Genomic DNA, 92,374 nt, shown 5'->3' on the forward strand with positions numbered 1-92,374 from the left:
ACGGACGTCCCCAGCCATCGCCAGCGGGCTCCCCTACCCAAGGAGTACCCTCGCGATGTTGCACCCCTCCCCCCGTTCCCGCCGTTCCGCCGCCACGCTGGCGGTCGCCATCGGTCTGGTGTTGACCGCCCAGGCGCACGCCGATGCCGCAGCGGACGCTTCTTCGGCCAAGCAGATGGATGCCGTGGTGGTCACCGCCACCGGTGCCCAGCAGTGGATCAAGGACGCCCCCGCCAGCATCAGCGTGATTACCCGCGAGGAGATCGAACGCAAGCCGGTCAGCAGCATCGGCCAGCTGTTGAGCACCGTTCCTGGCGTGACCGGTGGCTATGCGCTGTCCGGCGCGCAGTCCAAGATCCGCCTGCGCGGCCTGCCCGAGCAGTACACGCTGATCCTCATCGACGGCCGCCGCCAGGGCAATTCCTCCGGCGTGAACTACCGCGATGACCTCGGTCCGCAGGATCTGAACTGGCTCTCGCCGGACATGATCGAACGCATCGAGGTGGTCCGCGGGCCGATGTCCTCGCTGTACGGCTCGGATGCGATGGGCGGGGTGATCAACATCATCACCCGCAAGATCGCCGACGAATGGGGTGGCTCGGTCACCTACAACTACAGCAAGCCCGATTCCTCCACGCGCGGCAACACGCTGCAGATGGGTGGGCTGTTCAGTGGCCCGCTGACGCAGAACCTGGGCCTGCGCGTGGGTGCCAACGTGACCGATCGCGAATCGGACCGCGGCGAGTATCAGACGCCGGGCAACAAGGCCGAGAACGCCAACGTGCTGCTCAACTGGCGTGTCAACGATGACCACACCATCGGCCTGGAGGCCTCGCGCGGCGAGCAGCGCAACCGTGGCGCCGGTGATGTCGGCGCGTGGGGCCTGTCCAAGCTGGTGCAGACCGGCTACGCGATCAAGCATGACGGCCGCTACGGCGATGCCGCCACCTCCAGGACCACGCTGGTCCAGAACGATTACGAAGACAAGGGCAGCACCGTCGGCAACCACGCCAAGGAGACGGTGTTCGATACCGCGTTCACCCGCAGCTTCCATTGGGGCTTCGAGCAGAGCCTGAACGTGGGCGGCCAGTGGAAGCGCGAAGAACTGGAGAACAGCGACACCATCGGCACCGTGCCGGTGACCTGGACCGGCACCGGCCGGATCAGTCCGACCAGCCAAGCCGATTCCTGGGCGCTGTTCGCCGAAGACCACATCACCCTGCACGAGCGCTTCATCCTCACCGTGGGCCTGCGCTGGGACAACACCGACAACTACGACGACAACCTGAGCCCACGTGTCTACGGCGTCTGGCACCCGTCCGATGCCTGGACCATCCGCGGCGGCGTCTCGGAGGGCTTCCGCGCACCGACGCTGAAACAGGGCACGGCCGGCGCCGCGACCCAGTCCGGTGGCCGCGGTTGTACCGCCCTCACCGTGGAAGGCTGGACCAGCCGCTCGGTCAGCGCCGACGGCACCACCGGCTGCTACATGGCGGGCAATCCGAACCTGGAGCCGGAAACCAGCACCAACTACGAGATCGGCGTCGGCTTCGACAGGAATGGCTGGCTGGTCTCGGCCACTTACTTCCTGACCGACTTCGACGACAAGATCCAGCAGGTTCCGCTGCGCGACATTCCGGGGCAGACCAGCAGCTTCGTCAACGGCTTCTGGTGGACCGTGGCAGAGAATGTTGAAAAGGCGCGCACCCGGGGCGTGGAAGCCAGCGTCACCGTGCCGCTGCATGAGCGCCTGAGCTGGACCACCAACGCCACGCGCATGCTGGAGTCGAAGAACCGCACCACCGGCGCCAACCTGCTGGTCGTGCCCAAGCTCACCGCGAACACCTCGCTGGACTGGCAGGTCAACGATGACTGGTCGCTCAACCTGAGCGCGCAGCACATCGGGGAGCAGCTGGTGTCCACCTCCAGTTCGACCTTCGCCAAGGCCTACACCACCTGGGACCTGGTGGCCGGCTTCGACGTCAACGAAAGCCTGACCCTGCGTGCCGGCGTGCTCAACCTCGGCGATGTCTCCACCATCGAAGAAGGCAACGACTACGACGGCGGCGCACGTACGTTCTTCGTGGGTGCCACGGCGCGGTTCTGACCGCGCCGGGTGAATGCAGACCTGAGTTGAAGCAGGGCGGCGCGGACTTATCCGTGCCGCCCTGCTGCGTTGTGGAGCACGGCCTCGTTGCGCGCTGCCGTCCACGCGCGCAGCCCCATCACCGCCAGCCCGACGAAGACCAGATACAGCACGGCGGTCACGTGCAGGGATTTGACCAGGTACATGCCCACGTAGACCACATCGACCAGGATCCACAGCCACCATGCCGCCGTGTGCCGGCGCGCCTGCCACCACTGGGCGACCAGGCTCAGCGCGGCCAGCATCGCATCCAGCCACGGCAGCGCTGCGTTGGTGTAGACATGCATCGCCGCACCGAGGGCGAGGCCGAACACCACGCCGATGCCCAGATCACGCCACAAGGCGACCCGCGCCAACGGCATGATCGCGACCCGGCCATCATCCTGGACCTGGCCACGCCAGCGCACCCAGCCGTAGACCAGGAAGCCGCCGAACACGATCTGCAGCAGCGTGTCCGAGTACAGGCGCGCCTCGACGAACACCAGCGCGTACAGCGCCACCGAGATCAGCCCGACCGGCCAGGCAACGGTCACCCGGCGCGTCATCAGCCACACGCCGAGCATGCTGACGATGGCGGCCGACCATTCCAGGATCGCCGGGTTCATAGCGCGAACGTGACCGACAACCGGGCCTGGCGCGGCGCGCCCGGGAACAGGTAGTAGTCGCCCGAGCTGCTGCCGGTGTCACGCCAGTAGAAACGGTTGAACAGGTTGTCCACCGAGAGGTTCCAGGTCACCGGATGCTCACCCACGCGGTGCTTGAAGCGCAGCCCGGCGTCGAACACGCTGTAGGCCGGTGCGCTGACGCGGCCGTCGGCGGTGGCCACGTTGGAGGAGGCATAGCGCCAGCCGCCGGTCAGCCCCAGGCCGGTCACGAACGGCAGCTGGTACTCCGCATGCACGGTCGCGCGCCTCTTCGGCACGTTGATCAGCTGGTGCCCTTCGTAATCCGGCGTGCCGGCATCGCGCGCGCGCGCGCGCAGGACGCTCGCACTGGCGGTCAGCGACAGGCGCCCGGTCAGCTGCCCCTGTGCGGTGAGTTCCAGCCCGGTATGGGTCTGCTGCCCTTCTTCGACGAAGGTGTAGCCCGCGTCGCTGTCGTCCGGCCTGGCGTACTGGAACGGCTGCGAGGTGCGGAACAGTGCCGCACCCAGCGTCAGTGCATCGCTGGGCACGTACTTGATGCCCACTTCGATCTGGCGCGACAGCACCGACGGCAGGAACGCGCCGTCGTTGGAGGTCCAGAACGGTGCTTCCTGGCCGAGCGATATGCCCCGAACGTAGCTGACGTAAGCGTTGAGCTCATCGGTGGCCTTCCAGACCAGCGCGGTCTGCGGCAGGAACCGCGACAGGCGGCTGTGCCGCTCGGGGTTGCCGCGTTTGTCGTAGGCGCGCTCGTCCAGGCGCACGAAGCGACCGCCGGCCAGCCACTGCCAATCGCCGAAACTCATCCGGTCCAATGCGAAGACCGCTGTCTGCGCGCTGTCCAGGCGCCGCGCGGACGGGCCCGGCATCAGCGGCGACGGGTCGAACTGCGGCACCTGTGCATCATGGATGTTGGCGGTGCCCACGTACTCGTTGACGTTGCGGCGCTTGTCCACGGTGCGTTCGAACCGGTCCGCGCCAACGCTCAGCGCGTGGCCGATGCTGCCGGTGGTGAAACTGCCGCGCAGCTCGGCACGGAATTCCAGGTTGCGGCGCGTATCGTCCGGGCTGCGGTAATCGTAGATGTCGTAGTCGCCGTTCGGCGCGAAGTAGTTGCCTGGCACACTGCCATCGGCGCAGCCGGCAGCGTAGTAACAGCCGTAGGCGAAGGCGACGTTGTCGTCGATCACCGAGCGGCTGTAGCTGGCGGACAGGCGCGACTGCCAGTTCGGGCTGAAATCGTAGGTGTGGAGTGCGGTCAGGTTGGTGCTGTCGATGCCGACCGGTCGCTGCCAGGCCTGGTAGCCCAGCAGCTGCTTGCGGTCCACGCCGCGCGGCAGCTCGGTGGCGCCCAACAGCTGATAGCCCGAGGCCGAACGCTGCGTGCTGGTCTGGTAGTTGGCATCCACTTCCAGCTTGCCGCGCTCGCCGATCAGCCAGTCGGTGGCCAGCGAATAGAAATTGCGACGACCGTCGGCATGATCGATGTAGGAATCGCTGTCTTCCCAGGCGGCATTGAAGCGCACGCCGAAACGGGGCGACAGCCAATGGCCGAGATCGACCGCGGTGTAGCGCGAGCCTTCCGAATCGGTACCGAGGGTGACGCTGCGGACCTCGGCCGGGCGCTTGCCCACGTAGTTGATGATGCCACCCGGCGCCATGACACCGGCGGCGAGGCCGGCCTCGCCCTTGAGGATCTCCACCGCCTGGATGTTCTCCAGGGCCAGGCGCTGCTCACCGGTGATGGCCAGCCCGTTGAAGCGGTAGCCGGTGCCGGTATCCAGCGGGAAACCGCGGATCGCGATGTTCTGGTAGTAGCCGACCGGCGCGTAGCTGTCGCCCAGCGAGGCATCGTTGCTGGCCAGCTCGGACAGCGTGCGCACCTGGCGGCTGTCCAGCAGGTCGCGATCCAGTACGTTCACCGAGGCCGGCGTGCTCTTCCAGTCGCCAGCGCCGAAGCTGCCGGTCTGCGTCGAGGTGGCAGCCGGCTGATGCGCCTGCACGCGCACGGCGGCCAGTTCCGTCGGCGAGCGCTCGGGCGCTTCGGCGAGCTCATTGGCATGAAGGGGCAGCGCGGCGCAGAGGGCGGCGGATAGCAACGTAGGGCGGAAGCAGCGGTTCATTCGATTCGTCATCAGCTGGGGGAGACGAAGCGAAGGCGCGCACGCGCACCGACCCATCACGGCGGCATGCCTGCTGCTCAAAGCTCCCTACGCCGGTGCAAACCGGATCAGGTTCCAAGGGACTCTCTCAGCCTGGTTTCGCCAGGCACCCCCGCTTCTGTGACTATTTCACTACAACTGGTACGGATTTGCGAGCCTGCCCTCAGGCGGCCGCGTGCAGCGCCGTCAGCAGGCCCTGCCCTGCCGGGGTGCTGAACCAGTCAGCATGCCCCAGCAGGAAGGTGTGGTAAGCCACGTCGGCATTGGCGGGCGAGCCTGTCACGCCCTCGAAATACTCCACTTCCGACAGCGCGAAATCGAGCTGCACGATCGGCAGCAGATCGGCCAGCAGGTGGACGCGTTCAGTCGACAGCGGCAGCATTTCGCGATAGCCCGCAAGCAGCGCCAGCGCGATATCCGCACGCACCGCCTGCTCGCCGCGTTCCAGCGCCAGCCAAGCGATGGCGTTGCGTTCGATGGCGGTCGCAAGATCGAACAAGGCGCTGGTCGGTGAGGCCAGCCCCAGGTCGAGCACGGTGTCGACCACGGTGCCAGTGCCCTGCTGGCACCAGAGCAGATTGGAGACATGCCAGTCGTTGTGCCCCCACAGGCGCGGTTCCGCCTGCAGGCGCGCGGCCAGTCCGGCATGCCAGGGCAGCACCGCCCGCCGCAGATCCCGCTGCCAGTCCTGCCGCGCAAGATAGGCTGCCAAGCCGGGCCGCACCGCGAGATCCGCCTGGATCGCGGCGATGGGATCGGCGGCACGGATCAGGTCATCGCGCGCGACCAGCAGATGGGTGCTGCGCTGGGGCGCGTCGTAGCTGGCCGATGCCAGATGCAGCGTCGCCAGCATCCGCCCGGCTTCGCGCGCCTGCGCGGTATCGGTCAGCAGCGTCCAGGACGCTGCGTCGCGATACAGATCCTGGCCACGGCCCACGCTGTGCAGCTCGTAGGTCCAGCCTTCGTGCTCGACCGCCGTGGCGCCATCGCGGTCACTCACCACCTCGACCACGGGTACGCCGTGATCGGCCAGGTGCCGGATGAAGCGATGCTCCTCGGCCAACGTGGCCGCCGAACGGACACTGGCATGGTGACGTTTGACGAACACCCGCCCCCCGTCGCTCTCAACGATGGCCGCGGCGGACATCGGCCGCGGGCTGTGCCACAGCAGCCGGCACGCACCCGCCAGCGCCGCGAAGCGCTCGCCGAGCCAGGTGATCTCGCGGTCGGTGATGGCGGGCCAGTCGGCGGCCACCTCATCGTTGTTGAGGCCCTGGACGCGGTGGGTGTTGTTGCTCATGGGATGACGGGGTCGATGACGGCGAAAAGCCCGCTGTCACCAGACAGCGGGCGCGGCGAGGATACCAAGCCACGCCCAGCCAAGGGGGAACAGCTGCGTCCCGTCAGCGCGTGCCGTCGCCTTGCTTCGCGGCGGCGGGCTTGGCCGGCAGCAGCCGCGGCTGCTCCGCATACCAGTTGCGGGCACCGGCGAGGTGCCACTTGCGCTGCTCGCCCTGCAGCTCGATGCCGGCGCCCAGCACGCCCCAGCGCAGATAGAGATCGCCACGGCGCTTGCCGTGGCTCAGGTCCAGCCGCGCCTGCAGGGACAGGCGCTCGTTCTCGGCCTGCAGGTCCTCCACGATCAACTCGCCGCTGCGCCAGCGCAGCTGCCCACTGGCCTGTACCTCGCCGGAGTCCAGCATCCCGAGCACCCAGCGCGGGTACTCGCTGCGCTGCGCGAACACGCCAAGCAACGGCCCGGCATCGCGCAGGTGCAGGTCGGCCAGCCCATCCACCTGGAATGGCGCCGCCGCATCGATGTGGCCACTGCGGATCGCCACCTTGCCCCACCAGCGCCCATCACTCTTTTCATCGCCCACGTGGATGTTGCGCAGCTCTACCGTGGTACCGCCAAGATCGAACTGGCGGCTGTCGAAATCCGCACGCTGCAGACGCGCCTGCAGCTGCGCATCCCCGCGCATCGCGATCCCTGCCACGCTCAACCGGGCGCCGGTGCCGCGCAGATCGGCGCTGCCCTTGCCCACCCGGCCGGAGGCATCCAGCGAGACATCCCCACTGAGCAGGCCGGTACCGCCGAGCAGGCGCACATTGTCGTTGCCGAGGTACCGGTTGTAGGCGGTCAGGTCCGGCACTCGCGCATCGGTAAAGCGCAGCTGGGCGCGCATGCCGTCACTCAACTGCTTCAGGCGCGCATCGCCACGCAGGTTCAACGCAAGCTGGCGGCCATCGAACAACACCGCCTTGGGTGCGTTGGTCGGCGCGGCCTGGAAGCGCGGAATCTGCACCTTCAGCTCCGCCTGCGCGGGGGTGCCCTCGACAATCCGGCCCTGTGCGTGGGCATCGCCACGCATCCGGACACCGGCGACCTCCGCCACGGCCGCCACCTGCGGGATGTCCACGGTGCTGCCAGGCGCGAGTTCACCGTCGGCGATGATGACGTCCGCCTTCAGCAGGCCACCCCCGTCAAGGTGGAACCAGGGCTTTTTCACGAACAGATCGCTGATCCAGTTCAGCGACTGGAACTGCCATGCGCCCTGGACGTTGCCGGACAACCGCGGCAGCAGCTCGGCCGGTGCCTGGAACGGAAACTTCCGGCCGGTGATGCGGACATCGGCGTTCAGTTCGCTGCCCGTCTCCGGGTCGCGTGGCAGCCGCGCCTGCACCCGCATGTCCTGCGCGACGTCCAGCTGCAGCGACAGCAGGCCACGGTCATCGGCATGCACGCCGGCATGCAGCGGCAGCCGCCACACCAGTCGGCTGCCGGGTCGCAGCGCGCCCGCCTCCAGCGTCACATCCGCGGTGAGGCGCGCATTGGACACCGCGCTGCCGACCTTCACGTGGGGGCCGCCGGTATCGATGCGCAGCCCCTGGCTGCGGGCATCGATCTGCAGCTGCGCCCAGGTGATGCCGAGTTTCTGCAGCCCCGGCGCGTCGTCACGATAATGCCGCGGAAAATGGAAGCGCGACGCGATATGCGCATCGTCCAGCACATTGACGCCGTCGAAGCTGACCTGCGCGTCGTCGAAGCCCACCGTGGAATCGAACAGCTCCGACGGCCCCCCCTTGAGCTGTTTGAGGAAGCCGACCGTACCGTGGCCCTGGCCGACGATCAGCAGCTTGCCGAAGCGCCCACTGCGGATGGTGTCGCTGTGGATCGCATCAAAGCGAAGCGTCCAGCCGCGGTCGCCACGCGGCGGCGGCGGGATGGCGTTCTCGACGCGTTCGACCTCCGCTTCCACGCCGGTCGCGTCGATGCGAGGGATGCGCACCTCCTTGCGCAACAGCGCCGGCAGATCAATCCACGCACTGGCACGATCAGCACGGAAGACATACTGCGTTCGATTGGCCTGGCCGCGCATGCGGATGTTCCACACCACGGCATGGCCGGGCATGAGGGTCAGCGCCGGGCCGGTCTGCATCGTGAATTTTTCAGGTTTGCGGTTGGTCACCGCATCGAACAGGGGCGTATTGAGGAACACGTTGCCCGCCAGCAGGTACAGCGCATACAGCGCCAGCAGCGAGAGCAACGCCACGCGCCACGGCCGGGGCCAGCGCTGGACGCGCTCGGGAATCAGGGGCATGTGGATCCGCGACGGGAAGCAGGATGACGCCCCACTATCGGCAACGCGCAGGCGTCACCGTGTGAAGGCCTTGCGTCGCAAGACCTTTCATGGCGCAAGCACGGCTCAGGAACCTCGTGCTGCCTGCTGCGCCTGGAAGAACGCCACCGTCGGGGCCAGGCCCAGGTGCGAAAGCTGGGTCGCAGCACCCTCGGCCGCACCCTGCGCAGCGTCGATGACACGCTCGAACATGTGCGCCTCGTAGGCCGCCACGGCACGTTGCCAGTCCGGCTCGTGTCCCAGCCGTGCGGCCAGTTCGGCGGCATCCAGCATGGCCGCGTTCACCCCTTCACCGCCGAACGGCGACATCACGTGCGCCGCATCGCCGATCAGGCTGAGCCCTGTACGTGGCGTCCAGCGGTGACCGACCGGCAGCGCATGGATCGGGCGCGCTGCGAATCCATCGTTGCTGGCCCGGAACAGGTCGCGGATCGTCTCGGCGAATCCCTCGAACTCTTCCAGCAAGGCCGTGCGCATCGCTTCGGGCGAGGTGAAATCGAACCGGGTTGCCGCCCAGTCGGCCGGGACGCGGAAGATCGCATAGCCGCGCACATGCGAATGGCCGTTGCGCTGGGCGATGATCATGCGGCCGTCGCCTTCGATGCCGACCTTGCCGCGGCCGACCAGCGCGGCCAGGCGCGGATGGGTCCGGTCGATGTCGTCGATGCCGAACTCGATGAAGGTCAGCCCGCTGTACTGCGGCCGATAGGGCGAGAGCAACGGGCGCACCCTGGACCAGGCGCCGTCGGCGCCGATCACCAGATCGAACGGCCCTTCCACACCGGTGTCGAACACCAGCTCCCAGCGGTCGCCTGCGCTGCTGCGTACTTCCGCCAGTCGCCTGCCCCACTGAAGGGTGTCGGCAGGAAGCGAATCGATCAACAGCGCGCGCAATGCCGTGCGATCGACCTCGGGGCGGCTCCGATCGGCGCCGTCACTGTCCTCGAACAGCACCCGGCCGGTCTTGTCGAGGAGGCGCTCGCCCTGATCGTCGCGCCGTGCAATGGCGTCGAATGCCGCGCTGAGTCCGGCACGTTCGAGCGCCAGCAGCCCGGACTCGGCGTGCAGGTCGAGACTGCCCCCCTGCGGGCGCTCGTCGGGATCGCGCTCGGCCTCATAGACGACGCTGACCACCCCGTGGGTGTGGAGAATCCGGGCCAGGGTCAGGCCGGCGGGGCCGCCGCCGACGATGGCGATGCGAGGGGGGCTGGGCATGACGTCGATCCGGGATTAACATAGGGACCTATATTTATAGATAGCCACCTATGGAAAGTCAATCCGCACCTTCCCCGCCCTCCACCGAGAAGCCGCTCAAGCTGCTGGGCGTGGCTTATCGCGGCTTCCAGCGGATCGTGGACGCGCCGTTGCGCGAGCTGGGTTTCGCGATGAGCCAGCTGCCTGTGCTGGTCTCACTCAAGCATGGCAACGCGCTACCCCAGAGCGAACTGGCCCGGATCGCCGGGATCGAGCAACCGAGCATGGCGCAGCTGCTCAACCGCATGGAGCGCGACGGGCTGATCCAGCGCCGTCCGGACCCGGACGACCGCCGTAGCCGTCTGATCGCGCTGACCCCGCAGGCGCGCGAACAGTTGCCTGCCGCGCAGGCGGTGATGGACGCAGCCAGTGCAAAGGCGACGGCCGGCTTCACCGCCGCCGACATGGCGCAGCTGCATTCGCTGATGGTGCGCCTCAACGCCAACCTCGACACGATCGACTGACCGGCCACGCTGACCGCACCGATCAGCGTGGCCGTTTCTGATCGGCCACCCGGACCTCCGGCCGCACCTGCCCATCGCGGCCCCGGGGCCATGGCTGGATCGCAAGCCTGCTGCCACGGCAGGCATCCACATCCTGGTAGACCTGGGTCCTGCCGTTGGCGAAGGTGAAACGCAGGTCGTAGCGGCAGCCCTCGCCGGCCAGGTCCACGGTGATCGCATCGCCGCCACCGGACAGGCTGCGCTCCAATGCACGAGGCTCGAACGCGCCACTGCCCGCGGACCCGACGTCCACCGCGGTCACGCTGTCATGCGCGCGGTTGACCAGGGTCAGATAGCGTGCGTTGGCGGCGCCGACAAGCGGCACGATCACGATGGACAGCAGGCAGGCAACGGCAACAGCGCGGGTCGGGGTCATGGCAGCAGTCTCCAGCAAGGAAGGGGTACCGGCCGCGCCTGCGGTACAGTGCGTCCCGGCCTCCCCATCTCGCCTTCGCCGCAACGCCCCGGCAACCGATCCGGGACGAATCGTCGCTCCGCACGGACCAATCGTAGTAGGCCCTCATGGCGCTTCCCGCGCGCACGTCCGCCTGCCTAAGATGGCATCCGCCACAGATCCCTGGCCCGGAATCGCCCATGTACATTCGCCTCGGCAGCACCCGCATCCGCCTGTCACGCTACATCGCCCTGTGGACGGCGGTGGCCGTCGTGTTCGCGGTCCAGACCTCGATCAACGCCGGGCTGCCGAACAGCCAATGGCCCCTGTGGGACCTCATGCGCTGGTCGCTGATCCAGTGGTACACGTGGGCCGCGCTGGCGCCGACCGTGTTCCGCCTCGCCGAGCGCTTCCCGGTGCGCGGTACCGGCCGCTTCCACGGGCTCGGCGCGCAGGTGGCCGCCAGCCTGTGCATGACGTGCATCGCGATGGTGCTGGGCGCGCTGGTCTCCACCCTGTTCGAACCCAGCGGCGTCATCGAACAGCTGGGCTACTTCCTGGAGCAGCACTTCGCGATCGGGCTGCTGACCTACTGGACGCTGTTCGCCATCCAGCAGGCCCTCCACTTCCACGCCGAGAAGGCGCGCCGCGAACTGGAAGCCAGCCAGCTGGCCACCGAGCTGGCGCAGTCGCGGTTGCTATCGCTGAAATCGCAGCTGCAGCCGCATTTCCTGTTCAACACTCTGCATGCGATCGTGACCCTGCTGGACGAGGACAAAGTCTCGGCCGAAGACATGCTGCTGCGCCTGAGCGAGCTGCTGCGCGCGTTCCTGGAAGACTACGATGGCCAGGAAATCAGCCTGCGCCAGGAGCTGGACCTGATCGAGCTGTACCTGGGCATCCAGCGCACCCGCTTCAAGGACCGGCTGACCACCCGCACCTACATCGCCCCGGACACCCTGGACTGCGCGGTGCCCAGCCTGATCCTGCAGCCGTTGGTGGAGAATGCCCTGCGCCACGGCATCGGCCAGCGCGTGGGCAGCGACATCATCGAGATCGAGGCCCGGCGCGACGGCGATGCGCTCTGCATCGAGGTGCGCAACCGCAACAGCACCCTGTCGGCCGAACCGACCGCCTCGGCCGGGCATGGCATCGGCATGTCCAACACCCGCCTGCGCCTGAAGGAACTGTACGGCGATGCCGCCGACGTCCGGCTGGACATGCTCTGGCCCGAAGGGGTGGCGTGCCGCATCCGGGTGCCGTTCCGCGAACTGGACAGTGCCGACGAGGCACCCGAGTTCACCGCGGGGATCGCGCCGGCATGAGCCTGACCGTGCTGACCGTGCTGGTGGTCGATGATGAGCCGATCGCGCGGCATGCGATCGTGCGGCTGCTGCGCGACGATCCGGAGATCGAGATCGTCGGCGAATGTGGCGATGGCGTCTCGGCCGTGGCCGCGATCCGCAACCAGTCGCCGGACCTGGTGTTCCTGGACATCCAGATGCCGGCGATCAACGGCATGGACGTGGTCGCCAGCATCGGCGCCGGACGGATGCCGGCCACGGTGTTCGTCACCGCCTACGAGCAATATGCAGTGAAGGCCTTCGAGGCCAATGCCGTGGACTATCTGGTCAAGCCGTTCAGCCGCGAGCGTTTTGCCGCCACGCTGCAGCGGGCCAAGGCACGCCTGTCGGCGGCCAACGGGGTCGGCGCACAGACCTCGGCGCAGATCCTGCAGGCGCTGGATGCGCTGCGCCAGCGTGACGATTACCTGCAGCGCATTCCGGTGCGGGTAGAGGAGCACGTGGTGCTGGTGGCGGTCGATGACATCGTCTGGATCAAGGCCGCGCGCAACACGGTCGAAATCCATCTGGTCGACCGCATGCATGAGCTGCGCGAGACCATGTCCACCCTCGCCGCGCGGCTGGACCCGCGGCACTTCGCGCGCGTGCATCGCTCGGCAATCGTCAATGTGCGCCGGGTCAGGGCGATCCACCCGTGGTTCAACGGCCACCATGTGGTGACCATGGATACCGGCCAGCAGCTGCGCATGAGCCGGTATCAGAACGAAGCCTTCCTCAAACTGGTTTCCACGCGCGGCGGCGACGCAAGCTAGCGCCGGGCCGGCCGCGACTGCGTCCGCTCAGCGCGTCGAACGCTCGTCCGCGCGCAACGTCAGCACTTCAACGCCATCGGCGGTCACCAGCACGGTGTGCTCGGCCTGCGCCGACAACTTGCCGTCACGCGTGGTCACGGTCCAGCCATCATCGCTCATGTCGATGGCGGCTCGGCCCTGGTTGATCATCGGCTCGATGGTGAAGGTCATGCCCTCTTCCAGCGCCAACCCGTCGCTGCGGCGCCCGTAATGCAGCACCTGCGGTTCCTCGTGCATCTCCTGGCCGATGCCATGGCCGCAGAACTCGCGGACCACACTGTAGCCATGCGCCTTGGCATGCTGCTGGATCGCAAAACCGATGTCGCCCAGGGTCGCGCCCGGCCGCACCACGCCGATCCCCTTCCACATCGCCTCGCGGGTCACCCGTACCAGCCGCCTGGCTGCGTAGTCCACCTCGCCGATCAGATAGGTCTTGCTGGAATCGGCGATGTAGCCGCCCTTCTCCAGGGTGATATCCAGGTTGACGATGCTGCCGCTGCGCAGGATGACATCCGGCGATGGCACGCCATGGCAGACCACGTTGTCGATGGAGGAGTTGAGCACGTAGGCAAAGCCATACTGGCCCTTGCTCGCCGGGCGGGCCTTCAGCTCATCGACGATGAAGCGCTCGACCCAGTCGTTCACCTGCAGCGTGCTCATGCCTTCCAGCGGCAGCGTGTCCAGCGCCTCGAACACGGACGCCAGCAGGCGCCCGGAAGCGCGCATCAAGGCCTGTTCTTCAGCCGTCTTGATCATGCCTCGGCCACCCGCAAGGCGCCGGGCGCGACCCCGGCGGCACGCAGCTCGCGGCTGACGATCTCCTGGTAGCTCATGCCGGGGTTCATCTCGCACAGCATGCCGATCTTGATCCAGAAGCCGGCCTGGGCGTTGATCGAGCGGCCGGAGACGCCGCTGGCGCGGCGCAGATTGTCGTGCAGTTCGTCGTCGATGTTGACGATGCCCATGGCAGGCTCTCTCGTACGGAATATACGCATCATATACGATGCGTATATCAGCGTGGAAGCACCGCCGAAGCGTCGAGCGCCTGCGCGACCTGCGAGGGCAATCCGCGACCTACCGTCGATCAGGTCCAGGCCGGATCAGCGGTGAAATCGATGGTCAACCAGAACTCGCTGCCGCGCGCATCCAGGCGTTCGGCGATTTCATCGCGCATCGCGTCCACGTTGCCGATGGTGCCGATCACCGTCTCCGGGTGGGTCAGGATGTGGATCTCAACGAACCGCATCCGCCCCATCTTGGCCACGTGGCTGGTGAAATCCAGATAGCCGTGCTCGGCGACGAACGCCTTCATCACCGCCTGCACGCGTGCGTCCAGCGTATCCGGCGCTACCTGCAGGACCTCGCGCATGGCCTTCCACGCACTGCGCAGTGGCACCGGCAACACCGCCACGCTGATCGCCGCCAGCACCAACGGATCCAGATAAGGGATCCAGTGCGCATGCTCGCCATCGCGCAGCAGCAGCGCGATCGCGAATGCCAGCACCACCGCCAGGCTCATCATGCCGCTCAGCAGCCAGGCGCGCACGTCCAGCCACAGCAGGGCCGAGTGCAACTGCATCGCGCGCGTGCGCACGAATGCAGCCATCGCCAGATTGCTCACGCACAGCAGGGCCGCCCACAGCAGGGCAGGCCCGGCCTTGACCTCGTGCCCCCCGGTGGTCAGCCCGATCACCGAATTGGCCAACGCATAGATGCAGGCCAGCGACAGGATCGCCCCACCCAGCGCTTCCACCATCGGCTCCAGATGCCAGTACCCATACTGGAAGCGCGGGCTTTCTTCCCGCGCCACCAGCCGCAGCACCGACAGCGCCACCAGGGTCAGCGCCACGTCCACCAGGCTGTAGACACCGTCGAACAGGATGGCCTGCGATCCCACCAGCAGGCCGCCGATGAAGCCGATGGCACTGACCGCCATCGTCACCCCGATGGAGAATTTGAGGACCCGCTGCTCGCGTGCTGTATCCATCGCTGGCCGAGGGTCCTGCGCGCGGGCGTCAGACCTTCAGCACCTCCACCTTGTAGCTCGGCGCATCGCCGTCGGTGTCGATGATAAGCCCGTGCACATCCGACTCGAAGCCCGGGAAGCGGGCGTTCTGTTCGCGGGCGATCCGCAGCGACTGGATGATCGGTTCATCGCTGCTGCCGAAGCGCTCGCCCGGCATGATGGTCGGGATCCCCGGCGGGTATGGCACCAGCATGGTGCCGGCGATGCGGCCGCTGATCTGCTCGATGTCGACCCGTTCGATCTGGCCGCGGACCAGGTGATCATAGGCCTCGGCAGGCGTCATCACCGGCTCGGGCAGGTCCACGTACATCGCGCGCATCACCTGGGCCACACCGAACTCGGCGTTGAAAGCGTGCAACGCATCGCACAGGTCACGCAGGCCCCAGCCGTCGTAGGCGACCGGGAACTCGGCCGCGAGCTGCGGCAGCGCGCGGGTCAGCGGCGCGTTGCTGTCGTAAAGCTCCTTGAACGCCATCAGCTCGGTGACCAGGGTGCTCCACTTGCCCTTGGTGATGCCCATCGAGAACAGGAACAGCACCGAATAGAGATTGGTCTTCTCCACGGTGATGCCGCGGGTCCACAGGAACTTGCTCAGCACCGCAGCCGGAATGCCGCGCTGGCCCATCTCGCCGTCCATCGAGAGCCCAGGCGTGAGCAGGGTGACCTTGATCGGATCGATCAGCACGTAATCATCGACCAGGCCATCGAAGCCGTGCCAGTGGGCGTCCGGTTGCAGATACCATTCGCTGCGCTTGGCCACCATGGGCGCCGGGGCATCGCCCTTGGCCAGCGAACGCTCCAGCTTGTCCGGCTGCCACACGCTGAACCACCAGTCGTCGCGCCCCAGGTCTTCGCGTACATGCAGCATCGCGCGACGGAATGCGATCGCTTCATCGTGCATTTCCTGCACCAGCGATTCACCTGCGGCGCCCTCCATCATCTTGGAGGCCACATCGCAGGCCGCAATCACGCCGTAGTGCGGGCTGGTGGTGGTGTGCATCATGAAGGCTTCGTTGAAGCGTTCGGCGTCCAGCGCGTGGGTGGCGGCGTTGCGCACGTGGATCATCGAGGCCTGCGAGAACGCGGCCAGCAGCTTGTGCGTGGAGTGCGTGGTGAAGATGATCGCATCCTGCTCGCGCGGCTTGCCCTTGGCCATGCCGTAGTGGTTCTCGTAGAACGGATGGAACGCGGCATAGGCATACCAGGCTTCGTCGAAATGCAGGAAGTCGACCGCGCTGCCGATCTCCTCGGCGATCTTTTCGGCGTTGTAGCACAGCCCGTCATAGGTGGAATTGGTGACCACCGCGATGCGCGGCTTGGAGCCGGCCTTGTACGCCTTGCTCGCCAGCGGGTTGGCCGCGATGGCCTGCTGCAGCGACTCGGGCGTGAACTGGTCCAGGCTGATCGGGCCGATGATGCCGTGCGCGTTGCGGCTGGGGGTGAAGTACACCGGGACGCCGCCGGTCATGATCAGCGCGTGCAGCAGCGACTTGTGGCAGTTGCGGTCGACGAACACCACGTCGCCGCGCCCTACGGTCCCGTGCCAGACGATCTTGTTGGCGGTCGAGGTGCCATTGGTGACGAAGAAGGTGTGATCGGCCCCGAAGTTCCGCGCCGCCTCGTTCTCGGCGTCCTTGATCGGCCCAGTGTGGTCTAGCAGCGAGCCCAGCTCCGGCACCGAGATCGACAGATCGCTGCGCAGCGTGTTCTCGCCGTAGAACTGGTGGAACGCGCGGCCGACCGGCGATTTGGTGAAGGCCACGCCGCCGGCATGGCCGGGGGTGTGCCAGGAGTAGTTGGACTCCGCCGTGTGGTGGATCAGCGCCTTGAAGAACGGCGGCAACAGGTTGGCCATGTAGTCTTCGGCCGCGCGCATCACCTGGCGTGAGATGAAGCTCTTGGTGTCCTCGAACAGGAAGATGTAGCCGTGCACGAACTTGAGCAGCTTGCTCGGTACCTTTTCGATGGTGCGCCGCTCGCCGTACAGGAATACCGGCAGGTTGGCGCGGCGGGCCGTCTGCTCGCGCAGGAAACCGAGCAGGCGCTGGAACTGCTCCGGGTTTTCCTCGGTGCCGTCGATGGAGATCAGCACGGCCGAGGCGGCCACGTAGGTACGCGCACCGGCCTGGGCATCGGACAGGGTCAGGCCACACAGCACGCGCTGGTCGTTCTTGCGCAGTTCGTCCACCAGCGCACGGATCAGGATGCCGCCGATGCGGGGGGACTCGTAGTCGTCGTCGATGACGATGATCGGGTAATCAAGGGACTTGAAATACACAGGGATTCTCCTGGGGGAATGTCACGAAAGCGTCGTGCGGACGGCGGCATCGAGCGCGGGCAGCTGGCCACGCTGGCGGCGACGCTCCTCGCTGAAGAACGGATAGAACACCGTGATGAACAGCACGAACAGGAAGGCGTACTGCACGATGTTGCCGGCCGAACCGAAGATCGCCCACAGGCAGTACACGACGGTGACGCTGGTCAGCAGCCAGAACGCGCCGGTGTGCACCAGCGTGTGCGAGCGCTCGACCACGAAGTAGCAGGCCACGCAGGAGTAGATGTACGGCAGCAGGGTCAGCACCACCGCGGCCGAAGTGATCACATCGAACTGGGCCGACGCGGTCTTGGAGGTCGAGGTGACCAGCACCGCCAGGGTCATCAGCACCGCCACGATCAGCACGCCCTTGACCGGTACATCGTCCTTGTTGGTCTTGCTGAAGATGCTCGGGAACAGGCCGTCATCCGAGGCTGCCTTGGCGCTCTGCGCAGTCAGCAGGATCCAGCCGCCGAGCGAGCCGGCCGCACCTACGAAGGCGCACAGGCTCACCAGCGCCCCGCCCCAGCCACCCACCGCATTGGCCGCGGCCAACGCGAACGGCGCATCGGACACCTGCAGGTCGCCATTGGGCACCATGCCCATGATCACCGAGGAGCTGGCGATGTAGGCGATCGCGGCCAGGAACACGCCACCCAGCGTCGCGCGGGCCACGTTCTTCTCCGGGTTCTCGACCACGCCGGCGGTCACCGAGGCCGATTCCACGCCGATGAAGGCCCACAGGGTCAACGCCGCGGCACTGGAGATCGCGCCGAAGTTGGATTCCCCGGAGACGTTGTAGGCCCCCTTGAAGATGGTCGGGTCGAAGAAGAACCACCCGAAGATCGCGATGCCCAGGATCGGCACCAGCGCGAAGCTGGTGGTCACCGTCTGCAGCTTGCTGACGAACGACGGGCCGATCACGTTGGCGAAACTCAACGCCCATACCAGCGCCAGCACCGCGATGCAGCGCGGCAGCGGCTCGGACAGGATCGGGAAGAAGTAGCTGAAATAGCCCACCGCCGCGATCGGGATGGCGACGTTGCCGATCCAGTTGGCGAACCAGTAGATGGTATTGGTCTGGAAGCCCATGTACGGGCCGAACCAATCCCTGGCGTAGGCGTACGGACCACCGGCCTTGGGGGCCAGCTTGCCGAGCTTGGCGAACACGAAGGCCAGCAGCAGCGCGCCGGCGGTGGTGATCAGCCAGCCCCAGATCGAGGCCGTGCCGATCTTGGCCAGACTGGAGGGCAGCAGGAACACCCCCGATCCCATCATGTTGCCGGCCACCAGGAAGGTGGCACCAACCACCCCGATTTTCTTCGCTTTTGCCATGACGCTTGCTCCTTTGCCAGGCAGGAACCCGGTCGAGCCGGGCGTTGGGAGTTACTTGATGAAGTTGTATTGCAGGCTGCCCTGCAGCCGCATCGTGTCGCCGCGTTGTCCGCTCTGCTGCTCCAACTGCCCATAGAGCAGCTCCATGCCCATCGTCCAGGACGGGGCCGGGCTCCAGAGCAGGTTAAAGACGCCGTAGCGGCTCTGGCGGAACGCATCGGCGGCCAGCGCATCGTTGCGCCCGCTGGTGAGCTGGCCGTAGATCAGGTTCGAACGCCACAGCGGCGACCAGTAGTGCGTGTATCCGACAAAGCCGCCATACAGCGACAACGCCTGCAGCCGTCCATCGGCGGTCACCACCGCGTCCATGCCCGATCCGGTCAGGTCGGCGGTATAACGGGCCAGGCCCTTGCCGCCGAGCATGCCGAACAACAGCAGGTCCTGCTCGCCGACCGCGGCCGAACCGCTCAGCTGCAGACCACCGGCAAAGCGCCGGCCATCCCCGGCATCGCCGTCGTACCCCAGGCTGCGCGCGACCGCGCCCAACTGCAGATGGCCCCAATCACGTTCCATGCGCGCGGTCACCGTGACATCCGGCAGCTGGTCGGCCGGCATGATCCCGTCCGCGGGGTTGCTCAACTGGGTGTCCGGATCTTCGGCCGCCACGGTCAACGTGTTGCCCTTCCCCATCGCGAAGCTGTGGTGGATGCCGGCCACCAGCAGGTACCCGGCCCCACCCGGCCCGGCGAAATCCAGGGTGTCGGGCAGGCTGTCGGCATCCATGAAGGTGGAATAGCCATAGCCGGCGTAGGTGTTGCCAAGCTGTCCGTAGGCGTGGCGCAGGCGGAACTGGTAGCTGTCGCTGCTGCCGAAGAAGTCGTTTTCCAGATAGAAGCGCAGGTTGCCATGCGTGGTCGGTCGCCGCGCCTCGAAGCTGAAACGGGTCTGCTTGGCATGCAGCGTGAAGTTGGACACATCCCGGTGCGCACTGCCGACCGGAATCGAGGAGGTGACGAACTGTTCCGGATCGCCCGCCGCGCGCGAATCGGCGATCGCATCGAGCTTGGCGTAACCGCCGATGCGGATCAGCGTATCGGTGTTGGGGATCGCGAAGAATCCTTTCAGCTCGGGATCGGTCGGGCCGGCCGCACTGTCCGGGCGCGAGGCGGCGCTGGACGGATCGGCAACGGAATCGCGTTGCGGAAGAATCGCCTGGCCCACGCCGGGCACCTGTGCCTGGGCGGTCAACGGCGCGGGCATCGGCGCCGCCGTCGGGCTCGGCCCCGGCGTCGGTGCAGGGGCTGCCGTGACCGACGCCGGCGCAGGCGAAGGCGTCCCGGATTCGATCGCCTCCAGCCGTTTCTCCATCTGTTCCAACGTCTGGCGCAGGGACTGGATGTCCTGCCGCAACGCGGCGGCCGAATCCTGCGCGTACACGGGCGCCGCAGCCACTGCTGCCGCGCATGCGACCGTCAACACAGCCAAACGCATCATGTCCTCCTTGAACCACACACAGCCCCGCGCGTCCGCACCGGCTGGCATCCAGGCCGCCGCCGGTCACGGGCACGCAGCCCGGCCCTGCAATGCGCGCGGCCTGCGCCTGCGCCACGTCCGGGGGCGGTCATGCCTCCGATCGCATCGCCTGCGCGGGTACGCTCGCACGGGATCCCCTCATCCCTGATGACCGCCACGCATGTGCGCGCCGGACAGCGCCTTGAGTAACAATCGCAAAGTGAGAACGCCGTGAACGTTGCCGGGCAGTTTTCTGACCGGCAGGTCACGCATCCAGTGCGTGCGGGGACATCCGTGGGGTAGCGCATGCAGGACAGCGTAACGATCCAGCCGACGTCGGCCTTGATCCAAATCAAGCCGGTTGCGTCAGCGCATGGTCGTCAGGCCCCACCTGACACCCAAACGAAGCGCGCCGGGCAGAGCCCGGCGCGTTGTACAGCGATCCCCTGGCCTGCTCAGCGCGGACCGAGCACCACGGTCATGTCGTCGCCCTGGGGCATGCCGGAACGGCGTTGCACCATGCCCTGGGCGTCCTTGAACAGAATGCCCGGCGTGCCCTGGAAGCCCAGCTCGATCATCAGCACCTGATTGGCATCGAGCTTGTTGGCGACCTCCGGCGTCAGCGACGCCGCCGGTTTGATGCCGCCACGATCGAACAGACGTTCGTTCTCCAGCAGTGCGGCGCTGGGATTGGGCGCGGTGAGGATCGCGGCAGCCTTGGCCGGGCTGTCCTCACGGATCACGCCCACCATCACGTGGCGCAACTGCACCTTGCCGGCATCCACCCACGGCCGCGCCGCTTCCCAGAAGCGATGGCAGTACGGGCAGTTCGCATCGCTGAAGGTATAGACCACGCGCGGCGCGTCGGCCCGGCCATCGCGCACCCAGGCGCTCTCGTCCAGCTTCTTCCAGCTACGCTCGGACATCGGCTTGGCCACCAGCTTCTCCAGCGGCGCCGCTCCCACGTCTTCGCCGCTGGCATCGAACAGACTGCCCACCACGACATGCTTGCCATCCGCGGTCACGTACGCTGCTGCCGGCTGCTGGCCGCCGACCACACCGGCGAAGCCACGCAGGCCACCGGGCGCGTCGAACTCACCGATCACCTCGAACCCATGCTTCTCGATGCCCTTCAGGACGGCCGGGCGGTCGCCGCCGGCCTTCGGCGCGGCACCACCGGCGTTCGGCGTCTGTGCCTGGCTGCACCCGGCCAGGGCGATCAACAGCGAGACCGCAAGCGCGGTGCCCAGCGGGCGAGAAGGGTTCAATTTCATGGTGACTCCTGGATTCAAAAAAGAGACAGCGTGACCATCGTCACAGGTCGTCGAGCTTGGCTTGCAGGCCGGCAGCGCTGAGTTCACCCAGGTGGATCTGCCGCAGGCGGCCCTGCCCGTCGAAGAACAGGGTAGTCGGATAGGCGTGCACCTGCAGCTGCTCAGCGGCAACTGCATCCTCGTCGAGCAGCACGTTGTCCAGCGTCAACTGCTCGGCGGCGATGAAGCCTTCGACCTCGGCGCGGGTCTCTCCCTGGTTGACGAACAGGAAGCGGATCCCGGGATGGCGCTGCTGCGCCCGTGCCAGTACCGGCATTTCGCGCCGGCAGGGACCGCACCAGCTCGCCCAGAGATTGATCACCACCGGCTGGCCCCGCGTGTCGGCCAAGGCGACCGGATCGCCCTGCAGCGAGGTCAGGGTGATCGCCGGCAGCGTCACCCGAGATTGCTGCAGCCAGGCGGCGCCGGTCGACATCGCCGCCCAGGCCAGGATCCCGGCCACGGCCGCGCTCCATATCGGCCGACGCAGCGACGGCCAACGGCGCAGGCGCCAGGCGCCCCACCCCACCCCCGCCACCAGCGCAGGCCACACAAGGAAGCCGCCATCGCCGATGCGTAGTACGCCCCAGGGATCCTGCGCATAGTCCGCCATGTGCCAGATCACGAACGCAGCGCGTCCGGCCAGCAGGCCCAGCAGCAGCATGTCCACCACCACCGATCGCGGCCGCGGCGCGCCTTCAACTGCCGGCGCACGCACCACACTGGCCACCAGCATCGCAACGCCGAGACCCACCAACACCCACACGACCGCAAGCGGTACCGGGCCTACACTGCTGATCATCGCGTCTCTCCGCCGTCGCCCGGGACCTGCCACGCTGCGACGGCTGTTGCATCGGGCCCGTCGGCATGGTCACCGCAAGGCGCCGATGGATCAAGCGCGGCGGTGTGGCGTGATTCAGGCGGCGGGACGCATCGGCTCGACCATGCGACCCATCGGGCGCGACGTCGTTCGCTCCCGCTGCTGTGCGGCCACCTGGCGGCGATAGCGCGATGGCGTCAGCCCGACGATGCGCAGGAACAGGCGACGGAACGCGCTCTGGTCGGAATAGCCCACTGCCCACGCGACCTGGTCGACCACGCCACCGGCCTGCAGCAGCAGCTGCGCCTTGGCGATGCGCAGGCGCTGGCAATACTCGATCGGCCGCATCCCGGTGGCTTTCAGGAACCGGCGCTGCAACGTGCGCGGCTCCAGACCGGCCTGTGCGCAGATGTCATCCAGCCCGATGCCGCGTGCGGCAATGCCATGCAGCCAACGCTGCGCCTTGAGGATGGAGCGGTCGCCGTGCGCGAAGTTCGGACTGAAGCGTTCCAGATCGTCCAGCTCGGTACGCGGGACCACCAGCTGCAGCTGCTGGATGACGGTATTCATCACACTCTGCCCGTACACGCGCGCGAGCATCCGCAGGCTCAGGTACTTCCAGGCGTCCTGGCCGGCCGCGGTCAACAGATCGCCATCGTCGACCAGGGTGCGTTCGCTGGGCAGCCAACTGGGCACCATCGTGCGCAGCGCCGGGCAGCGGGCCGGATCGGGCACGCTGACCGAACGGCCGGCCAGCACCCCCGCGGCGGCCAGCAGCAGGCCGCCTTCATCGCAGCCGGCCAGCAGGCAGCAGCCGTCGTGGCATTCGCGCAGCCAGGCCAGCAGGCGCTCATCGGGCGGCGCCATGGTCCAGCTCGATTCGCTGCCGGGCACGACGATGATCGCCGGCAGCGCATCGCCGAACAGCTCTGCCCCGGCCACCCGCTGCATGCCGCGGGCGGACATCGTCCAGCGGGTGACCAGCATCCGTGCACCGGTGCGGCGGCCGGCAGCCAGGGTGCGGTTGCAGCGCTGGGCCAGCTCGGACAGCACCGGCGCGGCAGCGCGCAGGCTGCCGGGGAATTCCACGACCGCGACTTCCATCAGGGTCGGCGTATCCGGCCGGCGGTCCGGCTGCAGCGTGTTGCGGGGTGCGTCCATGGCCATTCTCCTGGGACAGGGTCTGCCGACACGGCGCCAGACAGCGCAGGTCGATACGTAAGATCGCCTGAGGCTACGGAGGGCGCCGGGCGAGGGCCATGCAACTAGTTGTAAATTTCACCCTGACGGGCGTCTCAGTTGGGTTCCAGCAAGGCTTGACTCTGGACCAGACTCCAAGGTCCAGAATGGGCCGGTCATCCACGAGGTGCTCATGAACATTGGACAGCTCGCGCGCCAGGCCGGCGTGCCCATCGATACGGTGCGCTACTACGAGCGGCAGCTGCTGCTGCCCACTGCCCGGCGCAGCGCCGGCGGCTACCGGGTCTTCAGCGAGTCCGACCTGACCCGCCTGCAGTTCATCCGCCGCGCCAAGGCGCTGGGCTTCAGCCTGGACGAGATCGCCGAGCTGCTGCGGGTCAGCGATCAGCGTGGCCAGGACATGGCGCAGATCCGCGAGAGCGCGGTGAACAAGCTCACCGACATCGAACAGCGCATCCGTGAACTGCAGCGCATGCACCGCGCCCTCAAGCAGCTGGTCGATGCCTGCCCCGGGCACGGTGACCCACAGGCATGTCCGATCCTCACGGCGTTGACGGAGTCAGACCAATGAGCCGCCCCCACCAGCATCCGGCCTCGGGCGCCACGGTCAAGGACCCGGTCTGCGGCATGACGGTCGACCCGGGGGCTACGCCCCATCACGCCCACCATGACGGCAGCTACTACCACTTCTGCAGCGATGGCTGCCGCCGCAGGTTCATCGCCGATCCGCAGCGCTGGCTGGCACCGCCCTCCCCGGCGTCCGCGCCGGCCGCCGGCACGCTGTACACCTGCCCGATGCACCCGCAGATCAGACAGCAAGGTCCGGGCACCTGCCCGCTGTGTGGCATGGCGCTGGAACCGGCGATGCCCAGCCTTGAGGAGGACGAAAACCCCGAGCTGACCGATTTCCGGCGGCGCTTCTGGTGGAGCCTGCCGCTGAGCGTGGCCACGATGGCACTGGCGATGCTGGCGATGACGCCGGTACTGCACGGGCTCTCACCGGATCTGCGGGTCTGGATCGAGCTGGCACTGGCCACGCCGGTCGTGCTGTGGGCCGGTTGGCCGTTCCTGCAGCGCTGGGCGCAGTCGATCCGCACCCGCAGCCCGAACATGTGGACCCTGATCGGCACCGGCGTACTGGCCGCCTTTGGCTACAGCGTGGTCGCTACGGTGGCGCCAGGCCTGTTTCCGCCGTCGTTCCAGCAGCATGGGCATGTCGGCGTCTATTTCGAGGCGGCAGCGATGATCATCTCGCTCACGCTGCTCGGCCAGTTGATGGAGTTGCGTGCACGGGCGAAGACGTCCGCCGCGATCAAGTCGCTGCTCGGCCTGGCACCGAAAACCGCGCGCGTGCTGCGCGAGGATGGGCACGAAGAAGACGTCGAGATCGCAGCGCTCCAACCCGGCGACCGCGTGCGCGTGCGCCCGGGTGAGAAAGTGCCGGTGGATGGCACCGTGATGGAGGGCCGCTCCTCGATCGACGAATCGATGCTCACCGGCGAGCCCGTTCCGGTGGGCAAGACCGTCGGCGACAGCGTGATCGGCGCTACGCTCAATGGCACCGGCAGCCTGGTGGTGCGCGCCGACCGGCTCGGCGATGACAGCATGCTGGCGCAGATCGTGCAGCTGGTCGCGCAGGCGCAGCGCTCGCGTGCCCCGATGCAGCGCATGGCCGACACCGTGGCCTACTGGTTCGTGCTGGCGGTGTTGTCGGTCGCGGCGCTGACCTTCCTTGGCTGGGGCCTGTTCGGCCCGGATCCATCATGGACGCACGCGGTGCTGAGCGCGGTGGCGGTGCTGATCATCGCCTGCCCGTGTGCACTGGGCCTGGCCACACCGATGACGATCATGGTCGCCACCGGCCGTGCCGCGCAGCATGGCGTCCTGTTCCGCGATGCCGAAGCGATCGAAGCGCTGCGCCAGATCGATACGCTGGTGGTGGACAAGACCGGCACGCTGACCGAGGGCCGCCCCTCGTTCCGCGAGGTTCGGGCAGTGGCTCCGTTCGAGCCCGATCAGATCCTGCTGTGGGCGGCGAGCCTGGACCAGGGCAGCGAGCATCCGCTGGCCGCCGCGATCGTCGCGGAAGCGAAGGCGCGCTCGAGGGTGCTGACCGGCGTGTCGGACTTCGATTCGCTGACCGGCATGGGTGTGCGCGGCGTGGTCGACGGCAAGGCGCTGCTGCTCGGCAACACCGCACTGATGCACGAACACGGCATCGGCCTGGATGCGCTGCGCGAAGCTGCGGAGCAGCTGCGCAGCGCCGCGGCAAGCGTGATGTACCTTGCCGTGGATGGCCGGCTCGGTGGACTGCTCGCGGTCGCCGATCCAATCAAGGGCTCCACCACCGAAGCGATCAGGCAGTTGCACGGGGATGGCCTGCGCATCGTGATGGCCACCGGCGATGGCACCGCCACCGCTGAAGCGGTCGCGCGGGAACTCGGCCTCGACGAAGTGCATGGCGAAATGCGTCCGGCCGACAAGGCGGCACTGATCCGCGCGCTGCAGGCGCAGGGACGCAGGGTCGCGATGGCCGGCGACGGCATCAACGATGCGCCGGCCCTGGCGAGCGCGGATGTCGGCATCGCGATGGGCAATGGCACCGATGTGGCGATGTCCAGTGCACAGGTCACCCTGGTCAAAGGCGATCTGCGCGGCATCCTGCGTGCGCGCCGGCTCTCCACCGCAAGCGTGCGCAACATGCGGCAGAACCTGGGGTTTGCGTTCCTGTACAACGCGCTTGGCATTCCCATCGCAGCTGGCGTGCTGTATCCGCTGGGCATCGTGATGTCGCCGATGTTGGCAGCGCTGGCGATGAGCTTGAGTTCAGTGTCGGTGATCAGCAACGCGTTGCGACTGCGCCATCAGCGGCTGCCAAGCGGATGAGTGGCAATGGATGACGACATTTCTTCACTTTTTCCTTGCCAATCGAAAACGCCGTCGCTATGATTTCGCTCCTCACGACGTGGGGCCATAGCTCAGCTGGGAGAGCGCCTGCATGGCATGCAGGAGGTCGGCGGTTCGATCCCGCCTGGCTCCACCAATCCGATCATTAGGCCGATCAGATTGCAGTGACAAAATTTGAAGTTTTCGTGCGTCCCCATCGTCTAGAGGCCTAGGACATCACCCTTTCACGGTGGCGACCGGGGTTCGAATCCCCGTGGGGACGCCAGTTTCAAACAGACAGCCCTGACTTCGGTCGGGGCTTTTTGTTTTCCGTGATGGATTTTTTCCCGTGCGCATTCTTTCTTCGGTTTTTCAGAAAAAAAACTTGGCGAACGCTTCACGGCCGCGTAGAATTCCGCCTCCAGCATCGTGGGGCCATAGCTCAGCTGGGAGAGCGCCTGCATGGCATGCAGGAGGTCGGCGGTTCGATCCCGCCTGGCTCCACCACTCCGGACATTAGGCCGTTCGGATGTGCTGAACAATTTGATGAGTTTCATGCGTCCCCATCGTCTAGAGGCCTAGGACATCACCCTTTCACGGTGGCGACCGGGGTTCGAATCCCCGTGGGGACGCCACTCATCAGACGAATACCGAGGCCCGGCATGCCGGGTCTTTTTATTCACCGTCTACTGCGGTTGCGATGCGGATGTCGAAACGCTTCCACAAACGTGAACAGGCAGATATACTAGGCGGCTCGCGGTACAAACTGGGGCCATAGCTCAGCTGGGAGAGCGCCTGCATGGCATGCAGGAGGTCGGCGGTTCGATCCCGCCTGGCTCCACCACTTCTCCGGACACAGGCCGTCCGAGGGAAGCCAAAATTCGGTTTAACGCGTCCCCATCGTCTAGAGGCCTAGGACATCACCCTTTCACGGTGGCGACCGGGGTTCGAATCCCCGTGGGGACGCCAGTTTCAAACAGACAGCCCTGACTTCGGTCGGGGCTTTTTGTTTAACGACCCCCTTCCCATCCGGCAAAACCGCCGCTATGATAGGCGGCTCGCAGCACAACTGTGGGGCCATAGCTCAGCTGGGAGAGCGCCTGCATGGCATGCAGGAGGTCGGCGGTTCGATCCCGCCTGGCTCCACCACTTCTCCGGACACAGGCCGTCCGATGGAAGCCCAAAAATTCGGTTTAACGCGTCCCCATCGTCTAGAGGCCTAGGACATCACCCTTTCACGGTGGCGACCGGGGTTCGAATCCCCGTGGGGACGCCAGCTTCAAACACACAGCCCTGACTTCGGTCGGGGCTGTGTGTTTATGGGCCTTACGCCACCACCTTCGCCATGCCTACCGAGCGCGGCGCGGTCAGGGCGAAGCCGAACTGCGCATACAGGCGATGCGCCTGCCCATCGGCGATCAGGCTGACATACGCACCGGCAGCATTGGCGCGCAGCCAGGCGTCGAGTTCGGCCATCACGGCCTTGCCCAGGCCCTGCCCCTGGCGGTCCGGGACCACGGCGATATCCACCACCTGCAGGAAGCAGCCGCCGTCGCCGATGATCCGGCCCATGGCCAGCAGCCGGTCGCCCTCGCGCAGGCTCACGCCGAATACCGTGTTGGGCAGGCCGCGCGCCGCCGCCTCGGCCGTTTTCGGGCTCAACCCGGCCAGCACCCGCAGCGCGCGGTATTCCTCCACGCCGGGCGGCAGGGGAATGCAGTGAACACCAGCGGGCAGCGACATGACACGGATCCGGCAATGAATGGATGCTCAGCATGCCCGAACGTATTCGCAGGATGTGCGACCAACCGGCCTATCCTGTCTCTCTGCCCACCCTGCTCCGCCACCATGTGCTACTCCGCCCAGATCCGCGCCGATTACACCAAGCTGGTCCGCGAGTACGGCGCCATGATGTCGTTGGACGAGTTCGCCCAGCTGTATGCCCACGACGCCGGCAAGCAGCGTCCGAAAACCCCCAAGGCGATGGACGATGGCTTTGCCGGTGCCCGCACCGCGCAGGGCCAGGAAATCGTCGCCCGGATCCAGCAATGGCATGCGGAAGAAGTGCACGCACTGGATGAGGAGCTGCGCCTGCAGGGCGCGCGCCTGAAAGCAGCCGAGGAACAACTGGCCGCACGCCCCACGCAGAAGGCCCGCAATGAGGTGCGCGTGGCCGGCAACCGGATCGAACGCGCACAGACGCGCCTGTCGGACCTGCAACGCGCCGGACTGGTGCCGCGTGACAGCCGCATTTTTCCCGGGGTCTACGCACCGGTCATCGTCTCCGAGCAGGGCCGGCGCGTGATCAAACCGATGCGCTACCAATGCCGGCTGCCGGACAAGCCCGCACGCAACGACGTGCTGTATCCGGGCACCTACAATGCACGCCGGGACAGCCTGGAGGCGTACTGGAAATCCGCGTTCGGCCATCAGCATGGCGTGGTGGTGGTGCAGTCGTTCTACGAGCATGTCCCGCGTCACGCACTGGAACAACGGACGCTGTCGCCTGGCGAGAAAGCGGAGAACGTCGTGCTGGAATTCAGCCCACAGCCGCCGCGCGATCTGCTGATCGCGTGCCTGTGGTCGGAATGGGACGGGCCGGAAGGTCGCCTGCTGTCATTTGCAGCGATCACCGACGAGCCGCCCGCCGATGTGGCGCGCACTGGCCACGATCGCTGCATCGTGCCGATCCGGCGTGAACATCTGGATGCATGGTTGAATCCGGATCCTCACGATCGCGCGCCAGCGCGGCATTCAATTCGGCCGTCAGGTAGGGCTTGGTCAGGATGATGCCGGAGCGGAAGGCCTCGGGCAGATGCTCGGTCGCCATGCCGGTGGCCAGCACGAAGGGAATCTGGCGGGCCACCAGGGCCGCGGCCACCGTTTCGCTGGTCTCGTTGTTGGCCAGGCGGTAGTCCAGCAGCACCACCTGTGGCTGGGTCTCGGCCAGCAGGCGCAGCGCCTCCGCTACCGAGGCCGCCAACCCGACCACCACGGCGCCGGACTGCACCAGCTGCATCTGCAGCAGGGCCGCGCTCATTTCGTCGTTCTCGACCACCAGCACCCGAAGATCCTGCAGCGCGCTCATGACGACTCCCTGTATGGTTCAGCGCCATGAGTATAGCGTCCTCGGTAGGTGAAACCCTGACAGGAACTTAAGCATTCAGGTCTGCACAAACCTCTACATCTTGTATACACTACGCGGCCAGCCAGCCGAAGTGGCGGAATCGGTAGACGCAGCGGACTCAAAATCCGCCGCCCTTAAAAGCGTGTGGGTTCGAGTCCCACCTTCGGCACCATGGAAAACCAGAACGCCCCGGATCGACGGATCCGGGGCGTTTTTCGTTATGGCGGACGGCAGCTCAGACCAGTCGAAGTGTCGGGTGGGCGCCGTTGGCCGCCGGCGTCGCGGTGGATCGCACGCCTGCCGCCCCCGCCACCCGGAACGCCGCCACGGTCTGCAGCAGCCGGGAGGACTGCTCTTCCATGCTGCGCGCAGCGGCGGATGCCTCTTCGACCAGCGCCGCATTCTGCTGGGTGCTCTCGTCGATGTGTTCGACCACCTGGTTGATCTGCTCGATGCCCTCGCTCTGCTGCTGGGCCGCCGCACTGATGTCGGCCATGAGATCGCTCACCCGCTTCACGCTGACCACGATCTCGTCCATGGTGCGGCCCGCGCTTTCAACCTGGCGCGCGCCTGCGCCGACCTTCTCGACCGAATCGCCGATCAGCTGCTTGATCTCCTTGGCGGCCTCGGCCGAACGCTGCGACAGCGAGCGGATTTCCGAAGCGACCACCGCAAAACCGCGGCCGTGCTCACCGGCGCGTGCCGCCTCGACCGCGGCGTTGAGGGCCAGGATGTTGGTCTGGAACGCGATGCCGTCGATCACCCCGATGATGTCGACGATGCGCCGTGAGGAATCATTGATCAGCGACATGGTCGAGACCACCTCGTGCACCACCTGGCCGCCCTGCGCCGCCACCTCGACCGCGCCACCGGCCAGCTGATTGGCCTGGCGGGCGTTGTCCGCGGTGCGCCGCACGGTGGCGGTCAGCCCCTTCATCGACACGGCGGTTTCCTCCAGCGAGGCCGCCTGTTGCTCGGTGCGCACGGACAGGTCGCTGTTGCCTTCGGCGATCTCGCTGGCGCCCACCGCGATGGTGTCCGCGGCCAGCTTGATCTGGGCGATGATGCCGGCCATCGTCTCGACCAGCGCGTTGATGCCCTCGCACAGTTCGGCGATCGGGCCGGTCTTGTCCTGGGTCGCGATATGGCCGGTCAGATCACCGGCCTGCGCTGCGGCCACCACTTCGCGCGTCTGCGCCACGGCCTGCTGCAGGGCCAGCGTGTCACGCACCTGCGCGGTGATGTCGGTGGCGTACTTGACCACCTTGAACGGGCGTCCGTTCATGTCGTAGATCGGGTTGTACGAGGCCTGGATCCAGACCTCGCGCCCGCCTTTGCCCAGCCGCCGATACTGGCCCGCGTCGTACTCGCCGCGGCCGAGCTTGGCCCAGAACGCGCGGTACTCGGCACTCTGGCGCTGCTCCGGTGCGGCGAACATCGAATGATGCTGCCCGCGCACCTCCTCCAGCGTATAGCCCAGCGCGGCGAGGAAATTGTCGTTGGCGGCCAGGATGCGGCCCTCCAGGTCGAACTCGATCACCGCCTGTGATTTGTTGATCGCGGCCAGCTGGCCGGCAAAGTCGGCGGCCTGGAATTTCTGCGCGGTGATGTCGGTCGCGAACTTGACCACCTTGTACGGCCGCCCGTCGCTGTCGAACACCGGGTTGTAGGACGCCTGGATCCAGATCTCGCGGCCACCCTTGCCGATCCGGCGGTACTGCCCGGCATCGAACTCGCCGCGGCCCAGATTGGCCCAGAAGTCCCGGTACTCCCGGCTCTGCGCATACTCGGCATCAACGAACATGGCATGGTGCTTCCCCTGGATTTCCTCCAGCGTGTAGCCCAGCGTCTGCAGGAAATTGTCGTTGGCGTGGACGATGGTGCCATCGAGATGGAACTCGATCACGGCCTGGACCCGGTGCAGGGCCTTGACCTGGTCTTCCAGCTCGGCCTGCCGCCGTAATGCGGCCGATGTCGCGGTGCCATGGGCGGCGCGACGGGAAACGAACAACGCGGTGATCGAGCGCCACAACGACCCGGCGTCGGCGTCGCTGCCACGACCTGCCACATGCGCGTGCAAGCCTGAAGTAATCATCTGTAGACCTCGGTGTCCGGTTAGCGAATAGGTCAGCGCCGGGCGGTGGCCCGGTGGCGGTATTCCGTTGGCTGGGACTCACGAAGATCGTCAGTGGGGATGACGGTGCTTCGATGTGCTTCAAACGCCGGTTGGGCCGGCGAACATGAACCATTGAAAAAGGTGTAAGGCCAGATATCCACGTGAGCAGACAGGCAGCAATTGCGAGTCATATAACGGCGCGCAATCTGAAAGCTTTAGGGCGATCGGCGGGTGCGTCCCCGACCGCACGGGCACGCCCGTCTCAGTCGCTGCTTTCACTGGCATCGAGGGCATCCAGGGGGTCGATCGCGCCCAGGGCCTGCGCCTCGACCTGCACGTTGTCACGTCCCATCGCCTTGGCCCGGTAACACTGGGCGTCCGCGGCGGCCACGGCATCATCCACGCTCATGCCCCCGAACAGCGGGGCAACCCCGATACTGGCCCCGACGCTCAACCGCCGCTGGCCCCAGGGGATGGACAACCCCCGCATGGCCTCGAGCAGGTCACTGGCGATGCGCCGGGCACGCTTGAGCGAACATCCGGCCAGGATCACCGCGAACTCGTCGCCCCCCAGCCGCGCCACGATGTCCGAATCGCGCACGCCATGGCGCAGTACGCTGGCCACCGCCCACAGCACGGCATCGCCGGCCAGGTGGCCGTGGGTGTCGTTGACCGGCTTGAAGTGGTCCAGGTCGATGTACATCAACGAGGCCGACTGGCCAGTCCGCGCGACCCGGGTGATGGCCTGCTGCAGGTGCGCCTCGAAACCGCGCCGGTTGCTCAGCTCGGTCAGTGGATCGATCTCGGCCAGGTGCCGGGCTTCGCGCTGCCGGGCACGTTGCTGGGTGACGTCACGGATCACCCAGACCGCGCCGCTGATCCGGCCGTCTTCATCGCGCAACCAGGCACGGGTGAGGTCGACCGGCAGCAGGTGGGCGCCGACCGACAGCAGCAGGTCCGAATGCAGGTCGACGGCATTGCTGTCCGGGTCGAGCAGCACGGCCACATCCAGCAGTGAGCGCGGCGCGTACTCGGTGGTCAGTTCCATCACCTCCTGCAGCTGGCTGCCGGCCAGCGCCTCGGCGCCCTCCCCGGCCAGCGCGCGGGTGGCCGCCGCGTTGGCGTACTGGATGCCACCGCACAGGTCCAGGGTCAGCACCATATCGGCCACCGCATCCAGCGTGACGCGGGTGCGCTGTTCGGATTCGCGCAGCTGCTGGCCGCTGAGCCGCTGGGCGGTCACGTCCTGGATCTGCGAGACGAAATGCAGCGGCTCGCCGTTCTCGGTGCGCACCAGCGACACCGACAGCCGGCCCCAGACCAGGTTGCCTGCCTTGCCCAGGTAGCGCTTTTCCATGTGATAGTGCTCGCGGCGTCCGGCCAGCAGGTCGCCGAGCAGGGCGAGATCGGCATGCAGGTCATCCGGATGCGTCAGCGTCTGGAAATCGATCTGCAGCAGTTCGGCACGGGTGTAGCCGAGAATGCCGCACAGCGAATCGTTGACGTCCAGCCAGCGCCCTTCCAGCGACACCAGGGCCATGCCCAGCGCCGCCGAGGAAAACGCCCCGGCGAACTTCTCCGCCGCGACGAAGGCCTGCTCACGCACCTGCAGCAGCGGGGTGAGGTCGACCGCCATGCCGACGTAGCCGATCCGGTTGCCGTCGGCACAGTCCAGCGGGCTGATCGACAACCGCACCTGGCGACGCTCGCCGTCCTTGCGCAGGAAGGTCCACTGGTGCGACCACGTGCCGAGAGCGGCGCGCGCGGTCAGTGCTTCGAAAATGGTCGGCATGCGTCCGTCCGCGTCCACCTGGGGCTGCAGGTAGGCGCGCATCTCCTCCGGGTCATGGAACAACCCGGGGTTGACCCGCCCGATCACCTCCTCGGGTCGATAACCCAGCAGCTTCTGCGCGCCGGTATTGAACAGGTTGACCACCCCGTCCACATCGGTGGCGATCACCGCGACCTCGTCGGACGCATCGACCACCGCCTGCAGGCGCTGGCGCATGTTGGCCGCATCCTGGCGGGCCTGCTGCAGATCGGTCACATCCGCGTGGGCGCCGGCCATCCACAGCGGGCGGCCCTGCGCATCGCGCTCATAAACGCGGCCGCGGTCCTGCACCCAGATCCAGTGGCCCTGCTTGTGGCGCATCCGGCACAGGCTGTCGTAGTGCGGCGAGCGGCCCTCCAGATGCGCGCTGAGCAGCGCGTTGGACTGGGCAAGATCGTCGGGGTGCACCAGCCGGAAGAACGTGTCGGGCGTGATCGGGGCCAGTTCCTCGCGGGTGTAGCCCACGATCTCCGCCCAGCGCTCGTTGACCCGCATCTGGTTGCCCGGGATGTTCCAGTCCCAGGTGCCGGCCGCGGTGCCTTCGATGATCATTTCCAGCCGATGGCGCTGCTCGGCCATCTCCTGCAGCGCCGCCGCGTCGGGTGCGCCGGTCGGTGCCCGGCTCATGCGCGGCCTCCGGTCCAGGATGCCGCGCACAGCCCTGCGCCAGCGCACTGATCGGCACTGCGGCCCGCCCGGTTGCCCGGTCCTGCCTGGTCGTCTGTCATCGGGGCTCCCCGCCGTCCACCCACCCTACGGGCATTCAACGGGAAGTGTGCGTAAACGCGCGTCAAACCAGAAGTGCCCCCGGCCGCTTGCCGCCCCGAAAACGCCAAAGGCCGCCCGAAGGCGGCCCCTGGCAGGCAACACCAGCGGATCAGCCGCCCCGCTTGGCCCGGGCGAAGGCATCCGCCAGCGCATTGTTGGCCGGCGGTGCCGCACTGCCGGGACGCGGGCCGGACGGACCGCTCCGGTTTCCGTTGCGCGGGCCATTGCCGGCCCCGCCGTCGCGGCGACCGCCACCAGCCGGGCGCGCGTCGCGCTCGCCGGGGGCCTTGGCCGGGGCCGGGGTGTCATCCAGGCGGCGGGTCAGCGCGATGCGCTTGCGCGCGACGTCGACCTCCAGCACCTTCACCTTGACGATGTCACCAGCCTTGACCACGTCACGCGGATCCTTGACGTAGGTGTCCGACAGCGCAGAGATGTGGATCAGGCCATCCTGGTGCACGCCGATGTCCACGAAGGCACCGAAGGCGGCCACGTTGCTGACCACGCCTTCCAGGATCATGCCGACCTTCAGGTCCTTCAGTTCCTCGACCCCGTCGGCAAAACGCGCGGCCTTGAACTCCGGGCGCGGATCGCGGCCGGGTTTCTCCAGTTCCTTGAGGATGTCACGCACGGTCGGCACACCGAAGGTGTCATCGGTGAACTGTTCGGCCTTGAGCCCGCGCAGGAAGCTGCCGTCGCCGATCAGTGCCTTGATCGGGCGAGCGGTGGCGGCCACGATGCGCTCCACCACCGGGTACGCCTCCGGGTGCACCGAAGAAGCATCCAGCGGCTGGTCGCCATCGGCGATGCGCAGGAAGCCGGCGCATTGTTCGAAGGTTTTCTCGCCCAGCCGCGGCACCTTGAGCAGGTCCTTGCGGCGCTTGAACGGGCCGTTGTCGTCGCGATGCCGCACGATGTTCTCGGCCACGGTGGAGGACAGCCCGGACACGCGCGAGAGCAGCGCGGCCGAGGCGGTATTGACGTGCACGCCGACCGCGTTGACGCAGTCTTCCACGCGCGCATCCAGCGCCCGCGCCAGGCGGTACTGGTCCACGTCGTGCTGGTACTGGCCCACGCCGATCGCCTTGGGCTCGATCTTGACCAGCTCGGCCAGCGGATCCTGCAGACGGCGGGCGATCGACACCGCACCGCGGATCGACACGTCCAGGTTCGGGAATTCCTTCGCCGCGAACTCCGAGGCCGAGTACACCGAGGCACCGGCTTCACTGACCACGATCTTCTGCAGCCTGGTGTCGCCCAACGCCTTGATCACGTCACCGGCCAGCTTGTCGGTTTCGCGGCTGGCGGTGCCGTTGCCGATCGCGATCAGCTCCACGTTGTGCTGTACGCACAGCTGCTTGATCGTGTGCAGCGACTGGTCCCACTGGCGGCGTGGCTCGTGCGGGTAGATGGTGTCGGTGGCGACCAGCTTGCCGGTGGCATCGACCACGGCGATCTTGCAGCCGGTGCGGATGCCCGGGTCCAGCCCGAGCACGGCCTTCGGGCCGGCAGGTGCGGACAGCAGCAGGTCCTTGAGGTTGTCGCCGAACACCGAGATCGCTTCGGCCTCGGCCTTCTCGCGGGCCTGGTTGAACAGGTCTAGCAACAGGTGCATGTGCAGCTTGGCACGCCAGGTCAGGCGGCAGGCGTCGAGCAGCCAGCGATCGCCCGGGCGGCCGGCATCGCGGATGCCCGCGTTGTGCGCGACACGGCCTTCGGCGTACAGATTGCCGGCCTCGGCATCGCTGCCCGGGTCCAGTTCCAGGAACAGGATTTCCTCGCGGCGAGCGCGGAACAGCGCCAGCAGCCGGTGCGACGGAATCTTCGCCAGCGACTCTGAATGCTCAAAGTAGTCGCGGTACTTGGCGCCCTGCTCTTCCTTGCCCTCGGCGACCCGCGCGCGGATCACGCCGTTCTCGCCCAGCCAGGTGCGCAGTTCGCCCACCAGTGCAGCATCCTCGCCCCAGCGTTCCATCAGGATCGCGCGGGCGCCCTCCAGCGCTGCCTTGACGTCGGCCACGCCCTTGTCGCTATCGACAAAGGTCGCGCCGAACACCTGCGGATCCAGGCCCGGATCGGCCAGCAGGCCATCGGCGAGCGGCTCCAGGCCGGCTTCGCGGGCGATCTGGGCGCGGGTGCGGCGCTTGGGCTTGTACGGCAGGTACAGATCTTCCAGGCGTGACTTGGTGTCCGCACCGAGGATCTCGTTGCGCAGTTCGTCGCTGAGCTTGCCCTGTTCATCGATGCTGGAGAGCACCGCGGCGCGACGGTCTTCCAGCTCGCGCAGGTAGGTCAGCCGCGTTTCGAGGTTGCGCAGCTGGGTATCGTCCAGACCGCCGGTGACTTCCTTGCGGTAGCGGGCAATGAACGGAACGCTGGCGCCTTCGTCCAGCAGGGCGATGGCAGCGAGGGCCTGGGCGGTCTGGGCACCGATCTCATCGGCGATGGTCTGGGCGATCTGCTGCGCGAGCTTGATGTCAGGCATTGCTTCCGGCCGGAGCCGCTTTGCGGAAAGAACCCATTCTGGCAATGCCGGGCGGCGGGGGAAAGCCGTTGACAGCCCGGGCCGAACCTGTCGCCCCGTGGCGGTGACCCCACCAGGGCTGCTGCGTTCACGCCGGCATCCTGGCGTGGGGCTCGGATGCCGGCGCGGGCGCCCGCGATCACCGGGCGCCTCCGCGGTATCGCTGGCTTAGCGGTAATGCACTGCAGCACGTTGATGGACGATGTCGTCGCGCATCGACTCCAGCGCCATCACCCGCACCTTGCCTACGCCCTGCAGTTCCATGAACCGCTCGGTGTAGATCTCCGGACCCTGTTCGGTATCGGCCTGGGATTTGCTGAAGCCATGGGGCACCAGGCCCTTGTCGCCATCCTTGCTACCACCGACATAAAGAACGATTGCCATGTGATGTGTTCCTCCAGAAAAACGGTTGCTCGTACAACGCTGCAAGCTTACCCCGGTCAACCTGACTGATTCGTCATGCAGGCTAATAATGTTTTTTTGCATGCAGATGACGTCGCGTTGTCGACGTTTTTCTTACGTGGATTTAACGCGGAGATAACCTCACGACAATGCGCGCCAGCGTGGCCACCAGCCCCGGCCCTGCAGTGCATAGCAGTCTGCCGCCCGTTCGAACGGATTGCGCGCGCTCACCCCGCCGCACAGCAGGTACACCGGCAGGTACAGCGGCCCGAGTACCAGGTACTGGTAGACGTGCGCGCGCTCGTGGTCGTGCAGACCGATCACCGGCTCGGTGGCATGACCGGCCTGGTGCGCATAGGTACGGCACGGCACGTCGAGTATCGGCCCGGTATGCAGGATGACGTTGCCCAGCGTGATCGCCCCGCCCGGCCCCCACGGGAATTCGCGGAACACGATCGCGCAGTCGCGCCGGTTCCACGACGGGCGCGCGCCGGCCAGCATCCCGGCAGTGCCGGCCGCGAGGCCGATCAGGGTATTGGGCGACGTCCACAGCGCACCCAGCACCTGCAGCGCACGCAGCAGCATCGGCGACAGGCTCAATCGGCCTCGTTGGGGATCAACAGCCACAGGATCAGATACACCAGAATGCCCGGGAAGGCGGCCGAACCGATCGAGATCAGCACGAACAGCACCCGCACCAGGGTGACGTTCCAGCCGAAACGATGCGCGATGCCGCCCATGACGCCGGCGATCATGCGGTCGTTGAGCGAGCGGGACAGCGGACGCGGCGGTGTGTTCATGCACGGGGTCTCGAGCCGGTAGATGCCGACTCTAGCGCGAACCGTGTCTACGGGGTGCGTTGGCGCAGGGCCTTGAGCCGCGCCGTGAACCAGACGGCCGCGGTCTGCTCCGGCTGTCCGGGGCAGGCGATCCGATAGGGCTTGCCGCTCATGCTGCTCTGGCTGGCGGCGCGCTCGATGAACTGCTCGGCGGTGTCGACCTTGTCCTTCTTGAGCAGGTAGTCGTACTTGCGCTGCAGGTGGGTGCGCGCCTCGGCGGCGTCGTGCCAGCTGCCGTTGCGCTGGAAGCGACACGACGAGCCGTCCAGCGAACCGATCAGCCCGGCGATCTCGCGTTGCGCCGTCGGGTCCGGTGCGGCCGTCACGCCACCTGCCGCAGCAAGGAGGGCAACCGCCAGCGAGGGGGTCCATGGGAGGGTCATGCGCTGCGCTTCTTCAACCAATCAGTGATGGTCACCGGCACTTCGCGCTGGGCGCGGCCGGAGACGTAAATGCCGATGTGGCCACCGCGGAAGCTGCTCTCGGTGTAGTCCCCGCTGCCGATCCGGGCGCGCAGGGCGCGTGACGCATCCGGCGGCACCAGGTGGTCCTGCTCGGCATAGATGTTCAGTACCGGCAACGTGACCTGCCGTAGATCGACGTGTTCTTCGCCGATACGCACGCCGTCGCGCATCAGGCCATTGCCCTGGTAGAACTGCTTGATGAAGTCACGGAACGCCTCGCCGGCGAGATCGGGCGAGTCGAAGATCCATTTCTCCATGCGCAGGAAATCTTCCAATGCGTCCTTGTCATCGAGAATGTCGAGCAGGCCGACGTACTTCTGAACGTTGAGGCGGAACGGCTTGAGCATCAGGTAGCTGGCGTTCATCAGATCGGCCGGGATGTTGCCCAGCGTGTCCACCAGCAGATCCACGTCCACCTGCCGTGCCCAGTGCGAGAGCATGTTGTCCGGGGTGTGGAAATCGACCGGGGTGACCATCGTGATCAGGCTGGCCAGCTTGGCCTGGCGCAGCGCGGCGTAGCACAGCGCGAATACGCCCCCCTGGCAGATGCCGAGCATGTTGATCGGCGCACCGTCATTGCGGGCCTGCAGGTGGTCCACCGCGCCGTCGACGAAGCGCAGCAGGTAGTCCTCCAGCGTCTGGTAGCGCTCGGAGCGGTCCGGGTAGCCCCAATCCAGCACATAGACGTCGTGGCCGAGCGCCAGCAGTTTCTGCACCAGCGAGCGGTCGGTCTGCAGGTCGACCATGTACGGCCGGTTCACCAGCGCGTAGACGATCAGCAGCGGCGTCCGGTGAACTGGCGCCTGCTCGCCGACGAAACGGTACAGGGTCACTTTGCCGTCGCGCCAGACTTCCTCACGCGTCGTCACGCCGTAATCGACATCGTCCACCGAGGGCAGCAGCTTGAGACCCTCCATCAGCTTGCGCTGCATGGCCAGCGTTTCCTGCAGCAGGTCTTCGGCGTTGAAGCCCAGGGGACCTTTCATGCGCGGTGCGTCCGGGACGTGGTGGGTGCAGCTTTCGGCGCCTTCGTGGGCTTGGCGGACTGGCTCGCTGCCGCGGCCGGACGCGCCGGCGCGCGTGCCTTGCCCTGCTTCGGTGCCTTTGCGGCGGTTGCCTTGCCCGGAGTTGCCTTGCCCGGAGTTGACTTCTTCGGGATTGCCTTCTTCGGGGTAGCCGGGCGGGTGGCCGACGCACCATCACCGCTCGCCGCACCCGCGCCGGCGGCCATGCGCCGTACCAGCCGCTCCAGCTCGGCGATCCGGCGATGCGCGGCATCCATCTCGGTGCGTGTCGGCAAGCCGACACTCTCGGTCAGCCGTTCGATTTCCTGCTGGGTCGCCGCACGCAGCCGCATCTGGGCATTGCCCAGCGCGGCGTAGACCGCCTGGAACGGTTCGGACAGCGCCACCTTCGCATACGCCTCTTCGGCCGCGTCGATCCAGAGATCGAACATCGCCCGCGCACTGGTCAGCTGGTTGCCCGGCTGTTCGTGTTCGGCCAGGCGCTGCTCGAACAGCGTGAACGCATCGTCCAGCGCCTGCTTGATCTGTTCTACATAATCGCGCGAGTGCGCCTGGTAGTCCTGCTGGGCGCGCAGCAGCGCCTGCCAGCGGGCCTGGTGCTCGCGGCCGGGACCGAATGCCGGGCTCTGCAGCCACGGGCCAAGCTGGCGCTGCAGGGTCTCCAGCAGCTGCAGCAGGTCCGGCCCCTCGGGCTGGGTATGGCCGCGCGCGCCCTGCAGCATCCACTGCAGCAGCCCGTCCCCCTGTCCCAGCACCGCTGTCCGCCACGCCTGCGCGACATCCGCGCTGGTGGTGTCGCGGCCGGCAAACTGGGCGGCAACCTGCTGCATGGTGCCGTACCAGCCACCGGCCTGCTCACGGAAGCGGTGCACGGCCTCGTCGGCCGGTCCGCTGGCGGCATTGGGCATCATCTGCGCCCACCAGTCGATCGCCTGCTGCCAGTTGCCCTGTCCGTCCGGGCCGGCGGCCTGGCCGGGCGGCGCCGCAGCGTGCCGCAGCGCATCGCCCCAGGCACTGAAATACTGCCGCGCCAGGGCCTCTACGTCGCCTGCGCCGCTGCCGCTGCCCGCCGTGGTCATGACCGTCCTCCCATCTCGGGAAACGATGATAGCAATGCCGCGTCGGCGCGCCTCACGGTTTGGGAATGCGCAGGGTCTTGCTGATCATCAGCGAACCGGACAGCGCGAACAGCAGCACCAGCGGGTGCAGCTGCCACGGCCCCAGCTGCCATTGGCCCAGCCACAGGTCCGCGCCGGTCGCCCCCACGCTCGCCGCGACCGCCAGCACCACCACCAGCGCCAGGCTGGTCGGGATCGGGGTGCCCTCGAAGTACGGCACTTTGTCGCCCTCCCCGGCCAGCGCCTCGGCGGTCACGTTGTAGCGGGCCAGGCGGCTGACCCCACAGCAGACGAAGTAGCTCAGCACCAGCCAGTCCCAGCCGCCCTGCATGCCGCAGGCATAGGCCAGCGCGGCCGGAGCGACGCCGAAGGAAATGATGTCCGACAGCGAATCCAGCTCACGGCCCAGGGTGGAGCTGGACTTGCGCCAGCGTGCGATGCGGCCGTCAAGCGCATCGAAGATGAAGGCCAGCGGGATCAGCGCCATGCCGAACAGCAGATAGCTGCGCTCGCCGTCCTGCAGGTAACGCATGGCGGCGAAGACCGCCCCGGTGCCGCAGAACGCGTTGGCCAGGGTGAACCAGTCGGCCAGGTGGAACTCGCGCAACATCGAGAAATGACGTTTCATGAAAGATCGGGTGGCGGCAATCGCAAGAGAGTACCGCGAGCGGCCCGCACCCGGACAGCCCACCCTACGCCACCGTACCCGGCCTTGCCGCGCCGTTCACGTCAGGACGACCTGCGGTGAATTTTTGGCCACCCATCTTGACAGCGAGTACCGGCGGGGGCCGACGCGGCTTATCCACAAACTTGCCCACGAGTCATCCACACCCCCTGTGGACAACTCAGTCTCAATAGACGCGACGATGGTGATTTGTTGATCACCGATCTTCATCGTCGCGGCTCGATCGCGCTTGTCGACCGCGCCCATGGTGCGCTCCAGTCGGCTAAGCTGGTGGATGGACTCCGCCGCCGCCAGGTCCTGCCGCCCACCGACAGGAGTCTTGCGCGTGCTTTCCCCCGACGATCTGGCCGCTCAGTTGCGCAACCCCCACGGCCCCCACGCACGTGCGGTGGCCCAATCGATGAACCGCAGCAACGGCGACCTCAACCGGGCCGCGCTGACGCTGCTGTCGGTCAGCGCTGGCGAACAGGTCCTGGAGATCGGCCCCGGCAATGCCGCGTTCGCGCCAGAGCTGCTGCGTGCACCCGGCAGCCAGTACGTCGGCATCGAAGTCTCGACCGCGATGGTGGATGCAGGCAATGCGCTGCTGGCCGAGCACGGGCTGCAGGACCGTGCCGACGTCCGCCTCGGCGACGCCCATGCCCTGGCGCTGGATTCGGACTGCATCGATGCGGCGCTGGCGGTGAACACGGTGTACTTCTGGGACGAACTGAAGGTTCCGTTCGCCGAGCTGGCGCGCGTGCTCCGCCCCGGCGGCCGGCTCTGCCTGGCCTTCGGCGATGCCGCGTTCATGCGCAGCCTCCCGTTCGCCGTGCACTTCCACCTGCCTGAGCTGGCCGAGGTCGAGCAGGCCCTGCGCAGTGCCGGATTGAGCGTGCAGGCCTGGCGTGCCCATCACGAAACCGGGCGCAGCAACGATGGGCGCGAGGTGAGCAAGCACTTCCACCTGTTGCTCGCCCAGTGCCGCTAGGCTCGATTACAGCCGGGTGTAACTCCACGACTGCATGGCGCCATCGCGGTAAGGCATCACGCCGTGGAAAGCGCGTGGCTCGTCGTCGAAAACCAGCGGCAGGAAGCTTCGATCCCCTTCCCACAGCGGCAGGCTGTCGATCCTGTCCACGTCCACCCACTCCAGCGTGCCCTCCGGATTGGAGGTCAGCGGGGTGCCGGTGAAGTCATCGATGACGAACACGAAGCCGAACCAGTCCTCGCCGTTCTTGCCGAAGCCCGGCCAGCTGATCGTGCCACGCAGGCGCATGGTGCCGCACTCGATGCCGGCCTCTTCGCGGATTTCGCGACGCATGCAGGCAGCGGCGTCTTCATCGCGCTCCATCTTGCCGCCCAGCCCGTTGTACTTGCCCAGGTGCAGGTCGCCGGGGCGGGCGTTGCGGTGGATCATCAGCACTTGCTTGCCGTCGGCGGACAGCACGTAGCCCAGGGTGGCCACGATGGGGGTATAGGGCATTTCGCACACGCTCGGGAACACAGACCCCGATTATGCGTGATCCTTCCGCGGACGGCTCAGGGCACCAGACTGGTGCGGCGCGCGTCGGCCGGCGCCGCCACCGCGCCATCGCGGCGCAGCGTGGCCACCCCATGGCCGCGTTCGGCCAGGTATTCCAGCCATTTGCCGAGGAAGGTGTTCATCCGCATGCGGTGGCTGATCAGCTCGGCCGGCGGCGGGTACATGCCCATCACGTCCTGCCAGCGGCGGCCGACGTAGCAATGGGTGGTCTCGGCCTGGCGGGCATCGCGGTACAGGCGCACATAGGCCGAAGGATCCGGCTGCCCGGTGACCGGATCGGCGAAGTCGTAGGTCAGGCGCAGTTCGACCGTGTAACGGTGGCACTCGATGACATCCAGGCGCACATCCAGCCCATCGCCGATCGAAGACACGTAGCTGCCCGGCACCAGTTCCGAGGGGGCGAACAGGCGGACCAGGTGCTGGTAGTTTTCGGCATACAGGCCCATCAGCCAGCTCAGGCGGCTGAGCCGGGGGATGCGTTCGATACGGGGCGATGCCTGGGCCATGGGTCGATCCTACACGTTGATCTCCCAACGTGGGGGCGGCAGCGCCCCGGCCAAAGGGGCCGCCCGCCACCGGTTCACGGACGCAGGGTAGTCCCGGCCCCGGACGAAGGAAGCGCCCCCTTCTTGTTCAAGGGGGCGCGCCGAATCAATACATCTCGCGCTGCAACCCCAGCGTGCCCAGCACTTTGCTCGAAATCTCCTCGATCGAGGTATGGGTGGTGCTCAGGGTCGGGATCCGCTCCATCCGGAACATGGTCTCGGCGGCGGCGACCTCGCGGCGGCAGGTCTCCAGGTTCGCGTAGCGCGAATTGGGGCGGCGCTCCTGGCGGATCTGCTGCAGGCGATCCGGATCGATGGTCAGACCAAACAGCTTTTTGCGGTACGGGCGCAGCCGCGGCGGCAGGCGGTCCTGCTCCAGGTCCTCGTCGGTCAACGGGTAGTTGGCCGCGCGGACCCCGTAATGCAGGGCCAGGTAGATGCAGGTCGGGGTCTTGCCGGCCCGGGACACGGCCACCAGGATCACGTCGGCGTCGTCGTAATTGATGGCAATGCCGTCATCATGGGTCAACGCGAAATTCATCGCGTTGATGCGCCGATGGTAGGTTTCGAAGTCGACCATGCCGTGGGCCTGGCCGACCCGGGAATGCCGGTTGACCGCCAGTTCCCGCTCCAGCGGCTCGATGAAGGGGGCGAACACGTCCAGCATCAACCCGCCACTTTCGGCCAGGATGATGCTCAGCCCGCTGTCCACGCAGGAACTGACCACGATCGGCCGGACCTGGTACCGCTCGCCCGCTGCACGGATCCTTTCACAGGCTTCCCGCGCTTTTTCCGGATCATCGATGAACGACATTCGATCGGTGATGAAGCTGAACCCGGAGAACTGGGTCAGGAGGCTATGCCCAATGGTTTCAGCGGTGATACCGGTTCCATCGGACACGTAGAACACCGGACGGATCGTCGACATGCGCCTTTTACCCCCTCTGAAGCTTAAAAAGGCCGTCGATACAAGCTTGTGCCGACAGCGGTCTGCCCGGCATCATATCGGCTTCTTCCTACGGACGTGGCCATCCAGCCCGCCTCGGGCGATGGCCAAACGGAGCATCGCGCTTGAACGAGAACATCCTGTGGTTGCACGAACTGCGCCTGGCCGATCTGGCCCGCGTAGGCGGCAAGAATTCGTCGCTTGGCGAAATGATCGGCAATCTGGCCGGTCTGGGGGTGTCTGTCCCCGGCGGTTACGCAACCACCTCTGAAGCCTTCAAGGACTTCATCGCCCACAACGATCTGTCCAAGCGCATCTTCGACAAGCTGGCCACGCTGGACGTGGAAGATGTCAGTGCCCTGACCCTGGCCGGCAAGGAGATCCGCGGCTGGGTGATCGATGCCCCGCTCCACCCGGCGCTGGACCAGGACATCCGCACCGCCTACGCGAAGCTGTGCAGCGAAAACGGCGGCGGCGATGTCGCGGTGGCCGTGCGCTCCTCGGCCACTGCCGAAGACCTGCCCGATGCGTCCTTCGCCGGCCAGCAGGAAACCTTCCTCAACGTGACCGGCGCCGACGATGTCGTGCACAAGGTCAAGGAAGTGTTCGCCTCGCTGTACAACGACCGCGCGATCGCCTACCGCGTCCACCACGGCTTCAAGCACGAGGACGTGTTCCTGTCGGCCGGCGTGCAGCTGATGGTGCGCTCGGGCGTGGGTTCCTCCGGCGTGCTGTTCACCCTGGACACCGAGTCCGGCTTCCGCGACGTGGTGTTCGTCACCTCTTCGTTCGGCCTGGGCGAAATGGTCGTGCAGGGTGCGGTCAACCCGGACGAGTTCTACGTCTACAAGCCCACCCTGACGGCCGGCAAGCCGGCGATCCTGCGCCGTTCGCTGGGCAGCAAGGCGATCCGCATGGTTTATTCGGATGTCCCCGGTGAGCGCGTGCGCATCGAAGACACGCCGGCCGAGCTGCGCAACACCTTCTCGATCAGCGATGAGGACGTGCAGGAACTGTCCAAGCAGGCGCTGGTCATCGAAAAGCATTACGGCCGCCCGATGGATATCGAGTGGGCCAAGGACGGCGTCAGCGGCAAGCTGTTCATCGTGCAGGCGCGCCCGGAAACCGTGAAGTCGCGTGGCCATGCCACCCAGATCGAACGCTTCGCGCTGAGCCAGAAGGACGGCAAAGTGCTGGCCGAAGGCCGCGCCGTGGGTGCCAAGATCGGCGCCGGCACCGCCCGCGTGGTGAAGTCGCTGGACGACATGGCCCGCGTGCAGCCAGGCGATGTGCTGATCGCCGACATGACCGACCCCGATTGGGAGCCGGTGATGAAGCGCGCCTCGGCCATCGTGACCAACCGTGGCGGCCGTACCTGCCACGCGGCGATCATCGCGCGTGAACTGGGCGTGCCGGCCGTGGTCGGCTCGGGCAACGCGACCCAGCTGATCCAGGACGGCCAGCAAGTGACCGTCAGCTGCGCCGAGGGTGACACCGGCTTCATCTACGACGGCATCCTTGAGTTCGAGCGCACCACCACGGACCTGGGCAACATGCCGCCGGCGCCGCTGAAGATCATGATGAACGTGGCCAACCCGGAACGTGCCTTCGACTTCGGCCAGCTGCCGAACGCCGGCATCGGCCTGGCCCGCCTGGAAATGATCATCGCCAGCCACATCGGCATCCACCCGAACGCGCTGCTGGAATACGACCGCCAGGATGCGGCGACCAAGAAGAAGATCGACGAGAAGATCGCCGGCTATGCGGATCCGGTCAGCTTCTATGTCGGCCGCCTGGCCGAAGGCATCGCCACCCTGACCGCTTCGGTCGCCCCGAACCCGGTGATCGTGCGCCTGTCGGACTTCAAGTCCAACGAGTACGCCAACCTGATCGGCGGCAGCAACTACGAGCCGCACGAAGAGAACCCGATGATCGGCTTCCGCGGCGCCAGCCGTTACGTCGACCCGAGCTTCTCGGCCGCCTTCGCACTGGAGTGCAAGGCCGTGCTGCGCGTGCGCAACGAGATGGGCCTGGACAACCTGTGGGTCATGATCCCGTTCGTGCGCACCCTGGAAGAAGGCCGCAAGGTGGTCGAGGTGCTGGAACAGAACGGCCTCAAGCAGGGCGAAAACGGCCTGAAGATCATCATGATGTGCGAAGTGCCGTCCAACGCACTGCTCGCCGATGAGTTCCTGGAGATCTTCGACGGCTTCTCGATCGGCTCCAACGACCTGACCCAGCTGACCCTGGGCCTGGATCGCGATTCCTCGATCGTCGCGCACCTGTTCGACGAGCGGAACCCGGCGGTGAAGAAGCTGCTGTCGATGGCGATCAAGTCCGCGCGCGCCAAGGGCAAGTACGTGGGCATCTGCGGCCAGGGCCCGTCCGATCACCCGGACCTGGCCGAATGGCTGATGCAGGAAGGCATCGAGTCGGTGTCGCTGAACCCGGACACCGTGGTCGACACCTGGCTGCGCCTGGCCAAGCTCAAGGCCAAGGGTTGATCGTTCCGGCCCTGGGATGAAGAACAAAACCCCGCGCAAGCGGGGTTTTGTTTTGTGTGCCTTTGGTAGAGCCGACCGTTGGTCGGCTGCCGCGCATCGCACGGCGGATGACGTATACACGCCGTCGGATTGAAGAGCAGCTGACCAACGGTCAGCTCTACCCACCCTGGATCGCGGGAGAGCAGCCGACCAACGGTCGGCTCTACGCGGTGCGCGTTCAGGCCTCGGCGGTTTCCGCCACCGGGTAATCGGTGAACCCCTCCGCGCCGCCGCCGAAGAACGTCGCCTTGTCCGGCGGGTTCAACGGCAGGCCCTGCTGCAGGCGCTCGGGCAGGTCCGGGTTGGCGATGAAGGGGCGACCGAAGGCGATCAGGTCGGCCCAGCCCTTGGCCAGGGCCTCTTCCGCACGTTCCACCGTGTACTTGCCGGCGTAGATCAGGGTGCCGCGGTAGAGCATGCGCAGCGCTTCCTTGAAGGCCACCGGCATCACCGGGGCATCCTCCCAGTCGGCTTCGGCGATGTGCAGATACCCCACGCCGATCTCGTCCAGCAGATGCGCCGCGGCCAGGTAGGTCGCCTGCGGGGTGTCATCCACCGCGCCCTGCAGCGTGGTCAGCGGCGCCAGACGCACGCCGACGCGCTCGGCACCGATCTCCGCGGCCACCGCTTCGGTCACCTCGCGCAGGAAGCGCAGGCGGTTCTGCAGCGAGCCACCATAGCCATCGGTGCGCTGGTTGGCCTGGGAATCGATGAACTGGTTGATCAGATACCCGTTGGCCCCGTGCAGTTCGATGCCATCGAAGCCCGCCGCGATTGCATTGCGCGCGGCCGCCGCGTAGTCGCGCACGATCCCGGCGATCTCATCGGTCCCCAGGGCGCGCGGCATCGAGTGCTGTACCATCTCGCCGACCCCGCTCTGCGGGCCCCGGCCTTCGGGATCGACGAATACCTTGACGCCCTCGGCCAGCAGCGCCGAGGAGGACACCGGTGCCGCGCCCCCCGGCTGCAGGGCGACGTGCGAGACCCGGCCGACATGCCAGAGCTGGGCGACGATGCGGCCGCCGGCAGCGTGTACCGCATCCGTGACGGCGCGCCAGCCGGCGACCTGGGCTTCGTCATGGATGCCCGGGGTCCAGGCATAGCCCTGGCCCTGCTGGCTGATCTGGGTGCCTTCGCTGACGATCAGGCCGGCCGAGGCGCGCTGGGCGTAGTAGTCGGCCATCAAGGGCGTGGCAACGTTGCCCTCGCCGGCCCGCGAGCGGGTCATCGGCGGCATCACGATACGGTTGGGCAGCGTCAGTGCGCCACGGGTATAGGGGGAGAACAGCATGGCAATCCTTGATCGGGGGAACCGCCGCAGCGGTGATGACGACAAGGATGGGGACAGGGCGGCCAGCCCAACAGGCCTGCGGCGGCAAAACAGTTGTGCCGCCGATGCAACGATCGCTCAGCCGCGCTCGGCCGCCAGCATCGAATAGGCGGCCCGTACCGTTTCGTAGCCGTAGGTACGCTCCAGCCGACGCACGATGAAGTGCCCGCGCGCCACGTCCTGGTAGTAGTCGGTGAACATGGTGTTGAGGGTGGCGCCAGCCACCGCGCCGACGATCGGCACGGCCTGCGCGGCGAACTTCTCGGTGACCACCACGCCGAAGCGCGCCGCCACCTTCTCCACGATCTTGGCCAGCCACTTGCCGGCTTCTTTCGGGGTCAGGCCGATCATCACCGGGCTGCCGCCGACCGCGCGCCCGGCCAGCTCGGCCGAGAGGTGACGCATCACCTCGGCGGTGAAACCGCGGGTGATGTAATAGCCGGTCTCGCTGGCATCGTCCTTGCCGGAGTTGCCGCCCAGCGCGAACACCTCCAGGCAGGCGTGCCGGGTGCTCATCTCGCGCAGGTCGAAGCCTTCGCTGCGGGCGACATCGGCCACCGAGCGCATCATGATCGTGGTCGAGACCGGCAGCTCGATGAACAGCGTGGTGAAGCCGAACGCGCCGCCGACCGCACCGGACGTGGCGGCCGCCAGCTTGTGCCAACGCGTGGATGCGGCCTTGCCCGGTGTGTTGTCCATGCTCCACAACGCCGCCTGGGCGGATTTGAACAGTGCTGCTTCGACCGCACCGTGGATGCGGCGGGACACCGACCCGGGCAAGCGCTTGACCGCGAACTCCAGCGGCGAGCCGATCAGGTTCGCCATCTTGGCGGTCAGCGTGGGCGATTCCAGCAGCTCCACCGCACGCTGCAGGTCACGCCAATCCTGCGAGGTCGGCAGGATCGAGGAGTGCAGTGGCGGCGGTTGCGGCGAGGTGATGGCGTTCATGGCCGCGATCATAACGCCGCCGATGTTCACCGCTTGTGGCCTCGCCTGCCAGTGGCTGAACGCTGGGGTGCAGGCCGGATTGCCGAGCCACGCCCGGCGTCCGGGTCAGGCCGGCAGGCCCGACAGCGCGCCCATGAACTGGCGGTAATGGCGCAGCTCGTCGATGGAATCGTGTACGTCGCTCAGCGCCGTATGGCTGGCGGTCTTGCCAACGCCGGCGGCCACGCCCGGGGCCCAGCGCTTGGCCAGTTCCTTGATCGTGGACACATCCAGGTTGCGGTAGTGGAAGTACTTCTCCAGCCGCGGCATTTCACGGTGCAGGAAGCGACGGTCCTGGCAGATCGAATTGCCGCACATCGGCGAGGCTCCCGCCTTGATCCACTGCTGCAGGAACGCGATGGTCTGCGCTTCGGCCTGGCCGAGGCTCACCGTGCTCTCGACCACGCGCTGCCACAGGCCGGACCGGCGATGCTGGTTGCGGTTCCATTCGTCCATGGCCTCGAGCCGCTCCACCGGGTGATGGATGGCGAATTCCGGACCTTCGGCCAGCACGTTCAACTGCGCATCGGTGACCACCGTGGCGATCTCGATGATGGCATCGTTGTCGGTGTCCAGACCGGTCATTTCCAGATCGATCCAGATCAGTCGCTCGCCTTCTGCGCCGTTGTCCGCCATGTGTTCGCCTTGTGCTGGGCCGCCGCTTGCGCGGCGACCGGGATGGATGAGGCGCCCATGATACCGCCAACGGGTCACGGCCCCGTCGCTGCCGCGGCGTCATTCCAGCAGCAGCGGCGGCTTGCCGCGCTTGGCGCGGAAGTAGTTGGTCAGCCGGGTGCTGGCGTCTTTGGCCAGTACGCCGCCGTGGATTTCCACGCGATGGTTGTGGCGCGGGTCACCGATCAGGTCGAACACGCTGCCGCAGGCACCGGTCTTGGGGTCGGTGGCCGCGTACACCAGCCGCGCCACCCGGGCGTGCACGATCGCCATGGCACACATCGCGCACGGCTCCAGCGTCACGTACAGCGTACTGCCGAGCAGCCGGTGGTTGGTGATCGCCCTGCCCGCCTGCCGCATCGCGACGATCTCGGCGTGCGCGCTGGGGTCGTGGTCGGCGATGTTGAGGTTCCAGCCTTCCCCGAGGACAGTGCCATCGGCACCGACCAGCACCGCGCCAACCGGGATCTCGTTGAACTCGCGCTCGGCACGCTCGGCCAACCCCAGTGCGTGGCGCATCCAGTGTTCGTCCTGGTCGTGCACCGGAACGCCCAGCGGAGGCGGCGGTGCGAGGCGCTCAACCATGGCCGTTGGCCTTTCGCACGAACGCCTCGAACGCGGCCAGGGTGGCCTCGCTGACATGGTGCTCGATTCCTTCGGCATCGCGACGCGCCGAATCGGCGTCCACGCCCAGCGCCAGCAGGAACTGCTCCACGGTCTGGTGGCGGGCGCGCATCTCCACCGCCAGCTGCTCGCCGGCCGGGGTCAGGAACACCCCGCGGTACGGGCGCTGGATCGCCCAGCCCTCCTTGACCAGGCGCTTGAGCGCCTTGGCCACGGTCGGCTGCGCCACCCCGAGCCGGGTGGCGATATCCACCTGGCGGGCCTCGCGGCCATCGGCGATCAGGTCCGCGATCAGCTCCACGTAGTCTTCGACCAGTTCGGACCGGCGCGCTTCGCGCACCTGCACGAAGCCCTCGACATGCACCTGGGCATCGATCAGGGGCGAAGTGGCTTTACGGGTCGAGGACGGCATGATGGCTCCAGCAAGGGCCGGTGGCGAAGGGCTGCGGCGCTGGAACAGTTTACCTCACGGGGGTTTGCGACTCCCCCGCCCGGGGCGGGCAGCCCCGACGGGGGGACTGCACCGTCGTGGCGGACGCTGCCTCAGCGCGGCCGACGCTGCAGGGCGGTCTCGAACAGCACCGTGCCGTCCTGGTTGGCGGCCACCAGCCTGCCACCATGCGCACGCGCGAACTCGCTGGCGATGAACAACCCCAGCCCCAGGCCACGGCTGTCGTGGAAACTGGCCTTGAACGGCTCGAACAGCCGCGGCAGCAATGCGTCGGGAATCTGCCCGGCATTGCGCACCTGCAACCGCAGCGGCGCGCCGCGCTCGCCCTCCACGCGCACCACCACCGGCGCGTCGCCGCCATGCAGCACGGCGTTGCCGACCAGGTTGGACAACAGCTGCGCCAGGCGATCCGGGTCGCCCTGCAGCTGGGCATCGCCCTGCACCTGCAGCTCGATGGTCGCCTGCGGATGCGCGCGGCCGATCTCGGCCACCACCGTGGCGGCCAGCTCTGCCAGATCGCAGTCGGTACTGTGCAGGCGCAGGCCGCCGGTACGGATCCTGGAAAAATCCAGCAACTGCTCGACCATCCGCGCCATGCGCTGCGCACTGCTTTCCAGGTGGCCCAGGGTGCGCTGGACCTGACTGTCTTCGGGCAGGTCCAGCGACAGCTTGTCCGCGCACAGCAGGATCGAGGCCAGCGGCGTGCGCAGGTCGTGGGTCAGCACCGCCATCATCGTCTCGTTGAGCTTGAGCGCATGCTCCAGAGCCTCGTTGCGTGCCTTGAGCAACTGCTTCTGCTGGTAAAGCTCGATGAACACGTTGACCTTGCTCATGATCACCTGCGGCTCGATCGGCTTGTGCAGGAAATCCACCGCGCCGGATTCATAGCCCTTGAAGGCGCGCACGGGATCGTTCGGCGAGGCGGTCAGGAAAATGATCGGCACATCGCGGCTGCGCTGTGAACCGCGCATCAGTTCGGCCAGCGAGAAGCCATCGATCTCCGGCATGTGCACGTCCAGCAGGGCCAGCGCGACTTCATGCTCCAGCAGCAGTTCGAGTGCTTCGGCGCCGGAGAGCGCGCACAGGATTTCCAGGCCGGGACGGCGCAGCAACGCTTCCATCGCGACCAGATTCTGCGGGATGTCATCGACGATCAGCAGCTTCACGCTGTCGGAGGTGGCAGTCGACCCGGCGGGCTCGATCAGGTTCATCGGGTAAGACCTTTCATACGCGTGCAGATGGAGGTGAGCGGGAGCACCGCGTCGGCGCCGGCATGCGCCAGGGCGGACGCGGGCATCATCGAGGAATAAGCCTCCTCAGGGCATTGGATCCAGGCGTCGCCCCCGGCGTGGCGGACCGCAGCGACACCGTCACTGCCATCGCTGCTGGCGCCGGTCAGCAGGATCGCCAGCACGCCGTCACCGAACACATCGGCGGCGCTTTCGAACAGAGGGTCGATCGCCGGGCGCGAGAACAGCACCGGCGGATCGACCGACAGTGCCAGCGTGTCCCGGTCCTCCACCAGCAGGTGGTAATCCGGCGGCGCGAAGGTCACGGTGCCGGCCTGAAGCGGCTGTTTGTCCTCGGCTTCGCGCACCGGCAGCGGGCAGCCGGCATCGAGCAGATCGGCGATGCGGCTGGGCCGGTCGCGTGGCAGGTGCAGCACCACCAGCACCGGCAATGCCAGCGTTGCCGGCAGCGCCGACAGCAGGGCCTGCAGCGCACTGACGCCACCGGCCGATGCGCCGATGACCACCAGGTCGAACCGGCTGCGTTGCGAGGCGGCATTCATCAGGCCAGCTTCCGGTACAGGCGCTGGTCGCGCGCACAGGCCTCGAACAGCTCCGCGTGCGCGCCGAACTGCAGCGACTCCTTGCTGCCCAGGCCGAGGAACCCACGATGGACCAGGGCTTCATGGAACAGGCCGATGGCGCGGTCCTGCAGCGGCCGCTGGAAGTAGATCAGCACGTTGCGGCAGGACACCAGGTGCACTTCGGAGAACACGGTATCGGTGGCCAGACTGTGGTCGGCGAACACGATGTTGCGCTTGAGGCGGCGGTCGAACACCACGCTGCCATAGCCGCTGCTGTAGTAATCCGAGAGCGAGCCGGTGCCACCGGCAGCCAGGTAATTGCGGCTGAACTGCGCCAGCCGGTCCAGCGCGAAGGCACCGGACTCGGCCGCCTGCAGTGCCTCGGGATTGATGTCGGTGGCGTAGATGATCGCCCGGTCGAGCAGGCCTTCTTCGTGCAGCAGGATCGCCAGCGACCATACTTCTTCGCCGGTACTGCAGCCGGCGATCCACAGTTTGATCGAGGGATAGGTGCGCAGCACCGGCACGGCGTGCTCGCGCAGCACCCGGAAGTACGGCGGGTCCCGGAACATCTCCGAGACCTGCACGGTGAAGTACTGCATCGCCTGGGCGAAGGTCTCCGGCTCGTGCAGCAGGCGGTGCTGCAGCGCGCCCATGGTCGAGCAGTCGAAGCGCGACATGGCATGGCGCATGCGCCGCCGCAGCGACGCCAGCGCATAGTCGCGGAAGTCGTAGTGGTAACGCTGGTAGACCGCCTCCAGCAACACCTTCAGCTCCAGGTCGAACAGCTCCGTTTCATTCATCGGCGCGAGCACCACACGCGGCACAGCGAGACCAGCTTGTCCACGTCGATCGGTTTGGCGATGTAATCGTTGGCACCGGCCTGCAGGCAGTGCTCGCGGTCATCGGGCATCGCCTTGGCGGTGAGCGCGATGATCGGCAGGTCGCGCCAGCGGTTGTCCGCGCGGATCTCGCGCATGGCGGTCAGTCCATCCATCTCCGGCATCATGATGTCCATCAGCACCAGGTCGATCTCCGGGCGCAGCTTCTCCAGCGCCTCGCGGCCGTTGCGGGCAATCTCCAGGGTGACGCCAAGCGGTTCCAGCACGCTGGACAGCGCGAAGATGTTGCGCACGTCGTCCTCGGCCAGCAGCACGGTGCGGCCATCAAGCACCGCGTCGCGGCGACGCGCCTCGCGCAGCAGGCGCTGCTGGTCGGTCGGCAGCGAGGCCTCGACGCTGTGCAGGAACAGGGTGACCTCATCGAGCAGGCGCTCGGGCGAGCGTGCGCCCTTGATGATGATGCTCTTGGAATAGCGGCGCAGGCGCTGTTCTTCATCGCGGGTCAGCGCGCGCCCGGTGTAGACGATCACCGGCGGGAACGCGACCGCGTCATTGCCAGCCATGCGCTCGAGCAGGTCGTAGCCGGTACCGTCCGGCAGCGCCAGGTCGGTGACCATGCAATCGAAGGTGGAGCCGGCCAGTTCGGCCATCGCCTCGGTGATGGTGCCAACCGCGGTGATTTCGAGCTGGTCGCGGCCGAGCAGCAGTTGCAGGTTCGAACGCAGCTCGCTGTCGTCCTCAACGATCAGCAGCCGGCGCATGTCGCGCTGGCTGGTCGCCTCCAGCTGCTGGATCGCCCCGACCAGGCGCTCGCGCGTGGCCGGCTTGATCACATAGCCGATCGCGCCCAGCTCCATCGCTACCTGCGAGCGCTCCAGCCCGGACACCACATGCACCGGGATATGCCGCGTGGCCGGGTCGCGCTTGAGGCGCTCCAGCACGCTCAAGCCGGAGACATCGGGCAGGCCGATGTCCAGCAGGATGCCGTTCGGGCGCAGTTCGGCGGCCAGGCTCAAGGCTTCCTCGGCAGTGCCGGCGACCACGCAGTCGAAATCCAGCTCGTGCGCCATCGAGACCAGCGCACTGGCGAAGGCAGTGTCGTCCTCGACCACCAGGATCATCCGGCCGGCACGGCTGCGGCGGCCGCGATCATCCATGACCTTTTCCGGCGCCGGTGCCGGCGTGGGCCCGGCATGCGCGCGTCCCAGTGCCGAGGCAGTGGGCGCTGCCGGTGCGGCGACCGCGGCGGGACGGACGTCATGCACGATCTGCTGGGCATTGCCGGTGCCGCCACCGGCCAGCAGCGGCAGCTCGAGCGTGAAGCAGCTGCCCCGGCCGGGCTCGCTGGAGACGCTGATGCTGCCGCCCATCCGGGCCGCCAGATCGCGCGAGATCGACAGCCCCAGGCCGGTGCCACCGTAGCGGCGGCGAGTGCTGCCGTCAGCCTGGCGGAAGGCCTCGAAGATGACCGCGGTCTGCTCTTCCGGGATGCCGATACCGGTATCGGAGACGGCGAACTGGATCCGCCCTGCCCCGGCACTGCGCACCTTCAGCGACACGCAGCCGTGCTCGGTGAACTTGACCGCATTGGCGAGCAGGTTCTTGAGGATCTGCTGCAGGCGCTGGCTGTCGGCCAGCAGCTGGGTCGGTGCATCCGGCGCGGCGCTGATCTCCAGGCTCAAGCCCTTCTGCACCGCCATCGGCTCGAAGGTTTCCTTCAAGCGCTGCAGTACGCTGGAGACGGCGAGGTTCTCCTCGACCAGCTCCACATGCCCGGCTTCGATCCGCGACAGGTCGAGGATGTCGTTGATCAACGACAGCAGATCGTTGTTGGACGAGTGGATCGCCTGGGCGTACTTCACCTGCTCTGCGGTCAGCGTGCCGTCCTTGTTGTCGGCCAGCAGCTTGGCCAGGATCAGCGCGCTGTTGAGCGGCGTACGCAGCTCGTGGGACATGTTGGCCAGGAATTCGGATTTGTAGCGCGAACTGGCTTCCAGCTCGTTGCTGTTCTGGACCAGCTGCGCCTGCGCCAGCAGCAGTGCCTGCTGGCGCGACTCCAACTCATGGGTGCGCTCTTCAAGCTGCACATTGGTCTGCTCCAGCTCGGCCTGCTGCTGCTCCAGGTTGGCCTGGGAATGCAGCAGGCTGCGGCTCTGTTCTTCCAGCTCCTCGTTGGCCACCCGCAGCTCTTCCTGCTGCGCCTGCAGCTCTTCGCTCTGGCGCTGGGTTTCTTCCAGCAGTTCCACCAGCTGCGCATTGAGCAGCGAGGCCCGCAGGGCGATGCCGATCGGCTCGGCGCACTGCAGCAGCAGGGCCAACTCCAGGCCACGCGCGGGCGACGCGCCGGCACGGCCCAGTTCGATCACACCGACCACCACGCCATCGGCGGTGACCGGACCCAGCAGGCGCTGGTGGACCGTGGTGCGGCCCAGCGGGGTATCGATTTCCAGCGGGCTCTCGTTGTCCTCCAGCCGGCGCGGGCGCGCCTGCCGGATGATCTCGCCCCACTGCCCGGCGTGCACGGGCAAGGTCTCGGGCAGCTGCGCCGGCAGCGCCGCGCCACCGACCAGCACCAGGCGCTCGCCCTGCAGGCGGTACATCGCGCCTACGTCGGCATTGAGCTGCGCGCACAGCGCGCGCATGGCCTCGTCGGCCAGCTCGCGCGGGGTCGGATCGCCACGCAGGCTGGTGCTTACCGCGTTCTCGCCTTCCTGCAGCCACAGCGAATCGGCGGCTTCGCGGCGGGCGCCAATGGCCTTCATTACCGTCAACGCCATCACCAGGAAGGCAATGCCGCCGATGCTGCGGTTGACGAACGAAAAGGCCGAGTTGCTGCTCGCCGGCGCCACGTTGTAGCCCACCGCAAGCAGGATGCAGGACCCGATCGCCACCAGCAGCGGCACTTCCATCCGGCGCTGGAACAGCGTGATGCCTACTGCCATGAAGTAGGTCAGCCAGACCGCATAGCCCAGCGGCACCACCATCTCCGTGCCCAGCGTAGCCGCCATCAAGGCGGCCGACGCAAGCCAGATCCAACGGTCACGGGAGGTGGGCGCAGAATTCATGCCGTGTTCCAGCTCAAAAGGGGGCTGATGGTACCCGATGCAGTAAACGGGTGTTAAGCGGCAGAAGTCAGCCTGTTCCAGCACGTTCTTGACACTTTCTTCACACCATCGCCCCTACGGTTCGGTCCCTTATCGGGGGAGTCGATAACCGTCGTGGTCCAGGCCGTATCCAGCGTTGCACCGCTTGCCGACGAAAGTCGGCAGCTGAAGCTGTTGATCGACAACGTGAGCGATCATGCGATCTATCTGCTCGATACGCAGGGCAGCATCTGCAGCTGGAACCGCGGTTGTGAACGGGTCAAGGGCTATACCGCCGAGGCGGTGATCGGCAAGTACGTCGGCCTGTTCTACACCCCTGAAGACCAGCAACTGGGCGTGCCGCAGCAAGCCCTGGCCTATGCCCGCGACCACGGGCGCTTCGTTGGCGAAGGCTGGCGGGTGCGCTGCAATGGCGAGCGCTTCCGTGCCGGCGAAGTGATCGAGCCCGTCCGCGAAGACGGCCACCTGCTCGGTTTCGTCAAGGTCACCCAGGACGTCACCGAGCGCTACCAGGCCCAGCGCCTGCTGCAGGATGCGCAGCGCGCACATGTGCAGCAGCGGCAACTGGACAACGTCGGGCGCCTGACCCGTGGCCTGGCCCATGAATTCAACAATCTGCTGACCACCATCGGCAATGCCCTGGACCTGATCGCCCTGCGCCCCGGCGCCGATGGGCGGACCCAGGAGCTGGTGGACCTGGCCCAGGCCGCCGCCGACCGCGGTTCGCTGCTGACCCGGCAGCTGCTGGCCTTTTCCGCCGATCAGACCTTGGTACGTGAGCCGGTGATCGTGCAGGAGTTCCTGCTCGATGCTCTGCCCGTGCTGCGCCGGGCCTGCCCGGCCGGCATCGACGTGCAGCTGAAATTGACCTCGGAACTGCCCCCGATCGTCACCGATGGCGTACAGTTGCACAGCGCCGTGTTGAATCTGGTGCTCAACAGTGGCGAAGCGATGCCGCAGGGCGGCACGGTCACGATCACCGCCGAGGTCGAACAGCGACTGGCTCCGGATCTATCCCAGCCCATGCGCCGCCACTATGTCGCGATCGCGGTGACCGATGAGGGCGACGGCATGCCCCCGGACATCGCCGAGCGCGCCAGCGAGCCGTTCTTCACCACCAAGGAAGTCGGCAAAGGCAGCGGCCTCGGCCTGAGCCAGGTATTCGGCTTCGTGTCGCAGTGCGACGGCTTCGTCGATGTACAAACCGCCCCGGGACGGGGCACCACCGTCCGTCTGTTGTTACCTGTCATTGAGGAAGTCGAGCATGTCTGAGCCCCTACGCGTATTGATGGTCGAAGACCAGCAGGACCTGCGTGAACTGATCGGCCAGGCGTTGCGGGACTTCGGCATCGAGATCCACACGGCCGACGACGGCCCGGCCGCGCTGCGGCTGATCCAGGACCCGGGTGGTTTCGACGTGGTGTTCAGCGATATCAGCATGCCCAACGGCATGAGCGGCGTGGAGCTCAGCGAGCACGTGGCCGATGTGCTGCCCAATGCGCGCATGATCCTGGCCTCCGGCTATGCGCGCTCGCAGTTGCCGCCGCTGCCGGACCATGTCGAGTTCCTGCCCAAGCCGTATCGCCTGCGCCAGCTGGTGACGTTGCTGCAGTCACCGGTCGCGCCGCTCTGATCGTCCCGAGGCACGCCGCCGACGGCGGTCGTCGCCGCGCGCAGGGGCGATAATGAGCCGCCCCCCTTCTACATCGTCGCCATGTCCGATCTCGCTCCACTACCCACCCTGCCGCTCGGTCACTACCGCCACTTCAAGGGCGGCAATTACGAGGTGATCGGCGTTGTCCGCCACAGCGAAACGCTGGCGCCGATGGTGCTGTACCAGCCGCTGGATTCGGATGTCGGCCTGTGGGTGCGCCCGTTCGAGATGTTCGTGGCACAGGTCGAGGTGGAGGGGCAGTGGCGGGCCCGCTTTGCGCGGGTCGAATCCGGCGGCTGAGACGCGAGTCCGGCGACTGGGACGACGGCCCCGCCGGCATGCCCAGCCGTCAGCGCACCCCGGTCTGTTGCATGCCCACGAGGGCACGCAACTGCGCGGTGACGGCGCGGAACTGCTCCGGCAGGGCCGCTGCATCAAGTGCATCGACCTGGCGCGACAGCACCGCGAGGGCCTCGGCCATGCTCATCGCTGCCTGTCCGCCCTCGGAGGGCGCGTCCTGGATGTCCAGGTGCGCGCCGATCACGCCGGCCAGCACCTCGAAACCCTTCACCGTGGCGGCATCGAGCTTGGAAGGGTTCGGATCCAGTGCGCACAGTGTGCCGTGGAAGCCGCCATCGCGACGGAACACCGGTACCGAGATGTAGCTCTCGAACCCATACAACGCCGGCGTGGGATGGCTGGAGAACGCCGGATGGATGCTGGCCTGGTCGAACTGCACCAGATGTCGATGCTCGCGGATCTCATCGCAGATGGTGGTTTCCAGCACCAGGTCGTCGCCCGGGCGCAGACCGAAATCAAGACGGTCATGGACGGCGCAGGCAGTCCAGCGATCGGCGGTGACGCGCGCCACCGCGACGAAGCGCATGCCGGTCATCGCACTGGCCAGTTCCAGCATGCCCGGCACTGCCGGCATCGAGAGCAGGGCCGCCACATCGTCCAGGCGCGGATCCGTGGAGCTGGCCAGCAACGGCTCGGGCGCGGTGCCCGGACCACCTTCGTCCAGCGGGTGCTCCATGGCGGCAAGGCGACGGTCGAGCACCTTCGCGTTGACCTCGTTGAACAGGCCGCGGACCGCGGCCGACAACGCCCGCGCATCGGCGATCGCACCCACGAAATGGATACCCTGCCCCACCAGGCGGATCTGCTCGACACCGTGATCCCGCCGCAGCGATGGCCACGCCAGACGGTGCAGGATGCGCATCCAGTCATTGCGCGGGGCGTCATCCAGCAGCGCGGTGACAATCACCCGCGGGGACGTCGCTCCCTCCTGCGGCCCGGGCAGATCAAAACCGATGAGGGCCGGAAAGCCGGGACTGGAAGACATCACAACCTCTGGGGCATCGCGGAGCCATCGAAGGAGTGGCTTTGAAGCGAAATTGTCGCATGAATGCGCGAGACTGGCCGTGATAGATCGCGCGCTTTCACTCTGGCCTGGAGGAGCCGATCGCCACTACGTGCCCGGCTCCCGAACTCGGATGGCGGCCGCTATCATCTACACGTCGCTCGCGATCGCCGCATGGCGGATCCCATGCGCCGGCGGCGGATGCACAACTTCTCAACCACAAGGACGTGACGGTATGGGTGCCACAGGGCAAGGTGCTTCAATGGTGGTCGGGATCGTCTGGGCCCTGCTGGGGCTGCTGTGGATCTTCGTTCCCTTTGCCATCTTCGGCATCAAGGGCCTGCTCCGGCAGATCCTGGCCGAACAGCGCAGGACCAATGAGATTCTCACCCGCGTGCATGGGGACCGCATTCCGCCGATGGGCCCCGAACCCCAGCCATTCAGAGTGGGACCGTATCCGTGAAAGGCGACGATCGTCAGGCGCAGCGGGGGCTTCAGGCGCGCGCGGGCGCCCCTCCATGCTCCACGACGCACCAGGCAGATCCAGCGTTCCATGCGCCCCGCTGATTAATGCTGCGTCGCAGCAGTACAATGCCGCGCTTCCCCGTTCGACGCCGCCGCCTGCATGAGCTCCTCTTCCGTCCCCCTGGCCGCCCGGCTTTCGCCGCGCGAGCGCACCCTGATCCTGCTGGCCTTGTCGCTGGGCGGCTTTGCCATCGGCACCAGTGAGTTCGCCAGCATGGGGCTGATGCTGGAAATCAGCCGCGGGCTGTCGATCAGCGAAACCCAGGTGGGCCACCTGATCAGTGCATACGCCATCGGCGTGGTGGTCGGCGCCCCGGTGCTGGCCTTCGCTGGCGCCGGCTTCGCGCGCCGCAAGCTGTTGCTGGCGCTGATGGGCTTCTATGCCATCGGCAACCTGGCCAGTGCGCTGGCCCCCAATTACGGCACGATGCTGCTCGCGCGCTTCGTCGCCGGCCTGCCACATGGCGCCTACTTCGGTGTCGCGATGCTGGTCGCCGCCGCGATCAGCCCGCCAGCCCAGCGTGGCGCGGCGGTGTCCAAGGTGCTGCTCGGCCTCTCCGTGGCGATCCTGGTCGGCAACCCACTCACCACCTGGCTCGGCCAACAGTTCAGCTGGCGCACCGCGTTTGCGCTGGTGAGCGTGCTGGCGATCGCCACGGTGGTGATGATCGCGCGCTTCCTGCTGCCGGATCCGGACGAAGTGCGCACCTCGCCGATGCGCGAGCTGCGCGCCTTCAACCGCACCCAGGTGTGGCTGGCATTGGCGATCGGTTCGGTCGGCTTCGCCGGTATGTTCTGCGTGTTCACCTATCTTGCGCCGACCCTGGTGCAGGTCACCGGCCTTGCCGAATCGTGGATGCCGCTGGCCGTGGGCATCTTCGGCATCGGTGCGATCATCGGCAACGTGGCCGGTGGCTGGCTGGTGGACCGCTTCCAGTTCCGTGCCGCCGCCGTCGTGCTGGTCTGGTCGATCCTGGTGCTGCTGGCCTTCCCGCTGGCCGCGCAGTCGGTGTGGAGCGTGTTCCCGATGATCATTGCCGTCGGCACCATGGGCGCCCTCGCCGCCGTGCTGCAGACCCGCCTGATGGACGTGGCCGGCGAGGCGCAGACGCTGGCGGCCGCCTCCAACCATGCCGCGTTCAATACGGCCAACGCGCTGGGCCCGTGGTTCGGCGGCATGGCGATCGGCGCCGGCTTCAGCCCGGCGGTGACCGGCTACGTCGGCGCCGCCACCGCGCTGGGCGGCCTGCTGCTGTGGTGCGTGGCGATGCTGGTGGACCGCCGCTCGCGCAGCGTGCCGGTGCTGCAGCAGTAAGCGCACCGCTTGAACCCTCGCTCGATCCGAATCCCCGCCCAGGCGGGGATTTTTTTTATTTCCCCTATCATGGGCATCCGATCAAACCGCGCCACCCATGCAGTTCCGGCCACGGCCGCAACGAGGGCCGCACCTGGAAACACCGATGACGTACGAATGGGCCCCAAGCGACTGGGGTCAACGCCTCACGCGATCGCCGCACTGGCGCCTGCGCCTGGAAGACGACCGGCTGGTCCTGACCGTTGATGGCCATCGGTACCACGCGCCGCTCGACGCACTGCAGGTGCACCTGCGCCTGCCATGGGCCCGACTCACCCTGCACTGCGGCGACGATGCTCCGCTGACGCTCGGCGGCCTGTCCACCGCCTCCGCGCGCTTGCTGGTGTCGGCCCTGCGCGAGCGGCGCGGCGAACAATGCCAGCGCGACCAGGTCACCCTGTTCCAGCAGTCCCACACGGCCATCCAGCACTGGTTGACACAGGTGCAGGCCGTCACCGACCTGGCGGACGAGGAATCCCTGTGGCTGACCCACGAGCAGCAACAGGCGCTGCTGCAGGCGCGACCGGCCCTGCCACTCGATGAAGACGCGCTGTGGGCGGTGTTCGACGACGCAGGACTGCGCAGTCAGCTCGACGGCGACCCGGCCGCGATCGAAGAAGCGCTGATGCTGTGGCTGGCCGACTGGCCAACGATGTGGGCGCGCCGCAACGAGGCCCACCAGGCGCGCGAACGGGTCGCCAGCCGTGCCTTGCTGGACCGCGTCGAAAGCCGGCCACTCACCGATGAGCAGGCCCGTGCGGTGATCTGCTTCGACAACCGCGTCCAGGTGGTGGCCGCAGCCGGCTCGGGCAAGACCTCGACGATGGTTGCCAAGGCCGCGTATGCCATCGAACGCGGCCTGGTCGCGCCCGAGCGCATCGTCATGCTCGCCTTCAACAAGGACGCCGCCACCGAGTTGCAGGCGCGAGCGGACCGCGCGTTCCAGCGCCTCGGTCTGGGTGAGGTGCGGGTGGAAGCGCGCACGTTCCATGCGCTGGGCCGGCACATCATCGCGCAGGCCACCGGGCGGATGCCGCTGGTACCGGACTGGGCGGTGGATGCTACGCAGGGCTTCCATCGACTGGCCGAGATCATCGACCAGCTCAAGGACCGCTCGTTGCAGTTCCGTACCCAGTGGGACATGTTCCGGCTGGTGTTCGGCCGCGACCTGCCCGTCATCGGTGGATCGCTGGACGCCGAGGAGTGGGACAAGGATGGCCAGGGCTACGTGCGCACCCTGCGCGGCGAACGCGTGCGCAGCATCGAAGCGTGCGTGATCGCCGACTGGCTGTTCTACAACGGCGTGGAGTACACCTACGCAAGTCACGACGCATTCGATGCTGCGACCGATGCGTACCGCCAGTATCGCCCGGATTTCTACTATCCCGGCGTTGCGCTGTATCACGATCACCTTGCCCCGGAGGGATACGACCGGGCGCCCGCGCAGCCCAGTGGCGAACCCGGCACCCGCCGCGGCGTCGAGCGCATCGAGACCACCCCGCTGCAGTTGCGCACCGGCGAACTGTTCATGCGGCTGGGCGAGGCCTTGTCGCATCGCGGTATCGAACTCGACCCGAATCCCGACCGCGAACTGCCCGAGGGCGGCGCCACGCCGATGCCGGACACCGACCTGATCGGCCTGGTGCGCACCTTCATCAGCCACGCCAAGAGCAACGGCCTGCACGTGGAGGACATGGTCGAGCGGCTGCGCCGCCTGCCCGACGATCACTTCAAGCACCGCTACCGCCTCTTCCTCGCGCTGATCGTTCCCATCCTGGACGGCTGGGACGACGCGCTGGTCGCCGAGGGCGGGATCGATTTCGAAGACATGCTCAACCAGGCCGCCGAGCACCTGGAACAGGGGCGCTACGTCGCTCCCTTCGATCTGGTGATGGCCGACGAATTCCAGGATGCCTCGCGCGCCCGTGCGCGGTTGTGCCGGGCGCTGGTACAGGCACCGGGCAGACATCTGTTCGCGGTCGGTGACGACTGGCAGTCGATCAACCGCTTTGCCGGCGCGGACGTGTCCGTGATGACCGGCTTCGTGGACTGGTTCGGCCAAGGCCAGGTGCTCAAGCTCGAACAGACCTTCCGCTGCCCGCAGGCGCTGTGCGATGTATCCAGTGCCTTCGTGTCACGCAATCCAGCGCAGCTTCCGAAGCAGGTCCATTCGGTCACGCCGGCGCACGGCGCGGTGCTGCAGGCTTTCCAGGTGGCCTCGCGCGACCGGCTGGCCGGCGCGGTCGAGCAGTATCTGGAGCGGCTGCACCAGCAGCTGTTGTCCGGCCAGGTACCGCCCGGCCGCGATGGCAAGGTCACGGTGTTCGTGCTCGGCCGCTACAACGCCGACCGCGCGATGTTGCCGGCCACCTGGCGGGCGCGTCATGGGCAGCACATGGAGGTCAGCTTCCTCACCGCACACCGCTCCAAAGGCACCGAGGCGGACTACGTGATCCTGCCCGGCATGCTGGACCGGCGCTTCCCCAATACCCGCGCCGACGATCCCGTGCTCGCGCTGGCGATGCCGGACAGCGATGCGTATCCGCTGGGCGAGGAACGCCGCCTGTTCTACGTCGCACTGACGCGTGCGCGCCGCTCGGTGGCGATGTTCACCGTGCAGGGGCGACGCTCGGCCTTCCTCACCGAGCTGGTCAACGACGGTGCGGTGCGCGTCACCTCCATGGCGGGTGAGACCATTCACGAGCAAGCCTGCCCGGCCTGCAAGGTGGGCGTGATGGTGCCGCGCACCGGGCCGTATGGCGCGTTCCAGTCGTGCTCGGGCTATCCGCGCTGCGAGTACAAGCCGCCGAAGGTGGGGGGACACCCGGGCATGCGTACCTTCGCGGGGGCCTGAGCGGCGCGCCCATTGCTCACTCCAGCGCGGCGGCCATCCCGGCATCGATCTGCGCAAGCAGTGCCCGGCGGTCACCCACACCTGGCATCACCCGCACCAGGTTGCGCACCATCCGCAGATCCTGCTGCTCGCCGAGCTGATCGCCCAGCGAGTGCAGCGCCCGCGCCTGTCGGCCAGGACTGCGGCGCTTGAGCGAAGCGGCCAGCGCGCTGTCCAGCGTTGGCAGTGCGTCCAACTGCATGCGCAGGCGACGCACCCGGCGGCGCCAGCGGTGCAGATCCTCGGTATCGCGGCTGCGTGCGGCACGCTTCTCCGCCTTGGCCGTGCGCCGCTCACTGCGGGCCAATCCCTTGCGGATGTCGCGCGCTCTCAGCGAGTCCCAGGGCTGCGCCTGGAGGTCACGCGCGATACGTACCAGTGCCGTCTGGCGACGTGCAAACGCCGGGTCGCGCGCGAGTGCCTCGGCGAGGCGTGCGTCGCGGCGTACCGTCAGCCGACGGCATACCTCCGCCCACGGCAGGGCGGGCTGCCGCGCGGCCAGGCGCTGGCAGGTCTCCACCACCACATGGGCATCGCGCAATGCCGACAGCCCCTGCCCGAGGCGGCGCAGTGCGGCGTCGACCGGGTCTGTCTCAAGGGGGCTGTTGTCCAGCAGGGCGAGCAGCGCGCGAAGGCGGCGGATGGTCTTGCGCGCACGATGCACGGCATCGTGGACATCGGGTCGGGGCAACAGCGCCTCGGCGATGTCCCTGCACTCATGCTCCGCCAGTGCGCGGGCGGCTGGGCCGATTGCGGCTGGCGACATGGTCGTTTCCCCCGGAGGCGTCGGGGGATTGTACCCATGCCGCGGCGTGGCGGCCGTCAGCCGGGGTTGAACATCTGCCGCACGCCCCGCAGCAGCTCATTGACGCTGAACGGCTTGGGCAGCAGCGACATGCCCTGCCCGAGGAATTCGTTACGGACCGCCGCGCTCTCGGTATAGCCGGTGACGAACAGCACCGGCAGATGCGGCCGCAGGGCCCGGGCCGCATCGGCCAGCTCGCGGCCGTTCATGCCCGGCAGGCCGACGTCGGACAGCAGCAGGTCCAGTTCGCGGTCCGAATGCAGTTCCAGCAACGCCTGCTGCGCGTTGATGGCTTCCACCACCTGGTAGCCGGCTTCGACCAGCATCTCCCGGACCATCATCCGCACCGAATCGGTATCGTCGACCAGCAGGATGCGTTCGGCGCTGCCACGGGGCAGCTGCGAAGGGCTCGATGGCTGGGCGATCGGCTGGAGCTGGCCCTCCGGCAGCAGCAGCTCGATTTCCGTGCCCTCGCCGCGCTCACTGGCGATGCGTGCGCTGCCACCGGACTGACGCGCGAACCCGTACGTCATCGACAAGCCCAGCCCGGTGCCCTCGCCCTGCGGCTTGGTGGTGAAGAACGGCTCGAACACCTTGGTCAGCAGCTCGGCGGGGATGCCGACGCCGTTGTCGAGCACGGTCACGGTGACATAGCGGCCGGGGGCCAGCTCGTGGTCACGCTCGATCTGCACGCGCCCGGCGCGGATGCGGATCAGGCCCTGGCCGGCCAGCGCGTCGCGGGCGTTGATGACCAGGTTGAGGATCACGTTCTCGAACTGGTTCGGGTCGGCGACCGCGATCAGCGGTTCCAGGCCCAGTTCCAGCTCCAGCTCGATGTTCTCCCCGATCGAACGCTGCAGCATGTCTTCCAGCGAACGCACCCGCGCGACGACGTCGAAGGTCTGCGGGTCCAGCGGTTGTTTGCGGGCGAACGCCAGCATGCGCTGCGTCAGCGCCGCTGCACGGTGTGCCGAGCCGGTGGCGATCTCGACGTAGCGCGACGCCTTGTCCCATTTACCGCTGGACGCTGCGATCTCGATCATGTCCAGCCCGGAGATGATCGTGGTGAGCAGGTTGTTGAAATCGTGCGCAATGCCGCCGGTGAGCTGGCCGAGCGCATCCATCTTCTGGGCCTGCATCAGCTCGATTTCGGTGCGCTCGCGCTCGGCGATCTGGAAGGCGAGTTCAGACGTGGCGCTTTCCAGCTCCTGGCGCTGCTCGTTGGCGCGCGCATGGTGCTCGGTGGTGTCTTCGATCAGCACCAGCCCCTGCCCGGACGCCTGGTACGGGGTCACCCGCCACTCGGTCATTCGGATCGCACCACCGACGCGAAGGCTGAAGGTGCCCTGCCAGCGCTCGCCTTCGGCCAGGGCGACTTTCAAGGCGCTCAGTGGGGCGGTTTGGTCCTGCAGCAGCTGATCGAGTTGGCCGGGGCCGATCTGCTGGCCGAGCAGACGGGTGAACGCATCGTTGGCATCGTGCGCGTTGAGGTCGGCATCCAGCACCGCGATGGGCGCATTGATATGGCGGAAGATTTCGCGGAAGCGCGCCTCGGTCTCACGCAGCGCCTCTTCGGCCCGACGGGCACGCAGCAGGCTGCGCAGCGTGGCCAGCAGCACATCCGGATCCACCGGATGGATCAGATAGGCATCCGCACCCGCGTTGAGGCCGGTGATCATGTCACCGGTGGCGATCGACGCGGCCGAGACGTGCACCACCGGCAACAACTGCAGCCGCGGGATCTCGCGCAGTTGGCGGACCACATCGAAGCCACTCATGTCCGGCAGATTGACGTCGAGCACCAACGCGCCGAAGTCGTGCTCGGCCAACCGTTCAAGGCCCTCACCGCCGGTGCCCGCCTCTGCCACATGGAACCCGTGGTGCTCGAGAACGCGGCGCACCGCGTAACGGGTCGCCACGTTGTCATCCACCACCAGGATGCGATCAGGAATCGGCATGCGTGGCCTCCGTGGCCAGGGTCAGCGGCAGCACCACATAGAAATTCGAGCCGGTACCGAGTTCACTCTCGACCCCGACATGCCCGCCGAGCAGCCCGGCGAAGCGCTTGCACAGCGACAACCCCAGCCCGGTCCCGCGCAGGCGCTTCTGCAGCGGCGTATCCACCTGCACGAAATCCTCGAACAGGGTCGACTGCAGTTCGGCGGGAATGCCAATGCCGGTATCGCGCACGTTGAAGCGGACGGCGTTCTCACCTTCCAACCGGGTCGAGACCACCACCTGACCGTTGGGGGTGAATTTCAGTGCGTTGGAAATGAAGTTGCGCAGGATCTGCGCCAGCTTCTTGTCGTCGGTATACAGCAACGGCATGACCGGCGGATCTTCGAACACCAGGTCCACCTGGTTACCTTCCACCAGCGGACGGAACATGCCGCGCAGGGCCGAGAACAGGTCCATCAGGTCGAACCAGGCCGGCGAAATGGTGATCCGCCCGGCCTCGATCTTGGCCAGGTCCAGCAGGTCGTCCACCATCTCGCGCAGTTCGCTGGTCGACGCACTGATGAAGCGCACCTGGCGGCGCTGCTCCGGGGTCAGCGGACCGTCCATGCCGTCTTCCAGCAGCCGCGTCATGCTCAGGATCGAGCCCAGCGGTGTGCGGAACTCGTGGCTCATGTACGACAGGAACCGGCTCTTCAGTTCGGAGACCTCGCGCAGCTGCTCGGCCTGCTGATCCAGCTCGGCATACAGCGCAAGCACACCCTGGTTGGTTTCATCCAGCTCGGCACGCAGCGCATCAGCCTCCAGGCGCAGCCGCTGCAGTTCCTCATCGTGGGGGGTGACGCTCAATGCAGATCTCCAAGACGCAGGGCAACAATGCCGGCGTCATCCCGGCCACGATCGAAATCACGCTGCAGCACCGCCACGATCAACGCCGGGTGGCGGTGGAACAGGCCGGGGTAGTCACGCAGGCTCCAACGCGCCTGTAGTCCATCGCTGTGCATGACCAGCAGCGTGCCTGCCGCCGCGTGAAAATGAAATGGTTGTGCCTTGCGGTACTGCACGCCGACGATCCCCGGGTGCGAGGCCAACCCGCGCGAGCCGGTGGGCTCGCACAGGCTGGCGGCGATATTGCCGATACCGGCGAACTCCACCTGGCCCGTGGCCACCTCCACGCAGGCCACCGCCGCTGCACCGCCACGGGTACCCGACATGCCGGCATGCAACACCCCGATCAACGCCGGTGCCCCCGCCGCGGCAGCGCGTGCCATCGCGTCCACGCCGGCGCGCGCAGCGTCGGCGGCGGGAAGTCCATGTCCGAGCCCATCGATCACCGTGACCGATACGGTCCGTGCATCCGCGCGGAGGTGCCAGGCATCGCCGCAGGCCAGCTCGTGGCGCATGGGCAGGCGCAGTGCGCCGTAAGCCACGTCGATATCGCGCGGCGCGCGACTGGCGTAGATCCGCGCCACCACCACCGCGCCCTTGGCATCGGACCAGGCATCGAGCACGCTGGCCTGGCGCTGGATCGCCCCAAGCCCGAGGCCCTGGGTACCGCCGGTCGAATACCCGTCGGGAAGACACTCGGCCAGGGAGAATCCCGGGCCGGCGTCCACGGTGCAGAGCTCCACGCCAGTGCCACCGCGGCCACAGACCACGGACAGGTACATGCGGCCACCGCGCCCATGTTTGAGCACATTGGTCGCCATCTCGGTCGCCACCAACGCCGCGCGACCGGCATCCATTTCATCCAGGCCGACAAGATCGGCCAGCGCCAGCGCTTCGCGCCGTGCCTGTCCGACCTGTGAGGTTTCTTCGACCACCACGACCCGCGTTACCTGGCCGGCGAAGTTCAGCTCCATTTGGTGATCGTGATGCGGGTGCCCTGTCCCGGCGCACTCTCCAGTTCGAATTCATCCACCAGCCGACGCGAACCGGACAACCCCAGGCCCATGCCGGAGCCGGACGACCAGCCATCGGTGAGCGCCTGGGCGACATCCGGAATGCCGGGGCCATTGTCGGCGAAGACCAACCGCACCCCCCTGCGCATCCCGTTCTCGACCACGTTCCAGTCCATCGTGCCGCCGCCGCCGTAGATCACGGCATTGCGTGCCAGCTCACTGGCCGCGGTGACCAGCTTGGTCTGATCGATCAGGCGCAGCTTGCAGGCGACGCACACCTGGCGCGCAGCCTGGCGGGCCAGCACGACATCCTGCTCGATGCGGATCGGCAACGAACCACTGGAGGCACTCATGAGGACGCTTCGTCTTCGTCGGTGCGCTGCAGCAGCTGCATGCCGCGCTCCACATTGAGTGCGGTGCGCACGCCGCTGAGGGTGAGGCCGAGTTCCACCAGCGTGATCGCCACCGCCGGCTGCATGCCGACCACCACCGTGGTGGCATCCATGATCCGCGCCAGCGACGAAATAGTGGAGATCATGCGGCCGATGAACGAATCAACGATGTCCAGGGCGGAAATGTCGATCAGCACACCGCGCGCGGAGGTACTGCGGATCTTCTCGGTCAGGTCGTCCTGCAGGGTCAGCGCGAGCTGGTCATGCATGTCCACCTGGATGGTCACCAGCAGCAGATCGCCCATCTGCAGGATCGGGATGCGCTCCATCTCAGCGGGCAGTCCGGGTCACGGTCTGGCCGGTACGCTTGAGCGCCAGCGCCAGTGCGTCGGCCAGGTTGGCCTTGGTCACGATGCCCTGCAGGTCCAGCCCCAGGTGCACGATGGTCTGCGCGATCTGCGGCCGTACGCCACTGATGATCGCGTCGGCGCCCATCAGCCGGATCGCGGTGACGGTCTTCAGCAGATGCTGGGCCACCAGCGTGTCCACGGTCGGCACACCGGTGATATCGATGATGGCGATTTCAGAACCGGTATCCACGATGCGCTGCAGCAGCGACTCCATCACCACCTGGGTCCGCTGCGAATCCAGCGTGCCGATCATCGGCAGCGCCAGCACGCCCTCCCACAGCTTCACCACCGGCGTGGACAACTCCAGCATTTCTTCCTGCTGGCGCTGGATCACGTCTTCGCGGGTTTTCTGGAACACGCTCACCGTGTACAGGCCCAACTGGTCGATCAGCTCGGAGATCGCCCACAGCTGGTCGCCCAACCGGGCCGGATCATCCGCGTAGCCCTGCTGGATCAATTCGAACAGCGGTCGCTTGAGCGAGAAAATGAAACTGGCGGTCTCCGAAGAGTTGAACCCCTTCAGGACGCGCTCGCGGGAGAGTTCCTCGAGGAAGCGCCGGATGTCCTGCCACTCGGTGCGTGTGACGGAGCTGACGTCCGACGGCGACAGCGCGTCCAGGAACAAGCGCCAGAATTCGCGCACCTGGATGTCCTGCTCACGCGAGGAAAGCCGGCCGTCGTGGGCCTGGCTGGAACCGGACAGATTGCCGGCCCATGCGGCAAGCAGGGGCTCCTGGTGGCTGCGGATGAGATCGATCGTGCGCTGCTGCAAAGCCGCCATGGAAAGGGTCCTGGAAGAAAGGGGAACAGCCGGAGGACGGGCGTCCCATCACTGAAATGAATGGGGGCCGCAATCATCAAAGCTTAAATGAATTCAGGAAGATTGGGCATGAGTCGGGATGCTGATGATGTGAAGACGATCTGCACGTCCCTGACTGATTCATCCAGCGGCGTCATGGCACCGCGCGATGCGCGATGCAACGGCGCGACACAACGCATCAGGCCGCCCGAAGGCGGCCTGATGGGGAACGGTCAGCGCAACAGCGCGAACAGCAGCAGCAGCGGAATCGGAATGCCGAGCATCCACAGCAGAATGTATTTCATGATGTTGTCTCCCTTGCGGTGGTGAGGATCACAGGTCGCGGCGGCGGCCGCCCCAGGTGGCACTCAGGCTGGCGATGAAGGCGCCGATCAGCAGCGTGATGAACAGCCACAGCGCGGCGTACGCCGTTGCCTTGCGGGCATCGTCGGCCGCCTGCTTGGCCTGCTGCTTGGCCGTGTCCAGCGCCGCACGCAGGCGGGTCTGCACATCGGTCACGCGGGCCTGCGCTTCGGCCTGGCTCATGCCGGTCTGTGCCGCCACCAGCTGACCCAGGTACTGCGTATCGGCCGGGTCCATGGTGTCGGACCTGAGGCTGTTGACGATGATGCGGTTCACTTCGCTACGCACCTCACGACTGTCCGGACGACGCTCTGCGCCCGCCACCGGGCGCGGCGGCGGTGCGCCGTTGGCGGGCGGCGCAGGCGGTGCTGCTGCATCGACCGGGCTTGTCGGCGGCGCGGGCTGCGTGGCGCTCGGGTTGGCACGGAACAGCGAATCCACCCAATACTGCACATCACCCTGATCGCTGCCCATCGCAGCCGACCCTGCACCGGCCGCGGCGATACCGCCTGCGGTCGAGGCTGCGGCGCCCGCGGTGGCACCGGCCACCTTCGCGCCAGCGCCGAGGATGCCGCCGATCGCAGAAGTCAACAGCGCGGCGGTCAGCAGCGTGGCAACCGCCCACGACACGAAACCATGCGCAGTATCGCGGAAGTAGGCTTCATCACCATGCAGATTGCTCCACTTCGTGCGCAGCCGGCCGGCGAGATAACCCCCCAGTCCGGACGCTGCAATGGCGGTAAAGGTCAGCCAGGCGATGCTCGACCAACCGAAGGTCTCGGCCGTCACGCCTTCGAATGACCACGGCGAGACCGACGACAGGCCCAGGCCCACGCCGAGGATCACCAGGATCAGCGAGAGCGCGGCGGCGGCGATGGCACCGGCCAGGATGGCGCCCCATGACACGGCGCTCTCGCGCGGAAGATCCACCACCGGCGGTGGGGTGACCACGGCCACGGTCGCCGCAGCGACGGGCTCGGGGTGGGCGTAATCGCCTCGGGTATTCATAGCGTATGGCACTCCTTTTCATGCGCTGCGGATGCAGCTCGCATCGGCAGGCTGCGCTTCAGGTCGTGAAATACGCGAGACGCTGAAAACAAGACGGTGTGGACGCGTGCTTCGGCTCAGACCCGCCGCCCGAGCAGCAGGATCACCCCCGCCAGTCCACCGAGTGCGCCGACCACCGCCAGCTCGATGGACGGCTCGCGCAGCCGCAGTGCCATGACGATGCACAGTGCTCCCAGCCCGATGATCACCGCACCGACGGCCGCGGCACGCGCGGAGCCGTAGAAGTAGGTGCGGCGGATCGGCTCGCTCACTGCGGGCTGCTGCCGCTGCCAGGTCGCCAGCGCGTGCTCGAATTCGCGCAGCAGGCGATCGCGGCTCTGCAGGTCCGCCGCACTCACCATCAGTGTCGAGCGCCCGGGCCGCACCAGTTTGAGATAATCATCGGTCTCCCAGCTGGACAACTCATCGAAGGGCACCGCGTCGCGTCTCGAGAACATCAAGCCATCGGGCATCACCATGACTTCGTTGCGGGTGGGGAACCCCTGGAAGGCCAGCATCGGCGGCAGCACCAGGCAGAGCAGCGCAACCACGATCGCAACGCCCACCGGGCCGCGATTGAGCACGATGAACATGAAACTGGCTGCCGCCAGCACGAAGGCCAGCGGCACCGCCAGCTGATGCCAGCGCGTGTAGACCGACACCTGGATACCTTCCCGTGGCTTCATGATGGGTTCCCTCCTCTATCGGCACGCGGTGCTGTCGCGGCTCCGCCCGCATGCGGTGGTGCACCCGGCCAGCGGGCGCGTGAGGCCACCATGGTCTTCGATGTGGGCGGCAGCGGCAACGGTCCCGCCCCTCTGCAGCGCCACTGGGACCGGTCCACGCAAAGCGCAAGGAACGCCGTCGCATCCTCACAGATCAAGGCGTGCGCCTATGCAAAAATAAGGGAACTGTGGCACACCGCGTCGCAGGGACGGTGTGTGCTCCTGGTCATCAGGCGGCGCCGTACCCTTCGGGCGATGGCCGGTACCGGTAAAGATCAGGAGTCAATGAATGTCCTCGAGGAATTCCGGCGCAAGCGCCTTGGATCTGTCCAGCTGCGCGCGTGAGCCGATCCGCACCCCCGGTGCGATCCAGCCGTACGGATTGATCCTGGTCCTCGATCACATGACATTGACGGTCACGGCCCGCGCCGTCGCCGAGCCGTCGCTGCTGGAACGCTTCGGCGACCCGCTGGGCCAGTCGCTGGACCAGGTCCTGGCCGGCACGCTGGCCCAGTGCAGGCCGGTCCTGGCGGCGTTGCAGGAGGGCGCCTCGCATTTCCTCGGCGCGCACCCGATCGGCACCGCAGGCAACCACCACACCGTGGCCCACCGGATCGGTGATGACGTCATCATCGAACTGGAGGCACCGGTGCCGGGCGAACCGGGCTCGCTGGAAGACCTGTATCCCTCGATCCGCCGCTTCATGGCCGCGATCGAACGCGCGCCCACCACGCAGGCGCTGTGCGAGATCGCCGCCGCGCACATCCGCGAGCTGACCGGCTTCGATCGCACGATGATCTACCAGTTCGACAAGGACTGGAACGGCGCGGTGGTGGCCGAAGACCGCAACGACGTACTGCCCTCCTACCTCGACCTGCGCTTCCCGGAATCGGATATCCCGGCGCAGGCGCGCGACCTGTACCGGCAGAACCGCGTCCGGCTGATCGCCGACAGCCATTACACGCCGGTGCCGCTGGTGCGGGCGCCGGCCTGCGCCGATGCGCCGCCCGTCGATCTCGGCCCGGCGATGCTGCGCAGTGTCTCCCCGGTCCACCTGCAGTACATGCGCAACATGGGCACCGGCGCCTCGATGTCGGTTTCGGTGCTGTCCGAAGGTGAACTGTGGGGCCTGATCTCCTGCCACAACCAGCGCGCGTGCCGGGTGCCCTACCACGTGCGCACCGCCTGCGAGTTCATCGGCCAGATCCTCTCGCTGCAGATCGCAGTGAAGCAGCGCGCGGTGCTGGTCGAAGAGCGCATCGCACGCCGCGCGATCCAGGTCCGGCTGCTCGGGCGGATGGCCGGTGATGCCGACTTCATGGCCGCACTCGGCCGCGACCAGCGCAGCCTGCTGGCCCTGACCCAGTCGACCGGTGCGGCGATCGTGCATCGCGGGGAATGCATCCTGCATGGCGAATGCCCCAGCCAGCGCGAGGTGATGCAACTGGTGCAATGGCTGACCGCGCAGCAGATCGACGGCGACATCTTCTGCACCGACACGCTGCCGCTGGACTGGAAGGAGGCCGGGGCCTTTGCCGGCGTGGCCAGCGGCGTGCTGGCCATATCCATTTCGCAGATTCACGACAGCTTCGTGATCTGGTTCCGGCCCGAAGTGGTCCGCACCGTGCGCTGGGGCGGCGATCCACGCAAGGAAGACACCGGCCAGCCACTGTCGCCACGCACCTCCTTCGAGGGCTGGAAGCAGACCGTGCGCCAACAGTCGCTGCCGTGGAACGACGTGGACCGCGATGCCTCGCTGGAACTGCGCACGGCCATCGTGGACATCGTGCTGCGCAAGGCCGAAGAGATGGCCGCGTTGAACGAACAGCTGTTGCGCAGCAACAAGGAACTCGAAGCGTTCTCGTATTCGGTGAGCCACGACCTGCGCGCCCCGTTCCGGCACATCGTCGGGTACTCGGAGCTGCTGTGGTCTTCCGCTGGCGAAAGATTGAACGATTCAGAAAAGAGATTTCTCGACACCATCGTGGAATCGGCAAAATCGGCGGGGACGCTGGTGGATGACCTGCTCAGCTTCTCGCAGATGGGCCGCTCGACGATGGGCCAGATCGCCATGGACATGACCGCCCTGGTGGAAGACGTACGCCACAAGCTCGACATGGAGTACACCGGGCGCGCGATCGACTGGCAGATCGCAGGCCTGCCCAAGGTGCAGGCCGACCCCGGCATGCTGCGGCTGGTCTGGCAGAACCTGCTGGCCAACGCGATCAAGTTCACCCGCGACACGCCCGCGCCATGCATCGAAGTCGGGCATGAACGCAATGACACGGAGGACGTCTTCTTCGTGAAAGACAACGGCTGCGGATTCGACATGCGCTACGTGGACAAGCTGTTCGGCGTGTTCCAGCGGCTTCACCACGTCGATGAGTACGAAGGCACCGGCATCGGCCTGGCCAACGTGCACCGCATCATCACCCGCCATGGCGGCCGGACCTGGGCAGACGGCCGGGTCGGCGCCGGCGCGACCTTCTTCTTCACCATTCCCTTTGTTACTGGAGACCACCTATGAGAGATCTGCGACCGATCCTGCTCGTAGAAGACAACCCGAAAGATGCCGAATTGACCATGGCCGCGCTGGCGCGCTGCCAGCTGCTCAATGACGTCACCCATGTGCGCGACGGCGTGGAAGCGCTGGAGTATCTCCGCTGCCAGGGACGTTATGAAGGGGCCATGCACGGTGGTCCGGTGGTCGTGCTGCTGGACCTGAAGCTGCCCAAGCTCAATGGCCTGGAAGTGCTCAGGGAAATCCGTACCGACCGTGCGCTCAGCAGTACCCCGGTGGTGATGCTGACCTCCTCGCGCGAAGAGCAGGACCTGATCCGCAGCTACGAACTGGGCGTCAACGCCTTCGTGGTCAAGCCGGTGGACTTCAAGGAGTTCCTTGAAGCGATCCAGGGCCTGGGCATGTTCTGGGGCATCACCAACCAGCCGCCACCGCACGGCACCCTGTTCGGCGGGAAGAGTAGACACGATGGCTGAGGCTGCCACAGCAAAGGCCATCAGGATCCTGATGGTCGAAGACAGCGCACTTGATGCAGAACTGATCACCGCGCAGCTGGAACGCGCCGGAGTGCCGTTCACCGCCGAGCGCACCTGGTCGCACCAGGGCATGCTCGATGCCCTGACCGCCAACGCGTTCGATGTGATCCTGGCCGACCACGTGCTGCCGGGCTTCGATGGCGACGCCGCGCTCGCCCTGGCCAGCGAGATCGCCCCCGGGATTCCCTTCATCTTCGTCTCCGGCACGCTCACCGAAGAACTCGCGGTGCAGGCGCTCAAGCGCGGTGCACGCGATTATGTGGTCAAGTCACGGCTGCAGCGCCTGCCCGATGCCGTGCTCAGGGCCATCGGTGAAGCGCAGGAGCGCCGCCGGCTGCAGCGCGTCGAGGCCGAGCTGCAGGACAGCCACCAGCGGCTGCGGCTGATCACCGATTCGCTGCCGGCGCTGATCGCCTACTTCGGTCACGACCATCGTTATCGCTTCGCCAACAACGCCTATGTCGAGTGGCACGGCCGTACGCCGGAGAGCCTGATCGGCCGACATACCCGCGAGGTCGTCGGCGAGGAGACCTTCAACAGCATCCAGCAGCACCTGGAGCGGGTCCTGCTCGGCGAAAAGGTGAGCTTCGACCTGCTCTCGCTGCGCAGCGACGGTACGCCCCGCCACGCACAGGTGGACTGCGTACCCGAGCTGGCGCCGGATGGCGCGGTACTGGGCTATTACGCCATGGCACGCGACATCAGCGAGCTCAAACACGCGCAGTCGCTGCTGAAAGCCAGCAACGAATCCCTGGAACGCCAGGTCGATGAGCGGACCTCGGCGCTGCACCGTAGCGAAAGCCGGCTGCAGGCGCTGTTCGAATCCAGTTTCCAGCACCAGAACCTGCTGACCCTGGATGGCCACATCATCGACACCAATTCGGCGTCGCTGGCGGCCATCCTTGCCGACAAAGAGGACGTGCGCGGCAACCTCTACTGTGAATCGGCGTGGTTTGCCGATACCCCCGGCGTACCCGGCGTGGTCTGCACCGCCATCCTGGAGGCAGCGGCCGGCACCGCTTCCCGCCACGAGCTGGAGCTGCGCCTGCCGACCGGCAAGCGGACCTTCGATTTTTCCTTCCGCCCCCTGTTCGACCATCAGGCGCGGGTCACCGCGGTGGTCTCCGAGGCGGTGGAAACCACCGCGCGCCGACAGGCCGAAGAAGCGCTGCGGCACAGCCAGAAGATCGAGGCCGTCGGCCAGCTGACCGGTGGCATCGCGCACGACTTCAACAACATCCTGACCGTGATCGCCGGCAACATCGAGTACGCCAAGATGCTGACCGACCGCCTGGGCGATGCCGCGGGCAATTCGTCGCGCTCGCTGGACAATGCGATGAAGGGCGTCATGCGCGCGGCCAATGTCACTCAGCGCCTGCTGGCGTTCTCGCGCCGGCAGCCATTGAAGAACATGCCGGTGGACCTGAACGAAGAGATGCGGGGCATGCAGGACATGCTCAAGCGGTCGCTGGGCGAACTGGTGCAGATCGACATGCTGCACAGCCCGGACATCTGGTGCGTGGAAATCGATCAAAGCCAGCTGGAGGCCTCCATCCTCAATCTCGCCGTCAATGCCCGCGATGCCATGCCCGATGGCGGGCGCCTGACGATCGAGATCGACAACATCCATCTGGACAAGGACTACGCGGCGCAGCACCCGGATGTGCCGCCCGGCCAGTACGCCATGATCCGGGTGCGCGACAGCGGCCAGGGCATGTCGGCCGAGGTGATGGGCCGGGTGTTCGAACCGTTCTTCACCACCAAGGAGGTCGGCCGCGGCACCGGGCTGGGGCTGTCGATGGTCTACGGCTTCGCCAAGCAGTCCGGCGGCCATGTGCTGCTGGATTCCATCGAAGGCACCGGCACCACGATCACGCTGCTGTTCCCGCGCTCGGCGTCCGCCCTGCCCAGTACCCGCCTGGCCGAGGCGCAGGACGCCAATGCCTTCGAGGTCCAGGAGGAGACCACGGTGCTGGTCGCCGAGGACAACGACGATGTCCGCGCCTATACCGTGGACACCCTGCGGCAGCTGGGCTACCGCGTGCTCGAAGCGCATGACGGGCCGTCTGCCCTGCGCCTGCTCGAACGGCCCGACGTGACCGTGGACCTGCTGTTCTCGGACATCGTGATGCCGGGCATGTCCGGTTGGGCACTGGCCAAGCAGGCGGTCGGCCAGCACCCCGGGCTGCGGGTGCTGTTCACTTCCGGCTATCCGCGCGACATCGACGCGAGCGGTGCGGTCGGCCGGAACATCGCACTGCTGGCCAAGCCGTTCACGCGCAGCGATCTGGCCCGCTCCATCCGTGCCTCGCTGCAGGACGAACGCCCTGCCCCGGGCGGCAACACGACGGGCTGAAGGCGGAAAGGAGGTTGCCGTGACGGGCGCCTCCCATGCTCGTGACGCCAGGCTGGCGTGCGATGCACAGCCGGCTAACGCGCGCGGGCGCTAAGGTGGAGATCCGTACAGGTGGCTGCATGCCACGAGGATCTGCGCCCGCAATGACCGCTGCAAGAATCCACCCGCGATGCCGCGTGCTTCTGGTCGAAGACGACGCACCCATCCGGGAGATGACCAAGGACATCCTCAACGACGATGGCTTCGATGTCCTCGACGTCGCCGACGCCGAGGCCGCGCTGGGCTGCCTCAAGCGCGACGGCCCGTTCGATCTGCTGGTCTCCGATGTCGGCCTGCCCGGAATGGACGGCCGCGACCTCGCCACGATCGCCACCACCCTGCACCCGGCCATGCCGATCCTGCTGGTGACCGGCTACGCAGGCGCGGCCGGTGCCCGACCCGACTTCCTCGGCGAGGACATCAAACTGCTGCGCAAACCCTTCACGCTCAAGCAGCTGGTGAGCTCGGTCAGGTCCCTGCTCTGATCGACAGCAGTGCGCGGGCGCGCCGCTCCAGTTCGGCGGTGGTGAACGGTTTGGTCAGGACTTCCATGCCGTCCTCCAGCTGCCCGGCGCCGACCGCCGCCGACGCCGCATAGCCGGTGATGAACAACACCGGCAGTCCGGGCCGCACCTGGCGCCCCGCATCGGCAACCTGGCGGCCATTGAGTCCACCGGTCAGGCCCACGTCGGTGATCAGCAGGTCGATGTGCTGCGCGGATCGCAGCAGTTCGATGGCCTGTCCACCTTCCGCCGCCTGCAGGACCCGATAGCCGGCCCCGCCCAGCACTTCAACGAGCAGTGCGCGGATCGCCGCCTCATCTTCGACGACCAGGATGGTCCCGACGCTGGGCGTCGATGCGTTCGGCAGTGCAGGCGCGGTCTCTTCAATGGGGTTGGCCGCAGCGTCGCCGATGAAACGTGGCAGGTACAGTTCCACCGTCGTGCCATGGCCGACCTGCGAGTCGATCCGCACCTGGCCACCGGACTGGCGGGTGAAGCCATAGATCATCGACAGGCCCAGCCCGGTGCCCTGGCCGATCGGCTTGGTGGTGAAGAACGGCTCGAACACCTTCTCGATCACCGCCGCCTCCATCCCGGTTCCAGCGTCCTTGACCGCCAGGCGGACGTAATCACCAGGCAGCGTATCCAGCATCGCCGCGCCCTCGCCCTGCAGCGTCACGTTCGCCGCACTGATGGTCAGCGGACCACCATCGGGCATCGCATCGCGGGCATTGATGCACAGGTTGAGCAGCGCGTTCTCGATCTGCGGCACATCCACCAGCACCGCCCAGGGGTCGGACTCGAGTTGCGTGGCAATCGCGATCGATGGCCCCAGCGTGCGCGAGATGATGTCCAACATGCCACGTACCATCGCATCGGCCACCACCGGCGTGGGTGCCAGGGTCTGCCGGCGGGAGAAGGCCAACAGACGCTGGGTCAACGCGGTGGCGCGCGAAGCGCTGGACTGTGCCATCTCCAGGTAACGGCCGATATCGTCGTAGCGGCGCTGCTCGATGCGCAGCTCGAGCAGCTCCAGCCCTACCGAGATGGCGGTCAACAGGTTGTTGAAGTCGTGGGCCAGGCCGCCGGTCAACTGACCCACGGCCTCCATCTTCTGGCTCTGCCGCAGCCGCTCCTCGGCGACCTGCAGCTCGGCGCTGCGTGCCTGCACCCGCTCCTCCAGGGTCAGGGTCAGCTCGCGCAGCTGCTCTTCGGCCTGGCGCCGCTCGGTCACGTCCGCGGCGGTCCCGAACCACTCGGTGATCCCGCCCTGCTCATCCAGCAGCGGCACCGCACGCATCTGCACCCAGCGCACACTGCCATCGGCCGTGAGGCTGCGGTGCTCCAGCGCCAGCGGCTGCCGCTGCGCCATCGCCTGGGCAATGGCCTGCTCCAGCAGCCCCAGATCATCCGGATGTACATAGCGCTCCTTCCAGTCGCTGACCGCCGGCATCTCATCCTGCGCTACCGGGCCGGTCGCCAGGATCTGGCGCATCTCGCGCCAGTCCGCCGTGACCGCATACAGCGACTGCGACGAGGCGCTCACCAGCGCACCGAGGCGGCGCTCGCTATGCGCCAGTGCATCGCTGGCGCGGCGCTCCTCGGTGCGGTCACCCAGCACCTTGACGAAGCCCAGCACGGCGCCGTCTTCATCGCGCAGCACGGTCATGGCGCCGCTGGCCCAGAAGCGCTCACCGGACTTGCGCGCCAGCCAGCGTTCGCCGCTGATGCCGCCGGACGCGATCGAGATGCCCTGGTTGCGCCGCAGCCGCTCGGCCCGGATGTCCTCCTCGGTATAGATCAGCGCCACGTTCTGGCCCAGCATCTCCGCTTCGGTCCAACCGAAGATGTGCTCGGCGCCGGCATTCCAGAGAGTCACCTTGCCTTGAAGATCCGAGGCGACGATCGCGTAGTCGCTGGCGCTGTCGATGATCTGGCGGTTGCGCGCCTCCACCTGCCGCATCGTGCGTTGCAGCTCGATGTGGGAGGTGACATCCAGGCCCTGGACGAAGACGCCTGCGGTGCTGCCGTCTTCGCCGGCGACCGGCTGGAAGACGATATCCAGCATGCGCCGGGCCGAGGACGGATCGGACGGGAACGGCGCGTCGTAGACCACCTCGCTGCCGATGTATGGCTTGCCGGTCCGGTACACCTCGTCCAACAACGGCATGAAGCCCTGGTCGACGATCTCCGGCAGCGCGTCACGGATCGATTTGCCGAGCACGTGGCGGTTGCCGACCAGCCGTTCATAGCCGGGGTTGGCCAACTCGACGCGGTGCTCGGGACCGCTCAGGAAGGCCATGAACATCGGCGATTTGTCGAACAGCGCGATGAGCCGCTCGTTCTCCTTGGCCAGGCGCTGCTGCGCCAGGATGATGCTGGTGACCTCGTTGGTCACGCAGAACGCGCCACCGACACGGCCATCGTCGAGGAAGAGGGGGGAGAACGAGAACGTCCACCAGGTCTCTTCCGGCACGCCCTGGCGGCTCATCGGTATCGGCAGGTTCTCGTAGCGGGAGGATTGCCCGGCGAAGGCGGCCTCGATCGGTATGCGCACGGCGTCCCACGCATCGGCCCACAGCTGCCTCAGCGGTGCACCCAGTGCGCCCTCCCGCCGCGGCCCCAGAATGGGGCTGTAGGCATCGTTGAAGAAGAACGTCAGATCATCGCCCCAGACCACGTACATGCTCTCGGGTGAGGCCAGGATCAGGTTGATCGCGTTGCGCAACGCTCCCGGCCACTGCTCTATCGGCCCCACCGGCGTCGCCTGCCAGTCCCGTCCACGCACCTGCTCGGCCATCGGTCCCGTACTGCCGGGAAAACGCCCTGCTGCTGCACTCATGCGCGCCGCTCCAGCACCGCCGGGGCACGTGCGCCGCGCAGCCGCGCGACGGACCAGGGAAGGACAGACATCATCGGGACACCGAACCTTGAACTGAAGGCGTTGCAGGCGCTGGGGGGAACGGCGGGCAGCGGTCGGCCAGCCGGAATCGGGAAAGCAATTTAAGCCAAGGGGGGCAAATCTACGTCAAGGCCGGGACTCGGTGCCAGCGCTGCAATGTCCGCAAGCGATTCGCGGCCCCCGCGGGCAGTCCGCCCCCCGCCCTGAAACGACCGGGCAGTGTCCCTGCGACAGGGATGTGCACGCGCCCGGGACACGCCGTTGGCGATGATGCGCGCACCCTCCCCACCCCGCCTCCGCCATGGCCAAGCCGACTGGCTCCCGTCTCGTGATCTATGCCGCCCTTGCCGGCAACCTGGCCATCGCCATCGCCAAGTTCGTCGCCGCCGGCATCTCCGGCAGCTCGGCCATGCTCAGCGAGGGCGTCCACTCACTGGTCGATACCATCAACGAGCTGCTGCTGTTGTACGGCCTGCGCCGTGCCGAGCAGAAGCCGGATACCCTGCACCCCTTCGGGCATGGGCGCGAACTGTATTTCTGGAGCTTCATCGTGGCGCTGCTGGTGTTCGCCGCCGGTGCCGGCGTATCTGCCTATGAAGGCATCCAGCACATCCGCAATCCGGAGCCGGCGACCAACCATCTGATCAGCTATGTCGTGCTGGGTATCTCCTTCGTCTTCGAAGGTACTTCGTGGTGGATCGCGCTACGCGAGTTCCGCGCCACCAAGGGTGCTCTGGGCTACTTCGAGGCGTTCCGCCGCAGCAAGGATCCGTCCACCTTCACCGTGCTGCTGGAAGACAGCGCCGCCCTGCTCGGCCTGGGTTTCGCGCTGGTCGGCCTGCTTGCCGCGCAGTTGCTGGACATGCCGATCCTGGATGGCGTGGCCTCGCTGTGCATCGCCGGGGTGCTGGCTGTCACCGCCTTCCTGCTTGCCCGCGAAACCAAGGGCCTGCTGGTGGGTGAGCCGGCGCACCCGAGCGTCGCCAAGCGCATCCTCGCCGTGGCCACCTCCGATGCCGATCTGCGCCGTGCCAATGGCGTGACCACGATGCAGATGGGACCGGACCAGGTCGTGGCGATGCTGAGTGCGGAATTCGAAGATGATCGCACCACGCCGCAGATCGAGGCCTGCATCACGCGGATCGAGAAGGCGGTGAAGGCCGAGTATCCCGAGCTGGTCGCGCTGTTCGTGAAACCGCAGACGCCGGAGGTGTTCCAGGCGCGCCGGGCGGCGTTGGAGCAGCCACATCCGGATACCTGAAGCGAAGCGTGCGGCGGCGACCGCGCACGACGCCATCACGGTGGCCGGTGGATGCTCAGCCCATGCGTCGCTTCGCACAAGCCATCGCCGATGCCGCGTCACTGCCCGACGGGTTCCCCGCCGCAGTGGCGCGTTCACTGGCGACCGCGCCGGACCACTACAACATCACCAAGGGAGGCGCGGCCGCGGTGCTGGCGCGTGACCACGACGGCACCATCGCCGTCGCGGACATGGTGTGGGGCCTGGTGCCGCGCTGGTCCAAGGAACCGGTCACGCCGTACACGACGGTCACCGCGCGTCTGGACCGCGCGCCACGCAGCCGCCTCTTTGCGCAGGCGTGGCTGCAACGCCCGTGCGTGCTGCCCATGACCGGCTATTACAAATGGGACCGCCAGCGCCGGCCGCCGTGGCCGTTGTTCGTGCAGCGCAAGGACGGGTTCGCCCTGCTCGCCGCGGGTCTATGGGAACACTGGGAGAGCGGGGACGGCCAGCTGCTGGACAGCTTCACGGTACTGACCGGCCCGAACCCTGCGATCCCTTCCCCATTGACCCCGGATGGCCCGATCTTCATCGCACCGTCCACCGCACTGGACTGGTTGAGCGGTGCCTTCAAGACACCGGCCGCGCTGAGTGCGCGGGCGTCCACACCCGCCTTGGAGGCGTACCCGGTGAGCCGCGCGTTTCGCGATCCTGCGCGTGACGATTACACACTGTTGGAGCCTGTCGATCCGGATGCCGCTGCAGCAACCGCCGAACCACAGGAGTGGGATGGCGATGCCTGCGATGAGCGCGATGCGGAGCAATGACGTGCAGCGCACGTGAGCGTCAACCTTTCCCGCGCTTGAACAGATTCCACAGCACCGGCGAATTTCACCTTCGCGCCACCGCACTGCGGTCAGGGTGGAGATGCCCAGCAACACGGGCCTCTCTCTAACTACATTGTGGAGTCAACCATGGACAAGAATCGCACTGAAGGCGCCAAGAACCAGGTCAAGGGCACCGTAAAGGAAGTCGTGGGCAAGGTCACCGGCGACAAGACGAAGGAAGTGGAAGGCAAGATCCAGAAGGGTGTCGGTGAAGTGCAAAGCGACGTGGGCAAGGCCCGCGACGACGCTCGCCGCTGAGCCTCATCCTACGGCTCTCTGACCGCATCAGCGGCAGAGGGCAGTGGGTGGTCAGCCGTGTCATTCACCGGCGTAGGCCACCCAACCTCTGAACGACAGCGCGGCATAGAACAGACTCGGACGCTTGAATCCCGCCGCCTCCAACAGCGCGACCTCGGCCTCCGGCGCCAGCGTCGGCAGGCGGGTGGCGATCGTTTCGGCCCGTGCCGTAGCGGTGTCTTCGGACAGACCCCGCGCGGTCACGAACGCAGCCCACTGCTGGAACCATCTGAGCTTCTCTTCCGGATCACCGGGCACGCTGTGATGCGCGATGACCAACGGGGCACCGGGCGTGAGGCGACGCCGCAGTTCGCGCAGCGTATGCAGCCGCTCCTCCACTGAGAGGAAATGCAGGGTGAGCAGACAGGTCGCGCCATCGAACGCGCGGTCTGGTGCAGCGTCGATATAGCCCTCGATGAGTTCAACGCGGGCAGACAGGTCTTCCCCGAGCATGCGCGCGGCCAATCCGAGCATCTCGGCAGAGGGATCCACGCCCGTGAACTGCCATGCCGGGCTGGCCTCGGCGAAGGCCTTCAGCTCCATCCCCCCACCCGCCCCAAGCACCAGCACACGTCCTTGCAGCGGCACGTGCTCCGCCAGCAGGACGTGCGCCATCTGGTGCAATGCGTGGACGCCTGGCACTTGGCGCACCAGGTTGTCGGCGTACCGGGCGACGGCATCGGGATCGGAGAAGGACATCGAGAGCACCGGTTCCAGGGAAGCCATAATGTAACCATTATTGTTACATTATGGGAACTACCCTATTCCAGCAGCCCCATCAGCGAGTGGTGGACCGCCACGCCCGCGAGCGCGCCCTCGCCCACTGCCAGGGCGATGCTGCCCGCCATCCGCGCTGCGTCACCGCAGGCGAAGACGCCCGGTACCGTGGTCTGCTTGGCAGAATCGGTAGTGATGCAGCCGCCATCCTTCAGCTCGCAGCCCAACTGCTCGGCCAGATCACAGGACAGCCGCGACTGCGGCGAGATGAACAGCGCATCCACCGCCACGCGGCGCCCATCGGCGAGCACGACGGTGGCGGTGTCTTCCACGGCGCACACGCGGGTCGCTTCGATCAAGACCCCGCACTCTTGCAGCCGGGCACGCTGTTCGTCATCGATCCTGGCCGATGCCTCGCTGCAGAACAACGTGATCTCTCCCCAATCACAGAGCAGCAGCGCCTGCGCCGCACCCCCATCCTTCGCGCAACCGATGACCCCGATGCGGCCCTCAAACACCTCGTAGCCATGGCAATAAGGGCAGTGGAACACGCTTCGACCCCAGCGCTCGCCGATGCCCTCGATGGCGGGCAGATCATCGATCACGCCGTATGCCAGGATCACCCGATCCGCCAGATACGTCTCACCTGCCTCTGACTCGATCCGGAAGATCCCATCGTCCTCCGCGCCTGCACGGACCGCAGTCCCGATGCGCCACGTCAGGGTGGGATAGCGCAGCAGCTCATCGCGGGCCTGCGCGGCGATGTCCGCCGGCGGCAGTCCTTCCCTGCCAAGGAACCCATGGGCGACGCGCGCATTCCGATTGCGCGGCTGTCCCCCATCGATGATCAGGACCTTGCGTCGGGCGCGTACCAGTTGCAGCGCTGCGGACATGCCCGCGTAGCTGCCACCGATGATGATCACGTCGTGTCTCTGGTCGTCAGGCGCACTCGTCGGCATGGGGCATCCACATAGGGGGAGAAAGGCAGGGTCAGCCCGCATCATGCGCCTGCCCACCGGCTGGATTCTGTGAGGCCGGCATGAGCGGTATGCTGCGGCATCACCTGCTCCGCAAAGGATGGACGCGATGCGCTACGCCACGCCCCTGGCCCTCTGCCTCGGCCTGTGCGCCGCCCTGCCAGCGCCTCCGGCGTGGAGCAGGACGCCAGCAACGCCCTTGCCGCGCACTGAAACCGGTGAGATGCAAGGGGCCCCCTGGCGGATCGACTACCCGGCCCGCTGGAATGGCGAAGTGGTCCTGCTGGCGCATGGCTTTGAGCCGCTCGGGACACCGCGACCCGAACCCTGGCCCGGCAACGAAAACAGCGAGGCCCTGGTCAAGGCCGGGTATGTGGTTGCCCAGAGCGGCTATGCGACCCAGGGCTGGGCCGTCATCGACGCCATCGAGGATACCGAGCGCCTGCGCCAGCAGGTCCTTGCGCGCCATCCCGACACCAAACGGACCTGGATCCTGGGTTTCTCGATGGGGGGTGCGGTCGCCATCGCGACGCTGGAGCGACTGCCACAACACTATGACGGGGGCGTCTCATTGTGCGGCGCCAATCTGCCCGGCGACGTGCTCGCCGGGGAGATGCTCACCTCGCTGGTGGCCTTCGACTATTTCTTCCCGAACACGAATGGGCTGCCCGCGGACGGACTGACCTCACCTGCGGCGGGCGCGCTGCCCCAGGCTGCATTGTTCGAGAGCGTCGCCGCCGCGGTGCAGACGCGACCTGACGCCGCCGCACAGCTCGCCAAACGACTGGAGGTAACGGTGGACGAGCTGGCCGGTACGATCAGCCTGCATGCGCTGGTGTTCCAGCAACTTGTCACCCGCAACGGCGGCACGCCGGTCGGCAACGAGGGCACGGTCTATGATGGATTTGGCGACGATGCCGCATTCAACGCAGGCGTGCGGCGCGTGGCCGTGGATCCGGCGGCGCAGGCGAAGCTGGCACGCGACCTGCGCCTGACCGGAGCGCTGCGCAGACCATTGTTGCTTCAATATAACCACCACGACCCATCGGTCACCCCGCGCTTCGAACCGGTGTACCCGGCATTGGCCGCCAAGAACGGCGCCAGCCCTGCGCCACGGGTACTGCCGCCGGTTGGCGAGGGGCATTGTGCGTTCACACCCGACGAAGTGGTGGCTGCAGTGGTGATGCAGAGCCGCAGCGTGCCCCCACCGGACCGGTAAAGGGGCCGCCAATGCGCCGGTAATGCAGGCACCACACGATTCAGCCGGCGCTGGATTTCAGCGCGAACCCGGCCGGTCGCCGCAGGATGGATGAGGTGACCGGCTGGACGACCGCTTGAATTTCCCGGGCAGAAGCGGCTACGTTGCCGATGCATTCACCACGGAAGACCACCGATGCACGGAAGGCCGACACGACCGATGGATGCGACCCGGGCAGCAACGCTGACGGTCGCCCTGTTCGCAGCCGCCGCTGCCGCCGCCGAGCCGGCCAGCTTCTTCACCGCGCTGGATTCCTACGGCAACAACGACTACGCCGCCTGCAGCACCACCTTGAGTGACCTGTACACGCAAGGCATCCCCTTCCCCGACGGTGGCGAACTGCTGCTGATCGAATGCACGGCGGCGGCGGGCGACCACACCGCGGCGTTTGCGTACGTGGATGCGCTGCTCGCCAGCGGTCGCCTGCCGCTGGAAGATCTGCGCACGAAACAGCGTCCCGGGTTGGATGCGCTGCGTGCTGATCCCGCATGGCCGGCGGTGCTGCAGCGGGTCATCGCCGAAGAAAACAAGCACGAGGCGCAACGCGATGCGCCATTGCGGCAGGCCTTGCTCGCACGCGAAGCGGAGGACCAGGCAGCGCAACATGCCGCCATCTCCGCAGGCGGCGGCGATGTATGGCGGCAGACGGCGCCGGTGAGCGAAGCCAATGCAACGTGGCTGAAAGCCGTGATCGCCGAGAAGGGGTGGCCAGGCATCACGCGGGTCGGCCGCGACGGGGCCAAGGCGGCCTGGCTGATCGTGCAGCATGCCGACCATGACCCCGCGTTCCAGGCACAGGCGTTGGCCCTGATGCAGAACGCCGCCAGGACCGGCGATGCCGACGCCGCGGATGTAGCGCTGCTGACCGACCGGGTGCTCATCGCGCAGGGCAAGCCGCAGCGCTACGGCACTCAGTTCAAGAGTGCCGCCGACGGCGTGATGGAGCTGCAGCCCACCGAGGATATGCAGACGCTTGACGACCGTCGGCGCGCAGTGGGATTGCAGCCTCTTGAGGCCTACAAGGCCATGCTGTCGGAAACCTACGGCAAGCCGGTGAAATAGGCCCAGCGCTGCCCGCTTACCAGTTCCAGCGCACGCCCACCTTGCCGTCCCAGGCGTCGAAGGCGCGGTCGAAGCTGCGCTGGTAGCCGATGTTCGCGTAGAGGCTGGTCGACGCGCCCAACTGCCAGGTCGCCCCGGCGTTGAGCTGCCACCACGTCCCTTTCAGATTGGCTTCGAACGGCACATAGCCCTCCGCCGAGGAGAACTCGGTCACCGGTTGACCACGGAACTCATGCCAGCCATTGAGCCGCAGCCATCCGGTGAACAACCGCCGGACGCCGTCATGCGTGGGCTCCAGGGTCCACGTGTTGGCCCAACGCAGGCCCAGCCGCGCAGCGAGCGAGTCCATGTTGCTGAAACGGATCAGCGCGGCAGGGTCGCGGTTGTGGTCGCGCTCGATCCGCTGGTAGATCACCTGCAACTGCGGCTCGAGGATTTCATCCTCATCCTCGTCGTTGATCTGGAACGGATAGCCTCCCTCCAATGATGCTCCCCAGCCGAAGCTGTCGCGCTCCAGCAGAATGCCGTTGCTCGACCTGGATTTGCCTTTGCCCCAGGTTCCCTGCCATACCGCATCCAGGTACTGGCCTTGATCCCAGTAGCGCGTCCAATACAGTCCCAGCGAGGTGCCCTTGACCTGGTTGCGGCCAGCCAGCGTGCCATCGAAATGCGTGACGTCACTGCGCATCCTGCCCTGCCCCAGGTACAGACCGGCATGGTCGCGCTTTCCGTCGTCGTGCTCCGCCGCATAGAGATCCGCGCCGGCCTGGATGGCCAGGAGGTCGTAGTCGTAGCGCGGGCTGCCACCGTAGATGCCGCGTCGGCTGCCTTCCACGTCGCCGTTCTCGCCGATCACGCGCACCCAGGCGCCGTTCAAGTACGTATCCCCGCGCAGGTCGGCGCGCTGGCGCAGCTGTTCCTGCTCGCCCACCCGCTCGTGCAGATTGCCCAGCGTCGCCCAGCCGTAGCGCAGGCCCATCGCCGGCAACGCGGTATAGAGAGACACCTCGCTGCGGTACTCCGGTACGGGCACCGGCTGCGGCACATACGGGTCCGGCTCCGGCGGCGCCGGTGACGGTGGCGGCAGCGGCGGCGGCTCGGGTGGGGTCGGGTCAGGCAGCGGGTCCGGCCCCGGCGTGGGGTCCGGCGGCGTCGGTCCCGGCGGTGGATCCGGCGGCGGCGGTGGCGGTGGGGGAGGCGGAGGGGGGGGCGGAGAGGGGCACGGGGGGGACGGCGCGGCCGGATTGTTGCAGTCGATCGACGAGCGCAGGAACCAGTCCTGCCCGTCACCGGCGGCGTAGCCGCCGCGGTGCAGGCGGTACGCGTAAGGGCCGGCCAGCAGCGGCGTGTCGACGAAGAACGTATCGGGCGCGGTGGTTCCGCCATCCAGCGCGGTCACCACGCGGATGCCATCGCCGAAGGTCAGCGCACCGGGGCCGTCGGTATTGCGGATGTCCAGGCGGGTGCTGCCATTGGCGCTGCCGCCCTGGATGACCAGTTGGTCACTGGGCGAACCGTCGCTGTCCAGATAGGTGTTGAGCGCGATCACGCTGCCTGCGGCGCCAGCATACGAAGCGGTGTAAAGGAATTTGTAATCGTTTGTGGCGGCCGGCGGGAGGAACTCGATGCGCCCGTCATTGCGCACCCACTGCGAGACCGTCGAATTCTGCGGGATGCTCCAGGTGCTGGTGGCATCGATGACGGCATTGGTGAGATTCCACGCCGCGCCCGTCCAGTGGCTGCCTGCCTGCAGGGCAATGTTGGCCTGCGCAGCGCTGCTGGCACCGGCGTCCCCCTGCAGGACGCTGTTGGCGGCGACCAGTTCGATCAATGTGGCTTCGCCGGTGGTGCCGATGTTGCCGGCCCACAGCAGGTAGTCGTCACCACGGACCGCGGTGTTCTCCAAGGTCACGTTCAGCGGGCCATATGCATAGAACGCAGTCTGCTCGGTGGTGAGCGAGCCGCCCCGCATCGTGAAGATGTTGTCCCAGCCATTGGACTGGTTGCCGGAGAACACGCCGAATGCGCTGCCGGTGGCGGTGACCGTGGTGTTGCTCAGGTGGACTTCGTTGTTGTCGGTGACCTGGGTCGGGCTTCCGTAGTTGCGCATGTAGATGGCGTCGGAGCCGCCGGTGTTGCGCAGGATCGCATCGGCCACGTACACGTGCGCATGGCCGTAGGTACCGATGCCGACCGACCCTGCTCCCGAAGTCTCGATGGTATCGCCCGTCAGGTTCACCACACTGTCGAGCGTGCTGTTGGCGCCCGCATAGATGCCATAACTGTCAGCAACGGCGTTGGTCCAGGTGGTGCCCGTGCTGTTGAGGGTGCCGGTGGCGACCACCGCACCGCCTCTGACGGAAGTACCCGAAGCAGTGCCAAAGATGGCGTCCACGCCGCCCATGCTGGTGCCGGCGGTGAGCGCATAGCGCTGGGCATTGGTCGGCGAAGTGATGCCGATGCGGCTTGCGCCGCCCAGAGTGATGGCTGAGTTGTCGGTTACCCAGACACCGATGCCCACCCGCGGCCCGGAGACCACGAAATTCCGCAGGCTCGCGGTCGCGCCCCGCTGAGCGACCAGTCCGGTTCCCGCCGTGCCGGTGGTGGCAGTGAACGTCGCGGTGATGCCATCCAATACCTGGGCATTGCTGCCACTGTCCACCGTGACACCGACGGAGTTGGCCCCATTGAAGGTGAGCGCGAGTGGGCTGTACATCTCCAGCTGACCGCCGCCGTACAGGTACACGCCCATCGCGCCAGACTGCTGGAACGTGAACTGGTTGGTACCGTTGAGCACCGCCCTGGCGCCCGTTCCCTGTACCCCCAGCCCGTACGAGTTGCCGGTCCTGCCGATATACAGGCGGTTGAATCCACCCAACTCCACCTGCGCGGCACCGTCGATGCCGATCCCGTTGCCCTGCGTGCCCGAGGAGAGCGCAGGATCGTTGTAGCGCATGTTGGCCATCTGGATCAGGCCCGCCGTGCCACCGGCCAGCTTGCCGATGCCCGTGCTGGTGACATTCCCGGCAAAGACCGAGATCGTGCCGCCGTCGGCATAGAGCGCCTGGCCCCGACCGCCGACGCGCAGGTTGATGCCACGGGGGGCGGAAATGACGCCCGTTGTCGCGTGCAGCGATAGCGCGTTGGACAGGACAGTGATCGCACCCGGCGCGGCGAACGGCGAGTTCATGTCCAGCACCACATCGCCGCCGCTGGCCCGCACGCCATCATTGTTGCCGGTATCGATCGTGGTGTTGCCCACGACCGTGGTGGTGCCGGACGTCGCGGTGATCGTGCTGTTGACCGTGCCGGGGCCGACCACCGCCTGCGCCGCAGCGGTCATCGGCAGCGCAACCGCACCGGTCAACGCGGCCGCAATCGCCATGGGCAGCGTGTGCCTGCGCGTGTTCATGGCCACTCCTTGCCTGAGGTGAGACAGCCCTGCATGGCGTGCTTCCCATGGTCTGGACCGAGGTCCGATCCGTGCCGTCGATGTTCCCGCCGTCCCGGCCCCGGATCGACCGCATAACTACTGGGTCTGCGCGGTAAATCTACTGGGCGCGACATCTCCAGTACTTCTGCCAAGCGGCGGTGGCCCGTCTGTTTTCGGGTGCCAACGCGGATCGCGATGGCGACACGGGGCATTCGGTACATCAGGGCGCGACATGCGCCAGGCACTCGCCGGCAGCCGCCTTGCGTTTCCCGATCAGGCTTATCAGGGGCATCAGAATGCGTTTGCGACGGTTATGCCCGTTGAAGGTGAGCGAGGCGTAGACTCCAAGTGCGGCGTGCACTCCATGGTCATGGGTCGGTCAATGCTGGTTTCTGACTTCTCACGAACGACAGGATTGAGCCGGGATACGGTGCGGTTCCATGCCCGCCGATGATGAGGATTGAGGCATGCTGACCCCTCCCACAAACCGAAGGCAAACTACATGATCGACGGCCCTGAAAAGACCCGAGCGCCGCGGATCCGGGAGGGTACGCTGGATGAGGCGCTGCACATACTGACGCAGGTTGGCGAGCTCGCCCAAGGGCGCCCACTGTCGTCCTATGTCGAAAGGCTGGCTGCCGAACATCTTGTTCTGGTCGCCGAGTGCGGCGACCAATTGGCGGGATTCAAGATTGCCTATGCGCTGGATGAAAGCACGCTCTATAGCTGGATCGGCGGGATTTCTCCAGCATTCCGTCGGCAGGGATTGGGGCAGTCATTGCTGCAGACCCAGGAGAACTGGGCAAGACAACACGGCTACCGCACCATTGAGGTGAAAAGTTCGAACAGATTTCCTCAGATGCTTGCGAT

Annotated in this window: 79 protein-coding genes, 9 tRNA genes, 1 pseudogene and 1 riboswitch; of the genes and pseudogenes, 35 read left to right on the plus strand and 54 right to left on the minus strand. The window is 66.9% G+C overall.

Features of this window, described 5'->3' with window-relative positions:
* Window positions 1-55: 55 nt before the first annotated feature.
* Window positions 56-2,107, plus strand: coding sequence for a TonB-dependent receptor domain-containing protein (locus AC07WC_RS12530; protein ID WP_495210287.1), 2,052 nt, complete (start codon window positions 56-58; stop codon window positions 2,105-2,107).
* A 47-nt stretch (window positions 2,108-2,154) separates the two neighbouring features.
* On the opposite strand, the gene pnuC is transcribed toward AC07WC_RS12530, so the two are convergent.
* The 5 genes from pnuC to AC07WC_RS12555 all read right to left on the minus strand — a co-directional run bounded on the left by pnuC (window position 2,155) and on the right by AC07WC_RS12555 (window position 9,808).
* Window positions 2,155-2,751: a nicotinamide riboside transporter PnuC gene (gene pnuC, locus AC07WC_RS12535; protein ID WP_495210288.1), complete on the minus strand. Its 597-nt coding sequence runs from the start codon at window positions 2,749-2,751 to the stop codon at window positions 2,155-2,157.
* A complete protein-coding gene (locus AC07WC_RS12540; RefSeq protein WP_495210289.1) occupies window positions 2,748-4,913 on the minus strand; it encodes a TonB-dependent siderophore receptor in 2,166 nt (721 codons plus the stop codon). Before AC07WC_RS12540 ends, pnuC begins: the two co-directional genes overlap by 4 nt.
* 67 nt (window positions 4,914-4,980) lie before the next feature.
* A riboswitch (TPP riboswitch) is annotated at window positions 4,981-5,076 on the minus strand.
* A gap of 39 nt (window positions 5,077-5,115) precedes the next feature.
* Window positions 5,116-6,252 carry a phosphotransferase enzyme family protein gene (locus tag AC07WC_RS12545; protein ID WP_495210290.1) on the minus strand — a complete coding sequence of 379 codons (1,137 nt, stop codon included), beginning with the start codon at window positions 6,250-6,252 and terminating at the stop codon, window positions 5,116-5,118.
* Between the two features lie 103 nt (window positions 6,253-6,355).
* On the minus strand, window positions 6,356-8,554 hold the full coding sequence (locus tag AC07WC_RS12550; protein ID WP_495210291.1) for a translocation/assembly module TamB domain-containing protein: 2,199 nt from the start codon (window positions 8,552-8,554) through the stop codon (window positions 6,356-6,358).
* Window positions 8,555-8,659: 105 nt separating this feature from the next.
* Window positions 8,660-9,808, minus strand: a complete 1,149-nt coding sequence (locus AC07WC_RS12555; RefSeq protein WP_495210292.1) for an FAD-dependent oxidoreductase — start codon at window positions 9,806-9,808, stop codon at window positions 8,660-8,662.
* Between the two features lie 50 nt (window positions 9,809-9,858).
* Here AC07WC_RS12555 and AC07WC_RS12560 point away from each other — a divergent pair, with 50 nt between their 5' ends.
* Window positions 9,859-10,311, plus strand: a complete 453-nt coding sequence (locus AC07WC_RS12560) for a MarR family winged helix-turn-helix transcriptional regulator (RefSeq protein WP_495210293.1) — start codon at window positions 9,859-9,861, stop codon at window positions 10,309-10,311.
* 22 nt (window positions 10,312-10,333) lie between these two features.
* Here the strand turns inward: AC07WC_RS12560 and AC07WC_RS12565 are convergent, their stop codons facing one another.
* Window positions 10,334-10,726: a hypothetical protein gene (locus tag AC07WC_RS12565; RefSeq protein WP_495210294.1), complete on the minus strand. Its 393-nt coding sequence runs from the start codon at window positions 10,724-10,726 to the stop codon at window positions 10,334-10,336.
* A gap of 218 nt (window positions 10,727-10,944) precedes the next feature.
* Here AC07WC_RS12565 and AC07WC_RS12570 point away from each other — a divergent pair, with 218 nt between their 5' ends.
* Together AC07WC_RS12570 and AC07WC_RS12575 are read left to right on the plus strand one after the other, a co-directional pair.
* Window positions 10,945-12,069, plus strand: a complete 1,125-nt coding sequence (locus tag AC07WC_RS12570) for a sensor histidine kinase (protein WP_495210295.1) — start codon at window positions 10,945-10,947, stop codon at window positions 12,067-12,069.
* Entirely contained in the window at window positions 12,066-12,860 is a 795-nt protein-coding gene (locus AC07WC_RS12575) for a LytR/AlgR family response regulator transcription factor (RefSeq protein ID WP_495210296.1), read from the plus strand. The genes AC07WC_RS12570 and AC07WC_RS12575 overlap by 4 nt, the downstream gene beginning before the upstream one ends.
* Window positions 12,861-12,887: 27 nt before the next feature.
* On the opposite strand, the gene map is transcribed toward AC07WC_RS12575, so the two are convergent.
* The 9 genes from map to AC07WC_RS12620 form a co-directional block, all read right to left on the minus strand.
* Complete coding sequence (gene map / locus AC07WC_RS12580; protein WP_495210297.1) at window positions 12,888-13,655, minus strand: type I methionyl aminopeptidase; 768 nt, start codon at window positions 13,653-13,655, stop codon at window positions 12,888-12,890.
* Window positions 13,652-13,864 (minus strand): ParD-like family protein, encoded by a 213-nt coding sequence (locus AC07WC_RS12585; RefSeq protein ID WP_038687903.1) that lies wholly within the window; start codon window positions 13,862-13,864, stop codon window positions 13,652-13,654. Before AC07WC_RS12585 ends, map begins: the two co-directional genes overlap by 4 nt.
* Window positions 13,865-13,983: 119 nt before the next feature.
* The gene (locus AC07WC_RS12590) at window positions 13,984-14,886 is read right to left on the minus strand and encodes a cation diffusion facilitator family transporter (protein ID WP_495210298.1); all 903 of its coding nucleotides are present in this window, start codon (window positions 14,884-14,886) and stop codon (window positions 13,984-13,986) included.
* Between the two features lie 28 nt (window positions 14,887-14,914).
* A complete protein-coding gene (locus AC07WC_RS12595) occupies window positions 14,915-17,203 on the minus strand; it encodes an Orn/Lys/Arg family decarboxylase (protein WP_495210299.1) in 2,289 nt (762 codons plus the stop codon).
* A gap of 21 nt (window positions 17,204-17,224) precedes the next feature.
* On the minus strand, window positions 17,225-18,574 hold the full coding sequence (gene adiC, locus AC07WC_RS12600) for an arginine/agmatine antiporter (protein WP_019185028.1): 1,350 nt from the start codon (window positions 18,572-18,574) through the stop codon (window positions 17,225-17,227).
* A gap of 51 nt (window positions 18,575-18,625) precedes the next feature.
* Window positions 18,626-20,065: a DcaP family trimeric outer membrane transporter gene (locus tag AC07WC_RS12605; RefSeq protein ID WP_495210300.1), complete on the minus strand. Its 1,440-nt coding sequence runs from the start codon at window positions 20,063-20,065 to the stop codon at window positions 18,626-18,628.
* Between the two features lie 476 nt (window positions 20,066-20,541).
* Window positions 20,542-21,360, minus strand: a complete 819-nt coding sequence (gene dsbG / locus AC07WC_RS12610; protein ID WP_495210301.1) for a thiol:disulfide interchange protein DsbG — start codon at window positions 21,358-21,360, stop codon at window positions 20,542-20,544.
* Between the two features lie 40 nt (window positions 21,361-21,400).
* Window positions 21,401-22,201 carry a TlpA family protein disulfide reductase gene (locus AC07WC_RS12615; protein ID WP_495210302.1) on the minus strand — a complete coding sequence of 267 codons (801 nt, stop codon included), beginning with the start codon at window positions 22,199-22,201 and terminating at the stop codon, window positions 21,401-21,403.
* Between the two features lie 114 nt (window positions 22,202-22,315).
* Complete coding sequence (locus AC07WC_RS12620; protein WP_495210303.1) at window positions 22,316-23,380, minus strand: helix-turn-helix domain-containing protein; 1,065 nt, start codon at window positions 23,378-23,380, stop codon at window positions 22,316-22,318.
* Window positions 23,381-23,591: 211 nt separating this feature from the next.
* Between AC07WC_RS12620 and AC07WC_RS12625 the strand changes: the two genes are divergently transcribed.
* The 10 genes from AC07WC_RS12625 (at window position 23,592) to AC07WC_RS12670 (ending at window position 27,581) form a co-directional block, all read left to right on the plus strand.
* Window positions 23,592-23,990 (plus strand): heavy metal-responsive transcriptional regulator, encoded by a 399-nt coding sequence (locus AC07WC_RS12625; RefSeq protein ID WP_495210304.1) that lies wholly within the window; start codon window positions 23,592-23,594, stop codon window positions 23,988-23,990.
* Complete coding sequence (locus tag AC07WC_RS12630) at window positions 23,987-26,305, plus strand: heavy metal translocating P-type ATPase (protein WP_495210305.1); 2,319 nt, start codon at window positions 23,987-23,989, stop codon at window positions 26,303-26,305. Before AC07WC_RS12625 ends, AC07WC_RS12630 begins: the two co-directional genes overlap by 4 nt.
* A gap of 81 nt (window positions 26,306-26,386) precedes the next feature.
* Window positions 26,387-26,462: transfer RNA gene (locus tag AC07WC_RS12635), tRNA-Ala, on the plus strand.
* Window positions 26,463-26,515: 53 nt separating this feature from the next.
* Window positions 26,516-26,591: transfer RNA gene (locus AC07WC_RS12640), tRNA-Glu, on the plus strand.
* Window positions 26,592-26,736: 145 nt separating this feature from the next.
* A tRNA-Ala gene (locus tag AC07WC_RS12645) sits at window positions 26,737-26,812 on the plus strand.
* Window positions 26,813-26,864: 52 nt separating this feature from the next.
* Window positions 26,865-26,940, plus strand: a tRNA-Glu gene (locus tag AC07WC_RS12650).
* A 133-nt stretch (window positions 26,941-27,073) separates the two neighbouring features.
* Window positions 27,074-27,149 (plus strand) — tRNA-Ala (locus AC07WC_RS12655).
* A gap of 49 nt (window positions 27,150-27,198) precedes the next feature.
* Window positions 27,199-27,274 (plus strand) — tRNA-Glu (locus AC07WC_RS12660).
* 104 nt (window positions 27,275-27,378) lie between these two features.
* A tRNA-Ala gene (locus tag AC07WC_RS12665) sits at window positions 27,379-27,454 on the plus strand.
* A 51-nt stretch (window positions 27,455-27,505) separates the two neighbouring features.
* Window positions 27,506-27,581: transfer RNA gene (locus AC07WC_RS12670), tRNA-Glu, on the plus strand.
* Window positions 27,582-27,631: 50 nt separating this feature from the next.
* Here AC07WC_RS12670 and AC07WC_RS12675 read toward each other — a convergent pair.
* Window positions 27,632-28,048 (minus strand): GNAT family N-acetyltransferase, encoded by a 417-nt coding sequence (locus AC07WC_RS12675; protein ID WP_495210306.1) that lies wholly within the window; start codon window positions 28,046-28,048, stop codon window positions 27,632-27,634.
* A gap of 105 nt (window positions 28,049-28,153) precedes the next feature.
* On the opposite strand from AC07WC_RS12675, the gene AC07WC_RS12680 reads away from it, so the two are divergent.
* Window positions 28,154-29,095 (plus strand): SOS response-associated peptidase family protein, encoded by a 942-nt coding sequence (locus tag AC07WC_RS12680; RefSeq protein ID WP_495210307.1) that lies wholly within the window; start codon window positions 28,154-28,156, stop codon window positions 29,093-29,095.
* Here the strand turns inward: AC07WC_RS12680 and AC07WC_RS12685 are convergent.
* Window positions 29,043-29,393: pseudogene (locus AC07WC_RS12685) on the minus strand (response regulator); the annotation flags it as partial. The gene AC07WC_RS12680 and the pseudogene AC07WC_RS12685 sit on opposite strands and share 53 nt — an antisense overlap.
* 124 nt (window positions 29,394-29,517) lie before the next feature.
* Here AC07WC_RS12685 and AC07WC_RS12690 point away from each other — a divergent pair.
* Window positions 29,518-29,604 (plus strand) — tRNA-Leu (locus AC07WC_RS12690).
* Between the two features lie 63 nt (window positions 29,605-29,667).
* Here the strand turns inward: AC07WC_RS12690 and AC07WC_RS12695 are convergent.
* From AC07WC_RS12695 to AC07WC_RS12745, 11 genes are all read right to left on the minus strand, one after another.
* On the minus strand, window positions 29,668-31,527 hold the full coding sequence (locus AC07WC_RS12695) for a methyl-accepting chemotaxis protein (RefSeq protein WP_495210308.1): 1,860 nt from the start codon (window positions 31,525-31,527) through the stop codon (window positions 29,668-29,670).
* 283 nt (window positions 31,528-31,810) lie between these two features.
* Window positions 31,811-34,006 (minus strand): PAS domain S-box protein, encoded by a 2,196-nt coding sequence (locus AC07WC_RS12700; RefSeq protein ID WP_495210309.1) that lies wholly within the window; start codon window positions 34,004-34,006, stop codon window positions 31,811-31,813.
* 250 nt (window positions 34,007-34,256) lie between these two features.
* On the minus strand, window positions 34,257-36,632 hold the full coding sequence (locus tag AC07WC_RS12705) for a Tex family protein (protein ID WP_495210310.1): 2,376 nt from the start codon (window positions 36,630-36,632) through the stop codon (window positions 34,257-34,259).
* Between the two features lie 207 nt (window positions 36,633-36,839).
* On the minus strand, window positions 36,840-37,055 hold the full coding sequence (locus AC07WC_RS12710; RefSeq protein WP_495210311.1) for a hypothetical protein: 216 nt from the start codon (window positions 37,053-37,055) through the stop codon (window positions 36,840-36,842).
* Window positions 37,056-37,214: 159 nt separating this feature from the next.
* Entirely contained in the window at window positions 37,215-37,658 is a 444-nt protein-coding gene (locus AC07WC_RS12715) for a hypothetical protein (RefSeq protein WP_495210362.1), read from the minus strand.
* Between the two features lie 11 nt (window positions 37,659-37,669).
* Window positions 37,670-37,873 (minus strand): PspC domain-containing protein, encoded by a 204-nt coding sequence (locus AC07WC_RS12720; RefSeq protein ID WP_019184139.1) that lies wholly within the window; start codon window positions 37,871-37,873, stop codon window positions 37,670-37,672.
* Window positions 37,874-37,920: 47 nt separating this feature from the next.
* Entirely contained in the window at window positions 37,921-38,295 is a 375-nt protein-coding gene (locus AC07WC_RS12725) for a YfeK family protein (protein WP_495210312.1), read from the minus strand.
* On the minus strand, window positions 38,292-39,362 hold the full coding sequence (gene phaC / locus AC07WC_RS12730; protein ID WP_495210313.1) for a class III poly(R)-hydroxyalkanoic acid synthase subunit PhaC: 1,071 nt from the start codon (window positions 39,360-39,362) through the stop codon (window positions 38,292-38,294). The genes AC07WC_RS12725 and phaC overlap by 4 nt, the downstream gene beginning before the upstream one ends.
* Window positions 39,359-40,480, minus strand: a complete 1,122-nt coding sequence (gene phaE, locus AC07WC_RS12735; protein WP_495210314.1) for a class III poly(R)-hydroxyalkanoic acid synthase subunit PhaE — start codon at window positions 40,478-40,480, stop codon at window positions 39,359-39,361. The genes phaC and phaE overlap by 4 nt, the downstream gene beginning before the upstream one ends.
* 52 nt (window positions 40,481-40,532) lie before the next feature.
* The gene (locus AC07WC_RS12740; RefSeq protein WP_070474651.1) at window positions 40,533-41,147 is read right to left on the minus strand and encodes a CDP-alcohol phosphatidyltransferase family protein; all 615 of its coding nucleotides are present in this window, start codon (window positions 41,145-41,147) and stop codon (window positions 40,533-40,535) included.
* A gap of 96 nt (window positions 41,148-41,243) precedes the next feature.
* Window positions 41,244-41,450, minus strand: coding sequence for a hypothetical protein (locus tag AC07WC_RS12745; RefSeq protein ID WP_495210315.1), 207 nt, complete (start codon window positions 41,448-41,450; stop codon window positions 41,244-41,246).
* 73 nt (window positions 41,451-41,523) lie between these two features.
* On the opposite strand from AC07WC_RS12745, the gene AC07WC_RS12750 reads away from it, so the two are divergent.
* Window positions 41,524-42,174 (plus strand): class I SAM-dependent methyltransferase, encoded by a 651-nt coding sequence (locus tag AC07WC_RS12750; RefSeq protein WP_495210316.1) that lies wholly within the window; start codon window positions 41,524-41,526, stop codon window positions 42,172-42,174.
* A gap of 6 nt (window positions 42,175-42,180) precedes the next feature.
* Here the strand turns inward: AC07WC_RS12750 and AC07WC_RS12755 are convergent, their stop codons facing one another.
* The 3 genes from AC07WC_RS12755 to ppsR all read right to left on the minus strand — a co-directional run bounded on the left by AC07WC_RS12755 (window position 42,181) and on the right by ppsR (window position 44,202).
* Window positions 42,181-42,669 carry an NUDIX hydrolase gene (locus AC07WC_RS12755; RefSeq protein ID WP_369349796.1) on the minus strand — a complete coding sequence of 163 codons (489 nt, stop codon included), beginning with the start codon at window positions 42,667-42,669 and terminating at the stop codon, window positions 42,181-42,183.
* 56 nt (window positions 42,670-42,725) lie between these two features.
* Complete coding sequence (locus tag AC07WC_RS12760; RefSeq protein WP_495210317.1) at window positions 42,726-43,235, minus strand: DUF1249 domain-containing protein; 510 nt, start codon at window positions 43,233-43,235, stop codon at window positions 42,726-42,728.
* 145 nt (window positions 43,236-43,380) lie between these two features.
* Window positions 43,381-44,202: a posphoenolpyruvate synthetase regulatory kinase/phosphorylase PpsR gene (gene ppsR, locus AC07WC_RS12765; RefSeq protein WP_019184148.1), complete on the minus strand. Its 822-nt coding sequence runs from the start codon at window positions 44,200-44,202 to the stop codon at window positions 43,381-43,383.
* A gap of 143 nt (window positions 44,203-44,345) precedes the next feature.
* Between ppsR and ppsA the strand changes: the two genes are divergently transcribed.
* Window positions 44,346-46,724, plus strand: coding sequence for a phosphoenolpyruvate synthase (gene ppsA / locus AC07WC_RS12770; protein WP_495210318.1), 2,379 nt, complete (start codon window positions 44,346-44,348; stop codon window positions 46,722-46,724).
* 217 nt (window positions 46,725-46,941) lie between these two features.
* Here ppsA and AC07WC_RS12775 read toward each other — a convergent pair whose 3' ends face one another.
* From AC07WC_RS12775 to AC07WC_RS12815, 9 genes are all read right to left on the minus strand, one after another.
* A complete protein-coding gene (locus tag AC07WC_RS12775; RefSeq protein WP_495210319.1) occupies window positions 46,942-48,054 on the minus strand; it encodes an alkene reductase in 1,113 nt (370 codons plus the stop codon).
* Window positions 48,055-48,171: 117 nt separating this feature from the next.
* The gene (locus tag AC07WC_RS12780) at window positions 48,172-49,041 is read right to left on the minus strand and encodes an EcsC family protein (protein ID WP_495210320.1); all 870 of its coding nucleotides are present in this window, start codon (window positions 49,039-49,041) and stop codon (window positions 48,172-48,174) included.
* A 105-nt stretch (window positions 49,042-49,146) separates the two neighbouring features.
* Window positions 49,147-49,716 carry an oligoribonuclease gene (gene orn, locus AC07WC_RS12785; protein ID WP_495210321.1) on the minus strand — a complete coding sequence of 190 codons (570 nt, stop codon included), beginning with the start codon at window positions 49,714-49,716 and terminating at the stop codon, window positions 49,147-49,149.
* A gap of 99 nt (window positions 49,717-49,815) precedes the next feature.
* The gene (gene tadA / locus AC07WC_RS12790) at window positions 49,816-50,340 is read right to left on the minus strand and encodes a tRNA adenosine(34) deaminase TadA (RefSeq protein WP_495210322.1); all 525 of its coding nucleotides are present in this window, start codon (window positions 50,338-50,340) and stop codon (window positions 49,816-49,818) included.
* Window positions 50,333-50,791 (minus strand): manganese-binding transcriptional regulator MntR, encoded by a 459-nt coding sequence (gene mntR, locus AC07WC_RS12795; protein ID WP_088435394.1) that lies wholly within the window; start codon window positions 50,789-50,791, stop codon window positions 50,333-50,335. Before mntR ends, tadA begins: the two co-directional genes overlap by 8 nt.
* A 131-nt stretch (window positions 50,792-50,922) precedes the next feature.
* Window positions 50,923-52,041: a hybrid sensor histidine kinase/response regulator gene (locus tag AC07WC_RS12800; protein WP_495210323.1), complete on the minus strand. Its 1,119-nt coding sequence runs from the start codon at window positions 52,039-52,041 to the stop codon at window positions 50,923-50,925.
* On the minus strand, window positions 52,038-52,622 hold the full coding sequence (locus tag AC07WC_RS12805) for a chemotaxis protein CheB (RefSeq protein ID WP_495210324.1): 585 nt from the start codon (window positions 52,620-52,622) through the stop codon (window positions 52,038-52,040). Before AC07WC_RS12805 ends, AC07WC_RS12800 begins: the two co-directional genes overlap by 4 nt.
* Window positions 52,622-53,470 carry a CheR family methyltransferase gene (locus AC07WC_RS12810; protein ID WP_495210325.1) on the minus strand — a complete coding sequence of 283 codons (849 nt, stop codon included), beginning with the start codon at window positions 53,468-53,470 and terminating at the stop codon, window positions 52,622-52,624. The genes AC07WC_RS12805 and AC07WC_RS12810 overlap by 1 nt, the downstream gene beginning before the upstream one ends.
* Window positions 53,443-56,550 (minus strand): response regulator, encoded by a 3,108-nt coding sequence (locus AC07WC_RS12815; RefSeq protein WP_495210326.1) that lies wholly within the window; start codon window positions 56,548-56,550, stop codon window positions 53,443-53,445. Before AC07WC_RS12815 ends, AC07WC_RS12810 begins: the two co-directional genes overlap by 28 nt.
* A gap of 153 nt (window positions 56,551-56,703) precedes the next feature.
* On the opposite strand from AC07WC_RS12815, the gene AC07WC_RS12820 reads away from it, so the two are divergent.
* From AC07WC_RS12820 to AC07WC_RS12830, 3 genes are all read left to right on the plus strand, one after another.
* Window positions 56,704-57,861: a two-component system sensor histidine kinase NtrB gene (locus AC07WC_RS12820; protein WP_495210327.1), complete on the plus strand. Its 1,158-nt coding sequence runs from the start codon at window positions 56,704-56,706 to the stop codon at window positions 57,859-57,861.
* A complete protein-coding gene (locus AC07WC_RS12825; RefSeq protein ID WP_495210328.1) occupies window positions 57,854-58,222 on the plus strand; it encodes a response regulator in 369 nt (122 codons plus the stop codon). Before AC07WC_RS12820 ends, AC07WC_RS12825 begins: the two co-directional genes overlap by 8 nt.
* 81 nt (window positions 58,223-58,303) lie before the next feature.
* Complete coding sequence (locus AC07WC_RS12830; protein WP_495210329.1) at window positions 58,304-58,543, plus strand: DUF1653 domain-containing protein; 240 nt, start codon at window positions 58,304-58,306, stop codon at window positions 58,541-58,543.
* 49 nt (window positions 58,544-58,592) lie between these two features.
* On the opposite strand, the gene AC07WC_RS12835 is transcribed toward AC07WC_RS12830, so the two are convergent.
* On the minus strand, window positions 58,593-59,588 hold the full coding sequence (locus AC07WC_RS12835; protein WP_495210330.1) for a GAF domain-containing protein: 996 nt from the start codon (window positions 59,586-59,588) through the stop codon (window positions 58,593-58,595).
* A gap of 280 nt (window positions 59,589-59,868) precedes the next feature.
* On the opposite strand from AC07WC_RS12835, the gene AC07WC_RS12840 reads away from it, so the two are divergent.
* From AC07WC_RS12840 to AC07WC_RS12850, 3 genes are all read left to right on the plus strand, one after another.
* Window positions 59,869-60,069 carry a hypothetical protein gene (locus AC07WC_RS12840; protein ID WP_495210331.1) on the plus strand — a complete coding sequence of 67 codons (201 nt, stop codon included), beginning with the start codon at window positions 59,869-59,871 and terminating at the stop codon, window positions 60,067-60,069.
* A 162-nt stretch (window positions 60,070-60,231) separates the two neighbouring features.
* Complete coding sequence (locus AC07WC_RS12845) at window positions 60,232-61,446, plus strand: MFS transporter (RefSeq protein WP_495210332.1); 1,215 nt, start codon at window positions 60,232-60,234, stop codon at window positions 61,444-61,446.
* Window positions 61,447-61,591: 145 nt separating this feature from the next.
* Window positions 61,592-64,339 carry a UvrD-helicase domain-containing protein gene (locus AC07WC_RS12850; protein ID WP_495210333.1) on the plus strand — a complete coding sequence of 916 codons (2,748 nt, stop codon included), beginning with the start codon at window positions 61,592-61,594 and terminating at the stop codon, window positions 64,337-64,339.
* Between the two features lie 16 nt (window positions 64,340-64,355).
* Here AC07WC_RS12850 and AC07WC_RS12855 read toward each other — a convergent pair whose 3' ends face one another.
* From AC07WC_RS12855 to AC07WC_RS12885, 7 genes are read right to left on the minus strand one after another with little or no spacing between them, the layout of a single operon-like run.
* Window positions 64,356-65,144 (minus strand): CHAD domain-containing protein, encoded by a 789-nt coding sequence (locus tag AC07WC_RS12855; protein WP_495210334.1) that lies wholly within the window; start codon window positions 65,142-65,144, stop codon window positions 64,356-64,358.
* 56 nt (window positions 65,145-65,200) lie between these two features.
* Window positions 65,201-67,141, minus strand: a complete 1,941-nt coding sequence (locus tag AC07WC_RS12860) for a PAS domain-containing hybrid sensor histidine kinase/response regulator (protein WP_495210335.1) — start codon at window positions 67,139-67,141, stop codon at window positions 65,201-65,203.
* The gene (locus tag AC07WC_RS12865) at window positions 67,128-67,988 is read right to left on the minus strand and encodes a sensor histidine kinase (RefSeq protein ID WP_495210336.1); all 861 of its coding nucleotides are present in this window, start codon (window positions 67,986-67,988) and stop codon (window positions 67,128-67,130) included. The genes AC07WC_RS12860 and AC07WC_RS12865 overlap by 14 nt, the downstream gene beginning before the upstream one ends.
* Window positions 67,985-69,001 (minus strand): ATP-binding protein, encoded by a 1,017-nt coding sequence (locus AC07WC_RS12870; protein ID WP_495210337.1) that lies wholly within the window; start codon window positions 68,999-69,001, stop codon window positions 67,985-67,987. Before AC07WC_RS12870 ends, AC07WC_RS12865 begins: the two co-directional genes overlap by 4 nt.
* Window positions 68,992-69,393, minus strand: a complete 402-nt coding sequence (locus AC07WC_RS12875; RefSeq protein ID WP_495210338.1) for an anti-sigma regulatory factor — start codon at window positions 69,391-69,393, stop codon at window positions 68,992-68,994. The genes AC07WC_RS12870 and AC07WC_RS12875 overlap by 10 nt, the downstream gene beginning before the upstream one ends.
* Window positions 69,390-69,761, minus strand: a complete 372-nt coding sequence (locus AC07WC_RS12880) for an STAS domain-containing protein (RefSeq protein ID WP_495210339.1) — start codon at window positions 69,759-69,761, stop codon at window positions 69,390-69,392. The genes AC07WC_RS12875 and AC07WC_RS12880 overlap by 4 nt, the downstream gene beginning before the upstream one ends.
* A 1-nt stretch (window position 69,762) precedes the next feature.
* Window positions 69,763-70,623, minus strand: a complete 861-nt coding sequence (locus AC07WC_RS12885) for an STAS domain-containing protein (protein ID WP_495210340.1) — start codon at window positions 70,621-70,623, stop codon at window positions 69,763-69,765.
* Between the two features lie 108 nt (window positions 70,624-70,731).
* On the opposite strand from AC07WC_RS12885, the gene AC07WC_RS12890 reads away from it, so the two are divergent.
* Window positions 70,732-70,971 (plus strand): hypothetical protein, encoded by a 240-nt coding sequence (locus AC07WC_RS12890; protein WP_495210341.1) that lies wholly within the window; start codon window positions 70,732-70,734, stop codon window positions 70,969-70,971.
* Between the two features lie 3 nt (window positions 70,972-70,974).
* Here AC07WC_RS12890 and AC07WC_RS12895 read toward each other — a convergent pair whose 3' ends face one another.
* Both AC07WC_RS12895 and AC07WC_RS12900 read right to left on the minus strand, forming a co-directional pair.
* Complete coding sequence (locus tag AC07WC_RS12895) at window positions 70,975-72,012, minus strand: hypothetical protein (RefSeq protein WP_495210342.1); 1,038 nt, start codon at window positions 72,010-72,012, stop codon at window positions 70,975-70,977.
* A gap of 116 nt (window positions 72,013-72,128) precedes the next feature.
* Window positions 72,129-72,737, minus strand: coding sequence for a hypothetical protein (locus AC07WC_RS12900; protein WP_495210343.1), 609 nt, complete (start codon window positions 72,735-72,737; stop codon window positions 72,129-72,131).
* Window positions 72,738-73,065: 328 nt separating this feature from the next.
* On the opposite strand from AC07WC_RS12900, the gene AC07WC_RS12905 reads away from it, so the two are divergent.
* From AC07WC_RS12905 to AC07WC_RS12920, 4 genes are all read left to right on the plus strand, one after another.
* Window positions 73,066-75,303 (plus strand): ATP-binding protein, encoded by a 2,238-nt coding sequence (locus AC07WC_RS12905; RefSeq protein ID WP_495210344.1) that lies wholly within the window; start codon window positions 73,066-73,068, stop codon window positions 75,301-75,303.
* Window positions 75,300-75,773, plus strand: coding sequence for a response regulator (locus AC07WC_RS12910; RefSeq protein WP_495210345.1), 474 nt, complete (start codon window positions 75,300-75,302; stop codon window positions 75,771-75,773). The genes AC07WC_RS12905 and AC07WC_RS12910 overlap by 4 nt, the downstream gene beginning before the upstream one ends.
* The gene (locus AC07WC_RS12915) at window positions 75,766-78,189 is read left to right on the plus strand and encodes a hybrid sensor histidine kinase/response regulator (protein ID WP_495210346.1); all 2,424 of its coding nucleotides are present in this window, start codon (window positions 75,766-75,768) and stop codon (window positions 78,187-78,189) included. The genes AC07WC_RS12910 and AC07WC_RS12915 overlap by 8 nt, the downstream gene beginning before the upstream one ends.
* Before the next feature lie 143 nt (window positions 78,190-78,332).
* The gene (locus AC07WC_RS12920; protein ID WP_495210347.1) at window positions 78,333-78,713 is read left to right on the plus strand and encodes a response regulator; all 381 of its coding nucleotides are present in this window, start codon (window positions 78,333-78,335) and stop codon (window positions 78,711-78,713) included.
* On the opposite strand, the gene AC07WC_RS12925 is transcribed toward AC07WC_RS12920, so the two are convergent.
* Window positions 78,697-81,573 (minus strand): hybrid sensor histidine kinase/response regulator, encoded by a 2,877-nt coding sequence (locus AC07WC_RS12925; protein ID WP_495210348.1) that lies wholly within the window; start codon window positions 81,571-81,573, stop codon window positions 78,697-78,699. The two genes, AC07WC_RS12920 and AC07WC_RS12925, sit on opposite strands and share 17 nt — an antisense overlap.
* Window positions 81,574-81,934: 361 nt before the next feature.
* Between AC07WC_RS12925 and AC07WC_RS12930 the strand changes: the two genes are divergently transcribed.
* From AC07WC_RS12930 to AC07WC_RS12940, 3 genes are all read left to right on the plus strand, one after another.
* Window positions 81,935-82,894 (plus strand): cation diffusion facilitator family transporter, encoded by a 960-nt coding sequence (locus AC07WC_RS12930; RefSeq protein WP_495210349.1) that lies wholly within the window; start codon window positions 81,935-81,937, stop codon window positions 82,892-82,894.
* Between the two features lie 62 nt (window positions 82,895-82,956).
* Entirely contained in the window at window positions 82,957-83,700 is a 744-nt protein-coding gene (locus tag AC07WC_RS12935) for an SOS response-associated peptidase (RefSeq protein ID WP_495210350.1), read from the plus strand.
* A gap of 147 nt (window positions 83,701-83,847) precedes the next feature.
* Window positions 83,848-84,018 (plus strand): CsbD family protein, encoded by a 171-nt coding sequence (locus AC07WC_RS12940; RefSeq protein WP_019184192.1) that lies wholly within the window; start codon window positions 83,848-83,850, stop codon window positions 84,016-84,018.
* 60 nt (window positions 84,019-84,078) lie between these two features.
* On the opposite strand, the gene AC07WC_RS12945 is transcribed toward AC07WC_RS12940, so the two are convergent.
* Both AC07WC_RS12945 and AC07WC_RS12950 read right to left on the minus strand, forming a co-directional pair.
* Complete coding sequence (locus AC07WC_RS12945; protein WP_495210351.1) at window positions 84,079-84,756, minus strand: class I SAM-dependent methyltransferase; 678 nt, start codon at window positions 84,754-84,756, stop codon at window positions 84,079-84,081.
* Between the two features lie 62 nt (window positions 84,757-84,818).
* Entirely contained in the window at window positions 84,819-85,733 is a 915-nt protein-coding gene (locus tag AC07WC_RS12950) for an NAD(P)/FAD-dependent oxidoreductase (RefSeq protein ID WP_495210352.1), read from the minus strand.
* Between the two features lie 127 nt (window positions 85,734-85,860).
* On the opposite strand from AC07WC_RS12950, the gene AC07WC_RS12955 reads away from it, so the two are divergent.
* Window positions 85,861-86,970 carry an alpha/beta hydrolase family protein gene (locus AC07WC_RS12955; RefSeq protein ID WP_495210353.1) on the plus strand — a complete coding sequence of 370 codons (1,110 nt, stop codon included), beginning with the start codon at window positions 85,861-85,863 and terminating at the stop codon, window positions 86,968-86,970.
* A gap of 198 nt (window positions 86,971-87,168) precedes the next feature.
* Window positions 87,169-88,071, plus strand: a complete 903-nt coding sequence (locus AC07WC_RS12960; RefSeq protein WP_495210354.1) for a DUF6624 domain-containing protein — start codon at window positions 87,169-87,171, stop codon at window positions 88,069-88,071.
* Window positions 88,072-88,087: 16 nt separating this feature from the next.
* Here the strand turns inward: AC07WC_RS12960 and AC07WC_RS12965 are convergent, their stop codons facing one another.
* Window positions 88,088-91,483 (minus strand): autotransporter family protein, encoded by a 3,396-nt coding sequence (locus tag AC07WC_RS12965; RefSeq protein ID WP_495210355.1) that lies wholly within the window; start codon window positions 91,481-91,483, stop codon window positions 88,088-88,090.
* A 523-nt stretch (window positions 91,484-92,006) separates the two neighbouring features.
* On the opposite strand from AC07WC_RS12965, the gene AC07WC_RS12970 reads away from it, so the two are divergent.
* Window positions 92,007-92,374, plus strand: a 368-nt coding sequence (locus AC07WC_RS12970; protein ID WP_495210356.1) for a GNAT family N-acetyltransferase, incomplete at its 3' end; no start/stop codon positions are given.

The sequence above is a fragment of the Stenotrophomonas sp. GW821-FHT01H02A genome, assembly GCF_059422145.1.

Coding starts and splice junctions, on each gene's coding strand:
- AC07WC_RS12530 (WP_495210287.1), top strand. CDS start 56: ATGTTGCACCCCTCCCCCCGTTCCCGCCGTTCCGCCGCCACGCTGGCG.
- pnuC (WP_495210288.1), bottom strand. CDS start 2,751: ATGAACCCGGCGATCCTGGAATGGTCGGCCGCCATCGTCAGCATGCTC.
- AC07WC_RS12540 (WP_495210289.1), bottom strand. CDS start 4,913: ATGAACCGCTGCTTCCGCCCTACGTTGCTATCCGCCGCCCTCTGCGCC.
- AC07WC_RS12545 (WP_495210290.1), bottom strand. CDS start 6,252: ATGAGCAACAACACCCACCGCGTCCAGGGCCTCAACAACGATGAGGTG.
- AC07WC_RS12550 (WP_495210291.1), bottom strand. CDS start 8,554: ATGCCCCTGATTCCCGAGCGCGTCCAGCGCTGGCCCCGGCCGTGGCGC.
- AC07WC_RS12555 (WP_495210292.1), bottom strand. CDS start 9,808: ATGCCCAGCCCCCCTCGCATCGCCATCGTCGGCGGCGGCCCCGCCGGC.
- AC07WC_RS12560 (WP_495210293.1), top strand. CDS start 9,859: ATGGAAAGTCAATCCGCACCTTCCCCGCCCTCCACCGAGAAGCCGCTC.
- AC07WC_RS12565 (WP_495210294.1), bottom strand. CDS start 10,726: ATGACCCCGACCCGCGCTGTTGCCGTTGCCTGCCTGCTGTCCATCGTG.
- AC07WC_RS12570 (WP_495210295.1), top strand. CDS start 10,945: ATGTACATTCGCCTCGGCAGCACCCGCATCCGCCTGTCACGCTACATC.
- AC07WC_RS12575 (WP_495210296.1), top strand. CDS start 12,066: ATGAGCCTGACCGTGCTGACCGTGCTGGTGGTCGATGATGAGCCGATC.
- map (WP_495210297.1), bottom strand. CDS start 13,655: ATGATCAAGACGGCTGAAGAACAGGCCTTGATGCGCGCTTCCGGGCGC.
- AC07WC_RS12585 (WP_038687903.1), bottom strand. CDS start 13,864: ATGGGCATCGTCAACATCGACGACGAACTGCACGACAATCTGCGCCGC.
- AC07WC_RS12590 (WP_495210298.1), bottom strand. CDS start 14,886: ATGGATACAGCACGCGAGCAGCGGGTCCTCAAATTCTCCATCGGGGTG.
- adiC (WP_019185028.1), bottom strand. CDS start 18,574: ATGGCAAAAGCGAAGAAAATCGGGGTGGTTGGTGCCACCTTCCTGGTG.
- AC07WC_RS12605 (WP_495210300.1), bottom strand. CDS start 20,065: ATGCGTTTGGCTGTGTTGACGGTCGCATGCGCGGCAGCAGTGGCTGCG.
- dsbG (WP_495210301.1), bottom strand. CDS start 21,360: ATGAAATTGAACCCTTCTCGCCCGCTGGGCACCGCGCTTGCGGTCTCG.
- AC07WC_RS12615 (WP_495210302.1), bottom strand. CDS start 22,201: ATGATCAGCAGTGTAGGCCCGGTACCGCTTGCGGTCGTGTGGGTGTTG.
- AC07WC_RS12620 (WP_495210303.1), bottom strand. CDS start 23,380: ATGGACGCACCCCGCAACACGCTGCAGCCGGACCGCCGGCCGGATACG.
- AC07WC_RS12625 (WP_495210304.1), top strand. CDS start 23,592: ATGAACATTGGACAGCTCGCGCGCCAGGCCGGCGTGCCCATCGATACG.
- AC07WC_RS12630 (WP_495210305.1), top strand. CDS start 23,987: ATGAGCCGCCCCCACCAGCATCCGGCCTCGGGCGCCACGGTCAAGGAC.
- AC07WC_RS12675 (WP_495210306.1), bottom strand. CDS start 28,048: ATGTCGCTGCCCGCTGGTGTTCACTGCATTCCCCTGCCGCCCGGCGTG.
- AC07WC_RS12680 (WP_495210307.1), top strand. CDS start 28,154: ATGTGCTACTCCGCCCAGATCCGCGCCGATTACACCAAGCTGGTCCGC.
- AC07WC_RS12695 (WP_495210308.1), bottom strand. CDS start 31,527: ATGATTACTTCAGGCTTGCACGCGCATGTGGCAGGTCGTGGCAGCGAC.
- AC07WC_RS12700 (WP_495210309.1), bottom strand. CDS start 34,006: ATGAGCCGGGCACCGACCGGCGCACCCGACGCGGCGGCGCTGCAGGAG.
- AC07WC_RS12705 (WP_495210310.1), bottom strand. CDS start 36,632: ATGCCTGACATCAAGCTCGCGCAGCAGATCGCCCAGACCATCGCCGAT.
- AC07WC_RS12710 (WP_495210311.1), bottom strand. CDS start 37,055: ATGGCAATCGTTCTTTATGTCGGTGGTAGCAAGGATGGCGACAAGGGC.
- AC07WC_RS12715 (WP_495210362.1), bottom strand. CDS start 37,658: ATGCTGCTGCGTGCGCTGCAGGTGCTGGGTGCGCTGTGGACGTCGCCC.
- AC07WC_RS12720 (WP_019184139.1), bottom strand. CDS start 37,873: ATGAACACACCGCCGCGTCCGCTGTCCCGCTCGCTCAACGACCGCATG.
- AC07WC_RS12725 (WP_495210312.1), bottom strand. CDS start 38,295: ATGACCCTCCCATGGACCCCCTCGCTGGCGGTTGCCCTCCTTGCTGCG.
- phaC (WP_495210313.1), bottom strand. CDS start 39,362: ATGAAAGGTCCCCTGGGCTTCAACGCCGAAGACCTGCTGCAGGAAACG.
- phaE (WP_495210314.1), bottom strand. CDS start 40,480: ATGACCACGGCGGGCAGCGGCAGCGGCGCAGGCGACGTAGAGGCCCTG.
- AC07WC_RS12740 (WP_070474651.1), bottom strand. CDS start 41,147: ATGAAACGTCATTTCTCGATGTTGCGCGAGTTCCACCTGGCCGACTGG.
- AC07WC_RS12745 (WP_495210315.1), bottom strand. CDS start 41,450: ATGGGCGCGGTCGACAAGCGCGATCGAGCCGCGACGATGAAGATCGGT.
- AC07WC_RS12755 (WP_369349796.1), bottom strand. CDS start 42,669: ATGCCCTATACCCCCATCGTGGCCACCCTGGGCTACGTGCTGTCCGCC.
- AC07WC_RS12760 (WP_495210317.1), bottom strand. CDS start 43,235: ATGGCCCAGGCATCGCCCCGTATCGAACGCATCCCCCGGCTCAGCCGC.
- ppsR (WP_019184148.1), bottom strand. CDS start 44,202: ATGTCGACGATCCGTCCGGTGTTCTACGTGTCCGATGGAACCGGTATC.
- AC07WC_RS12775 (WP_495210319.1), bottom strand. CDS start 48,054: ATGCTGTTCTCCCCCTATACCCGTGGCGCACTGACGCTGCCCAACCGT.
- AC07WC_RS12780 (WP_495210320.1), bottom strand. CDS start 49,041: ATGAACGCCATCACCTCGCCGCAACCGCCGCCACTGCACTCCTCGATC.
- orn (WP_495210321.1), bottom strand. CDS start 49,716: ATGGCGGACAACGGCGCAGAAGGCGAGCGACTGATCTGGATCGATCTG.
- tadA (WP_495210322.1), bottom strand. CDS start 50,340: ATGGTTGAGCGCCTCGCACCGCCGCCTCCGCTGGGCGTTCCGGTGCAC.
- mntR (WP_088435394.1), bottom strand. CDS start 50,791: ATGCCGTCCTCGACCCGTAAAGCCACTTCGCCCCTGATCGATGCCCAG.
- AC07WC_RS12800 (WP_495210323.1), bottom strand. CDS start 52,041: ATGAACCTGATCGAGCCCGCCGGGTCGACTGCCACCTCCGACAGCGTG.
- AC07WC_RS12805 (WP_495210324.1), bottom strand. CDS start 52,622: ATGAATGCCGCCTCGCAACGCAGCCGGTTCGACCTGGTGGTCATCGGC.
- AC07WC_RS12815 (WP_495210326.1), bottom strand. CDS start 56,550: ATGAATTCTGCGCCCACCTCCCGTGACCGTTGGATCTGGCTTGCGTCG.
- AC07WC_RS12825 (WP_495210328.1), top strand. CDS start 57,854: ATGTCTGAGCCCCTACGCGTATTGATGGTCGAAGACCAGCAGGACCTG.
- AC07WC_RS12830 (WP_495210329.1), top strand. CDS start 58,304: ATGTCCGATCTCGCTCCACTACCCACCCTGCCGCTCGGTCACTACCGC.
- AC07WC_RS12835 (WP_495210330.1), bottom strand. CDS start 59,588: ATGTCTTCCAGTCCCGGCTTTCCGGCCCTCATCGGTTTTGATCTGCCC.
- AC07WC_RS12840 (WP_495210331.1), top strand. CDS start 59,869: ATGGTGGTCGGGATCGTCTGGGCCCTGCTGGGGCTGCTGTGGATCTTC.
- AC07WC_RS12845 (WP_495210332.1), top strand. CDS start 60,232: ATGAGCTCCTCTTCCGTCCCCCTGGCCGCCCGGCTTTCGCCGCGCGAG.
- AC07WC_RS12850 (WP_495210333.1), top strand. CDS start 61,592: ATGACGTACGAATGGGCCCCAAGCGACTGGGGTCAACGCCTCACGCGA.
- AC07WC_RS12855 (WP_495210334.1), bottom strand. CDS start 65,144: ATGTCGCCAGCCGCAATCGGCCCAGCCGCCCGCGCACTGGCGGAGCAT.
- AC07WC_RS12860 (WP_495210335.1), bottom strand. CDS start 67,141: ATGCCGATTCCTGATCGCATCCTGGTGGTGGATGACAACGTGGCGACC.
- AC07WC_RS12870 (WP_495210337.1), bottom strand. CDS start 69,001: ATGGAGCTGAACTTCGCCGGCCAGGTAACGCGGGTCGTGGTGGTCGAA.
- AC07WC_RS12875 (WP_495210338.1), bottom strand. CDS start 69,393: ATGAGTGCCTCCAGTGGTTCGTTGCCGATCCGCATCGAGCAGGATGTC.
- AC07WC_RS12880 (WP_495210339.1), bottom strand. CDS start 69,761: ATGGAGCGCATCCCGATCCTGCAGATGGGCGATCTGCTGCTGGTGACC.
- AC07WC_RS12885 (WP_495210340.1), bottom strand. CDS start 70,623: ATGGCGGCTTTGCAGCAGCGCACGATCGATCTCATCCGCAGCCACCAG.
- AC07WC_RS12890 (WP_495210341.1), top strand. CDS start 70,732: ATGAGTCGGGATGCTGATGATGTGAAGACGATCTGCACGTCCCTGACT.
- AC07WC_RS12895 (WP_495210342.1), bottom strand. CDS start 72,012: ATGAATACCCGAGGCGATTACGCCCACCCCGAGCCCGTCGCTGCGGCG.
- AC07WC_RS12900 (WP_495210343.1), bottom strand. CDS start 72,737: ATGAAGCCACGGGAAGGTATCCAGGTGTCGGTCTACACGCGCTGGCAT.
- AC07WC_RS12905 (WP_495210344.1), top strand. CDS start 73,066: ATGTCCTCGAGGAATTCCGGCGCAAGCGCCTTGGATCTGTCCAGCTGC.
- AC07WC_RS12910 (WP_495210345.1), top strand. CDS start 75,300: ATGAGAGATCTGCGACCGATCCTGCTCGTAGAAGACAACCCGAAAGAT.
- AC07WC_RS12915 (WP_495210346.1), top strand. CDS start 75,766: ATGGCTGAGGCTGCCACAGCAAAGGCCATCAGGATCCTGATGGTCGAA.
- AC07WC_RS12920 (WP_495210347.1), top strand. CDS start 78,333: ATGACCGCTGCAAGAATCCACCCGCGATGCCGCGTGCTTCTGGTCGAA.
- AC07WC_RS12925 (WP_495210348.1), bottom strand. CDS start 81,573: ATGAGTGCAGCAGCAGGGCGTTTTCCCGGCAGTACGGGACCGATGGCC.
- AC07WC_RS12930 (WP_495210349.1), top strand. CDS start 81,935: ATGGCCAAGCCGACTGGCTCCCGTCTCGTGATCTATGCCGCCCTTGCC.
- AC07WC_RS12935 (WP_495210350.1), top strand. CDS start 82,957: ATGCGTCGCTTCGCACAAGCCATCGCCGATGCCGCGTCACTGCCCGAC.
- AC07WC_RS12940 (WP_019184192.1), top strand. CDS start 83,848: ATGGACAAGAATCGCACTGAAGGCGCCAAGAACCAGGTCAAGGGCACC.
- AC07WC_RS12945 (WP_495210351.1), bottom strand. CDS start 84,756: ATGTCCTTCTCCGATCCCGATGCCGTCGCCCGGTACGCCGACAACCTG.
- AC07WC_RS12950 (WP_495210352.1), bottom strand. CDS start 85,733: ATGCCGACGAGTGCGCCTGACGACCAGAGACACGACGTGATCATCATC.
- AC07WC_RS12955 (WP_495210353.1), top strand. CDS start 85,861: ATGCGCTACGCCACGCCCCTGGCCCTCTGCCTCGGCCTGTGCGCCGCC.
- AC07WC_RS12960 (WP_495210354.1), top strand. CDS start 87,169: ATGGATGCGACCCGGGCAGCAACGCTGACGGTCGCCCTGTTCGCAGCC.
- AC07WC_RS12965 (WP_495210355.1), bottom strand. CDS start 91,483: ATGAACACGCGCAGGCACACGCTGCCCATGGCGATTGCGGCCGCGTTG.